Here is a 115,343-nt window from a genome sequence, read left to right on the forward strand (position 1 = left end):
TCAGTATTTTCATGGTGAAACACTTTTTAGAACCATTTATTGTCGCCCAAATTGCAGTGTATTTATCTACAGAAAACTCTTATCGAATAGCGAAGCATTTGCCTGCAAAAACCATAGCAGCAATTGCTGTTTATTTGGATCCTCGCCTGGCAAGAGAACTACTTGGCTATCTCACTACACATCAGATTACTGACATTACTCAAGTTTTATTAGCGCAACGGGACTTTGTAACGATTGGGCGTTTTGTCAGTATGTTATCTGATGCTGTTTTGCAGGATGTTGCACAGGTTGTTGAAAGTGAAAGCGACCTATTGGAAATTGCTTTTTATATTGAGTCCCGTGAGCAAATCGATCATTTAGTCCATGTCTTACCTAAGCAGCGTATTGAACAAGCTTTATTGATTATTGGTGATCCAGCGCAGAGATTAGTGTGGCCAAAAGTTCTGGCTTTAATGAGTTATATCAGTTATGGGCTAAAACAGGAGCTTGGGGATTTAGCGGTTCTGCAAGGTGAGTCTGTTGTTAATGCCATTATTCAGGCAACTCAAGAGGATCAATTATGGGAAGATATGTTACCTGTGGTGGCTTGTTTATCGGCACAGGCACAGAGCTTTGTTGCAAATTTGCCAGCGTTAAGGCAGGTCACCATTATCCATAGTATTGTGGAGGCTGCTGATCGCTGCGATTTGTGGACCGATATGTTGGTCATTGTGAATTATATGCAGGACGAAGCAAGACAAGCAGTAGCAACAGCAATTGCCCAAATTGATGAGGAAGTATTGCATCATATTGCTTATGCATCATTATTGCGTTCGCAATGGGAGGTAACTTTCGACATTATGCGAAGGATGCCAATCGACAAGCAGCAGCAATGTCATCGTATTCTTGATGGCTATATGCAACAGCTAGATCCTGAAACTTATCAATATTTAGATGGCCTATTAGATCGATATCAGATTCACTCGGCTTAAGCATTCGGCAGAGTTTCTCGAATTGGCAATAAGGTCTCGAGGGCATGCTCATAGCCGCGTTCGATCAGTTCATCGAGTTTATGCCAGTCAAACATACCAATGCCTTCAATCGGCATACGGATATGTAAATTGGCGCGTTCAATTGCCGCTGTTTGAATCATGGTGTCACTTGCAAGGGTCGCAGTGCGCATTAAAATTTCTGCCAGACGTGGTGCATGTAGAAGTTTATCTTTGATGATTTTATTCCAGTTCAATAACGCACTTTGATCTGGTTCTTCTAAACCGATGCCGGGGACTCGAATATCATCATGCAGGCTGACATTGCTGGCAATAATGGTGCCCCTTTCTAGATTTTGCATGACATCAGTTGGTAAATTATTAATCACGCCGCCATCGCAGAGTAAATTTTCATGCCAAGCAACAGGTGGCGCAACACCGGGGACACTCATACTGGTGCCGACCCAAGTGGCGAGTTCGCCTTGATCATGAATGACAGCTTGACCTGTGGTGAGATTGGTCGAAATACAGTAGTAAGTCTGTCTGAGTTCTTCAATTCGACGGCTTCCAAAGATGGCATGTAAACGGGAATGGAAACGTTGCCCTCGAATCAGTGATACGCGAGGCATGGTGTAATCATTGAGATAATTGCGCGCCACAAAAGTTTCATAAGCGATATGGGTCATTTCCACACTATCAAAACCACAGGCGACTAGGGCTGCTACAAATGCCCCCATACTGGTGCCACCAACAATATCAATCGGGATATGTAATTGTTCCAGCGCTCGAATCAAACCGATATGGGCAAAGCCACGTGCACCGCCGCCACCAAGTACTAGACCAACACCTTGGCTAGAGATCTGACGAGCAACGGCACAGATATCAGCTTGTGCCCAAGGATGGATGAAGTAATGGGCACGAGCGTGATAGAGCTGCTTCCAAATCAACGTATGTGGTGAGGGGTCTCCTTCGGAACGGAGCAATACCAATTCAATCGGGCTTTGCCAATCATGCTGATTCAGTACATCAGACAGTCTGGTCTGAGTAGGTGTTTGGTTGGCTTCTGCCAGAATCAATATTCGATCAGCTTGGTGTAAACAACGTTTGGACCATTCATCATCACTGCGATCTGCAGCGTAGAGTACGTAACAATGTTTTTCTTCTAAATTGGCTAGCCATTGGCGTAGTTTTAAATCGTCACTACTGTAGTCCAATGGTGTCTGACTGAACCCTACACCAAACAAGGCATCAACATGTGCAGTTGTAACTAAACGAACTTGAGGCCAACGTTGTAAATGTTCGGTCAGTTTTTCTGCCAAATGCGTGGCTGGGATATGGGATGAGACTGGAATCACTGAAAGTGTGCGACTGTTTCCCATCGCATGACAATGTTGCAATTCGGGTTGGGCGCGGTGAATGATGAGGCGGGATAAAGCAAATAAGACTTTGGGGTAATGGTGAATAAAATCTAAAAATTGCTGTTGTGGAATACCAAGTAAAGCTGTGTCACGGACTGCATTGACTGTCCCATGATGAGGTTGATTGGAAATAACTCCTGTTTCACCAACAATGTCATGACGGCCAAAATAAGTCAGTAAACCTGCTGTAGTGGTGAGTTTGACCCGACCATAAGCAACAATATAAACATAATCGGCAATGTCATGTGCGCAATAAAGCTGTTGTCCTGTTTGTAGATGCCGAATATGACAATGCGGTACCAAGCTTTCTAAGGTGGTGTGATCTAAGTCAGCAAACAGGCTGACTTTGCTGAGGAGGTGAGTAATATCCATATTCTGCAAATTATCGTTATTGTTTATTTTATTGAATAAGGCATTGAACTATTTTACAAGTTTGCTTGCGTAAAAAATCAGCGGATTTTCCAGTGTTTTTGTAGTTTGCTTGAACTAGGTCTTGGGTTTTCTGGGCAATAAAAAAGCCAGTTCATATCGACTGGCTTTTTAGAAATCTTTTACTGCTTATGCAATTTGTACAGGAATACAGTTTGCAGTGTGATTTACGGTATTGTCTGGATTTGCATAAACCAAGCGAGGTTTGTGGAGGTTCGCTTCAACTTCGGTAAAGTCACCGAAAGTTGCAATGATCACTAAATCTCCAACATCAGCTTGATGTGCTGCACCACCATTGACTGAGATAATACCTGAATCGTCTTCACCACGAATTGCGTAAGTTGTGAAGCGTTTGCCGTTAGTTACGTTCCATACGTGGATTTCTTCGTATTCACGAATCCCTGCTAAGTCCATTAATACGCCATCAATTGCACAAGAACCTTCATAATGAAGCTCTGCATGAGTCACAACTGCACGGTGAATTTTACATTTTAATAAACGAGATAGCATGGCTAGCGTCTCCTGAGTAAGACCTAAGATCAATATCTTATGGTTGACTTGTCACGTTTTCCGCGGGCTATAGGCGGTTTGATGCGCATTTTGCGCTTAAAAATGCAATATGGCAAGCGGGATTGATCAACAATTCAGTTTATGCGGGTTTGTAAGCGTTAATTTGATTCATTGCTTGTGAAACTTGTCCATCAACAAGCATTTTCACTTTAGACAAGGCATGATCAATTGCAGTATCCATTAGTTCTTGTTCACTGCTAGGCGCTTTGCCGAGCACATGACCAGAAACACGTTCTTTTGAACCTGGATGCCCAATTCCAATACGTAAACGATGGAAATTAGCACCGATATGCGGGACGATATCGCGAAGACCATTGTGTCCGCCATGTCCGCCACCTGTTTTCAAGCGGATAACGCCAGGATTCATATCCAGTTCATCATGCGCAATCAGGATTGCTTCAGGTGCAACTTGATAAAATTTGGCGAAAGGGACAACACTTTGACCAGAACGGTTCATAAAAGTGGTAGGAAGTAATAAACGTACGTCATGACCTTCGATTTGGCCACGACCGCTGTATCCGTGAAATTTAGGATCAGCTTTTAAAGAAATACCATAACGGTCTGCAAGCTGTTCAACGAACCAGAAACCTGCATTATGGCGGGTTTGGGCATATTCCTTTCCGGGATTGCCCAAACCAACAATTAGCGAAATATTTGACACTAATTTACGCCTTTAACACTTATGCGCGTTTGAAGTCAGCATGCATAGGTGTGTTTTTAGCTGGGTGACGTTGTAAAGCTTGGATTTTAACGTTCTCAACTTTGTCACCGATTTTGATTTCGATAACTTCTTCGAAGAAAGCGTTATTTTCTAAAGCTTTAACGATTTCACGAAGCTCTAAAGTAACTGCTACAGGCTCAGCACTGCCACCATAAATGATAGCTGGAATTTGTGCAGCATGACGAAGGCGGCGGCTCGAACCTTTCCCTTGTTGTGCTACTTCACGTGCTTGAGCGTTTAATACGAAGTTTGCCATGGGCATATCCTCATTGAGTTTGATGAGCTAAACTTGCGACCAGTTTAGCGATAGAAAAACCCTAGCGAGCTAGGGTTTAAGAAAAAAGCTGGGCTATTATAGATAACTATCGAACATTGCGCTAATAGATTCTTCGTTATTGATACGACGAATTGTTTCAGCAACCATGCTAGCAACAGAAACTTGGCGAATTTTACCTAAGCTTAGTGCTTCATCTGAAAGAGGAATTGTGTCAGTAACAACCAGTTCATCAATCACAGAGTTACGAAGGTTATCAATGGCTTTGCCAGATAAAACAGGGTGAGTTGCATAAGCAACAACACGACGAGCACCAAATTGTTTGAGTGCATCGGCAGCTTTGCAAAGCGTACCTGCTGTATCTACCATATCATCAACGATCACACAGTCGCGATCTTTAACATCACCAATCAAATGCATCACTTGTGATTCATTTGCTTTTTGACGACGTTTATCGATGATGGCTAAATCGATATCACCCATTTGTTTCGCAACAGCACGGGCACGAACGACACCACCAACGTCAGGCGAAACAACCACAAGATTGTGATGTTGTTGCTGGCGTAGGTCAGCAAGTAACGCTGGCGTACCATAGATGTTGTCAACAGGAATATCGAAGAAACCTTGAATTTGGTCTGCGTGCAAGTCAATCATTACTACACGGTCAATACCAACAGTTGTGAGCATGTCTGCAACAACTTTCGCGGTAATCGGTACACGAGCAGAGCGTGGACGACGATCTTGGCGAGCATAACCAAAGTAAGGAATGACAGCAGTGATACGACCAGCACTTGCACGACGCAAAGCATCAGCCATAACCAAGATTTCCATCAGGTTATCATTGGTAGGGGCGCAGGTAGACTGAACGATAAAAACGTCTTTACCACGAACATTTTCAGTAATTTCAACTGAAATTTCACCATCAGAGAACTTGCTAACAGAAGCAGCACCTAAAGGAATATGTAAATGGCTTACGACTTTTTGAGCGAAATGTGGATGAGCACTTCCACTAAAAACGACAAGATTGGGCATGAAGCACCTGAGCGAGGGTTAAGCGAAGCAATGCTTCCACCGAGCGCAAGGGAAAAATTTTTAATTTTTCCGACGGGTAATTTGGAAACAATTTATTTATATGGCAGGGGCGGCTGGATTCGAACCAACGGATGCCGAGATCAAAACCCGGTGCCTTACCACTTGGCGACGCCCCTAATGCGGCAGAACTTTAAAGGTTTTAAAAGATAATGTCAATATATTTGAGCAAATATCAATATAAAACAAGTCTGTCTAAAGATATGGCAGGGGCGGCTGGATTCGAACCAACGGATGCCGAGATCAAAACCCGGTGCCTTACCACTTGGCGACGCCCCTAAATTCGATATTATGTAATGGCAGGGGCGGCTGGATTCGAACCAACGGATGCCGAGATCAAAACCCGGTGCCTTACCACTTGGCGACGCCCCTAAATATTACATATATCTACAGATGAAAATTGGCAGGGGCGGCTGGATTCGAACCAACGGATGCCGAGATCAAAACCCGGTGCCTTACCACTTGGCGACGCCCCTAACACGTAACTGAAAAATGTCTTAAAGGTGATTCTGCTAAACTATTGACCAAGTAAGCTTTACAAGGCGAGTTTTGCAAAATTTGCTCTATATCCATTTCACTGGTTACCTCAGTAAAAACACAAGCACCTGTACCCGTAAGCTTTGCTAGACCAAACTGATCTAAATATTGCATCGCTTCTTCTACTTCAGGGTATAACTGTCGAGCCAGAGGTTCAAAGTTATTTCCAAAATTAGAAGGTTCTAACTGATAGGCGCAAAATGTAGTGATCTTGGAATCTCTTGTCAATGTTTTTTGAGAAAAAAGCTGTTGAGTGCTGATAAAACAGTCAGGTTTTAAGATTATGAATTTTTTTTGAGCTAAGTCTATGAATGATAAATGTTCACCGATTCCTTCGGCCCATGCATTACGACCTAAAACAAAGATTGGAACGTCCGCACCAAGCTGTACACCATAATCGGCCAGTTGCTGTTCATTTAAGCCGCATTGCCAAAGTTGATTCAGTACAATCAGCGTGGTTGCCGCATTGGATGAACCACCGCCGAGACCAGCGCCCATTGGAATATTTTTCTCAATGCGAATATTCAAGCCACACAATTTTTGTGCATGTGGTTTAAGCAATTGTGCAGCACGATAGATTAAGTTTTGTTCAAGTTTGACTTCGCTTAAGCCTTCAATTTGAATCGTAGTTTCTGATGATGGTTTAAAAATCATCCAATCATATAAATCAATCAGTTGAAAAATAGTCTGTAATTCATGGTAACCATTTTCACGACGACCTGTGATATGCAAAAACAAGTTCAACTTGGCGGGGGAAGGCACTCTAATCATAAAAACAATCTAAATTATCGGTTTTGAATCACCATTGTAATACGGTTTTCTTTGTCATCGGCAAGTGCTTGCTTCAACAAAAGTTTATTGGGGAGGGTTTGCGCATCGTTATAACTAAAATCGACCGTCCAGCCATCTTCAACCAATTGCTTTAGACGATTATTTTCATCTTTATTCACTTGTGCATTTGAGGTCGCAGGTTTGGCTTGTACCCAATAAGCGAGATGCATAATTGGTGCTTGCCAACCTGTGGCTTTTTCAAGTAACTCTTCTGGGGTAGCTGCAGTAATTAGACCCGTTTTGGCACTGTTTAGCGTCACTTCACCAGGTTTTCCTTCAATTTGGGTCTTGCCGACGCCTAAAATTCCTGTGAGTTCAATATCAAACTGATCCTGTTGTTGAACCCATGTGAAAAAAGCACTACCTGATTGTTGTGGTGTACGGACACCGATTTTGCCTTGTAAGCTAAAATTATTTTCATCTTGAACTTGTGGTGATGCAATCACTTTATTTGGTTGGCTTAAATGTTGGCAGCCAGTTAAAAATAGAACGCTACTACTACATACGGTAATGCACAATTTTGAAAACAAGCGCATGAATTTAACTCTTTTTCACGGTGATGGGTAAGATTAAGCTATCAAGTTGTTGTAATTGTGGGGCATTGGCATGTTTTTGTTTCAATTGCTGTAACACCTCGCTAAATTGCGTGAGTGCGCCTTGCATATACAGGGCTTTGGCATAACGAATACCAATATTGACATTCTCACTCAGCGAATACGCCTGCCCTAAGACTTTAGCTGCTGTATCATAATCATTTTGTAAGAAGGCTATATAGCCTAAAGTATCGAGAATAGAGGCTTGTTCAGGTGCATAGTCGAGCGCTAGTTCTGCATACTTGCGTGCTTCTTTAAGACGACGGTTTTGCAGTGCCAGTGTATAAGCATAAGCATTGAGATAGGTCGGGCTGTTAGGTTCGATTATTAACAGTTGTTTTAAGGTTTTGTCTAATTTATCTCGGTCAGTATAGGGGTCGAGTAATAATACTTCGGCATAAATTAATTCTGGGTCATCTGGCAAGCTCTTAATCGCTTCATCCAGCAACGCTAGCGCCGCTTTCTTATTATCCATCTTCTTTAAAATATCAGCCTGTGCTTGATACAAGAAACTGGCATGTTGAGGATAATTCACCCGTTCTTGCGTCAAGAAACGTAAGGCATCATTCAGTTGCCCTTGCTTCTCGAAAATCGCGATCATATTGCGACGCGAAACAATATATAAACTACCATCAACTAGGCGATAGTAGGCTTTTGCAGTTTCATAATGCTGTTTACGTTGTGCATTGATTGCGAGGTAATAATAAGCTTCATTTTGATATTTTGCTGATGAGCGCAATTCAACCAGATATTGTTCGGCTTTTTCATATTGCTTTAAATCAATACTGGTCAGGCCTGCAATAAACAGGGCTTCTTCTGCCTTGGGATGATCTTTAATGATATCTTCAAGTTTGTCCAAGGCTTCTTGTTGCTGATTGATTTGAATGTAATATCGCGCTTCTGCCATTCGAACATCAATATTATTCTTATTTTTGCGACTCGCTTGAGCAAACCATTTTTGAGTTTCCTCATCATTGCGCAAAGCCATTAATAGGTTGGCTTTCATTAAAATGAAACTGGTTGATTTTGAACGCTTCCGCAATGCACGATTAATATTGTTCAGTGCCTGTTCATATAAACCATCTTGCGCTTCTAAACCTGCAATCAAAGCGAGAATCGAAGGGTTGTTGCGCTCTTCACTGGCACGGAGTGCATTGAGTAGAATCTCACGATCTTGTGCCTGTTCAGGTGCAATACCCGCTAAAATCTCTTCAAGATCGGCAGTAGGATCTATATTTAAAATCTTATCTAGTGTCTTGGCTGCTAACTCATATTCATGTGTTTTTAACGCGATATGCGACAAATAGAACAGGGCGGGAACATCTTTAGGTTCTTGTTCAACCCAATGGGTTGCAATATTTAAGGCAGCTTGTAAGTCATTGTATTCTAAGGCAATATCTAACGCACGCTGTTTGATGGTGGTTGAATTGCTACGAATGGCAAGCACAGTATAATTATGTAGCGCGGTTGCAATATCATCATAAGCAAGAGAAAATTCAGCAATCATGCTCTGTTGCAGTGCATGCTCAAAGCTCTTATCCGCATACATGTCGTGTATTGCTTGTGCAGAGACATAAGAGCTCATGCTACCTAACAACAAGATTGTGGTAGAATACCGTCGAATCGTCTTGCCGCTAAAAAGGGTACGGCGATATAGCTGACGCAATTTTTATTGATCCAAAGTAATGCTTTTTATGACACCGATGTTGCACAATAACATAAATTTAGCGAAATGATGATCTGATATGTCTTTCTTTGCATTGGGCGTCAACCATCAAACAGCCTCTGTTGAACTTCGCGAACAAATTGCTTTCAATGCAGAGCGATTAGCTGCGCTATTGCTTGAACAAAACCAACATGCATCATTGAATGATTTGGTGGTGGTGTCAACTTGCAACCGTACCGAAGTGTATGCCATGACAGAAGATGCGGATAGCGTCCTGAGTTGGCTGGCCCAAGTGAATAATATTGATGTAAAACAGTTAATTCATCATGTTTATCGTTACGAAAATGCCCAAGCTGTTACACATTTGATGCGCGTTGCTAGTGGTTTAGACTCATTGATGTTGGGTGAACCGCAGATTTTAGGACAAGTTAAAAGTGCATTAGCATTGTCAAAAGATGCAGAAACTGTTTCGCCAGAATTGAATAGTGTATTTGAATATGCATTTTACGCAGCAAAGCGGGTTCGCTCAGAAACTTCAGTTGGAAGTCATGCCGTTTCAATGGGTTATGCCGTTGCTCAATTGGCTTCACAAGTTTTTAGCCATACTGAAAAGTTGACTGTAATGGTGGTGGCTGCTGGTGAAATGAATAGTTTGGTTGCCAAGCATTTAGCGGAAATGGGGGTTGCTAAAATCCTGATTTGTAACCGTAGTCGTGAACGTGCTGATCTATTGGCACAAGAAATTGCCCATCAAGTTGATGTTGAAATTATTCCTTTTGCAGAGCTTGCACAGAATTTGCATAGAGCGGATGTGGTCTCAAGTTGTACAGGTAGTTTGCATCAAGTGATTGAATATTCAGATGTTAAAGTTGCACTTAAAAAACGTCGCTATCAACAAATGCTCATGGTCGATTTAGCTGTTCCGCGTGATATTGATCCCAAAGTGGAATCATTGGATAACGTCTATTTGTATGGCGTTGATGATTTGCAAAGCGTGATTGATGAAAACTTAGCGCAACGTCGTCAAGCCGCGGTTGAAGCTGAGATTATGGTCAATCAATTGGCGACCCAATTGATGACTCAGCAAAAGGTGAAAGAGGCGAGTGGAACTATTCAGGCTTATCGTCAGCACAGTGAAGATGTGAGTCAAAAAGAATTGGCACATGCTTTGGAATCGCTGCAACATGGAAATACTGCTGAACAGGTCTTGCAAGAGTTTGCACATCGCTTAACTCAAAAGCTGATGCACCCAACCTCAATTTTGCTCAGAGAAGCAGCCAAAGCTGAAAATCCAGATTACTTTGAATGGCTGCAACAGCATTTGCAAGATGTGTTTGAACATGAGCGTAAGCCACGCCAGTAATGACAGTTAAGACAATAAGCGCAAACTAATCTGTTTGGTCAATTCATTTAGTTGTTGGCGTAAATTACGCGATTCAATTAAAGAAATTGGTGATTTCAGTTTTAAGCGCAAATATTTCTCTTGTAGCCCCAAAGCATATTCCTTCGCCAGTTTGTCAGCAACTTCAGGTGCTTGGGTTAAGGACTGAATATTGGTACGCTGCATAATATCAGCCAGTTCATGGCTATAACTACTACAAGCGCCCAGCACATAATAGGTTGCAAGCTCCTGATCATCAGGAAGATCATCAAACACGATATTCAGTGCAGCGAGAATCTTCGCTAATAATTCATTTTGGTCAATCACCGCTCGCAGTTCTTCAAAATGAATATACAGGAAGGGATGGTGCATCAAAATCGCAACCGCAAAATCTTCATCTTTGGTCTGAATATTAAAAGATAGTGATGCATCATGGCTGATTTGTGGCGTGAAGCGTTTACCTAGACCGAGCTTCTCACGGAAAGACTGACTCAGCAAATAACGAAATGAACCGTGTTTAGGTAACAGTTCTGTTAACTCACGTAGTTCACCCATGACCAAGCTTTTGCCTTCAGGGGTACTGACGTCATGTTGTCCTGTTAAATGTGCGAACACAAAGTCAGATAACAGTGGTGCTTGTTGTAATAATTTTTGGAAATTTTCCAAACCTTCTCGACGAATCAGCGAGTCAGGGTCATGTTCATTTGGTAGTACAAAGAATTTTAATTCACGACCATCATTGAGCAGGGGGAGCGCAATTTCTAAAGTGCGTCGTGCTGCTTTCTGTCCTGCTGCATCACCATCAAAGGCAATGGTGATACGAGAATTTTGTTTAAACAGGGTGGTTAAATGATCGGCATTACTTGCCGTTCCCAAGGTCGCGACTGCACCATTGATGCCATATTGCTGTAGGGCAATCACGTCCATATAACCTTCCACCATCAGCCAATCATTGGCTTTGAGTTTGCGGCCTTCGTATAGACCATAAAGCAGCTGGTTTTTATGGAATACTTCAGAATCAGGTGAGTTGATATATTTCGGTTTTATCTCGTCGTTTAAGGCGCGGCCACCAAAGCCAACCACACGACCTTTATGATCGCGAATCGGGAAAATTACCCGTTCACGTAATAAATCGAAATCTCGACCGCTATCACTGGAACGAATCAAGCCCAGTTGTTTTAAACCTTCAATATCTTGTGGAAAGGCTTTTTCTAAATGCTGCCAATCTTCTGGTGCATAACCCAAACGCCAAAATTGAATGGTCTGTGAGGATAAACCACGCTGTTTGAAATAGTTTTGTGCCTTTTGACTGTTGGGTAATTGCCGTTCATAAAACTGAGCGACATTTTCTAACAAGTCGTAGAGATTACCTTCCTGTACCTGTTCATCCATGATATTGAAGGAAGGATCAAATTGTGCAAAAGGATCATCCATATAACGATCCATATCAACAAAATGATCATCAATGGATTCAGCGCTCGCAGATGTTGCTGGGCTTTGGTTTTCCTGTACAGGAGGCGTGACGGTGGATTGAGGTGCAGTAATTTGTTGTGGACTGCGTTTATAGGACAATTTTTTATTATCGTGATTATCTTTAGGGAGTTCGATACCAGTCTGATTGGACAGATCCTTCATCACATCAATAAAGTTACGACTGTCAATGTCCATCAAAAAGCGGATGGCATTACCATTGGCTTGGCAACCGAAACAATGGTAGTACTGCTTATCTCGATAAACATGGAATGAGGGTGACTTTTCCTGATGGAAAGGACAACAACCCGAATAGGTTCGCCCCGTCTTTTTTAACTTCACACGCTGACCGATCAAATCGACAATGTCGGTTCGATCTAAAATTTGATCAATCGTATGTTGTGGAATTGCCATGTGTGTTTAACCATTTAAGACGGGGAATAGAACATTGTTGCTCTGCAAAATGTCAAGAATCATTGTTGCATAAAATGAAAAACAGGCAAGGGGTGACTTGCCTGTTTGCTGTATCAAAGAATTGCAGATTAGTTGGCTGCATCATCCTCAGATGAGTTACTTGCTTCAGGTTTATCTAAAAGACCAAAGCTTAAACGATTTTTCCAACTTGGCTTATTTTCTGTTGCTGCTGGAGCTACAGGTGCTGCAACTGGAGCGGGTGTTGCTTGCTCAGCTTCTGGCTTACCGAGTAGACCAAAGCTTAAACGGTTGGTTAAGCTACGTTGTTCAGTATTGTTGGTTGCTTCATCTTTTTTGGTTTGAACCGTTTTAGATTCACGACCAAGTAAACCTAAAGTTGCACGATTCACCCAGCTACCTTCTTTACGCGCAGCACGTAAATTCACTTCACCATTCGATTTTACGAGATTCGGATAGTTGAGTTTTAAGATATCAATATATTGTTGCGAGGTCGCATTATCGCCAAGTTTTTGATAGCTATAAGCCAAAGTCGCTAATGCTTCAGGCGTTTGTGGTGTTTGCGGATAGTGTTCAATGACCCATTGTGCGCGCTCAGCAGCAGCAAGCCATGCTTTACGTTCAATGTTGAAACGTGCTGCATTCATTTCACTTTCAGCCAATTCTTGGCCGATAAATTTCATACGCTGTGCAGCATCAACTGAATATTGGCTGCTTGGGAAGCGGCGAATCAGTTCTACGAAGTTTTGATACGCTACTTTCACATAGCTCACATCACGGTGTGATTGCTGTAAAGAGGTATAGCGAATTAAGCTGTCGTAATTCATTTCCATGTTGGCTACGCCACGAACATAGTAGGCATAATCAACATTTGGATGCTGTGGATTTAAGCGAATGAAGCGATCTGCAAGTGCAATCGTACCTTCATAATCTTTTTGTTTGAATTTCGCATAAAGCAGCTCAAGTTGAGCTTGTTGTGTATATTGCCCAGTTGGATAGTAAGTATCTAAAGCTTCAAGTGACTTTACCGCATCAGTATATTGATTGCGCTCAAGCGATTTTATTGCTTTTTCAAAATAAACTTGTTCACTCGATTGTGGTCCTTTATCCACCACTTCTTTCTTACTTGGATTGCTGCTACAGCCCACAAATGCAGACGCTACACCTAAAGATAGTGCAAGCACCGTAATTTTATAACGTGGTAGCGACATAAAAACTCCTCTGTTATTCTGGGCAATGAGCTACAATGGTGCTATTAAACCATTTTTGTACCGATCATCAAATGACTTCAGCACAATCTTCCAATTCAAACTTCTCTGAAACAGATTTCTTACTCGAAGATTCTGTGGATGCAGATAATCATAATTCCGACTCAACTGCAACACGTTTATCGTTGCAAATTCAACTTGATGAAAACTATTTAGGTCAACGTATTGATCAGGTTGCCGCATTGGTTTGGAGCGAGTTTTCTCGTGAAAAACTCAAGCAATGGATGAAAGACGGTCATCTGTTGGTAAATGGTAACATTGTTAAACCAAAGTACCGTTGTGAAGGTAATGAGCTGCTTACGCTTGAAGTTGAACTTGAAGCACAAACATCGAGCCAGCCTGAAAATATTCCATTAAATATTGTTTATGAAGATGACGATATTATTGTGATCAATAAGGAAGTGGGGATGGTGGTTCATCCTGGCGCAGGTAATCCAACGGGGACCTTGGTGAATGCGTTACTTTATCATGCGCCAAAATTGGCAGAGCTGTCTCGTGCAGGCTTGGTACATCGTATTGATAAAGACACCAGTGGTTTATTGGTGGTTGCGAAAAATCTTGAAGCGCAATTTTCTTTGAGCAAGCAGTTAGCCAAGAAAACCGTTTATCGTGTTTATGATTTAGTTGTCTATGGCAATGTCATTGCGGGTGGCACTATTGATGAGCCGATTAAGCGTCATCCTGTTGATCGTATTAAGATGGCGATTTTACCGGGCGGACGTGATGCGGTAACACATTATAATGTGAAAGAACGTTTCCGTGACTTTACCCGTATTCAGGCACAACTTGAAACAGGGCGTACTCATCAAATCCGTGTGCATTTTAGCTATCTTGGGCATGGTTTGGTTGGAGACCCTGTTTATGTTAATCGTGTGCGTTTCCCCGCAGGTGCATCAGAAACATTAACTGATAAGCTACGTAGCTTTAAGCGTCAAGCTTTGCATGCAGCTAAACTTGGCTTGGTACATCCGCGTACGGGTGAAGAAATGATGTTTGAAGCACCTTGGCCAGAGGATTTTACTCAGTTGCTTGAAGTGTTGCGTAGTGAAAATGAAGCCTATTAAGTAAAGTTCCTTTTTAATAAAGGATGATTTGTTCAGCTCCTCCCTTTGAAAAGGGAGGTTGGGAGGGATTTTATGGAATTTGTACAAGGTCTACCTAAAGGCGTTTATGTTGGGCAAACACGAATCGAACATCCTCAAACTATTGCAACAGCAAATGAAAATCTGTCTGGATTTAATTTGGCGTTGCATGTCAATGATGATGCACAACGTGTTCAGCAGCATCGTATGGTCTTGTTGAATCAGTTATCTGTATTTGGTGTAGATAAAATCACATGGATGACGCAAACCCATAGCACGATTTGCCATACCGTGAATGAACAAATTCCATTTATTGCCCTTGAAGGAGATGGTCTAGTCACACAACGTGAAGGCCATGCTTTAATGATGATGACTGCTGATTGCCTACCTGTCGTCATGGGTAATGCCGACGGCACAGAAGTTGCCAATCTGCATGCCGGTTGGCGTGGTCTAGCCAATGGTATTATTGAAAATACTGTCACTGAAATGCAGTCTCAGCCGAGTTGGGCATGGCTAGGTGCAGCAATTAGTCAACCGTGTTTTGAAATAGGTGCAGAAGTCAAAGCCGCATTTTGTGAAAAATATCCTGAACTCGAAACTGCTTTTGTTGCTGGCCAAGTGGTGGGTAAATATCATGCGGACCTTTATGCGATTGCTCGCTTTATTTTAAATCGTTTGGGCGTAGAAACTGTTTTAGGCGGAGATCAGTGCTCTTATCAACAAGCCGAAGATTATTTTTCTTACCGCCGTGATGCAAAAACAGGACGAATGGCAACTTTTGTATTCATGCAATAAATTGCATTGGTTGTGTTGTTGATTCGCCATGTCGTAGTGAAAATGTTAAACTTGATCTAATTCATTGGTTTTTAAAATTCTCCATGTCTGTTATTGAGCAAATTATTCCCCAAGTTAAAGTTTGTGTGGTTTATCACAGTCCTTATGGACATACAGCCAAAGTTGCGCAATATATTACTCAGGGTGCCGAGCAGGCAGGTGCAGAGGTACATCTCATTTCTGTAGCAGCGCCACAGTGGGACTTATTAGACCAAGCTGATGTGATTGTTATTGGTTGTCCAACCTATATGGGCAGTCTCACAGCTGCATTGAAACAGTTTATGGAAGACTCCTCTAAACGTTGGTTAGCGCGGGCATGGCAAGGTAAACTGGCTGCTGGTTTTACCAATGGTGGCGGTCTCAGTGGCGACAAATTGGCGGTATTACAGCAGATTAATTTATTTGCGATGCAACATGGCATGGTGTGGGCTGGTTTACCATTTATGCCGACGGGAAGAAGTGCTTTAGATATTAACCGTATGTCGAGCTTTCTGGGCTTAATGACCCAGTCAGATAATGCCAGTGTTGAAATTACCCCACCAGAAGGTGATTTGGAAACTGCACGTAAGTTCGGAAAATATCTAGCTGAATTAAGATTGACACATATCCCAGTTTAATCTTGAGCGAAAAAAACCTCCAATTATTGGAGGTTTTTTTTATTTATACAGCAGACGAGATTTATCACGTTGCCAGTCACGGTCTTTTTCTGTAGCACGTTTGTCGTGTAATTGCTTACCTTTCACCAGTGCAATTTCCAACTTAACCAAACGGCCTTTCCAGTAACAAGCCAATGGTACACATGAATAGCCTTTTTGATTCACTGCACCCAACAGCTTTTCTAACTCACGACGAGAAAGTAGCAACTTACGCGTACGTGTTGCTTCCGGAACGACATGGGTTGATGCAGACAATAACGGCTGAATTTGTGAGCCCAGTAAAAAAGCTTCGCCATTTTTAAAAACCACATAGCTTTCAGTGAGCGTCATACGTCCTGCACGTAAAGACTTTACTTCCCAGCCTTGGAGTGACATGCCTGCTTCAAATTTTTCTTCGATAAAGTAATCGTGACGCGCTCTTTTATTTTGAGCAATCGTGCCACCATTATGTTTTTTTACAACTGTTGCTTGCGCCATAATCTAAACTTCCACAATTACAGCTATTGTGCCGTAAAACGCAACCTTTTTCCATTGTTTAGGAATTTCGCGTTTAGGCCGAACATTTGTTAAAATACGCGTCTTATCTCATTAACTAGAGTACAACGCATGTCTAAAACACGTGTGATTTATCCGGGGACTTTCGATCCAATTACCAATGGACATGTTGATTTGGTTGCACGAGCATCAAAAATGTTTGATGAAGTTGTGGTTGCAATCGCGATTGGTCATCATAAAAATCCTGTGTTTAGTTTAGAAGAGCGTGTTGAATTAGCCAAAGCATCATTGAGTCATTTGACCAATGTTGAGTTTGTTGGTTTTGATGGTTTGCTGGTTAATTTCTTCCGTGAACAGCGTGCAACAGCCGTACTACGTGGTTTAAGAGCAATTTCTGATTTTGAATATGAGTTTCAACTGGCGAATATGAACCGTCAACTTGACCCACATTTTGAATCTGTATTTTTAACTCCCTCTGAGCAATATTCATTTATCTCATCGACATTGGTAAGAGAAATTGCTCGTTTAAAAGGTGATGTGACCAAATTTGTGCCTGCCGTAGTGGTTGAGGCCTTTGAACGTAAACATCAACAAGGTTGGTAGTGTGTCTTTATATATTACAGATGAATGCATTAACTGTGATGTCTGTGAACCTGTATGTCCGAATGAAGCCATTTATATGGGTGAGCTGATTTATGAGATTGATCCTGCATTGTGTACAGAATGCATCGGTCATCATGATCAGCCACAGTGTCAACTGTTTTGTCCCGTTGATTGTATTCCGCTCGATCCGCAACATGTCGAATCGCATGATGACTTGATGGCGAAATACAAAAAGTTAACTGGGCAAAAAAATGCGAGCAATTAACTTCGATCTTTGATAAGATGCGCCACGAAGTGGGCTGGACGGTCGCTGCTGTGGAGGTCTCCGTGACTGAAACAGGGGAGGAAAGTCCGGGCTTCATAGGGCAAGGTGCCAGGTAACGCCTGGGCGGCGAAAGCCGACGGCAAGTGCAGCAGAGAGTAGACCGCCAATCCCTCCATTCCTCCCTTTAATAAAGGGAGGCTAGGTAGGATTAGGTAAGGGTGAAAGGGTGTGGTAAGAGCGCACCGCGTGTCTGGTAACAGTTCACGGCAAGGTAAACCCCACCGGAAGCAAGACCAAATAGGAATCCTGAGGCACGGCCCGTGCTGGATTCGGGTAGGTCGCTTGAGCGTATGAGTGATTGTACGCCTAGAGGAATGATCGTCCTCGACAGAACCCGGCTTATAGGCCCACTTCTCAAATTTTTTAAAATTGTGCTTGACGTGTGTATTGAAAGTTAAGATAATGCGCCCACAGTTTTCGGCTATGTAGCTCAGTTGGTTAGAGCACCGCACTCATAATGCGGGGGTCACAAGTTCAAGTCTCGTCATAGCCACCATTTTATAGACCACGCTCCTGCGTGGTCTCTTTTTATCTGCAGTTTTTATAACATTCAAAAAACAATCTTTTGACTCGATATTAGTTTCCACTTTGATAAAAGTCCTATCATCATCAAATTTTGTCATAACAAACGAGATCTGTTGAAATTTGATCAATTGATGTTTGATAGCATAAAAACTGTTCATATGTTCTATATTTTCAAGATCATAGACTTGACCAATTGGGTCGGAAACTAGATAATGCGCACACAGTTTACGGCTATGTAGCTCAGTTGGTTAGAGCACCGCACTCATAATGCGGGGGTCACAAGTTCAAGTCTCGTCATAGCCACCATTTTAAAAACCACGCTCCTGCGTGGTTTCTTTTTATCTGCTTATTACGTAAAAATAATTCATCAGATATGCAAAAGCCTGTAAATAAGTCATTTATCTACAGGCTTTACTTTTTATAAATATTTTTCGATGGTCGCTAAAGTTTGAGGACTCTCATAAAACGGTTTTAAGATGAGGGTAATGATTGGTTCAAGTACATCATGTTCATCTAAAGCCACCACGACTTTAGGGTAGAAACGTACCGCTTCGTTAAGTAGATCTGTTTCTTCTATACCTATCGCAGCAAAAACATCTTCCAGACTTTCATCTTTATAGAAGTCATAAAACACTTTTACACCGTATAAGATTAAATCTTGTATGAACGTGGACTGGCGTAATTCTTTCCAGTACTCATAGATCATGACAAAGAACTCTTCTACATCGAGCGGTGTAACTTGTTTGGTGTATTCTGATAAAGGCTGGGCTTTGTTGTCGTCCCAGATATTGCGGGCAAGACTCTCAAGGTCATCATTTGAAAGCAAGCTGAGATCAACCAGCTGTTCTTGAATGAATCGACCAATACTTTCTTCAATCTTTTGTTCAATACGCTGCTGTTGGCGATGCGAAAAGCTTTTTAGTTTTTGCTGCCATTCATATTTACTTTCAGAGATACGTTCTTCATCTGACTGAGTAAATAATTTGGGTAATTTATTCTGTAAAGTCGTGGTCGCAATATATTGGCACAACTGCTGAATCGAAGGACTGTCTTTTAAAAATTGATTTAAATAATGGCGAATATTATCCAGTTCTAAAAATTTGGATAACCACATTTCAAATTGGTGGTCTGAAAATACGTCCTGTAATTGTGCAGATGACTGTAAGGAAAACACATGCAGTCTTTGCGCAATTTCCCCAATAAATTCCAATAAGCCTGCCCCGAGCTGCATTTCAAAGGCATAGCGTTTTACCACAGCCTGAATTTGTTCTAATTCAACTACTTCCTTGAGCTGAATATTGGGTGCATGTTGGAGAAAAAGCTGAATAAATTGTTGGAAGAAATCAGCAGAAAGTTGTGTGGTGAGTTGGTTTTTATAAAATGCAACTTGCTCAAGCATAAGTGCTTGAGCAAGTAATTGTGACTTTTCAGAAACAATTTTTTCAGTCATTCGCGGTCCATCCGTTGACGATCGGGTAGCGTCGTTCACGACTGAAGGCACGTGAACTAATACGTGGTCCAATCGCGCCCTGACGACGCTTGTATTCATTACGATCAACCAAACGAATCACTTTCTCTACCACTTCGGCTTCATAGCCTTTGCCGATAATGTCCGCTTGGCTGAGATCTTCTTCAATATAAGCATATAAGATGGCATCAAGTACATCATAAGCAGGTAATGAATCTTGGTCTTTTTGATCAGGGCGAAGTTCTGCTGATGGTGGACGAGTAATGACACGCTCAGGAATCACTGGTGTTTCATCTAGCGTGTTACGGTATTTCGCTAACTCAAACACGATTGTTTTATACACGTCTTTGAGGACTGAGAAGCCACCAACCATGTCGCCATACAAGGTGCAATATCCGACAGAAATCTCTGACTTGTTGCCTGTAGAGAGTACAAGATTACCAAATTTATTGGATAAACCCATCAGTAACGTACCACGAGTACGCGCCTGTAAGTTTTCTTCAGTTGCGTCTGCAGGGGTATTACCAAAGAATGGGAATAAGGTCTGCATAAAACTGTTTACGATTGGATGAATCTCAGCAATACCAAAGGTAACACCCATACGACGTGCTTGTTCAGTTGCATCCTCTACACTCATTTGTGAGGTGTAGGTATATGGCATCATCACAGCCTGTACTTTATCTGCGCCAATTGCATCAACTGCAATTGCCATTGTTAATGCGGAATCGATTCCACCAGATAAACCAAGAATTACACCTGGGAAGCCAGAGCGTTGCACATAGTCACGTGTTGCCATTACGAGTGCTTGATAAATCTCTGCAAAAGTTTCTAATGCAGGAATCGCATCAGTTGTTTTAAACTGCTTTTGTTCAGCATCATATTCAACGTAACAAAGTGCTTCTTGAAAGCTTGGTACTTGCAGTGCAAGTTGACCGTTTTTATTGCTGACAAAGCTTGAACCATCAAAAATAAGGTCATCTTGTCCACCAACTTGGTTGGCATAGACAACGTTTAGATTCAATTGTTTTGCAAGTTCGTTGAGCGTTTGAATGCGGTGTTGCGGTTTACCCACTTCATATGGTGAAGCATTTAAAACCAGAACCGTTTCAACATTCAACTGACTGAGTTGTTTAACGGTATTCAGTGACCAAACATCTTCACAAATCAAGACGCCGAATTTGTGACCTAGATATTCGAAAACAAGATGTTGATGACCTTCTTGGAAGTAGCGTTTTTCATCGAACACACCATAATTTGGCAGGTTTTGTTTATTATAAACACCTAAAACCTGCCCGTCTTTCATGACAGCAGCAGAGTTATAGCGATGACCATCTTCAGTTTGGTGCACAAAACCGAATACCATCAAGATGTCTTTTACTTCGCTTAACTGGGCAAACGCTTTTTGAGTGCGTTTTTGTAGGTTTGGGCGGAGTAATAGGTCTTCAGCTGGGTAACCGATCGTAGATAGTTCAGGGAAGATGATCAAATCAGCCTGTTGTTGTTTCGCTAAATTTGCTTGCTCAACCATCTTTTGAGTATTTGCATCAATATTGCCAATGTGCGGAGAGAATTGAGCAAGGGCAACTTTAAAATTTTTCATTCAAACCTAATCCTAAGTCTTAACAAGTTATGACATACAAGTTTTTGATTTATATGGGTATAGTTATTAAAAACAAGTGTATGTCATGGCGCCAAACATTTTATATCTTAAAGAAAAATGACAAGTTTACTAATATATACTAAATGCACATTTTTCTGCGTAAAAATAACAAGTTTTTCTGTATAAAACAGCAACATTTCTCAATGTTTGCGTGATTATGGTGCATGAACATGAATAAATTGAATAGAGTCATCTAAAGTTTTTTTCATGTCATTTTTGCATCATGCTATTACACCCGAGTGACAATATCGACAAACAATAAAAAAATTTAGAAAAAAGAATAACTTTGGGCTTCTATTTTAAATTTTAAAAATAGTTAAAACAGTTGTACTTTTAAAAAATATAAGCTTATTCAATGTCTTGAATTTATATCGTGTATTTTTTATACCGTTCGTCGGGAATGTCTTTGCGACACTTGAGTGTACATTTGTGCACTGCTATTATCCCAATTAATGTGAACGGTTGTGCACTTTATTATTCATCAAGTGTACCCAAGCACGCAAAATGAAGAGGTAACAACAATGTCAGTTTTATTATTTCCAGTAATTGCTTTTGGTTTGGCTGTAGTCGTTGGTCGTGTAGGTACAGTAATGTTCCAAGAAAAAGATCAACAACTTTAATTGATCATTAAATTTTGATTCATTTTTGATGAGGTAGTGCACCATGTCAGTTTTATTATTTCCAGTAATTGCTTTTGGTTTAGCTGTAGTTGTTGGTCGTATTGGAACAGTAATGTTTCGCGAACAAGATCAGCAAGCCTAAGCTAATTATTAAATAGTCATTTTAAATAAAGAGGTACAAAATGATGACTTCAACTATTTTATTGCCTGTAATCGCCTTGGCTTTAGCTATTGGTGTTGGGCGTATTGGTACCATTGTTAAGGATGCGATGCGTGTAGATTTTACGACTGATATGGATGATAGTCATGAATTTAAAACTGAAACTCAAAAAAGCACGGCTGCATAATTTTTCTTGCATACTGCTTAATTAAAAAGCCCTGTAGTTGAAACTTACAGGGCTTTTTATTTTTCTAGAATGATGTTGGGGATTTTATTAAAGTAGATATCTCGTGCAATATCGCCTTGTTGCTCGATGTTATAATTAGAGAAAGCTTTGTTCTTGATAAATTGATATTGATACGGATTGTATCGCTTAAGACTTAGGTAATAGCCAGCCTGAAGTATTGCACCTTTGACAATGACATTGATTCCTTGCTGAAACTGTAGGATATGCGCCAGCTCATGAATAAAGATTCCTTGCAAGGATAGTGAACATTTTGAATAGTCAGGACTGAAATATTTCTGATGTACAAATAAATTGCCGTTTGGTGCCATAAAAATATTGGCAGGCTGCCAAGGTAGATAGGGGATATTAAAAACTTTTATTTGCGCATAATCGATAAGATCGCCAAAGACAGGACGCGCCATTTCGATTTCAGCAGACGTCAAACCACGATATTGAAATTGATTCATTTTGAGGTAAAAGATTAAGCTGGAAGTAAATCGCGCTTTTAATCTTGGTATAGCGTGCTGAAATGGTTTGTTCATCTGATCTATGCATCTGAAAAACGTGGAGATCTGTTTTATTCTAGAATAAAAGCGAAGTGAGCAGGGGGGATTTTGGTATGCGAAGCATTAAATTAATTGTTTTTTCGCTCTGCTTGATGAGCACTACGTCTTATGCGGATTTGGATATAAAAAATTATAAAAATTGTACAGGTTTGCCTTTGGTGGAATTAAATGATCATCCCAATCGTGTCTTTTCAATCATTGATTCTTATCAAAGCGATCATTTTAATTATTCTACGGTTTTAGATCGATCCAATACTGAAATGGTGCAGTGTTATGTCATTAGTAATGATAGAAAAGTGATCTTAGATACCATACCTAGCATGATTTCAGACAGTTGCAGTGGGCAATGGGATAAAACAAGCAAAAGCCCTGTATGGATGGCGGATATTGGTGGAGGGAAAGATGGCGTTAACTCTTTTCATTATTTGTCTTCGGAGCAATTGAAGCAACTCAGTAAAAGTAATGTATCCGAGATCAAGCAAATTGTTGAAGGTATTGACTGCCAACTGTCTTCTTATAAAGAACAAGATGTAGTAGAGCTAAATGATGCTGCATTTTTCCTCTATCAATTGGGGTATTATGATGATTCATTAAGATTGTTAAATCATGTCATAAAGTTAGATCCGAATAGAACCGTAGCTTACTTAAATCGAGCGGACACTTATTTAGTTTTAAAAAATGTGGGCAAAGCCAGAAAAAATTACATGATTTATGCTGATCAAATGAAAAAGTTGGGCTTATCCAACAAAGTCCCGTTAAGAATAAAAAAATATTTATGATCAAATGGTGACCGCAGAAATACAGATCAATCATTGCTAGCAAGAGATGAAACGAATGATGAAACAAACTTTATGGTTGTGCCTATTTTTATCTGTGTGCGTACAGGCCTATGCAAGTAATGAATATTACTGTTTTGCTGATGGCAAAAAATCAATTTTATTGGTTTCACCACAATATCAAAAGACACTGTCGATCAGGTATTATCCCTATCTCAAAGATATCAAGCTTTCTGAGCCAGTCCATATTGAAGAGGTTGAGATGGGTGAAGTCGCTCAGCCCGAAGTTTATAAGACCATGAATGAGCTGATTGATGGCAAAGTAACAGGACAATATACCTTTGTGTCGCAAGGCTATATTCTTTATGACGTAAGCTATCGAAATCTGAAAACAAAAAAAGAGACCCACTTTGAGCAAGTGTCTTTAAATTTGAAGGGGATAAGCTGTTTATAGTCTGGATGCCTAGATTGGAAACGAATGCTGTAATCATTTTTGAAGAAAATTACAGCATTAGAAAACAAGACTTGTTGCCTTAGAACTGAGGTTTTACTACGACTAAAATCACCACTGCAAACAGAATTAAGGTCGGCATCTCATTAAAGAAGCGCCAAAACTTATGCGATTTATAATGCGCATTGCCAATCAGTTTTTTACGGTAATAACCACAAACAAAATGGTAAATCACCAATAAACCGACTAGACCGACTTTGAGGTAAAACCATAAGGCTTCATGGTAATGTCGGGTTGCATCGCCCCAATCAACCAAAAAGTGGGCGGTAATGAGTGTAGCAATCATAGATGGCCACATAATACCGCGATACAACTTACGTTCCATGACTTCAAAGCGTTGATGACTCACGGCATCTTCGCTCATGGCATGGTAAACAAAAAGACGTGGTAAGTAGAACAATGCAGCGAACCAACACACCACAGCAATAATATGTAATGCTTTTACCCACAGGAAAGCATCAGAAGGTGCATCCATCGATAATCCTGTTAAATGGGATTATGCATCCCACTTCTTGAAAATAAGGCAGGCGTTAACACCGCCAAAGCCAAAACTGTTACTCATGACAGTATTCAGTTTTGCATCGCGTTTTTCAAGTACAATATCGAAACCTTGTGCTCCTTCATCAAGCTCAGTCACGTTGATGTTTGGAGCAATAAAGTCATTTTGCATCATTAAAACAGAGTAAATCGCTTCCTGAACACCCGCAGCACCTAAGCTATGACCCGTCATCGATTTGGTTGAGCTGAGTGGAGGAACTTGTCCTTCACCAAATGCGCGTTCCATTGCTTTAAGCTCAGTCACGTCACCTGCTGGTGTTGAAGTACCATGCGTGTTGACATAGTCGATATGTTCTACACCGTGTTGTTTGGCTTCATCAAGTGCCATGATGATACAACGTGTCGCGCCTTCACCGCTTGGTGCAACCATGTCTGCGCCATCACTGTTAGCTGCATAGCCGATCACTTCAGCTAAAATATTCGCGCCACGCGCTTGCGCATGTTCAAGTGATTCAAGCACCACGAAACCACCACCGCCTGCAATCACGAAACCGTCACGGTCTTTTGAATATGGGCGTGAAGCAGTTTCTGGTGTTTCATTGTATTTTGAACACAATGCACCCATCGCATCAAACAATAAGCTTTGTGACCAGTGATCTTCCTCACCACCGCCAGCAAGCATTAAATCTTGTTTGCCTAATTGAATCAGGTTGTAGGCATAACCAATTGCATCGGCAGACGTTGCACAAGCGCTGGTAATCGAGTGCGCTACACCTTGCAGTTTAAATGCAACACCAACGTTCGCCGTAATGGTGTTACTCATATTGCGAGGTACAAAGAAAGGACCGATTTTACGCGCGCCTTTTTCCTCTAACAGTTTGATCATTTCTGCAACAGATGCAGTTGAGTTACCACCAGAACCGCCAGCAATACCGTAACGTGGATTGTTTGCCAAATCTTCTTGTTTCAGTCCAGCATGTTCAACAGCTGCGACAGCTGCGTTATACGCATACATCGCACAGACGCCCATAAAGCGTTTCAGTTTGCGATCAATACCATCAAAATCCTGTTCAGCTGCAGCGCTGACATGGCTCTTGAAATTCAGTTCTGCATAAGTTGGGTTTAAACGTGTGCCTGAGATTCCATTTTTTAAAGAATGAGTGACCTCTTCTAAAGAGTTACCGATACATGAGTTAATGCCCATACCAGTGATTACAACACGTTTCATTTACAGATCCCTTTTATGGTAATACTTAAGCCCTGTGCATCTCGCTATGAATACAAATCAGGAGAACAATAACGATTAAAATGGCTTATGAGTGAATGACACCATGATAGCAGAAAGGTTTTTTATTTCTTATGGCAAATCTTATGCCTATTTCCAGTTGTGTAAATATTCGTAAATATTCGCGATGTTGTGACGAAACGTAAAGAAAGAACACAGATAAAAGTTGAGATAAATCTGCATTCAACCTAGTATTTACCTAGAAATGCACAGATTACACAACAGAGGTACTTGATGACAAAATCTAAAAACAAGCAATCTTCAGGTTTATTTGCACAAGCCTTTGGAGTGGCTAAAAAGCTCAGTTCTGAATTACAGAAATTTCAAGTTGCCCCAACCACATCAGGTGCGGAACTCGCGAATTCATCCAATATTGTTGAAGGGAAAGCGCGTTTCAAAAGTCCATTTGAGGTCGAAAAATATGAAAATCCTCAACAAATGCTACGTCAACAATTTCCAAAATTATCCCATCAATTGTTAGGTCGCCATTATAACCGAGTGAATAGTGTGGCTTCGTTTGTTTCACCAGATTTGGGTGATAAGGTTTCTGACTATTTATTCCAATGGTTAAATGAATTTAGTTCGAATAGTTCCCTAACTGAAAAAATCCTTGAGGAAGCAGGGGTTAAAGATATTATGGAACTGACTACAGATACAGGGCGTTCCCAGCGCTTAAGTCAGGCATTAATTGAACAAAATAAATTATTAGCTGCTGCGCAAGGTGCAATTACGGGTGCAACGGGTGTCTGGGGTGCGGCGATCGATATTCCAGCGTCTATTGTTTTGACTTTGAGAACGATTTATCAAACTGGCCGTTCACACGGTTTTGATTTATCAGAAGATGCAGATCAAGAAATTGTTGCTTTTATCTTTAAAGAAATCGATTTGAGTTTGGTTGCGGAAAAACAAACCTTGTTGGTTGCGTTAAAAGCATTGAAGTCCATGTTAGAAACACATGATTTGCAACAGTTCCAGCAATTGTTAGGTTCAAATAATGATATCGAATTGGTGAAAAAGTGGTTGGTAGATGAAAATGGTCAGTTTAAATGGAACTGGCTCAATCGTATTCCTCAAGCTTCGGTGGTTGGTAAATTGACTCCAATTGCAGGCGCAGCACTGGGTGGTTTCTATAGTTGGAGACTGCTAGAAGATGTTGGACATAAATCGCAATCGATTTTTGGTGCAGCACGCTTTTATATGAATGAATATCCAAATGAAAAGATTTCACCTCTAGAAGCATATTTTAAAGCTGAAGCCTTATTGAAGAAAGCGAGTCCACGTTTATTAAGTTCTACAACAGTTGAAAATAATAAGACCGCATCAGAAGAACCGAATGATGTGATTACCCATGTAACCGTTAAAACCAAAGACAGTACAACGCCAACAGTCGCTGTAGATGACAAGGTTGAAGCTGGAATTCAACAACTTGCTGAACAGCATGTGGTTGAGCATCCTCATACAGAACAACAGCCTGCGTTAAAAGCGCAGCAAGATGAAACTTTTGAGGATGCTGAGGCGGAGGTTGTTGCTGAGCAAAAATCAATTGACATAGAGCCTGCCTCAACAAAGCATAGCTAAATTGGGGTGTGATGTTTTTGGTATTAAAAACACAACAAACTTAAGAAATGGTCGACACTTGAAATGTTGACCATTTTTACTTCTTAGCTTACAATTATGTGCCCTTAAAAAGAGGTTCTTTTCTTTTTTTAAGGTTGTTTAATAACGGGAGAATTGCCAAATGGCAACAACAAATCAGTTGATCCGTAAGGGTCGTACAACTTTGATTGAAAAATCTAAAGTTCCTGCGTTGAAGGCTTGTCCACAACGTCGTGGTGTATGTACACGTGTTTATACTACTACACCTAAAAAACCTAACTCAGCAATGCGTAAGGTTTGCCGTGTTCGCTTAACTTCAGGTTTTGAAGTATCTAGCTATATCGGTGGTGAAGGTCATAACCTACAAGAGCACAGTGTTGTTCTTATCCGTGGTGGTCGTGTTAAAGACTTACCAGGTGTACGTTACCATACCGTTCGTGGTTCTTTAGACTGTGCTGGCGTTAAAGATCGTAACCAGTCACGTTCTAAATACGGTACTAAGCGTCCTAAGAAGTAATTCTAGGAAACTAGTCCAAACAACCCTTTAGCGTTTCGCTTGTTTGAATTCTTCATAGTTTTGTAATTCAAGCGACGTATAGTAAGGCCAGCGAAAGTACATGACACTCGTACAAACTGCTGGATTATCCTGAAGTGTCATATTATTAGGTGTATTAAAATGCCAAGACGTCGCGTAGTCGCTGCTCGTGAGATCCTTCCAGATCCAAAATTTAGCAGCCAAACAATCGCTAAATTCATGAACCACGTAATGCAAGATGGTAAAAAATCTATTGCTGAAAGTATCGTTTACGGTGCTTTAGACCGCGTTCAAGAAAAAAACAAAGTAGACCCAGTTGAATTTTTCGAGACTACTCTTGAAAAAGTTCGTCCTATGGTTGAAGTAAAAGCACGCCGTGTTGGTGGTGCTACTTATCAAGTACCTATGGAAGTACGCCCATCCCGTCGTACTGCTCTAGCTATGCGTTGGTTAGTAGATGCTGCTGCTAAGCGTTCTGAAAAAACGATGGCTTTACGTCTTGCTGGTGAGTTGCTTGATGCAGCTGAAGGTAAAGGTGCAGCGATCAAAAAACGTGAAGACGTGCATCGTATGGCTGAAGCCAACAAAGCCTTCTCTCACTACCGTTTCTAAGCGGATAAAACAGTCCCTAATCAGGAGAATATTCATGCGTACCGCGGCTCGATTCAACATCGCTCTTTACCAAAGTGGGGGCTTTGCGGGTATTTAAGTTGCCTGCTTGGATATTCGTGCGCATCAATTTAATTGGTGCGTCCTGTTTTAAATATAACATTTAGGAATGTAGACATCATGGCTCGCCAAACCCCAATTAGTAATTACCGTAACATCGGTATTTCTGCGCACATTGACGCAGGTAAAACAACTACAACTGAACGTATTTTGTTCTACACAGGTGTATCTCACAAAATTGGTGAAGTACACGATGGTGCAGCAACAATGGACTGGATGGAACAAGAGCAAGAGCGTGGTATTACAATTACCTCTGCTGCTACAACTTGTTTCTGGTCTGGTATGGCTAACCAATTCCAACAACACCGTATCAACGTAATTGATACACCGGGACACGTAGACTTCACAATCGAAGTTGAACGTTCTATGCGTGTTCTTGACGGTGCGTGCATGGTTTACTGTGCAGTTGGTGGTGTACAGCCTCAGTCTGAAACTGTATGGCGTCAAGCGAACAAATATAAAGTGCCTCGTTTAGCATTCGTGAACAAGATGGACCGTACTGGTGCAAACTTCTTCCGTGCTGTTGAGCAAGTTAAAACTCGTTTAGGTGGTAATCCTGTACCTATCGTTGTGCCAATTGGTGCAGAAGATACGTTCACAGGTGTTGTTGACCTTATCGAAATGAAAGCGATTATCTGGGATGAAGCATCTCAAGGTATGAAGTTCGAATACGGTGATATTCCTGCTGACCTCGTTGAGATTTCTCAAGAATGGCGTACTAAGATGGTTGAAGCTGCGGCTGAAGCATCTGAAGAGCTAATGGACAAGTACTTGGAAGAAGGTGATCTTTCTAAAGAAGAAATCATCGCTGGTCTTCGTACACGTACATTGGCTTCTGAAATCCAAGTTATGCTTTGTGGTTCAGCGTTCAAGAACAAAGGTGTTCAACGTATGTTGGATGCTGTAATTCAATTCTTACCTTCTCCGACAGAAGTTAAAGCAATTGAAGGTATTCTTGACGACAAAGATGAAACTAAAGCATCTCGTGAAGCATCTGACGAAGCGCCGTTCTCTGCACTTGCGTTCAAAATCATGAACGATAAGTTCGTAGGTAACTTAACATTCGTACGTGTTTATTCTGGTGTTCTTAAACAAGGTGATCCGGTTTATAACCCAGTTAAATCTAAGCGTGAACGTATCGGTCGTATCGTGCAAATGCACGCGAACGAACGTCAAGATCTTGAAGAAATCCGTGCAGGTGATATCGCAGCGTGTGTAGGTCTTAAAGACGTTACTACGGGTGATACATTATGTGATGAGAAAAACATCATTACTCTTGAACGTATGGAATTCCCAGAGCCAGTAATTTCATTGGCTGTTGAACCAAAAACTAAAGCTGACCAAGAAAAAATGTCAATTGCTTTAGGTCGTTTGGCGAAAGAAGATCCATCGTTCCGCGTTCGTACAGACGAAGAATCTGGTCAAACAATTATTGCTGGTATGGGTGAGCTTCACCTTGACATCATCGTTGACCGTATGAAGCGTGAATTCGGTGTTGAAGCGAACATTGGTAAACCAATGGTTGCTTACCGTGAAACGATCAAAAAGTCTGTTGAGCAAGAAGGTAAGTTTGTTCGTCAAACAGGTGGTAAAGGTAAATTCGGTCATGTATATGTTCGTTTAGAGCCTATGGATGTTGAAGAAGCTGGTAAAGAATACCAATTCGCTGAAGAAGTTGTCGGCGGTACAGTACCTAAAGAATTCTTTGGTGCGGTTGATAAAGGTATTCAAGAACGTATGAAGAATGGTGTATTGGCTGGTTACCCTGTTGTGGGTATCAAAGCGACATTATTCGACGGTTCTTACCACGATGTCGACTCTGACGAATTGTCGTTCAAAATGGCTGGTTCATACGCTTTCCGTGACGGTTTCATGAAAGCGGATCCTATCCTTCTTGAACCAATCATGAAAGTTGAAGTAGAAACTCCAGAAGACTACATGGGCGATATCATGGGTGACTTAAACCGTCGTCGTGGTATGGTTCAAGGTATGGACGATCTTCCTGGTGGAACAAAAGCAATTAAAGCAGAAGTTCCATTGGCTGAGATGTTTGGTTACGCGACTCAAATGCGTTCTATGTCTCAAGGTCGTGCGACTTATTCTATGGAATTCGCTAAATACGCTGAAACACCACGTAACGTGGCTGAAGGCATCATCGCTAAGTTCCAAGCTGGCGGTAAAAAAGGTGACGACGAGTAATCTTTCGATTACTATATTACCCAACTAAATTTAGTTAAAAAACCAAGTGCTCATGGGCGACCCTCATGAGCAGTTTATAAAGGAAGATCATCATGGCTAAAGCCAAGTTTGAACGTAATAAACCACACGTAAACGTGGGTACAATTGGTCACGTTGACCATGGTAAAACAACTTTAACTGCTGCGATTGCAACTATCTGTGCAAAAACTTACGGCGGTGAAGCGAAAGATTACTCACAAATCGACTCAGCTCCTGAAGAAAAAGCACGTGGTATTACAATTAATACTTCACACGTAGAATACGATTCTCCAATCCGTCACTACGCTCACGTAGACTGCCCGGGCCACGCCGATTATGTTAAAAACATGATTACTGGTGCTGCTCAGATGGACGGCGCGATCCTTGTATGTGCTGCGACTGATGGTCCAATGCCACAAACTCGTGAACACATCCTTCTTTCACGTCAGGTTGGTGTACCTTACATCATCGTATTCTTAAACAAGTGTGACCTTGTTGATGATGAAGAATTACTTGAATTAGTAGAAATGGAAGTTCGTGAACTTCTTTCTACTTATGACTTCCCAGGTGATGACACTCCAGTTATCCGTGGTTCAGCACTTGCTGCACTTAACGGTGACGCTGGTCAATATGGTGAGTCTTCAGTTCTTGCTCTTGTTGAAGCGCTTGACTCTTACATTCCAGAACCAGAACGTGCTATCGACAAAGCATTCTTGATGCCAATCGAAGACGTATTCTCTATCTCAGGCCGTGGTACAGTAGTAACTGGTCGTGTAGAAGCTGGTATCGTAAAAGTTGGTGAAGAAGTTGAAATCGTAGGTATCAAAGATACGGTTAAAACTACAGTAACTGGCGTAGAAATGTTCCGTAAATTGCTTGACGAAGGTCGTGCAGGCGAGAACTGTGGTGTTCTTCTTCGTGGTACTAAGCGTGAAGACGTACAACGTGGTCAAGTACTTGCTAAGCCAGGTACAATCAAGCCGCATACTAAATTCGATGCAGAAGTATACGTACTTTCTAAAGAAGAAGGTGGTCGTCATACTCCATTCCTTAACGGTTACCGTCCACAGTTCTACTTCCGTACAACTGACGTAACTGGCGCGATCAAATTACAAGATGGCGTAGAAATGGTAATGCCTGGTGACAACGTTGAGATGTCAGTAGAGTTAATCCACCCGATCGCAATGGACCCAGGTCTACGTTTTGCGATCCGTGAAGGTGGTCGTACTGTAGGCGCTGGTGTTGTTGCTAAAGTAACTGCATAATCGCTTAGAGTGATAAAAAAACACCCCATTGGGGTGTTTTTTTATGTCTGTTGTTCGACAATTTTTCTGCAAGAGTGTCCTAAACTGATACCACGCTGTCCTAAACTGCACTTAATTGATTCGTATAAAACCGTAATATAAAACTCAAGAAAACGAACAAAAGTGCTCAGTGGAGATATTTCACTGAAAAGGAGTAGGCAGCATGAATGCTAAAGTGAATGTTTCGAATCGTGCAGGTGCAAGTTTCCCAGTACGTCGTATGAATTTTGATTTTAATGAAGTTCCTGAATATTGGGTCAGTGGTTCAGCTGGATTAACTCATTTTATGACAGGTTTATCTGCGCTATTTCCAGATGGTGAAAAACTCTTTATCGATTCAGTGCGTGCTGTACGTTATCACCCAGCCATTAAAGACAATGAAAAACTGCAAAAAGAAATCAGTGCTTTTATTGGTCAAGAGGCCATGCACACGCAAGAGCATGTCAACTTTAATGCTTCAGCTCAGAAATATGGTCATGATGTCGAGACACTTGAACGAAGAACAGGTGTCGTGATTCAAACAGGCCGTAAACTATTTGCTAAATTGGTTAAACCATTCGGTATGACACAAGAAATGGTGGATTTGACTGCAACCACAGCACTTGAACATTTTACTGCAACCATTGCGTCAGAATTATTGCGTAATCCGCATATTCAAGAGTTAATGCAAGACAAGACCATGGAATATATGTGGTTATGGCATGCGGTAGAAGAAAATGAACATAAAGCAGTTGCTTATGATGTGTATGAAGAAATTTTTGGTCGTGGCGTAAAAGCATACGCATTACGTAATACGGCGTTGGTTGTTTCGATGGTTGCAATTTTCCTGACCCAATCTTCATTTGTGTTGAAGCTCTTGAAAGATGATGGAAAATTAAATCTCAAAGAGCTCGGTATGATTTATGAATATGCCTATAGTCCGTCGAAAGGAATTATCTCTGGAATGGCGGGTGAAATGTTGGCGTACTTCAAGCCTGGTTTCCATCCAAATGATTTAGATACTGTGCAATTATTGCAAGATTGGAAAGCAAAATTAGGTCTATAACGTTCTTCATTCTTGTCTAGCAATAGCTAAAAAGGGACAATAAATTTTGTCCCTTTTTTTATTTTAATCTTTCATTTCATGCAGGATTTTGAGCAAAGCGACATGTCCTAAGATGATGCTTTTATGACCTTATCTGCACTTATTGAATGCGCTGAAAAGGGCGTATAAATAAAGAATAGAAAATGATCAGTAAAACGTATTCATCGTATAGGAGAACCGGGTATGAATGCTAAAGTTAATATTTCAAACCGTGCTGGTGCCAGCTTTCCCGTACGCCGAATGGATTTTGAATTTGGTGAGGTACCACGCTATTGGGCCAATGGTGATGCTGCACTCACACATTTTATGACTGCACTTTCGGCACTATTTCCTGAAGGGGAACAATTCTTTGTAAATAGTACCCGTGCAGTACGTAATGACCCTAAATTGGCGGATCAGCGACTACAGAAAGAGATTAGTGCTTTTATTGGTCAAGAAGCGATGCATTCTAAAGAGCATTTGGCATTTAATGCTTCAGCCCAAGCCTATGGTTATGATGTTCGCGAGTTAGAGGCGCAAACGGGGCGTTTGATTAATCGCACCATAGGTGTTGCCTCAAAAATATTAAAGCCTTTTGGTTTTAGTAAAGAGATGATTGGATTAACGGGAACTTGTGCCTTAGAGCACTTTACTTCCACCATTGCTGAAGAGTTATTGAGTAATCCAGACATTCAAGCCATGTTTATGGATCAAACCATGTATCATTTATGGATGTGGCATGCCGTAGAAGAAAATGAACATAAAGCAGTTGCCTTTGATGTCTATGAAGCCATGTATGGACAAGGCCCTAAAGCGTATTTTATGCGTTCATTGGCTTTAGTGATCGCGATGGGATTGATCTTTATCACTCAATCTTATTTCACGGCAAAACTTTTGCGAACTGATGGAAAATTGACATGGCGTGATACCAAATACATGATCAAATTTATGTATGGTTATAAAGGCTTTATGACGCGCCAAATCCCAACTTTATTGGATTTTTTAAGACCAAAATTTCATCCAAACGATCAAGATACCACTGCATTGCTGAATAAGTGGCGTGCTGAATTGGGCTTTAATTTGAGTTAACTTCATCGGGCAGTCAAAACTGCCCATTTTTTTATTCAAATTTTGCTTTAAATTGCTGATAATCTGCAGCAGTATTTTATATAGAGTAGCAGATCGTGATTCGATTGATGCAAGAAAAAGATTTAGATCGTGTTTCTGCAATTGAAGCTTTAGTTCAAACACATCCATGGTCGAAGCAGCAGTTTCAGGAATCTTTTGCTTCATATCAATGTACGGTATATGAACAAGCCAATCAGGTAGTTGGCTTTTGTATTTTGCAGCCCGTCTTAGATGAAGCAAACTTATTATTGATGGCAATACATCCGAGTCAACAAGGCAAGGGATTAGGCTATGAATTATTAGAAAGTTCAATTCATCAATTAAAAAACAATCCAATTCAGATTTTTTTAGAAGTCCGTGAAAGTAATCTTGCTGCAATTCGTTTGTATGAAAAGACAGGTTTCCACCAAATAGACTTACGCAAAAATTATTATCCAAACTCTGATGGTTCAAGAGAGCATGCTGTGATTATGGTCAAAACATGCACTGATGATTTTGCGGCGTTATTTCAATAAATTTATGCAATTTAAGTATGACTCAGACATATATTCTAAAATATTAAAAAGTATTTGTTGTAACGGAGTCATTCAGGTTAATTATCCAATTTCATGATAAACCTGCGGTTCGCCCTACTTTTGTTTCGGCATGAGGAGCGAAAGCTCCGCAAGGGCAAACCATCTTTCTTGCACTACTTGATCAAAGTTCACCGCAAGGCGAAAAACTTTGCTTAGTATAAACTACGCACTTCGTTTGTCTTGCGCTGCGCTAAAGCTATAGTCGCTTTAACTTGCTCAGGTTGTGAATGACACTTGCGTGTATCAAATAGTCGAAAAAATTATCAAATTTAAATTATTTAATAATTAAATTATTCCACTCAGAAGGTAGCGTACTCATTAATGAATTTCCAAGCTGATGGATTTCATTGTCTGAGAGCGGGCGATTGAGTCGACGCCATTGTCCATCAAGCAATAATTCGAGTGGTGTATATTGCGATTTATAATTCATTTTGGGTGAATGTGGTACCCAATAGCCTAGGTATAAATAGTCTAGGTTCAATGTACGTACATATTCGATTTGTTTGAGGATCGCAAACACACCTAAAGAACGACGTTGTTCATCTGGATCAAAGAAGGTATAGACTGCCGACAGTCCGTCATCCATCAAATCACAAGTTGAAACACCAATCAGTTTTTGATCCTTCCACAACTCAATAAAAAAGCTTTCTGTACAGCTATGCACTAGAAATTTCTCAAACTGATCTAAACTGGCAGGGTACATATCTCCATCTGAATGACGTTCATTGATATAACGTTCATACAAGTCGTAGTGTTGCTGAGTTGCTTGCGAGGTCGGCAAAATACTCATTTGCAAATCTTGATTACGTTTCCATGCCTTTTTTTGGCTGCTGTTCATTTTAAATTCTTGAACTGGAACACGGCAAGATAGGCATTGGCGACATAGGTGACATTCAGGACGATAGACAAAATCACCGCTACGACGAAAACCAACGCGAGAAAGTTCTGACAATGTCACCACATCAATACGGTGAATTGGGTCTAAGAACACCATTCGAGCTGATTTGTTATCGAGATAACTGCAGTCATGCGGTGGCGTAATATAGTACTGTAAGTCATTTAAAAGGGACTTGGGTTGATATGATTTCATTAATCTGTCCCTCCAAGGTGTTCATCCGTTAACCGTCTAATTTTGCAAAAACTGCTATTGTTTTACTTGAAAATACACGTTCTTGATAACTTTTCCAATTGATAGAGGGGGCAATAATTACATCTTGTAACGATTTAAGGTAGGCTTGGCGAGAAAGTGTACATGCACCGAGGCTTAAAAGATGATCATTGACCAATTGGCAATCAATCCACGGCAACTGATTTTCCTGTCCAATTAGCATTAAGGTATAGAAAGCCATCTTAGAAACATCAGTTTCTGTGCTAAACATGGACTCACCAAAGCATCCTTTGCCGATAGTGACTCCATATAAACCACCGACCAGTTGGTCTTGCTGCCAGACTTCAATACTATAAGCATAACCCGCTTGGAATAATGCACAATAGCCTTCGATGATATCTTCACTAATCCATGTTTCGTTGGCGTAGCTGCGTGGCATTGAGCATGAGCGAATGACCTGATCAAAAGCATGATTAATGGTAATTCGATAATCGTGCTTTTTCATGTTCCGAATTAAAGATTTACTTGGTTTGTAAGCATGTGGCTCGATAATGCATCGCGGTTCAGGACTCCACCAGCAAATTGGCTCGTCTTCATTAAACCAAGGGAATAAACCATGTGTATAGGCTTCAAATAAAGTAGAAGGGGATAGGTCTGCACCAATACAAATAAATCCTTGTCCTTCAGGATCAGCTTCGATTGGATGAGGGAAAATATATTGTGAGGGTGGGAGTTGTTGCATAGCATAAGGAATCAATCAGACTGATTCTAAGCTAACTGAAGTTATAGGGAATGGCAATCATTTGCAGAGCCACTCCCTATACCTGATTAATCAAACAAACGTAAATGCTTAGCAATTTCTAATTTTTTACTGTCAATGAAAAGTTGAGCTTTAGTTTGAATAATTTCGATGCTTTTTTCTTTGTCTGATACCGTTTTACCTTCGCTGTCCAAGACTAACCAATTGAGTTGGCTGATCGCATCCTGTACATACTGCGCAAATTCACTTGCTGATGCTAAACCATCAATGAAATGTGCGCGATAGAACAGTTGGTGAAAATGCTCAGTCGGAATACCGATTCCTGTAATTGGGCTAATCAGTACATTATAGTTTTGATGAAAACTTGCTTGCTTTAACAAGTAGTGATTTAAACGATGGCATTGCTCTAGTGTCTGCTGTTTGGGTTCTAAGTTTTGGCAAGGTTGAGCTAAACCTAGGTGCGATAAAATCACTAAAGCATTGAGGATTTTGGCATAGTTGAGATCTGGCAAACTTTGCTCAAGTTCAAAAATGGTTAGCGGTTGATAGTTTTCCTTTGCAAATTTATCACCAATTGGCAGATAAATTTCTTCAATTAAATTAAAGGTACCTAATAACCCACTGATATTGGTTGGCAGTTGTTCCTTAGCTGTGAGCAATACGAAAGCCGTGTTACGAAGTCGCTCTTGTACTTGTAATGGGGTTAGGTTGTTTTTACCTCGAATAAACAGGTCGCGTCTGAATTGTGTGTTGGCAAAATAATCACGGCATTGTTCTTTAAAAATCGGATGCTCAATAGCATTCAAAAATGCTTGGTGTTGTTCTGAAAAATTAATGTTATCTAGGTGGGTATTTAAATCGGTCGAGCCTGCGTAGGACAGTTTAATTTCATCCAAAATTCGTACAATTTGCTGGAAAGAAAAACATTGCCAATCTTGATTGAGATATTCATGAATCAAATAATTTGGATTTTGTTGTTTTAAATCCGCAACTTTTTGTACAGCATTGGGATTACGTTGAGCAAAAATCGGATTTTGTTTAAGTAAGTCTTCGCTAAAGGTGAGGGCTTCATTGACCTTTTGCAGAGGGTTGGTACTTTTGCTATTGAATTTAAAATGGCTATGGAACAGTTCGCGGATCGGCATATTGGCTGCCCAACCAGTAACGCAGTTATAGCTGATATAGACAATGCCATTCGGTTTTAAAAATTTACGAATAAATTTTAAAATAATGTGCTGATTTTCATAACTAATCCAGCTCCAAATCCCATGTAGGCTAATCGAATCAAACATCGGTAGATCAGAACGATTAAGCAGTTCTTCAAAACTATCATCATAGAAATAATGTTTGGTTTGGGTTTGTTCCGCCAGTTGATTGGCATGTGCCGCGTGAGCAGGGTTGAAATCCGTACCGTAGAATGCAGCTTCATTACAGGTTGCGTGAATATTAATACTGACGCCTTGACCAAAGCCAAGTTCGCAGTGGTTATGATTTTCCTGAAAATCTGGACTGTCGATGCCATTTAAAAGTAAGCAGAACTTTTGGAAATTCGGGCTGAGGTCTCGATAATAACCGTAGGTATAATTTACTTCAGTTTGGTAGCCGTTCGTCCAGGTCGTTGTCATTGATATATCCTATAGACTGATTGTTGATATGTTTAAAAAGCCGTCAATTTTTCGATTGTATGGATACTCTCAAAAAAAAACCACCAAAGATTGGTGGTTTTTCAGTTTTGGCTTAATTAGTTTAGATTATCGAGATATTTCTCGGCATCTAGTGCTGCCATACAGCCTGAACCCGCTGAAGTAATCGCTTGGCGATAGATACTATCTGCCACATCACCTGCAGCAAATACGCCTTCAATAGAGGCAGCAGTTGCATTACCTGCAGTTCCGCTATGTACTTGGATATAGCCATCACGCAGATTTAACTGACCATCAAACATACCTGTATTGGGTTTATGCCCAATCGCAACAAATAAACCTTGAACTTGAATATCTTGCGTGCTTGCATCTTGGGTAGATTGAATGCGGACAGCTGTTACGCCTGTTTTGTCACCCAACACTTCATCGACTTGATGGTTCCAGATAATACTAATTTTGCCTTCTTTTTCTTTGGCAAAAAGGTGGTCTTGTAAAATCTTTTCAGAACGTAAGCTATCGCGACGGTGAACAAGGGTCACATGCGCTGCAATATTGGAAAGATAAAGTGCTTCTTCAACTGCAGTGTTACCACCACCAACAACCATGACATTTTGGTTCTTATAGAAGAAACCATCACAGGTTGCACATGCGCTCACGCCTTGGCCCATAAAAGCAGCTTCAGATTCAAGACCTAGGTATTGTGCAGTGGCACCTGTTGCAATAATCAACGCATCACACGTGTACTCTTCCATATCGCCTTTGAGTACGAATGGACGAGTTTTTAGATCTACTTCATTAATATGATCGTAGACAATTTCTGTACCAAAACGTTCTGCATGAGCTTGCATACGTTCCATCAGTACAGGACCAGTTAATCCTTCTGGGTCACCTGGCCAGTTGTCAACTTCAGTGGTCGTTGTTAATTGACCACCTAATTGCAAACCCGCAATTAGTGTTGGCTTGAGGTTAGCACGTGCCGCATAGACTGCTGCGCTATAGCCTGCAGGACCAGAACCCAAAATAATTAACCGTGAGTGACGAGCGCTCATTAAAGAACATCCTTTTTATATCAAAACTGCTAAAATTATACGTGAATCCAGAGCGGAGTGGTTTAAATCCATCGGGATAATATTGATTAACTCAATCGAATTGAGCTATATCCGAGCAGGATGTTAACAACAACAGTAAACAATCGTGCATCTTTTTTGTAAGAACGAGTGCATAATATAAAACTTATTGATTAAGGCATTTTAGGCCTTGAAAGATACTAACAAATAACGAATTGGGTTACAGGACTGTATATGACTGCGGTGTCAAGTGTTTATGCACAACGCTTTTTAATGACATTATTTTTGATTTCTTTTGGCATTTATTTATTTCTTGCCACAGTAACCTATACACCATTTGATCCGGGTTGGATGCATATTTCCAGTGATACCCAGCAGGTTTCAAATGCAAGTGGAGTAGCGGGTGCTTGGATCGCAGATTTACTTTTTGGTTTCTTAGGCTGGGCCAGCTTACTGATTCCGATTTTTTTGTTTATTGAAGCGATTCAAGTATGGTGGCCAAGAAGCTTTTTAAATCGCCCATTTCGTTATGCTGCCCAGTTTTTCTTGATTCTTTCAATCTCTAGCTTGTTGTATTTACATTGGAATACGCCTGCGGATACTTTGGATAATGCGGCTGGGGGAATCATTGGTTATGAGTTAGGACAGAGTTTATCCCAACTACTTACCATCTACGGTGCAACCTTGTTCTTACTTGCATTCAGTATTTTATTACTGACCTTGGCTTTTGGAATTCAGTGGAACAAAACGTGGATCACACTAAAAAATACGCCTGCTTACTTACAGGATTTATTCTATAAAAATGTGCCGCAGCATGAATCTGCATATGACCTGACTGAGCAATTAGCCGCTGCTGATACACCTGCAATTAAAAATAAAGTATCAACTGAGTCTGATCCTGTCGCAGAGACAACAGAAGCTCAAACCAATCAAGTTCAGGCAAAACTGATTAAAATTGATGATTCACATCATCAATTGATGGCTGAAAAATTATTTGCTGACGTTGTTGCAAAAGAGCAGCAACAAGGTAGTCAGCCAGTTCAAACTGAGCAAATTGAAGATTTTGAACAGACGTTACAGCGTGCCCATCAGTTTGAAACCGAAAGTCAACGTTTGGTTCAAACAGGTGAAGTATGGCGTGCTTTACAGCGTGATGATGCGAGTCATAAACAGGAGATTGATGCATTATTAAGAGCTGCGGATGACACTCCTCATGCTCCAGCGCAATATGCATCTGCTGCTCATGTAGCAACGTCAGCGCAAGTATCCAGTCACAGTAATCTAGACTGGAATGATGATCAAATTTTTGATGAATTGTTGGCTGCTGTACCGAACAGTAAGACCGCAACAGACTTGCATACGCCTTTTACTCAAGAGCCTCCAGCAAATCCAAGCCGTCATGCTGATGAAGCCGAGTTTGAGACAGATATTGAAGCACTTATTACTGAATCTGAAAAACCAGCTATTGCACAGCCGCATACAGTAGCCCCTGTTCAGAATATTGCTCAAGATGAGATACATCGTGCTGTCGCGGAAGATATGGATGATTTCAGTGATCTTCTGGTTGAAGAAGAACGAGAACATACTACACCGCGAACAACAAGCTACGCTCAATCATCTGCTTTTGTAAAAGCACCGATTGAAGTTTCAACACCAACACAAAAAGAAACACTGTCTAAAGAAGCCTTTATCGAAGCTTGGCAAGAAACCGCAGGTAAAGCTGATCCTGATGCAGATTTGGATATTGAAGATGATTTTGACCTAGATGCACCATTAACAGATGCGTTTGGTCGTCCGATGTCGCGTGCGATGCACGTGGCGAAAAAGCGTCTTGATTTGCCAACCTTACCGGGCCTAGAGCTGCTTGATAATGTGGATCCAAATAAAAAGGTCAATTTCACTGCTGAACAATTGTCACGTCTTTCTGAACTTTTAGAAATTAAATTACAAGAATTTAATGTGAAAGCACAGGTGGTAGAGGCACAACCAGGTCCTGTAGTCACACGTTTTGAACTGGATCTTGCGCCAGGGGTGAAAGCGTCTAAAGTAACCAATATTTCTCGTGATTTAGCCCGTTCAATGTCTATGGCTTCTGTCCGTGTGGTTGAGGTAATTCCGGGTAAACCGTATATTGGAATTGAAGTACCGAATAGTAGCCGTGAAATGGTACGCTTGATTGAGTTATTGAAAACGCCAGCTTTTGAAGACCCTGCGGGTTTGCTCTCTATGGCGATGGGTAAAGACATTTCAGGCAACCCAGTCATTACTGACCTAGGCAAAGCACCGCATATGTTGGTTGCAGGGACCACTGGTTCAGGTAAATCAGTTGCAGTTAACTCGATGATTCTTTCGATGTTGCTGAAATACACACCAGATCAATTGCGTTTAATTTTGATTGATCCAAAGCAGCTTGAATTAGCCAACTATAACGATATTCCACATTTGTTAACACCAGTAGTCACTGACATGAAAGATGCAGTCAGTGCATTAAACTGGTGTGTCAATGAGATGGAACGCCGTTATAAGCTGATGTCATTCCTGAAAATTCGTAAGTTAAGTGACTATAACCGTAAGGTCGAAGAAGCGATTGCCAATGGTGAAGACCTGATTGATCCAACATGGAAAGCCAGTGATTCGGTTGTTGGCGAGCGTGCGCCACGTTTAGCACCATTACCATCGATTGTCATTGTTGCCGATGAGTTCGCTGACATGATCATGCAGGTGGGTAAAAAAGCAGAAGAAATGATTACGCGTTTGGCACAGAAATCGCGTGCAGCGGGTATCCATCTATTACTCGCAACCCAACGTCCATCGGTTGATGTGATTACAGGTTTGATTAAAGCCAATATTCCAACCCGTGTTGCATTACGTGTAAACAGTAAGATTGACTCGCGTACCATTCTCGATGCAGGTGGTGCAGAAGACTTACTCGGTCATGGTGATATGCTGTTCCTAGGACCGGGTAAAATCGAGCCTGAGCGTGTGCATGGTGCCTTTATTAGTGATGATGAGGTCAACCGTATTTGTGATGCTTGGCGTGAACGTGGTGAGCCTGATTATGTCGATGAAATTCTCACGCCATTTGATGAAGAACCAACATCTCGTGGTTTTGAAGATGGTGATGGAGATCCAAGTCGCGATGCACTATACGATCAGTGTGTATCCTTTGTGCTCGAAACTCGTAAGGCTTCAACTTCGTCGCTGCAACGTAAATTTAGCTTAGGTTATAACCGTGCGGCGCGTATTATTGACCAAATGGAAGAGAATGGCATTGTCAGCTCAATGGGCGCCAATGGTAAGCGAGATATTCTAGTTTAATCAGAAAGACTAAATAAAAAAGCCTCTAGTGATAGGGGCTTTTTTTATTTGCCTTGTATTCGGGAGAGGGATTTCATGTCGTTCCCATAAATAAACCTAGGAGTACTAGAAACCACCACAGGGAACCAAGAATGATGATCACCAGATGTGCAGTACTCGGCTTTTCTTGGATGATGCCATGAACTTGCTCAGCGTGTGTTTTGGCATAATTAAATGCGACAAAAGCAGGGATCAAGAAAATGAAATTGAGTAGGGCAATCAACCAATAAGGATCAGGTAGGTGGTAAGCAAAGGCCACTATTAGATAGCCAAAGAACATCCGTGCTGATGAAAATGACCGTGTATAGCCATTTTCTTGAGCATAGTTCTGAATCTTGTTAAACAGCGAATATAAGAAGAAGATTGAAAAAATGGCACGTGCAGCGGGCATAATGTTTAAATTGTCTTTGATGGCGAAAAATCGCCATGCTTTAAACATCCACCAGATTTGATATAAGCCAAATGAAGTGATGCATAAGACGATAAACCTCTTCATGCTGATAATGTTCAGATCTGCAAGATGGTGTTTTATTGGAGGCGATTCTATTAAATGATTGTTAGTGTTTGTCATAGTCTTTCTTGGAAAATAGAATTGTTTTGGTTTTATTTTAATAAATTACAACGAATTGGTGACATGGTGGTTTTTAATAATGCCACATCATTAATATCTGCTAGAGATAGCTCAGATCAATCATATGGCATTATTGGGGGAAGCAATTAGGCAAATTTTGCCAAGACTTCCAAGAAACCATCTTTTTGGCGTGGGAACTGTGCAATCACATCATGAATGCGTTGTCCTTCTGGATTCGTTGCATTCAAGTCACGACCATCAGCCAAAAATTGGGTAATTAAGCGTTCATAGTCATTTGGACGCATATGTTTGAATGCATGGTAAAGCACATGAAAGTCAGCATTTACGCCAGTTGGAGGAAGTTGGTTAAGGTAGGCAAACACACGCTCATCTGACCATTCTTCATTGAAAGTTGCTGGCTGTGATAATGCCATGACAATCTCCTCAGTCTTATAAAATAATAAAGGCAAAATACTCGTAGTGGGGAAAGTCATACTTTCCAGATCCACCCGTGTATTCTGCCTTTATTTGCGAAAAATCGCTAATGAAAAAACTTCTATCGATCTTCAGGTAAATTGATATTCATTTCTAACATTTCGATATTTGCTTCTGAACGAACCTGCATTTGAATATGCTGTTCATCCACGCCACGAACATAGCGACTTACAACCTGCATGATTTCTTTTTTCATTTGGTCGATTTTGTCTTGGCCTAGGCGACGGCCTAAACCTTGTTCAGAGGCAACAATTACCTTTAAACGATCTTTGGCAGTTTGTGCACTTGATGGTTTTTCATCACTGCTAAAAAGTTTACTCCAGAATCCTGCCATAATTACGCTCCAAATAGTCTAGCTAACCAACCTTTTGGCTGTACTGCAATGTGTCGATAAGGACGGTCTTCGCCAAGGAAGCGAGCCACTAAATCATCATAGGCTTGACCCGCTTTTTCTTCTGCATACAGAATCACTGGTTTACCTTCGTTTGATGCTTGAAGTACGCTCGGACACTCAGGAATTACCCCTAATGTCGGTACACGTAAAATATCTTTAGAAATATCATCAATTGTGAGCATTTCTTGTCGATCAGCACGCTCAGGGTTGAAACGAGTGATACATAGATGTTTACGGATACGACCTTCGTTTTGTTCAACTTTTTTGGTCTTGCTATCGAGCATACCAATAATACGGTCCGAGTCACGAACTGAAGAAATCTCTGGATTGGTTACAATGATCGCTTCATCAGCATGATACATTGCTAAAATCGCACCACGTTCAATACCTGCTGGAGAGTCACAGATAATGTAATCGAACTCTTGAGAAAGTTCATCAATCACACGTGCAACACCTTCATCGCTCAAGGCATCTTTATCACGTGTTTGTGATGCAGGGAGAATGTATAAGTTTTCAATCTCTTTATCACGGATCAGCGCTTGTTGTAAGCGCGCTTCATTATTAATGACGTTAACGAAATCATACACTACGCGGCGTTCGCAGCCCATGATCAAATCTAGATTACGTAAACCTACATCGAAATCAATCACAACAGTTTTATGACCACGTAGGGCTAAACCTGTTGCAAAAGATGCGCTTGTTGTAGTTTTACCTACACCACCTTTGCCTGACGTTACGACAACAATTTTGGCCACCGAATCCACTCCTATTTATGGTCATACGCCCCTAAAAGGGCTTATTTGGTGCTTTTAAAACTCAATTAAATAAATTAAAACTGCAAGGCTTCAAATTCAAGTTCTTGCTTGTTATTTAAATAAATATGTATAGGCTTTTTGATCATATCTTTTGGAATATCATCTGCTACACAATAGGTCCCTGCAATAGAGATTAATTCTGCTTCTAGCGAATGGCAGAAAATACGTGCCGCAGTTTGCCCACCTGCACCTGCAATGACTCTACCACGAGCATTGCCATAAATGTGAATATTTCCAGATGCAATTACTTCTGATCCACTATTCATGCCCGCATTTAAGATAATATCGCCTTGATCTTGTACCAAACATTGGCCTGTACGCAAAATCTCATCATGATAAGAGGTGATATACGCATTCGATGTATTTTTTTGTGGTGTTTGTATTGCAGAGTTATCCGTTGTTTCCACTGGTGTGTGGTCAACGACTTGCTCTTTTGATGCCTTAATACGTTGAAGCGGTTGATCAGCTGGCAGAACAGGGAATTGGATGGCGCGCGCTTCATCGCCCAAAATGCCATCAATCACAGCCATGGGTTGTAAGCCTAAATCGATTAAGAGCTGGATTAAAGCAATCAGTTCTTGCTCAACGGTACTATCTATAATCACTAGGGTTCCGATATAAGAACCTTCGTTTAGCGTGCTGGTAAGTTGCTGGCGGATTGCATTATGGTCGTTTGTGTCGAAAGTGAGTCGACTAAAATTCACCATTCTGCCCGTAATCCGTATATCAGCCATAATTTATCCTTCAGGGCTTTTTAAGCGCTCTATTGTGTTAAAGCAGTTGTAAATAAAAGCAAATGCTAGAACAAATTACACGAATTCTCTAGCTTGATTGGTAATTTTTCTTGTAATCATTCTGCTTTTTTATCCAATTGATCATATTCTTGCAAAGTTTGCTGCCATTGCTTCACTTTGACTTGTTTTCGAATTGCTTCAAGGCTTTCAAATACCACTGATTCAACCAATTCTTCTAGGTATTGATTGTCGATGTTTAATTCACTTACTTTTTCCGCAATGTATTGGTAGTTTTCATTGGGCCGTTGTGCTGAGCCTGCTGTAAACGGTTCAATCAAACCAGCACTAATATTTTCGCCTAAGCGTTGTCCAATACTTTGTATCTGCTGTTCGATTCGCCCACCAACAATTGGGATGAGTCTGAGCAATTGGGTTAGCTCTGGAGTGTCTTCAATGGCTTGATTGACAATGACACCTACTTTTTGCGTAATCAAAGGCTGCTGCTGTTGCAAAGCACTTGCAAGAGATTCTTGCAACATCGATGCCAAGGTTACGGTAAAAAGTTGGCGATGGTGATCGACTAAATCATGAATAATTTTTTTATGGCTTGAACTGGTCTCAAGTTCATGTCGTATACCATCAATGACTGTAATGACCACACGATCAGAAAGTTCTTCCATAATTACACGATAATAGAAAATCGCTTTAATACGAATGCCATCGGGTACGACTTTATAACCAAGCTCATGTAAACGATACGCAATGATGCCTGCACGGAATAAACGCAGAAATCGGAAATGCGGAATAATTGCCACAATTTCGTACCAGTGGATAAACGGAAAGAACCACCAGCGCGCATGATGCTTTTGTACAATAGAGAGAAACCAGCGAATTGATAGTTCAGCAATCAAAAAGATGATAAACCAAGCTTCGGTAGTGATGACCCAAGGGTGTAAATAAGTACGATAGAAATCAAGCACATTCGTGAGGTGAATGGTATTAAAAAACCATGCACCAATATTACTCATCAAGAAAAAGTTCATGCCTAAGCAGAACAAATTAAAAACAATAATAAACACCATGAAAATGTCATAGACTAAGAACAGCTTGAAGAACTTGCTGCTCGGATTGACATAGTTATATTTAGAGTTTTTTCCTGAGTCCTGCTGGGTCATGTTTGTACTCAATCCCTAATGAGATTATTGATGATACTTGGATTTCATTTGTGAAATCAGTTGGTCTTTTTCAGTCCAGATTTGATCGACCCACTTTTGAAAACGTTCACGATAAATTGGATCATCTTCATAATTGCCACCGAGCACCCAATCTGGAATCTCTATTTTACGTAAATCAACAGCAATACGTGATACATCACCTAACCAAAATTCGCCATAACCGGGTGCACCATCAGGGTACACAATGGTCATATCGACCAATGCATCAATTTGATCACCCAGAATACTGAGCGCCAAGGCTAAACCACCAGCTTTGGGTTTGAGTAAATTTTGAAAAGGGGACTGCTGTGCAGCATGTTTTTCAGGAGTAAAGCGAGTGCCTTCTAAATAATTTAATAAAGTAAAAGGTTGACTGAGTAATTGTTCACAGGCTTTACGCGCTTCGAGCATGTCGCGTGATTTTAGTTCTGGATTTTTTGCAATTTGCTCTTTGCTATGTCGCTTCATCATTGGGAAGCCCAATATTTTGAAAGCTTGCCCCACAAAAGGAATAAAAATAAGTTCCCATTTAGTAAAGAAGCGAGTGAGTGGCATACGAGTCAAACCAAAATACTGATTCACAGTGGTATCAACCCAGCTTTGATGGTTACACATCATCAGATATCGTCCCTGTAAATTCAGGTCGAGTTGTTCATCAATACTGATGTCCCATTGTAAATTTGGCAGAACATTGTCAATCAACCAGTTGTTTACCCCTAACCAACTGTTGGTAATTTGAATATTTGTTTCATCTACTTTTGCAGATTGTTTAAATAATTTGGTGAGACCGAGTGCAAGGACGGGCGGACCATGAAAAAAGGTACTGCCAGTAATCACTGAACTAACGGTTAATCCTTTACTGACTTTTTGCAATAGGGATGCTTTTTTATTAGCGGTAGCCATAAATCGAACCTTGAGTGCATATGTTTGAAAAAAGAGATGTTCCAACTATAAACAACAGATGTTGAAATACAACTGTATATTTAAAGATATTGACATTTTTTATATATTCAAATGCGTAGATTGGTTTTTATTGGTAAAGAGTCGCGGTAGCCTTGTCAAGTTTGCGGGTAAATTACATGGTTTTATTTTGTGATGTATTCCTCATTATTGATTTTTTGTGAGATGAGTACAACAATGGAGAAATTATGTTGCTTTGATCAAGTAAAATGCATCAAAATATTACAAAACTACAAATAAAGTGTTTATTATTAACAAAAAATCAATGGTCTAGCGCCATTTTCTCATTCATCATTTGTCCAGACAACAAAATACATAGACAGGAGCAACGCAATGCGTGCATTAGTAATTTCAACACTCGTAGGGGCTGGATTGGTACTTTCTGGTTGCCAAACGACTGGTAATAACATCGGTGGCGTAGAATACGATAAAGCAGCTTTAGGTGCATTAATCGGTGCTGCTGCAGGTTATGGTGTTTCTAAGGGTAACGCAAATACAAGTAAGCAAAACAACCGTGCTGCGGCAATTGGTGCAATTCTTGGTAGTGCTGGTGGTTTGTATCTCGATAATAAAGAGAAAAAATTACGTGAACAAATGGCGGGTACTGGTGTAGAAGTAGGCCGTAACCCAGATGGTTCTGTACAATTAATCATGCCTGGTAGCATTACGTTTGATACCAACAAATCAAACATCAAACCTAACTTCTACGGTACTTTAAACAAAGTAGCGCAAACTTTAGGTGAAGATAACAAGAGTGCGATCCTTGTAACGGGTTATACAGATAACACGGGTAATGATTCAATCAACATCCCATTATCTCAAGCACGTGCGCAATCAGTTAAAAACTACTTAGCTGGTCAGGGCATTTCTGGTAGCCGTATTGATGCGCAAGGTTTAGGTTCAGCGAACCCAATCGCTTCAAACACAACTGCTGCTGGTAAAGAGCAAAACCGCCGTGTAGAAATCAGCATTTATGCTAAACAGTAATTTTTACTGATTTCTAAAAACCACCTTCGGGTGGTTTTTTTATTGCATATAAAAATAGACGACAAACTGTGTCGCTATTAAAAATTGAAACATCATAATTTATACATATCCCTAGATTTACTATTGGGATTCTAAAACAGAGATGTCTATAATTGTGCTCGAAAAAACAGGCTCGGAAACGAGAGAGGTATAACCAATGTCATCTGCCAGTCAACTTAATGACAAACAACTTGAGGCCATGAAATATGTTCAGGGGCCATTGTTGGTACTTGCAGGTGCAGGTTCAGGTAAAACCTCTGTAATTACCCGAAAAGTTGCTTTTTTGGTACAGCAGTGTGGAATTCCTGCCTATCGTATTACTGCGATGACCTTTACCAATAAAGCTGCGCGTGAAATGAAAGAGCGTGTCGGAAAACTGCTCTCACGTGAAGAAGCAAAAGGACTTTCGGTTTCGACTTTCCATACCTTTGGTTTAAATTTACTCCGTTTAGAATTAAAACATCTGCCGCTTAAAAACAATTTCTCAATTTTAGATGCTGATGACTGCAAACGAATTTTGATGGATTTGATGCAGCGTGACAATTTGTCGGGTGCAGAGAGTAAAGAACTGCTTGCTAAGGCAATGAAGAAAATTTCAGATTGGAAAAATGATCTGATCGTACCTGAACAAGCACACTCAACTTGTGAAACGGTTGAGGATGTCCAATTCGCGCATCTTTATCAGCTCTACGAGCGCAATTTACGTGCTTATAACGCCGTTGATTTTGATGATTTGATCGTAATGCCAACACGTTTACTTCAGGAAAATGCTGAAGTCCGTGATAAATGGCAGAACCGTGTTCGCTATTTATTGGTGGATGAATATCAAGATACCAACACCGCCCAATATACGCTTGTTAAGCTTTTGGTTGGAGTGATGGGGCAGTTTACTGCTGTAGGTGATGATGACCAATCCATTTATGCTTGGCGTGGTGCAAAGCCTGAAAACATGGCTTTATTGAAAGATGATTTCCATAATCTCAAAGTAATCAAGCTGGAGCAGAACTATCGTTCAACCAGCCGTATCTTAAAAGCTGCCAATGCCGTGATTGAAAATAATCCACATATTTTCGATAAAAAATTGTGGAGTGATAAAGGTCACGGTGAAACCATTCGTGTCATCACCTGTTTAAATGATGATGATGAAGCAGAACGTGTGGTGAAAGACTTGATCACACATAAGCTGATGAATGGTAAGAACTGGAAAGATTATGCAGTGCTGTATCGCGGTAACTTTCAGGCCCGTGTGATTGAAACCCAACTGCGTCAGATGCAAATTCCGTATAAATTATCGGGTGGTCAATCCTTCTTCGCACGCGCTGAGATTAAGGATGTGATGAGCTATTTACGTCTTATCATTAACCCTGAAGATGACAGCGCATTCTTACGTATTATTAATACCCCAAAGCGTGCTATTGGTCCTGTGACTTTAGAAAAATTAGGTTTATTTGCACAGGAAAATACGCTGTCTTTGCTGACTGCATCTTCAGATCAACGCTTAAGTATGGTATTGCCGAAAAAAGCTGCGACTCAATTACATGAGTTTGCTGATTTCATCGCGACATTTACACGTGAGCTTTTAGACGATGATGAGCCGATGCCAAAGGTTCGTCAGATGATCAACGAAGCAGGCTATATCGATTATATTCGTGAACAGGCTGCGACACCTGCACAAGAGAAGACCAAACTCGACAGTATTGAAAGCTTGTATAGCAGTATTCAAAATCTATTGAATCGTACCGATGATGTAGATGAGAAAAATATTGAAAGTGTGATTCGTAAGCTGGTACTGCTGGATATGCTTGAGCAGCAGCAGGAAGAAGAAGACACTGATAAAGTGAATTTATTAACTTTGCATGCTGCGAAAGGTTTGGAGTTCCCTTATGTGTATATGATTGGCTTGGAAGAAGAGCTATTGCCACATAAGAACTCGATTGCATCAGAAACGATCGAGGAAGAACGCCGTTTGATGTATGTGGGCATTACCCGTGCTCGTCAGGGTTTGACCCTAACTTTGGCAGAGCAACGTAAAAATGGCGGGCAAATGCGTCAAATGACACCAAGTCGTTTCTTGGATGAAATGCCGCAAGATGATTTGGAATGGCATGGCCGTAAAAAGAAACTGGCACCCAATGTCGATCCAAAAGAACAAGCTCAGCAATACCTTGCCAATTTAAAAGCATTGTTGAAACGTTAAGAAATTGTAAGTAGGAAATTTTAATGAAAGTTCAAGTTAAAGTATTAGATACACGTTTAGGTCAAGAGTGGGCTTTACCTTCTTATGCAACCACGGGTTCAGCTGGTTTAGATTTACGCGCATGTTTAGATGAAGCGATTGATATTGCTGCAGGTGAGACTGTTTTAGTGAAAACAGGTTTGGCGATCTATATTGAAGATCCAAATTTTGCGGGTTTAATTCTACCTCGTTCAGGCCTCGGTCATAAACATGGGATTGTATTAGGTAATTTGGTTGGTTTGATTGATTCTGATTACCAAGGCGAGTTGATGGTATCAGTTTGGAATCGTGGACAAAATAGTTTCCGTTTAGAACCAGGTGAGCGTTTAGCTCAATATGTATTGGTTCCAGTGGTTCAAGCAGAATTTGAACAAGTAGACGAATTCGTTGCGACTGAGCGTGGAGCAGGTGGTTTTGGTCATACTGGGAAACAATAAGATTTTTCAGTAATTATCACTTTAAATGCAATGTTTTGCTGAAAAACGTTGCATTTTTCATATTGATTGTTGCCTTGATATATATTACAAAGCAGCTGACTAATTATTTTAATTTTTCTGAATAAGGGTTAATTAATTTCTTAATAGTTTCTGCTTTTTTTATGGATCAAAAGATTATAAAAATAGGGGCTTACAGTGAATATACAACATACATTTCCTCTGAGTGTTTTCCGTGCCTATGATATTCGCGGAAAGCTAAGTCATTTAACACCAAGTATTATTAGCTCAATTGCTTACGCTTTAGCGTCACAATATAAAAATGCTCAACAAACGCATGTTGTGATTGGTTATGACGCGCGTTTAACTAGTCCTACCTATGCCAATATCATTCAAAAAATATTCGAAAAACAGGGTCTACAAGTCACCAACATTGGATGTTGTTCATCCCCGATGATGTATTACATTGCTCGTGATTTTGGTGGTAATGGGGTGATGGTCACAGCAAGTCATAATCCGAAATCGGATAATGGTATTAAATGGATTTTAAAAGGTGAGCCACCAACACCAGAAACGATTCAACAGGTGGGGCAGTTTGCACAAGTGTCTATACCTAATCTTGAAGATATTCTGCATTTGAAAAATACTGCACATCAAATTGTTCCCCAATATTGTTTGCAATATCAGGATGCCTTGATAAGTGATATTCAGTTAACACGACCATTAAAAGTCGTTCTAGATGGATTACACGGTTCAGCAGGGCGTTGCGCCAAACTGGTTTTAGAAAAACTGGGTTGTGAGGTGATTGCTTTACGCTGTGAAGCAAATGGACATTTTCCTGATCACGCACCAGACCCGTCGCATGCAGAACATTTAATAAAGTTACAAGCCGCTATTGTTGCCGAAAAAGCTGATCTTGGGATTGCATTGGATGGTGACGGCGATCGTGTCGTTTTACTCGACGAGAATGCACATATTATTAGTCCTGACCGCCTACTGTCTTTATTTGCACAGATGTGCTTACAGCAGCACCCGCATAAAGAAATTGTGTTTGATGTGAAGTGTTCGCGGATGGTGGCGGATACCGTACAGGGGTTGGAAGGTCAAGCCAAAATGATTCGTACGGGCAGTAGCTTCTTGCGTGCTTATTTATCGCAATCAAAAGGTTTTGCCGTATTTGGTGGTGAATATGCAGGTCACTATGTTTTTAATGATGGGCGTGGCTTTGGTTATGACGATGGTTTGTATGCAGCACTACGTGTGATGGAATATTTAACCCAAACCAACGCAGCGACCATGTCTGAGTTATTGGCTACTTACCCAGAACGTTATTGCACAGAAGATACCTATATCAGCACGTATGATGCCGATCCTAAGCAGGTTTTAAATGATATTGAAATTTTAAGTCATCGTTTAGGCGCCCGTTTAAGTAAAATTGATGGTGTAAGACTTGATTTTGACGATGGATTTGGCATTATTCGAGCATCAAATACTGGTGAATATTTTACCGTCCGTTTTGATGCTGATAATCAGAACCGATTAATTGAAATTCGTCAGAAGTTTGTTTCTATGTTGCAAGATCAATATCCACAAATTGCACAAGAACTCGCACAGGCCTAAAAGGAGAGACGCATGCCACACGAGCATATCGGCATTGATAAAGCAAAAATTTTGATCGAAGCTTTGCCGTATATCCAACGTTTTGCAGGAAAAACGCTGGTTGTAAAATATGGTGGTAATGCGATGACAGATCCTGAATTGGAAAGTTCATTTGCCCGTGACATCGTGTTGTTAAAAACAGTGGGTTTAAACCCAATCGTAGTGCATGGTGGTGGTCCACAGGTGGATTCATTGCTAAAACGCCTAGGACAAGAGTCTGATCGTATTGATGGTATGCGCGTGACTGATCAAGCGACGATGGAAGTGGTCGAGATGGTATTGGGCGGTAGTGTCAATAAATCGATCGTGAATTTGATTAATAAACACGGTGGTCGTGCCATTGGTTTAACGGGTAAAGATGGTAATTTACTGCGTGCGCGTAAATTGTTGATGGAAAAACAAGAAGCAGACGGCTCTATTTCGCAAATTGATTTGGGCATGGTGGGTGAAGTCACTGGTGTCAAAACTGATGTGCTAGAAATGTTTACCCAAAGTGATTTTATTCCAGTGATTGCACCTTTAGGTGTGGATGAGGAAGGTAATACTTATAATATCAATGCGGATCTTGTGGCTGGAAAAGTTGCAGAAGCTTTAGGCGCTGAAAAGTTGATCCTACTCACCAATATCACAGGGGTATTGGATGAAAATAAAAACTTATTAACAGGCCTAAGCACACAGGAAGTTGATCGTTTGATCGAAACAGGTGTGATTTATGGCGGTATGATTCCAAAAGTGGGTTGTGCATTAGATGCTGTTAAAGGCGGTGTTGTAAGTGCGCATATTGTTGATGGACGTGTACCGCATGCAAGCCTATTAGAGATCTTCACCGATCATGGCGTGGGTACATTGATTACCAACCGCGCCAAACATTAATTTATTCTATTGATTTTAAAAGAGACCCCTCGAGGTCTCTTTTTTTCGTCATCAGTTGTTCATGTTTTAGTCATTGCAGTGTCATTTAAGCGCTTTAAGGTGAACCTAGCCATAAGGAGCTTTCATTATGCTAGAAAAATTAAATCAATATCGCCAGACATTGACTTTACCCCTACGCCACAAGCCAGCTCAAAATCAATTCCGTTTTGAATGGGTGGATAATTTAAAAGAATTACAAGAAGTACAACGCTTTAGAGCAACACAATTTAGCCATCAGTTTGGGATGCGCTTTGAAGACGGTTTAGACCAAGACTTATATGATTTTGGTTGCGAGCACGCGGTATTACGTGAAAAATGGACAGGCGAAATTGTAGCCTATACGCGCCTTAAATTGTTCCAAGGTCATGAAATTGGACAGAGTTACAGTGCTCAAGAATTTGAAATCGTTCCTCAATTTTCTCATTTACCGAGTATTCTCGAGATTGGACGAACTTGTGTTCATCCAAAGTTCCGTTCGGGTAAAGCACTATCAATGCTATGGTTGAACCTGACGCCTAAAGTATTGTGGTCTATGCGTGCCAAGTATTTAATGGGCTGTGTCAGTATTCATTTAGAAGATAATTTGGCACGTGCTTATTACACCCATCGTCAGATTCAACAGCTAGGCGAGCATCAGACTATAGATATTCGTTCAAAACGTAGCTTTGAACCAGAACGTCCTGATTATAGTTTCCCGCAAGATGAACGCATGCCAAAACTGTTTCAGACCTATTTGGGAATGCAATCGAAACTATCAAAACAAGCGTTCTATGATGAAGATTTTAAATGCTTAGATTATTTCGTTTTCCTTGAGGTGAATAAGATTGCAACCTCTTTTGTGATGAACAAGATGGTGCAACGTTAGTGCCTTATCATTCTTAATCTAATAGTGAGCACATATTGAGATTTACAAGCCATCTATCCCTCATGCACAATAGGCATAGATGTTTGATAGTTTAAAGATATGTGCCAGCTATTAGGAATGAATTGCGCCACCCCGACAGATATTACTTTTTCTTTTCGTGGGTTTTCACAACGCGCAGGGGTAACCTCTGATCATTGTGATGGTTTTGGGATCGCTTTTTTTGAAGATAAAGCTTGCCGCTTATTTGTTGATAATCAATCTGCGGTTGAATCTCCGATTGCTGATCTGATTCGGAATTATCCAATCAAGTCTCGTAACGTCATTGCACATATTCGTAAAGCGACACAGGGAAAAATCAACCTCGAAAATTCACATCCCTTTTTGCGTGAGCTATGGGGTAGACATTGGATTTTTGCGCATAATGGCGATTTGCATGACTTCAAACCTACACTGAGTGGGCGATTTGAGCCTGTAGGTAATACCGACAGTGAACTGGCATTTTGCTATTTATTGGATCAGATGGTTGAAGCATTTGGCTATACAGAACCAAGTTTAGAAGAAATTTTCTCACTGTTAGAACGTATCTCGCCACAAATTGCAGAGCACGGCACATTTAATTTCTGTCTTTCCAATGGTAAAGCATTATTTAGCTATGCGACGACTAAGTTGCATTGGTTAGTACGAGAATATCCATTTCAACCTGCACATTTAATTGATCTCGATGTTGAGGTCGATTTTAGTCAAGTCACCACGCCTGAAGATCGCGTTGCAGTGATTACGACAGAGCCATTAACACATAATGAGGCATGGACAGCATATCAAGCAGGGGAAATGATTTTATTCCAGCATGGTAAACCGATTCAGCATGCATTGACTCGAGTCGAACGCTTAATCCGTGAAGCAGAAAATCCGGCATTAAAACGAGTAACAAAAGCCGATCAATATTAATATATAAGATATAACTGGAATATATATTTAGCAGGATTTTAATGGAATCTGTATGTCTTTTTTTCTAGTTATATCAATAAAATTAGATAGATAATTTTTCTTGTTGGTTAAAAAATACTTGAGTGTTTTGATTGGTATAAATATTAAAATAAATACAAAACAATGGGTTAATTTATTTATTTGAAAAATATTTAAATTCTGACAAAAATGCTGTGTTTTTATTTAATTCATTTGCCGATATTATATCCTTATTCAATAAATCAAATATGGTTTGGGGTTCGATATGGGTATGAAATGGTCTGTCGAATATAATACAGGAATCGAGGTGATCGATGATCAACATCGTCGTATTCTAGATTATATTAATGAAATTGATGAATTAAATGAGGGGGATGACCGGGCAAAATTAAAAGGTATTTTGGATAATATCATTGATTATACCCAGTCTCATTTTACCTTTGAAGAAAGCTTACAAGAAGAAGCAAACTATAAATATCGTGTACCACATAAGCGTGTACATGACTTATTTATCAAAAAGATAGAGACCTATCGTCAACGTTTTGAGTTGGGGCAAGAAATTGATAGTGAGCTGCATGAAGCACTCTCGAAATGGTTAATTAATCATATCCGCCATGATGATGCTGATTATGTCGGTGCAGTAAAAGAAAATATGATCGGAATCATTAAAGAAAATGAAAAGAAAAAAGGGAAAAACTGGTTTTCTCGATTCTTCTCATAATAATAAGACAATAATAAAAGACCCCTTATGATAAATAATAATAAGGTGTGGTATGAGTGTACATAAGGGGTTTACTTAATAATATAATAATTCGTGCGCAGCAAATCACCGTAAGGTGATTTGCTTCTTTCTTTCGAGATCTTTTGTTTTGATTTTCAGGCTTGAGAAAGGCAAAATAGATTGAATATTTCATTGCAAACTCCATAAAGTGCAATGAGTTCAAAGATTTTTCAAGGAATGCATTATGCAGGACACAACTCTGTCACGCTGGCTGGCTCCAGTGATGGCGTTTTGCCTATCTTTTGTCATGATTACGACATTGGCACCTACCGTTGGAATCCAGATTGATCGTCAGTTCGATTTCTGGTTGCTTTGGTTAGGTACAATGATTTTGTTGGCATTACCCATCGGTTATCTTGAAATTGCTTTAGCAAAGCGTTCACAGACCACAGCATTACAAGCACTTTCAAGTCTGACGCGTGACGCGGATGCTTCACCAAGATGGCGTATTGTGGGTTGGTTAGCAGTTGTTTTTGTCCCATTTTTTGCAGGTAGTGTCTTAACTACTACAGCACATGTCGTGAGCCAACAGCTAACGCTTGCTGTATCAGGTCAGATTGTTTTTGCAGCCCTTGCCATTGTTGCACTTGGATTATCTTTTATTCCTCGCCAATTTTTAATCGCTTTGACAACGATTGGTGTGATTGCCGCATTTATTCTTGCCAATGTAATGGGAACAGATCTAACGGCTTGGCATTGGACAGGAATCGAGTTTAAAGAGTGGGGCAATGCCACAGTGCTTGCTTTGGTTGCAAGTGGTTTAGGACTTGGCTTGTATTGGCAAAGTAGTTTAGTCGCAGTGAAAAAACAGGGAGCTGCAACACGTACAGCCTTGCCAATTTGGGTGGCGCAATTACTTGCTGTGATTGCCTTTGGTTTCTTCTCTGTGCAGGCACAGTTACCTGCATTGGCATGGGTGTTTGCTGCCATCATGTCAGCAGCCTTATTAATTCAATTTGCAAAAGAACAGCTAGCACAGCGTCAGCTTGCGATCGTGATTCAATGGGCGATTTTGCTTGCAGCTATTGCTGTTTGGGCTATACCACAAGTGGAACAAATCTTTAATAGCCTGCTTATGCTATGGGGATTACTGATTTGCTTGATTTACGCAGTATTTGCTGGCTGGATTATGAAGATTAGTCATCTGCGTAAAGCAATGGGCTTTAGCAATGAGTTGTTTTATAACATTTGGCGTATTGCCATCCGTATCGTGTTACCGCTTTCAATTGTCGTGGCAATCATTGCTGTGATGGGACAAGTGCTGTAATGGAGCAGGCTAAACAAGTTTGGGTCGCTTTTTCAAGCCCTGAACAGCAATTCCATATTGCTGTCAGCTTTAGCGAGGGAATGACGGCTCAACAGGCAATTGATACCAGTGGCTTAGCAGCACAGACGGTACTACCAGAAGTTTTACAGTTAGGTATATTTGGTAGCAGAATTGACGCGGATACAGTCCTGCAAGCAGGAGACCGAGTTGAAATCTATCGGGCACTCACCATCAACCCGAATGATATTCGACGTAAGCGGGCAGCAAAGAATCCAGTTGGGCGATTTATCAAAGGTAATCGTTTTAAGGCATAAAGCTGATAAATAAAACCCCTCATGATTGACTCGATGAGGGGTTTCTTTTTACTGGAAAGCCGTTATAGTGGTGGCGCAGTCAAAATAGCTTCTTTTGATGCCGGTAAACCAGGTTGTGATTCTGGAATCGTATCTAAACCTTCTAAGCGTTCTACGTTACCATTTGCATCAAAATAAACTTTTAAATGTTGACCGTGTGCCGCAGGTATTTTTGCTTTTTTCGCATAAGTGCCTGGGATATAGTTGTAGATGTAGTCCCAGCGTTGCGGATTCAGTGGATCTGTTACTGTTGGACTACCAAGCAAGAAACGGACTTGCTGAAAGCTCATGCCCACTTGTACTTGAGAAGCTTGTGCTTTGGTTAATGGTGTTCCTTGTGGAATATCAACTTTATAAACACCAAAGACTGAACAACCGCTAAGTACTGTAGTGACGAACAACGCCAGCATGATTTTTTGCATTTTGCTACACTATCCTGATAAATGATGATGCATTTGATTCAAGGATAGATCATACTGCATCTAAACTCTATTGCCTATTCCAACTTAAGATTTGTTGAGAGACCTTTTTTTATGCCGATTTCTAATCAAGACTTACGCAAAGCTGGACTTAAAGTTACCCTTCCTCGTATTAAGATTTTGGAATTATTAGAAAATTCAAAACAACATCATTTGAGTGCTGAAGATATTTATAAAACTTTGCTCGAGCAAGGTGAAGATGTTGGTTTAGCAACGGTTTACCGTGTGTTAACACAATTCGAAGCTGCGGGTATTATTCAGCGTCACCATTTTGAAAATAACCATTCAGTTTTTGAAATCATGCAAGAAGATCATCACGATCATCTAGTATGCTTAAACTGTAATAAAGTTGTTGAATTTACGAATGATATTATCGAGAAAGAGCAACATTCAGTTGCAGATAAACATCAATTTGCTTTAACAGGACACTCTTTAAATCTTTACGGCTACTGTAGTGATGCAGAATGCCAAGAGGCTTATCGTAAAAAATAAGTTGTATTGAGTAAACATTTAAGTGTTCACGAAAATTGAACAAATAAAAAAGGGAAGGTTACAAAAACCTTCCCTTTTTTAATGGCTTAGTTTGAATTATTGGCCATCAAAGGTAATATTTCGGCTGGCACTCAGTAACTGGTCTGCACCTTCTTCGGAAAGTTTGATGGTGAGGCGTAAGTCGTTTGGCGAATCCGCATGCTTTAATGCATCTTTATAGGTAATTTGCCCAGCTTTATAAAGATCAAATAACGCTTGGTCAAAGGTTTGCATACCCAACTCACGTGAACGTTTCATCAGATCTTTGATCTCGTGAATTTCACCCTTTCGGATATAGTCAGCCAGAAGTGGAGTATTGATCAAAATCTCAATCGCAGCACGACGTGAATTACCATCTGGTGTTGGAATCAATTGCTGTGCGACGAGTGCTTTTAAGTTCAGCGACAAGTCCATATACAATTGACTATGACGGTCTGCTTCAAAGAAGTGAATGATACGATCGAGGGCTTGGTTGGCGTTGTTGGCATGCAGGGTAGCGAGTACCAAGTGACCTGTTTCTGCGAAAGCGATGGCATAGTCCATGGTTTCACGCGAACGAATCTCACCAATCAAGATCACATCTGGCGCCTGACGTAGGGTATTCTTTAGCGCAATTTCAAATGAATCGGTATCAATCCCAACTTCGCGCTGCGTCACGATACAGCCTGCATGTTGATGCACAAATTCGATTGGGTCTTCAATGGTGATGATATGACCTTTGGAATTTTGGTTACGGAAACCAATCATTGACGCTAAAGAGGTCGATTTACCTGTCCCTGTTGCACCAACAAAGATAATGATGCCACGTTTGGTCATCGCCAATTCTTTCAGCACTTCAGGTAGTTTCAAGTCGTCCATGCTTGGAATATGCGTTTCAATCTTACGCAGTACCATACCTGGCATATCACGTTGTTGAAAAGCACTGACACGGAAACGCGCCGTCTTTTCACGGTTCATGATCGCGAAGTTACATTCACGGGTCTCTGCAAATTCTTTCCGCTGTTTGTCGGTCATAATGGATTGAACCAGTTGACCCACAATTTCCCCTGAAAGTTTCGATTTAGAGACAGGCACGATCTGCCCGTTAATTTTCATTGAAGGTTCAACATCTGCGGTGACAAATAAGTCCGATGCATTTTGTTGAATCATCAAATTGAGTAAATCATTAAAATCCATGATATTTCTCTAATCCATTTATTTTTATAGGAATGATTCGGGTTGTTTTGCCACAGTACGTGCAGTTTGCGGACTAATTAAGCCTTTAGACACCAGTGTTTTTAGGCTTTGATCCAAAGTGGTCATACCGTAGTTAGCACCTGTTTGGATCGCAGAATACATTTGTGCGACTTTGTTTTCACGCACAAGGTTACGAATCGCAGGAATACCGATCATGATTTCATGTGCAGCCACACGACCACCGCCATTCTTTTTCAATAGTGTTTGAGAAATCACGGCTTGTAGAGATTCAGAGAGCATGGCACGTACCATGTCTTTTTCTTCTGCTGGGAATACGTCGATAACACGGTCAATGGTTTTTGCAGCAGAGGTGGTATGTAGGGTACCAAACACCAAGTGACCCGTTTCCGCAGCGGTTAGTGCCAAACGAATGGTTTCTAGGTCACGCATCTCACCGACCAAAATAATGTCTGGGTCTTCACGTAGGGCTGAGCGAAGTGCAGCATTAAAGCCATGGGTATCGCGATGTACTTCACGTTGGTTAATCAAACATTTTTTTGATTGGTGTACAAATTCAATTGGATCTTCGACCGTTAAAATATGGTCATAACGGTTTTCGTTAATATAGTCGATCATCGCTGCGAGTGTGGTGGACTTACCCGACCCAGTAGGACCTGTCACTAGGACAATCCCACGTGGATAATCACAGATTTCTTTGAAAATTGAGCCTAAACCCAAATCTTCCATAGTTAAAACTTTGGAAGGAATGGTACGGAACACCGCACCTGCACCACGGTTCTGGTTGAATGCGTTGACACGGAAACGGGCAATATTAGGTACTTCAAATGAAAAGTCAGTTTCCAAATCTTCTTCAAAGTCACGACGTTGTTTATCATTCATAATGTCATACACCAAACGGTGTACATCTTTATGTTCAAGCGCAGGTAAGTTAATGCGACGAACTTCACCATCCACACGAATCATAGGAGGCATACCCGCTGAAAGGTGTAAATCGGAAGCACCGTTTTTAACTGAAAAGGCGAGTAGTTCTGTAATATCCATAATTTCCCCGAAACAAACTAAAATGTCTCATTATTTTGTAGAATAATATAAGGCTTTCATTCAGGCTTACCAACACCTTAAAGAATGGAAAGCAAAAAAAGATTTCGTAAATGAGAACTGTGTCAATGAATCAATCGCAACAATCCCGCCAATCTGTTTTAAATCAAATAGAACAAGCCTGTCAGCGTGTTCAACGTGATCCTGCAACAGTGCAGTTGTTGGCTGTTTCCAAGACACATCCAAGTGCCAGCCTTCGCGAAATGTATGCAGTCGGGCAGCGCTGCTTTGGTGAAAACTATTTGCAGGAAGCATTGGAAAAAATTGAAGAACTACAAGACCTAGAGATCGAATGGCATTTTATTGGTCATGTTCAACGCAATAAAACTAAGCATCTAGCTGAAAAATTTGACTGGGTGCATGGGGTTGATCGTTTGATTATTGCTGAGCGTTTATCTGGTCAGCGTATCGAATCTCAAAAGCCTTTGAACCTTTGTCTGCAAGTCAATATTGATGGGCAAGATTCTAAAGATGGTTGTCAGCCAGCCGAGGTCGCTGAACTGGTTCAGCAAATTAGCCTGCTGCCAAATATCCGTTTACGGGGTTTGATGGTAATTCCTGCACCTGAAAATCATGCTGCATTCGCAGATGCTAAAAGTTTATTTGATCAAGTGAAAGTTCAACATGCACAGCCGCAAGACTGGGATACTTTAAGTATGGGGATGTCGGCTGATCTTGAAGCCGCCATTGCGGCGGGTTCAACCATGGTCAGAGTAGGAACTGCATTATTCGGCGCACGGGATTATTTAGACTAATATAGGGTGAATTGAATAAATATTCGCAGAGATAAAGAACAAATTACAATTATATAAAATATATTTGCTGTTGAAAAAAACGGCATAAATTAAGATAACCTGTTTATTCATTTATATCGAACTTCGGTATAAATGAATAAAGATTATTTTTTACAAAGATAAAAATTGAGTTTAGGATCATGTTTAAAATGAAAAAACTGTTTTTTTAATTTCTTTTATTCTATGTTTATTTTTAGCAGCTTGTAGTAAAAAACAGAGTGATGTGGCTGCAGAAGCGAGCGATAGTAATGCTCAAGTGGCTGTAGATGAAAAGCTCGGTACCAAATGGGGCGATGAAATTAGCTCGCATGTGACCGAGGTGAATTTAAGCCGCTTAACAGAGCAACCGATTGCTGAGTCACAAGTTCGTTATGCCAATAAACAATATCAAGGTAAGACGGTAAATAGTATTTCGTTGGTAGCAGGGAAAATTAATTTTTCTATTGTTGATGATGCTGATCAACCATTTGCCTTATCTCGTGACGGTCAAAACTATTATCTCTCAGCAAAAGATGGTCAAAGCTACCAATTAAAATATGAAAACCATACCGACAATACCTATGAAGTCGTAGCAAGTGTTGATGGGATTGATGTGTTAGATGGCAGTGCTGCTTCACGAAATAATGCAGGTTATGTGCTTCATCCGCATAGTGAAATTACAATAGAAGGCTTCCGTAAGAGTGATTCTGCTGTTGCTTCTTTTACCTTTAGTAAGCCCGAGGATGCTTATGCGGCAAATTCAGATAATGGTTCAATTCAGAATACAGGTATTATTGGAACAGCGATTTATCAAGTTGAATCACTGAAATCCGCTGATGCAGCCGCACCAGAAAAGCCATCTAAATATGCTCCTCCACCAAAGGCTTTCCCAGCGGATAAAAATGAATAATGGATGAGAAAATCCTTAGAAGATTGGTTATCTTGAAGGGATTCTTTTTCTCGAAGTTATTTACTCGAGGCATTTTAGTGTTTCGATGAAGTTTTTAAAATGATGTAGATTTTGATCAGCTGTTGCTGAGAAAATCACTGGATTGGGATGAAAGAAAATGGTTTTCATCCCGACTGCCTTTGCACCTTGTATGTCTGCCAGTTCATTATCTCCGACAAAGATACAATCTTGTGGGTGAACACCGAGCTGCTGACAAGATAATAGAAAAATTGCGGGATCTGGTTTTCTAAGTCCGACTGCCTCGGAAACAATGATGCTCGAAAAGAATTCAGTTAGCCCTAGTGCATAAAAATTATGTTCCTGAAAGGGCGTTCTGCCATTAGAGATTAATCCAATTAAATAGCCTTGCTGTTTTAATTGGATGATGGTGTTTTTTACATGTTCAAAGCAGCATGAAAATTTATTAAAATCATTGATATAGCTGGCTAAAAGTATTTCTTTAGCATGATGCTGAATTGAAAATTCCTGAATCAGATTTTCATAAACACGATCTTTCCAAACTTTGCCATTATCATCTAATTCAAGAAAGCGTTGGATAAATTTTTCTCTGTCATTGGCAGGCACCAATTGAAAGAAATTAATCTGCCAAGTGAGGAATTTTATTAACGATGTTGTTCGATCAAGTAAGGTTTGATCGAGGTCAAAAATAACCGCCTTATTTTGATTCATGTGATTTAAGCATTGTGATTATTTAATCATCATAAAATTTGCTCACACATGAGTGCAATCAGAAAGTGTAACTAACTAAATTCTAAATAGTGTTGGTCAATCGCTTGTTCAATCGTAGAAAACCATTTACAACGAGACAGAGGTGACTCTTCAAGTAACAAGTCAAAGGTTAGTTTTTTAAAATAAGCATGATCCTCATTTGAGGATGTAGGGTTATAAAAATTAGTGCATAGCACAGCATATTGTTTTGTTTCTAAGCTATATAAACAAACGTATTCCGCAAGTTGTTGATTAGAAATACGCTTGAATATTGGCATGAGTTGGAAGAGATCATTTTGTTTGATGTTTGATTTCCATAAGTATGATTATATTTATCCTACCACTTCAATCCGACTCGAACCTGACCCAATTGGCTGTACTTGAATTTGTACAGGAATACGCTCATGCATTTCCTGAATATGCGAGATCAACACCACTTTACGCCCTTGGCTTTGTAATTGATCCAGCGCATTCATCACCATATGCAACGAAGAAGCATCCAGCGTCCCAAAGCCCTCATCAATAAATAGTGATTCGATTTTCATTGAACCAGAGGCCATATTGGCAATTGCCAAGGAAATCGCAAGAGCAGTGAGGAAGGACTCACCACCAGAAAGAGAAGCCACTGAACGAGTTTCTCCATCCATATCATGGTCAATGATGGCTAGGCTGAGGGAATTATCCAAACGTTTTAAGGTATAACGCTGTGACAACATGCTGAGTTGTTGGTTGGCATATTCAAGCAGAATATCCAGATTATATTGCTGGGCTAAATCACGGAAATCTTTACCTTTAGAATCACCAATCAAACTGGAAATTTTATTCCAACGGTGTTCCTGTTGCTGAATCTGCTGGATTTGATCTGCAAATTGCTTTTGCTTGGCAACATTTTGCTGATGTAGTTCCAGTTTCAGTTTGAATTGATCACGTTGTTCAGCTTGCTGCTGTAATTTTTCATGATTGAGATGGATGTGCTCAAGCAACTGGTTGTGTTCGATGGGTGGCTGTTGTTGCTGATGTGTCTGTAATTGCTGTTGCAACGTTTTCAATGCAGAGGCGGCCTCATTGAGCAAGCGTTCTGCATGCTGTAGCGATGTTCGAATGTGCTGTTCTTGCTCAGCTCGAATAGCAAGTAAATCAGCTAATAGATGTTCTTCAAATTCAGGATGCTGGTCTAACCAGGCTCGAATTTCAGTCTTGGATTGGACAAGGGTAGCTTGTTGCTGCTGCTGTTGGGCTTTGAGCTGTTCCAGTTCATTTTTCTGCTGTTCAAAGCTTTGACGAGCCTGTTCAAAATGCTGCTTGATCTGCTGGTATTGATTTTGGAGTTGCTGACGCTGTTGATCGTGTTGGTTTAACCATTCATTGGCTTTCAGTTCAGTTAAACCTGTCATTGCCACAATCAATTGATGCGCTGATTCTGTATTTTGTTTACCTTTGAGTTCGGTGTCTTTGAGTTGCTGATTAAACTCGGTATGTTGAGTGATCAAGCTGGTTAAATTGGACTTTAATAGATTCAGTTGCTGTTCAAGCTGCTGCTGTTGTTTGCTGAGTCTTTCAGCTTGTTCAAGCTGTTGAACACGCTGCTGCAAATGTTGTGCGAGCTGTTGAGCAGAGCTTAGCGTTTGCTGCTGCCATAGGTTTTGCTCATCAGTCGTTAGACAATCTACAACATGCTGAATCTGTTGTTGTAATTGCTGTACGCTTTCGAGTTGATAGCGGATATTTTGAATCGTTTGAGTCAGGTGATAGTGATCTTTATTGGCCTGATGTAGTTGCTGTAACTCAATTTCAATCTGCTGTTTGAATTGGGCTGTCTCATTGATGTATTGCTGTTGAACTGTAGTGATTTCAGCATGCGACTGAGTTAAATCTAGCTGGATCTCGAACTGTGCTGCATGTTTGACTAATTCCTGATGTTGCAGCTTGAATTTGTCATCGACTTGTTGCATAGCAGATTGCAATTGCGTCAGTTCAGTACGAATCTGGGTAAATTGCTGCTGTGCGTTTTGCCAAAGCTGAAAGCACTGTTGCTCTTGTTGAATGGCCTGTTGCTCTTGCTGTTGTTGCAGCTCATACAGGGCTTTGGAGAGCTGACTGGCATCATCACGATAGGGGTGTTCAGTGCTGCCACAGACCAGACAGGCTTCACCGTGTTTGAGCTCAGCACGGAGATGTTCAATATTTTCAGCATGTAATAAACGTTGTTGTTGCAACATTTGCTGCAATTTCTCCCGTTCAGTTTTGGCTGACTGGAATTCGACTTCGCTGGTTTGCAGTTGTTGTTCAAGTTGCTGATGTTGTTGCTGTGCACTACTGAGCTTATGGCTTAGTTCATCATGTTCTTTTTTCAGTTCAAAATAATGCTGTAACTTCTGTTGAATCAGGTCCAGTTGATTCAGTCGGGCTTGTTGCTGTTCTCTGAGTTTTTGTTTCTGCTCAAGTTGGCTTTCGATCTGTTGTGGTGTGCCAAATTTTTGAATGAGCTCATTCAATACGATCTGATCTTGTTCAAGCTTGGACTGCGCTTGTTGAATCGAACCTAAATTCTGTTCGACTTTTTGGTATTGCTGAATAAATTGCTGCAGTTGTTGAAGGTATGCATTGAGCCCTTTATCTAAAGTGGAGAATTGTGCACTCTGTTGCAGTTGTTCAGAACAGCTTTGTTGTTGTATGGATAGGTTGCTGCGACTTTGTTCAAATTGCTGCTGTTGCTCAAGCAATGGTTGTTGTTGCGCTTCATTTTGGTTTAAGCGAACTTTGGTTTTCTTATATTCATCGGCAATGTATTCACGTTCCTGTACACATTTACGCACTTGAGTGAGTTCATGCTGATGGTTTTGTTCAAAGCTTTGAAATTGATCTAAGGCCGTTTCCGCTTGGGTATAAGCCGCTTTTTCTTGCTCAAATTGGGTGCTTAAAGCGGTAAAGTTCTGCTGCTTGTGTTGAATCTGAGGTTCAAGCTGTTGCAGTGCTTTTTCCAATTGTTGCTGTTGGAACACAATCGGACGAATACCTGAAAAGGTTTCGAGTTGGTTGAGTCGATTGCGATCTGCTGCCAAAGCCTGATGTGCTTGAATTTGAATGTCATGCTGTTGCTGTTTCAGTGTGATTTCAGTTTCGAGTTTTTGTCGCTGTTCAAACCATTGTTGCTGTTGATTAAGCTGAACTTTGTCGGCTTCCAACTGTTGAACCTGTTGTTGTATCTGCTGAAATTGAGTCTGTAATTCGGCAACTTCTTCATCTGAACGAATTTCTATATGACCTAAAACATTTTCCAGTTGTTTGCGTTGGTTGCTTATTTCACGGGTCTTTTCAAACGCCAGTTGTCCAATTTTGGCAAAAATACTGGAATTGGTCAGATATTCGAGTAATTCACCACGCTCATTATCTCGTGCCTTTAAAAAAGCGGTGACCTCGGACTGTGCCAACAGTACCGCACGGGTGAATTGCTCAAAACTCAGTTGAGTAATTTGTTGAATATGCGCTTCAACCGCTTTGGTTTTATCTGCAATCACCACGCCATCGGTCAGGCATTTGAGTGAGCGTTGTACACTTTGCAGTTTGCCACTGGCATTTTCACGAGCACGTTTAATTTCCCAACGTGCGAGGTAATGTTTCTGGTCTTGTGCTACAAAACACAGTTCAGCAAAACCATGTCCTGTGCCACGACGTAGAACCGTTAAAGGGGAGTTGGTGAGTAGTTCCGAACCATCGACATCTAACAGTTTGCCGTCACTTTCTTTGAGACGGGGAATTTTATTAAATAACGCCAGGCACATGGCATCTAAAATCGTGGATTTACCTGCACCGGTTTTTCCGACAATGGCGATCAGTCCTGCACTGGCCAAAGGCTCAGTTTCAAAATCAATAAAATGTTCATCTGCCAGAGATGCCAAATTTTTCAGTCGAATTGATAAAATTTTCATGGCAGCTCCTTAAACAGTCTGATCATCTTCAAGTTGCTTTTGCGCTTCTGCGACCAAACTCATAAAGTCTTGAGTGACTTCATCATCGGCGTGATAGCCCTTTTTCTCCCAAATTTGCTGAAATAGTTTTTCGGGTGTTGGTGGTTCTAAGCTAATACTTTGCTTACTCTCGGCATTGCTTTCATTGGATAGATATTGTCTGGAAATCCGTACCAGCCGATAACGATCTTTGGGCAAAGCATCTTCAAATTGTTGTCGTAGATTAGGCTGTGGTGGTGTCGCGGTATGATATTCGATATCAACATATTCACGATGCTCAAGATTTTCGATTGGTTCATTTGGCAGATTGCGAAGGCGTTGCATCACTACAGTGAGTTCATCTTTAATTTTATGCAGTTGAATACTTCTGGGGATCGGCAAAGCTTCAAAGTTAAACGAATCTTCACTTTTTGTTGGATCAATTGTGACTTCAACCACTTGGTGATTGTATTTGATCTCGCTAAATGACAGTGGAATCGGTGAGCCGCTATAACGAATATGTGGATGCTGAACTTTTTGTGGTTTATGCAGATGACCCAGTGCTACATAATCAATGCTATCGTCGAACAGAGCTGTAGATAGGGCTTCTTCATTGCCAATAATAATCGGTCGTTCTGAATCGGAGGTTTCCCCACCTTGCATATGCGCATGTGACATCAGAATCAGGGCTTGATCATCGGTTTTACGACGTTTGGCTTCTTCAATTAATTGTTGGTGTAGATAAGCAATCGCATTTTGGCTATTGGTGGTGTGCTCATTAAAACCTGTGATTTCAGCAGAACGTAGGAATGGCAGGGCAATACACCATGCCACAATTTGATTTTGTTCATCATAAATTGGCAAAATTAAACGTTCTAAATCGAGGCTTTTATCTTGATTCCAACGAATCACACCAACCGTTTTAGCATTGTATTTTTCTAATAAAGGCTCGACTTGTTCAATGCGATAACCCGAATCGTGATTGCCTGCAATCATCAAAGTTTGCATATGCGGTGCAAGCTCATGTGCATCGGCAAGGAATTGATAGAGTTGTTTTTGTGCCTGTGAACTCGGATTAATCACATCAAAGATGTCACCTGCAATGAGCAAGGCATGCGGTTGTTTAGTTTTGATCTGCTCAAGTAACCATGCCAGAAATTGTTCATGTTCGTAGTGGCGGGAATGATTATAAAAAAACTGCCCCAAATGCCAGTCAGACGTATGAAAAAAACGCACGGTCATAAATGAATCTAAAAATAAAATAAACCTGAATAAGGTAGCACGTATTCAGGAAGAAGGGAGAGTCTTACTGAGCAGAAAAGCACTACAAGATCCGCCTTGATCATTTTTCAACGATCCTCTAGTTTGATCTGAATGCCATTATTTTAACAATGAGGATAGATAAAATGAGCTTAGGTAAAGTAAGCCGTGAAATCATGGACCAGATTATGCTGATCGGTCTGGATCGTGTGGAAAAACGCAATGCTTTTGATAGCCATATGATTCATGACCTATCTCTGGCACTTACCGAATATGAAAACCAGCCTGAACTACGCTGCGCCGTAATTTTTGCGCATGGCGATCACTTTACTGCAGGCTTAGATCTGGTGGAATTACAGTCCAAAATTTCACAAGGTATTTTTAATTTTGAAGCAGAGCAAATAAATCCGTGGGGAACAGGCGGGCGGCATCGAACTAAACCTGTGGTGGTGGCTGTACAAGGGATTTGTTATACCGCAGGAGTCGAATTAATGCTGAATGCTGATGTGGTGATTGCCAGTGAAAATACGGTCTTTGGTCAGCTTGAAGTGCAACGTGGGATTATGCCTTTTGGCGGTGCAACGGTGCGTTTTGTACAAGCTGCGGGTTGGCAAAAAGCCATGCCTTATTTACTGACGGGTAAAACATTTAATAGCAAAACGGCTTATGAATTAAATCTTGTGTCCGAGGTTGTCGAATCGGGGCAACAACTTGAACGTGCCCTTGAAATTGCCAAAGAAATCTGTGTTTCTGCACCTTTAGCAGTACAGGCATTATTGGCTTCTGCGACTGATGCAGTCGTGGAAGGGCAAACAGTTGCATTTGAAAAAATGAACAATTATTTGATGCCGCTGTTTGTATCGGAAGATGCTCAAGAAGGGGTTCGCGCCATGTTAGAAAAACGTCCACCGCAGTTTAAGGGGCGGTAACAATTTTAATTTAACTTGAGTACGTTATTGCGCATGTTCATCGATTTCGCAAATGCCAAAGGTATTATGATCGAGGTCGATGAAATAGCCTTGCCAGCAGCGGTTCGGGATCGCAAATTTATCCATGGCGATAATCCCACCTAAACTTAAAATTTTAGCTGCCGTTTCATCGAAATTTGCCACCTCTATACTACAGGTAAAGGCATTGGTTCCACATCCTGTTGCTGGGGTTGCTACAGGACGTTGTAATAAACCGCCATGAATTCCTGTGGTTGCGATACGATAATATTCAATCGGTAGGCCTTCTACTTTTTCAAATTGCCAGCCAAATACCGATTGATAAAAGTGAATGTCACGTTGTGGATCTGATGACTGAATTTCAAAATAAATAATGTTGTTCATTCAATCTGCCCTTAATTTTTATAGTTTTAGGATTATTCTAAAGAGATATGAAATTGGAAGATGAGAGATTTATGTAAGCAGCTGCGCATTTTGCGGTTTGATCATAAAATCGCGTTGAATACATTTGAGTAGAGTATAAGAGGTTAATCCTGCATTGATGAAAATTATTAAATTAGCGAATCATCCTGAATTGCGAGAACAGGCTGCAATCTGGTTTTCAGATAAATGGGGGATTCCTGTTGAGGCCTATCGAGACAGCATACAAAGTTCGATTGAACAGCCAGAAGGAATTCCGCAATGGTACGTGATTTTGAATGAACATCAGCACATCATTGCAGGCACTGGGGTGATCGACAATGATTTCCATGAGCGCAAAGATCTCAGTCCAAACCTATGTGCTTTGTTTGTTGATGAGGCTTATCGAAAGCAAAATATCGCCAAACAGCTGCTGGATTTTGCCCGAGTAGAAATGAAAAGTTTAGGCTTTGAAAAGCTTTATCTGGTGACTGACTTAGATGATTTTTATGAAAAATGTGGTTGGACATTTTTAACCATGGTAACTGAAGATGAGGGTGGGCTGATTAAAATGTATGTTGCCGATACCTAATCAAACCCAAATTACAGGCAAATAAAAACCGACGATTCGAGTGATGATAAATCGTCGGTCAAAATCTTTTTCAATGGTTCTGGCTGCTAACACAACCATTGTTAAAGATGGAGAGTCATAATGAAAGGTCACCGAAAACATTGCGGATGCCGTGCAATGTACAATCGGTTGCTGCGACCTTGTACCCTATATAACGCTGCTGGTTGAGGATTGGTTGACATAAAAATGAAAAAAAAGTGAAAAAAATTTATAATTATTTTCTAAAGCCAGTCTAATTAGGTTTATCTTTATGATTTCATTGCGTTTGTACTATCTCTGGTTTTTTATAATTTGTTTTACTGCGACGTTGTTGGCAGGTGTACTGGCAGCTATTTTACCCAATAGTATTGGTGGCGTGCTGACTGCGGTTCCTTATTTAATTGCCATCATTGTTATTTTATTCAAATTTCTCAAGCAACAACGCCGTGCACCGACACCACAGGAACGAAAACGTTTAAGCATCGGCTTTAGTCTGATCTTTTGGGGCTATAATGCATGTGGCTTACTCCTCGGTCTATTTATTTTTGCACGTAAAGATCCCGAAGTTTGGCAGAACTTTTTACTCTATCTGAAACAGCCCCAATTTTTGCTGACAGTATTGGCGATGTGGTTCGTGATTGCTGTACCGTTATTCTTAATTACCTATTGGTTTTATGGATCGCAAGCGCAGAGAATGGCCAATAAAATGTTCAACTAGTTGAACAAAGTTCACTTGTAATTCACTTTCATTCTGCTAAGACTGAGATATCGAGCTGATCAATATCATGCGGGATGAGAGTGCCATGCAAAAACAGACGGTTTTAATCACAGGCGCAAGTGGCTTTATAGGCTCACATTTGTTGCCTTTTTTATTGGAACGACAATATCAAATCATTGCACTGACCCGACAGCCCAATCGGGTTTCTCAGCATTCAGAGTTACGTTGGGTGAGTGATCTTGATCAAATTGAAACGCAACAAATTGATTATGTGATTAATCTGGCTGGTGAAAATATTGGCGCAAAACGCTGGACTGAACAACGTAAGCAGCAATTAATACTCAGCCGTGTTGCGGTGACAGAGCAATTGTATCAATGGCTGGAACAACGGCAAATTTTTCCGAAATGTATTATTTCTGGTTCTGCGATTGGTTATTACGGTATTGATCCACAAGAACAATGGAAGCTTGTTTGTGATGAAAATATAGCACCGCAAGCTATTTTTATGTCTGAACTTTGTCAGAAGTGGGAGCAAACCGCTTTAAAATTTAGTCAACAAAATACCAAGATCATTCGTTTAGGTGTGGTTTTTGGACAGGGCGGGATTTTGCCACAAATGCTGTTACCGATTCGGTTGAATGCGGTTGCAAAAATTGGCTCGGGGCAGCAACCTGTCGTGTGGATTCATATCCAAGATGTACTGAATGCTATAGTTTTTTTGCTGCAATCCAATCACAGCCAAAAGGTGTATAACCTTGTCGCACCTGAACAAATCAATCAACAACAATTCGCTCAAACGGCTGCCCACATTTTAAAGCGCAAACCATTTATGCGAATGCCTAAGTGTGTATTTACATCAATGCTTGGCGAGCAAGCACAGCTTATTTTAAATGGCCAATATGTGATTCCGAAGGCGCTGTTGGAACAGGGCTTTCAATTTCAATACCCAGATTTAAATGTGGCTTTAACTGCAATTTTAGCAAGAAATTAAATCCTGTTGTTTTAAGCGCAGAGGTGAATAAGCATTCGGATCAACCAGCGTATCTTGCCTTAAAATGAGTTGACGCAGTAGACGTGCTGAACCTGAACCCATGCATAGACCATTGCGGAAATGTCCAAAATTGGCCCAAAGATTTTCCAGTTCAGGCATTGCGCCGATATAGGGAATGCCTTGTGGAGAACTTGGACGTAAACCTGCCCAGCGTTTTACAATCGGGAATTGCGCTAATTCAGGCACCATCTCTAAACAAGCGTTGAGAATATCCTGTTGGGTGTGTTCATCCACAGCAGTGCTAAAGCCTGTATCTGCCATGCTTGAACCACAGACGATATGACCATCTTGACGTGGAATCAGATACATCACCCGATTCATACACATGGTTGGCAGCCAGTTTTCAGGGGTTTTAAATAATAGCATTTGCCCTTGTACGGGATGCACGGGGATATTACGTTGAATTTGCTCGGCCCATTGCTGACTCCATGCACCAGACGTAATCACCACATGATCTGCACTAAATTTCTGACCATCTTCGGTTTCAATCGCTTGAACTTTTTTATGTTGAATCATTAATTTTTCAACAGGGCACTGCTCAAAGAAGCGCACGGCAGGATGCTGTTTTAAGTAGCAAATTAACGATTGTAATAAGCGTGGATTACGAACATTTGAGAGTTGTGGGAAATAGATGGCCTGTTGGAATTGTTGGGAAATATAGGGATTAATCTTTTCGAGTGTGGTGCGATTGAGCAACTCGCATTGCTGCATCGGCTCTTGATATCGAGTGGCATAATTCAAGCCAACCTCGAAATCTTCCTGATCGAAAATCAGCATGCCCGTATCGTGGATTTGAAAATCAATGCCAGTGATGGGAAGTAGTTTCTCATTCCAAGTTTGGTAGAGTGATTTCCCGTATTGCGCCAGTTGATTCACTTCGGGTGCATAACGCCAAGGATACATGGGGGAAAGGATACCGCCACCCGCCCATGAGGCCGCTTGACCTGCAAGTTGTTGGTCAAAAATATCGACAGAGCAGCCTTGTTCAGCAAGTTCCAATGCTGACATTAAGCCACTAATACCCGCACCAATGATGGCAATATGCATAACTTTAATTTAAGTGGTTTCTAAGATAAAACGTATCTTGAAATTTGCTACACGGAAGACGTCATTCGCAACCTGCGTGATATACGCTAAAAGAAGTCCTGTTATACATCCTCAATATCAGAAAAATGTAAGAAGTGAACAGGTTTTGCGAATGACAATGGTTTTGCCTACTTTTCCCGAAAGAAAAGTAGGTCGAGCCGAAGGCTAATCCAGAAAATGGATGAGAACTCAACAAGACTCTGGAGTAGATACTATCATTTTCAGATAGATGAAATATAACTTCTATTTCATCTCTTTTAATTTACGTGCTGCATCTTCCGCAAAATACGTCCAAATCCCATCTGCACCTGCGCGACGGCAACACATCAACGATTCTAGAATCACGCTGTCAGAGAGCCAACCATTTTGAATCGCACCCGCAAGCATGGCGTACTCACCACTGACTTGATAAATGAATGTTGGCGCACCAAAAGTATCTTTAACTTCACGAACTACATCGAGATAAGGCATACCCGGTTTGACAATCACCATATCCGCACCTTCTTGCAGATCCAGTGCAATTTCATGCAAGGCTTCGGCACGGTTACCTACGTCCATTTGGTAATTGTATTTATTGCCACCTTTCAGATTGCTGGCAGAACCAACGGCATCACGGAAAGGACCGTAGAAGCTTGAGGCATATTTTGCTGAATAGGCCATGATGTTGGTGTAGATAAAATCGTTTTGCTCTAGTGCTTGACGAATCGCACCGATACGACCATCCATCATGTCACTTGGTGCAATTACATCGGCACCAGCCGCAGCATGACTGAGTGCTTGTTTCACTAAGCATTCAACGGTTTCATCATTGAGTACATAACCCGTGTCATCAATAATACCGTCTTGACCATGCGTGGTATAAGGATCAAGTGCGCCATCAGTAATCAAGACCATCTCTGGTAATTCTTTTTTAAGTAGGCGACAGGTCGTCTGAACCAAGCCATTGTCATCCCAAGCGGCTTCTGCTGTTAAGTTTTTATCTTGTTGTGGTGTGACAGGGAATAAGGCAAGTTTTGAAACCCCGAGTTCAAGTAAGGTTTCTGCTTTTTTAAGTAGTAAATCAGCTGACAAGCGTTGCACATTAGGCATGCTTGGAATGTCTTGGGTTTGTTGCTGTCCTGGTAATACAAACACTGGATAAATCAAATGATTCGCAGTTAAATGAGTTTCGCTGACCATGGCACGAAGTTGGTCATTTTTACGGATACGGCGCATGCGAGTCGCAGGAAAAGCTGGACGATTGAACGTATAAGTCATAACAATCTCGATGTTCAGTATTACACTATAGGAATAATTGAGGTATTAAGTCACGCTAGGGAGAGCTTAGCGCTGTTGCCCAATTACAGAACCCCGCTATTGTAGCCCCATATTTTTAGATTTGTGCAAAATAATGGAAAGTTATTCTTTCCATTGAGTGTAGGCCGCGTATGAATGATGTAAAGAGAAACTGGACTGGGAATATTCAGCTAGGTGCCAAGGCAGACCACCAAGTGGTTTTAAAACAGCTGTGCAAGGCATTCAATGCCTGTCCATTTTTTAAATACAGTGGCATGGTCATGCGAGTGGTCGATGATCAGATTGAAGCGTATTTTGAGATGCAGCCAGAACTAGTGGGGAATGTTGCATTTCAGATTTTACACGGTGGTGTCGCAGCCACGATTCTGGACAGTATTGGTGGAGTGGTTGCGATGGAGCAGCTTTATCGCCGTGCTACCCCAGAAGATTTACCAGATACCATCAAAAAAGTATCGCGTTTAGCGACGGTGGATATGCGGGTCGATTATCTGGCACCAGGACGTGGCAAACATTTTATTGCCCGTGCGGAAACCTTACGTCTAGGTCGTAAAGGTTGCACCATGCGTATGACCATGGTCAATGATGAAGATAAGGCGATTGCAACCGCAATTGCATCTTATGCCTATTAATTTAAATCGCAAGACCTCAGCTGTCTTTTAGGCAGTAGTTTCTGTCCTAAACACGGCTTCCTTTTGTCGCTTTGATATCGTATTTCTATCTAGAATGATTTAAGTGTCAGAAAAGGGAGCTTCATTGTGGCAAAGCCAATCCATCATTTCGATTTTCTCAGCCATAATCGTGCAGCTTGGGATCAGCAAGCGAGAGAGCAGCAAGCTTGGTCGCGACCTGTCGACCATGAACTGATTCACGCAGCTCGTCATGGTGATTGGGAGGTACATATCACGCCAAGACCATTATCCAAAACATGGCTTGGTGATATTGTCGGAAAAAACATCTTGTGCTTAGCCTCTGCAGGTGGGCAACAAGCACCTGTGTTGGCGGCTGCGGGTGCGAATGTCACGGTCTTTGATCTTTCTGATCAACAATTACAGCAAGACCGAATGGTTGCTGAACGGGAAGGGCTTCAGCTCAAGACTGTACAAGGAGATATGTGTGATTTGCAGGCATTTCAGGATGCTGAATTTGATCTGATCATCCAACCGATTTCAAACCTGTATGTTGCTGATGTCCAAGCGGTATGGCGGGAATGCTATCGGGTACTCAAACCGCAAGGGGTTTTGATCGCCAGTTTTTATAATCCTGTGGTTTTTATTGCAGATCGCAATCCTGAATATGCCAAACAGGGGCTGATTCATCCGATTTATAAATTACCTTATTCCGATCTTCAAGATCTGAGTGCAGATGTACTCAATGCCAAGATGCAAGCAGGTGAGGCGGTGGTGTTTGGACATAGCCTCACGGATTTAATTCAGGGACAATTGGCCGCAGGTTTTCTTATTCAAAGCTTTTATGAAGATGATCAACCACAACCACGTTTTTTGGTAGATCAATTTATGCCGACCTTTTTAGCAACACGGGCGATTAAAAATTAATGGCCTATCTTCCTTAAAATATGATTCGATGAGTCTGGTTGGGGTGCAAATATTTTCACCTCAATTGGCTTCATCATCTTGCAATAGAGTAATCCCCAAATAATTCCCAAACTGGATAAAGATCTGGAAAAAGTGGATAGAGTCCAGCCATAAATCAAGCTTCAATCATGAAAAGGTTTTTATGGATTGAAGGAGATAAAAATGGCTCCACGTAATATTGCAGAATGGCAAGATTTCATCACAGGATGTTTGGATTTTCGCCCGAAAGAGGGTGTATTTCGTATCGCACGCGAGATGTTCACAGAAGCTGAGCTTTTCGATTTGGAAATGGAATTGATCTTTGAAAAAGTTTGGATCTATGCCTGCCACGAAAGTGAAATTCCCAACAATCATGATTTTTTAACTGTTCAGATTGGACGCCAACCGCTGATTATTAGCCGTGATGGTCAAGGTCAATTACATGCCATGGTCAATGCCTGTGAGCATCGTGGTGCGACCTTAACCCGTGTGGCTAAAGGTAATCAATCCACCTTTACCTGTCCATTCCATGCTTGGTGTTATAAGTCTGATGGCCGTTTGGTCAAGGTCAAAGCACCTGCGGAATATTGTGAAGATTTTGATAAGTCGAGTCGTGGACTAAAACAGGGACGCATTGCCAGTTATCGTGGTTTTGTTTTTGTTAGTCTGGACACACAAGCCACCGATCACCTTGAAGACTTTTTGGGGGATGCCAAAGTATTCCTCGATTTAATGGTTGAGCAATCACCTACAGGTGAGCTGGAAGTCCTGCAAGGCAAGTCTGCCTATACCTTTGCAGGAAACTGGAAGCTGCAAAATGAAAATGGTCTGGATGGCTATCACGTCAGTACTGTGCACTATAACTATGTCTCAACCGTACAACATCGCCAACAGGTCAATGCAGCCAAAGGCGATGATCTGGATACCTTGGATTACAGCAAATTAGGAGCAGGTGATAACCAAACCGATGATGGTTGGTTCAGTTTTAAAAACGGTCACAGTGTCTTATTTAGTGACATGCCAAATCCAGCCGTGCGTCCTGGCTATGACACGGTGATGCCTTATCTGCTGGAAAAATATGGTGCTAAGCGTGCTGAATGGGCGATGCATCGACTAAGAAATCTAAACCTCTATCCAAGCTTATTCTTCATGGATCAAATCAGTTCTCAACTGCGGATTGTCCGTCCTGTGGCATGGAATAAAACCGAAGTGATCAGCCAATGTTTGGCGGTGAAAGGAGAGTCGACTGAAGCGCGTCGTAACCGCATTCGCCAGTTTGAAGACTTTTTCAATGTCTCTGGCTTAGGTACACCTGATGATCTGGTGGAATTCCGTGAGCAGCAAAAAGGCTTCCAAGCGCGTTTGGAGCGTTGGAGTGATATTTCCCGTGGACAGCATAAATGGTGTTATGAGCTGACGCAGAATGCACAGGATTTAGGGATTCAACCTGTGATCACGGGTCGTGAACTGACGCATGAAGGCTTGTATGTCAATCAACATGGTCAATGGCAGCGCTTAATGCTGGATGGCTTAAATCGCAAGGCCTTAAAAATGCAGGATATTACCTACCAGTTAGATACGGTGACAGAGGAGGTCTAAGCCATGACTGCTGAATTACATTTTGCTGTTTCACAATTTTTATATCAGAAATCTGAGTTGTGTGATCGCTATGATTGGGACGCTTATCTGGAACTTTATGATGAAGATAGTGAATATCACATTCCGCAATGGATTGATGATCATCGTTATGTAGAAGATCCGAATCAGGGCCTGTCTTATATCTATTATGCTGATCGCTCAGGTCTGGAAGATCGCGTATTTCGTATCCGTACGGGCAAAGCGGCATCAGCCACGCCATTACCCCGCACGCAGCACAGCATTCAAAATGTACAGGTCAAAACCCTGCAAGATGGCTTGATTGAAGCCAAAGTTGGCTGGAGTACTTTATATAACCGTCAAGGTCTGGAAGGTTGTTTCTATGGACATGCCACTTATCTGCTAAGACCCACAGCGGAAGGATTTCGTATTCGCCGTCAGCACACGATTTTGCTGAATGACAAAATTGATTCGGTCTTAGATTTTTATCATGTTTAAGGGAGCATCATGATGGGACATTCAGTTGCACTTAATTTTGCCGATGGAAAGACCTTTTTTATTTCAGTTCAAGAGGATGAGTTACTGTTGAATGCCGCAATTCGTCAGGGCATCAATTTACCCTTGGATTGTCGTGAGGGCGTGTGCGGGACCTGTCAGGGCCAGTGTGAAACAGGCGTTTATGAACAGGAATATGTCGATGAAGATGCACTGAGCGAGCGTGATTTGGCTGAGCGTAAAATGCTCGCCTGCCAAACGCGGGTCAAATCCAATGCTGCTTTTTATTTTGATCACAGCTCCGAGATGTGCCATGCAGGTGAAACCTTAAAAATTGCCAGCAAAGTGACCAAGCTTGAACTGGTGTCCGAGACCACCGCCATCCTGCATGTCGATGCCAGTTCACATGCCAAGCAACTTGAGTTTCTGCCGGGTCAATACGCCCGCTTGCAAATCCCTGAGACAGAGGATTGGCGTTCTTATTCTTTTGCCAATCGCCCCAATCCAGACAATCAACTGCAATTTTTAATTCGTTTATTGCCTGATGGGGTGATGAGTAATTATTTACGTGAACGCTGCCAAGTCGGTCAGACCATTATGATGGAAGCGCCTTTGGGCAGTTTCTATTTGCGTGAAGTGCAACGACCGTTGGTGTTTATTGCAGGTGGCACAGGTCTATCCGCCTTTTTAGGCATGTTAGACAATATTGCCGAGCAAGCGAATGCCCCTACAATCCAGCTGTATTACGGGGTTAATCAGGAAGCCGACCTCTGTGAGCAGTCTCGTTTACAGGCCTATGCTGAACGGATGCCTAATTTTAACTATCAACCTATCATTACCCAAGCCTCAGATCGTTGGCTGGGAAAAACAGGTTATATCCATCAGCATTTGAATCGGGATCAATTGGCGGAACAAGCTTTTGATATGTATTTATGTGGACCACCACCGATGATTGAAGCAGTTAAAAGCTGGCTGGATGATCAAGCATTAAGTAATTACCGTCTCTATAGCGAGAAGTTTTTACAAAGTAATAGCGTACGTACTGCGCTAAGCGCTTAACAGAAAAAAGGATGGAACATCGTAATGACCATCCTTTTTTCTCATCTAATCAAAAACACCATCCTCAGAATTTAAATATGGGATGTATGAAGTAAGACAATCCTAAAGGAGAGATTGGCTCAAGCTTTTTTATTTATCTAACAAACAAAATTTTAACAGAATTTGCTTTTAAGGGAATAAAGATGAAGACAGTTGATGTTAATACAGTAATCAATCGTGATAGCTTATCGCCACTGCAATGGCTGGTATTTACACTGGGTTTCTTGGTATTTTTTTGTGATGGTTTAGATACCGGGATTATTGGTTTTATCGCGCCTGCCTTACTGGATGATTGGGGCATCAGCAAACCAGAATTGGCACCTGTGCTCAGTGCCGCGTTGGTGGGAATGTCGATTGGTGCAATTATTTCTGGACCATTGGCAGATCGGTTTGGACGCAAAGGGGTGATTGTGTTCACGACCTTATTATTTTCAGTATTTACGATTCTATGTGGTTTTGCTTCTTCCACGCAGGACTTGATGATTTACCGCTTTATTACCGGTGTGGGCTTGGGTGCTGCCATGCCAAATATCAGTACCATCGTTTCAGAATATATGCCTGCGAAACGTAAAGCCTTTCTGACTGGGTTAGCAGGTTGTGGGTTTATGTTGGGGATTTCCTGTGGTGGTCTATTGTCTGCCTATTTACTGGAAAATCTCAGTTGGGCCAAAGTGGTGATTTTGGGTGGCATTATTCCCTTGTTCCTCGTGGCGGTGTTATTAGTGAAATTACCAGAATCAGTCCCGTATCTGATTAAACGAGAGCAGCAAGCCAAAGCGCAACAGATTCTGGCAAAGATTCAAGGTTATGCATTTACCGATACTGTTAAAATCGAGTTGCCACACCTTGACGTGGATCGCAGTGAAAGCCCAGTGAAAACAGTTTTGGGCAAATATCTGTGGGGCTCTGTGATGTTATGGCTGTGCTGTTTTATGAGCCTGTTAGTGTTCTACTTGCTGACCAGTTGGATGCCAACCATTTTAAAAACCGCAGGTTTTAGCACACAGCAGTTTAGTTTAATTGCCGCGATTTTCCCTTTTGGTGGGGTGATAGGTGCTGTCATCATGGGCTGGTATATGGATAAACTGAATCCAACTCAGGTGATTAAATATGCTTACCTGACTGCATTTATCATGTTTATCATTGCGGGCTTTGTCAGTTCCAGTATCCTATTGCTTGGCATCAGTATTTTCCTGATCGGTGCATTACTGACAGGGGCGCAATCATCACTGCTACCTTTGGCGGCATTGTTTTATCCATCACAGTGTCGTGCGGTAGGGGTGTCATGGATGCATGGGATTGGCCGAGTGGGTGCTATCTTTGGGGCATTCTTTGGTTCTTACATCTTTACCTATGAGATCAGTCTTGGTGGAATTTTCTATCTGCTGGCCTTGCCAACGTTTATTGCTTTTATTGCTCTAAGTTTAAAAGCCATGCGTCAGAACAATAAAGCCAATCCAGTGTTAAGCACGAGTTAATAGATAAAAGCCCAGTACACAAAGACTGGGCTTTTTATGTTTAAGATCGTTCAATCTGCTTTATTTCGGGTCTCACTGGGTTTTTCACCAAATTCATCTTTATAGTCTTGAGCAAAACGGCTGAGATGATTAAAGCCCCAGTCATAGGCTAGTTTTGAAATTGAGATTTTCTGCTGCTTATCAGCACGACTCAAGGTTTTATAAATTTGCTGCAACCGATATTTGCGTAAATAGGCCATTGGACTCAGGCCATAATACTGCTGAAATTCTTCATAGAGTTTGGATTTAGACACACCTGCCAAAATGTGGAGACTTTCGGCATTTAGGGCTTCATGGGCATGCTGAATGATAAAGTTTTTTACTTTGCGCAGGTATGCAGGCTCTCCTCGTTTGCAGCGTTCATGTAGCGCCGCAGAATAATTATTTTCCTGAGACAGCAGTAAGGCCTTAATTACAAAATTTTCATAGTCTTCCGAAAACATGGGTAGGCCAGAAAAGTCCGCATAGTGGGATTTAAGCTGCAAAAAGTTTTCAATATTGTGCCACCATGCCTTCATCAGACCAGTCACCGACAGGGAAATTTCAGGGTTAAAGACGATGGCTTCTTCAATCGGATGATTGAGGAGTTCGGACAGGACCAGTTGCAGGCTGTTTTCAGGAATCACCACCTGAAATTTTTGACAGTCCTGATTAATGATCAAGTCCTGTAAGTCCTGATTAGAGACAATTAAACCCGTTTGTGCATCGGACTGGTACTTCGCGCCACGGATACTCAGCGTTTGTTTGCCGCGAAAGGGCAGGCTGATGCTATAGGCTTTCAGATTGGCAATATTGATGGCGACATTGGCTCCATAACTGATGGTTCCGATCGCCATTTTTTTATGCGGTAAACGAATCCCGTCATAATGAAAATCGAGTGTTTCTCGACATAGGGTATCCAAGCGGTGTTCACCACAGATCATTGACATCAGATCTTGAGCAAAATCGGCCTGATGCGAATGATGGATAAGATCCATGTTTTGGCTGAGTGATGTCATCGTCCTTTCACCTAGCTAGTGTTTGTTGTTTTAGCAGCAAGAAAAATGCCATTCTGATCCATAAATGACCGTGCTTTTCTCGCGTGGAAGAATGGGTTACTTCACAAAAATCAATATTCCACCTAAGTTCATTAGAACAAATTCAGCCAAATACACAAGTCTATTCCACATATATCTTCATGCTTTATAGGTATGTTTAGTGTCGTTGCATCAAGGGGGGCGTGAAGTTCACTCGCTTAGCATCCAAACTTTAAGTTTCTTATCAGTATTAAAATATCAATTTATAAGAATTGAACGCATCAGTTATATTTTTTATTCTCGTCATATGATTTTTTATCGTTAAAATGCGAAATAATTTTTTATCCGTGTTTTGCACTTTGGTTTTTTAACATTCAGTTAAGTTTTCAAACATAGACTGATCGGCTGATTAAACCAAAAGTTAAAAAGTCTCTTTAATTTTCAGGAATAACCTATGACTGACGCCCAAGCCAATCCACAGGATGCTACTGTAAATTCGGCATCAGATGATGCAATGAAAGCAAAACGTAAAAAGTTTCTCGGATTTTTCGCACTCATTCTCATTCTCGCTGCAATTCTGTATGGCATTTGGGCGTTATTCTTTAACCATTTGGTCAGTACTGATAATGCTTATGTCGGTGCAGAAACTGCACAAATTACCTCAATGGTCAGTGGGCAGGTGGCAGAAGTACTAGTTAAAGAGACACAACAAGTCAAACAAGGCGATGTGTTGGTGCGTATTGATGAACGTGATGCCAAGATTCAATTGGCTCAGGCGCAGGCAGAACTTGCTAAAGCGCAACGTCAATACAAACAAAGCCAAGCCAACAGCAGTTCTTTGAATTCTCAGGTTGTCGTCCGTAACGATGAAATTACCAGTGCACAAGCACAAGTGACCAAAGCACAAGCTGATTACGATCGCGCTGCATTAGAGCTTAAACGCCGTAATGAACTGGCTGCGACAGGTGCAATTTCTAAAGAAGAATTGAGTAAGGCGCAAAGTGCGGTTTCAACTGCAAAAGCAAGTCTGGATTTGGCTCAAGCTGGTTTGGCACAAGCAACATCAAGCCGTAAAGCGGCTGAAAGTACCTTTGCTGCCAATGAGGCCTTGATTCAAGGGGTGAATGAAGCATCAACGCCTGATGTGTTGGTGGCGAAAGCACATGTAGAACAGGCCACATTGGACTTAGAACGTACGGTGATTCGTGCGCCTGTTGATGGTGTCATCGCACGCCGTAATATTCAGATTGGACAAAGGGTTGCGCCAGGTACGGTGATGATGTCTGTGGTACCAGTCTCTGCACTGTATGTTGATGCCAACTACAAAGAAAGCCAATTGGCGAAAGTCAAAGCAGGGCAGAAAGTAACTTTACGTTCTGACTTATATGGTGATGACGTGGTTTATCACGGTACGGTACAAGGTTTCTCAGGCGGTACAGGTGCAGCATTTGCTCTGATTCCTGCGCAAAATGCCACAGGAAACTGGATTAAAGTGGTACAGCGTTTACCTGTGCGTATCAACCTTGATCCGAAAGAACTTGCAGAACATCCATTGCGTGTAGGGTTGTCGATGCAAGCGGATATTGATCTCGCATCGAAGTAATCAGCCATGAAAACGCAAAATCCATTTGCAGAACTTAGTGGCGGGCGCTTACTGCTTGCCGCCTTTGTGATCGCGCTTTCAAATTTTATGGTGGTACTGGATACCACCATTGCCAACGTGTCTGTCCCTCATATTACAGGAAATTTAGCGGTTTCTAGTTCTCAAGGGACATGGGTCATTACTTCTTATGCTGTTGCTGAGGCAATTTGTGTCCCTTTAACCGGTTGGTTGGCTGGACGCTTTGGCACAGTGCGCGTGTTTGTTTTTGGGCTGATTGGATTCACTATCTTTTCCTTCCTGTGTGGTTTGGCGACTTCGCTCGAAATGCTGGTATTTTTCCGTATCGGACAAGGTCTCTGTGGTGGCCCACTCATGCCACTGAGCCAAACACTATTGATGCGGATTTTCCCACCTGAAAAACATGCGCAGGCAATGGGCCTCTGGGCGATGACCACGGTGATTGGACCGATTCTTGGACCTATCCTTGGCGGACTCATCAGTGACAATCTGTCTTGGCACTGGATTTTCTTTATCAATATTCCTGTGGGTATTTTCTGTGTTTTAGCAGCGATACGTTTGTTGTCTGTGGCTGAAACTAAAACTGAAAAACTGCGGATTGATGCGATTGGTCTAGGTCTGTTGGTACTCTGGATTGGCGCACTACAATTGATGCTCGATCTGGGGCATGAACGAGACTGGTTTAATAGCAGCAGTATTATCATGCTGGCCTTGATTGCTGTGGTTGGCTTTATTGTCTTTATGATTTGGGAACTGACTGAAAAACACCCCGTGGTCAATCTGTATGTATTCCGTCATCGAGGCTTCGCCGTTTCCGTACTGGCGCTGGCTTTTGGCTTTGGTTCCTTCTTTGGCAGTATCGTGTTAATACCACAATGGCTCCAGATGAATTTGGGCTATACCGCCACATGGGCAGGTTATCTCACTGCTACCATGGGCTTTGGTAGTCTGACCATGTCGCCAATTGTGGCCAAACTGTCGACCAAATATGACCCACGTGCCTTGGCCAGTTTTGGTTTGGCTCTGCTCGGTGTTGTGACTTTGATGCGTGCCTTCTGGGTCACTGATGCGGACTTTATGTCTTTGGCTTGGCCGCAAATCTTGCAAGGTTTTGCAGTGCCTTTCTTCTTTATTCCGCTGTCAAATATTGCAATGGGCTCAGTCTTGCCGCAAGAAATGGCATCAGCCGCAGGTTTGATGAACTTCTTGAGAACCATGGCAGGGGCGATTGGTGCTTCAATCGCAGTTACCATATGGGATGATCATGCCAAAGTGGCACGTAGTGAAATGGTGAATAACTTGCATCCACAAGAAGTACAAAATACTTTATTGCAAAATGGATTCTCCTCTGATGCGACGCTCGCCACGATTGCCAATCTGGTGGATAAAGAGGCAATTACTATGTCTGCCAATCATGTGTTTATGTTATTGGCGATTGTGTTTGTCTTTGCCAGTGCCCTGATCTGGATGAGCCCAAAACCGAAACCTGTGGCTGGTGGACCAGCACCACATTAAAGTAAATAGGCGCTTGAAAAAGTAAGTTCCGCAACAATATAGGGTTATAAGCGCATATTTTGCTCGATGCTTAGAAATTAAGATTTAAATTCTAGTCATCTATGCTATGATTGCGCTGTACTTTGGGGATGTTCCTGGCTTCGACGCTGGTGATGAAACTCATAGATGCATGCCGAGAGCGCATTTCCTCTCGTAAATCAAATTTGCATTTTTTAGTCGCAAACGACGAATCATACGCTCTAGCTGCCTAAGGGCAGCTTGTCCGCCTCTCTGAATACTTGTGGTTAGAGAGTCCGACTGAAGCGCACGCACACAAGTCCGTATAAAGCCAAGCCTCGGGGCTTTGTACTAAACTTAGAGGATCGCGATTTGTACCCTGTTCGTCGGGTCACAAAGAGTTAAAATAGTAGACGATATCTAAGCATGTAGTATTCTCGAGCGTAGTGCTGGCGGACGCGGGTTCGACTCCCGCCATCTCCACCAAAATATTATTCGGGATTGTTCGATCCGATATAAAAAAGCCTTTAAGTTCAATACTTAAGGGCTTTTTTATTTGTCTGTTTGTCCGATATCATCCGACTTGATTTGACCTTATTTTTGCCTTCTGTGGGTAATTATTGGGAAAATTTACCCAATTATTTTTAGTCTAGATAAAGGGTAAATACAGATGAAGCTTACCGATACAGAATGCAGAAAAGCACAACCAAAAGAAAAACGATATCGGCTTTCGGATGAGAATGGTCTATCACTTCTTGTGACACCATCTGGGCAAAAATACTGGAACATACGCTTTACTGTTCTTGGTGAGCGTAAGTCAGAGTCACTTGGTCCATATCCTGATATGAGTTTAAAGAAAGCAAGGGAGCTTGCACTTGAACTGAAATACAAATATTCCAAGTCAGTATTGCACGAGGATATTCAGCCATTCTTTAAAGAGGTGGCGGAAGACTGGTTTGAGAATCAAAGAGAGACTTGGTCATCCAAACATATAAGTAATGTGCGAGCATCTTTAGATGAGCTTTATATTGCTCTGGCCAATAAACGTATTAATCAAATTCAAGCACCAGAGATATTGCAGATAATCAAAAAGATCGAAGCTAGAGGCTCATTAGAGGTAGCTAAGCGCACCTTGTCACGGTGTGGTATGGTCATGAAATATGCCATAGCTCATGGCTATAGATATGATAATCCAGCAAGTGATTTGGTTTATGCACTCAAAAATAAAAAAGTGAAGAACTTAGCTTCTTTATCAGAAAGCGAAATGCCTGAATTCCTTAGACGCATCAAAGCCTATCCAGCAGATGCTCAAACCCATCATGCTATTATTCTGATCATGCTTACTGGTGTTAGAGTAAGTGAATTACTGCAAGCGCGTTGGGATGAATTTGATCTAGAAGAGCGTAAATGGGACATCCCTGCTGAGCGTATGAAGAACGGTTTATCCCATCGTGTACCGTTGACGGACAGTATGATCGATGAACTTCAAGCGTTGCGTCTGACACATAATCAGGATCTGTTATTTCCTCACCGACTAAATAACAAGGAAGCTATGCGTAGTGAGTCAATCTTGGCTGTGATTAAGCGATCTGGTTATTCAGGAAGAATGACTACACATGGCTTTAGATCATTATTTAGTACAGTAGTGAATGAATCGAATTTATTCAATCCTGATGCAATTGAGCGTCAGCTTGCCCATGTGCCACAAAATAGAATTCGTTCTGCTTATAACCGTGCCCAGTATTGGGATGAGCGTGTAAAAATAATGGAATGGTATGGTGAGCAAGTAAAAACTTGGTTAGCTTAAATCTATGTGAATAATATAAAAAATGTAGCCCAAGCAAAAGTTTTATCAGATTTTTACCAAAAATTATCGAGATTAATTTTTTGAGAATTCTTTAAATTTTATAATTTTGACTAAGTGGAAATGGGCTGTTAATTTTTTATCCCTAGCATAGAGGGAGGTTTCTTTAATTATTTAAGTACCTCCCTAATTATTATAGTTAATAAAGATATTTACCATCCTTAGTTGCTACATTATGAAATTTTTCATCAATAAGTGTTTCTATGATTTTTTGTTCTTTCATATTCATCAGTCGACTGAGTTGTTGTAGTTGTCTAATGGACTCTTTTGTTAGTGGTAGATGATATGGTTTTTTTGTCTTTTCTCCATCTCTAAATTTTTTCTGAGACCAACTCCTTTTCATTTTATCAATGTAAAGCTTGCGAGAGTCAGAATGATCAAAGGAAAATTCACTTAGTTTAAATAGTATTGATGAATATTGATCAGAATTAGTTTCCCATCCAATTAACTCAAGGTTAGGACATGTTTTTTTAATTTCTTTTTTATTTAAATATTCACATATCCAGTTTAACTGCTCTGTATTTTTCTTATCTATCCATTTTTCTAAGGTATCATTTTTTTTAGTTTTATGCCATTCAATCTTTAATTGTTCAATTAAATCATTTTTTTCTTTTAAATCTAAATTTAATTTATCTAATTCATATATAAAATTATCGTAAAGTGATGATGTGGTTTTCATAAAGCCTTGATTTATAAAAATTCCAACTTGTGGAATTAATGGGGGCGTAGCACGTGTATTTGTATTTTTTTGAGGTAAGATATTGCTATATATTTCTTTGTCTTCTATTTTTATGTGGTTTTCTTGTGGTAGGGAAATTGGTTTTAATTTTTGAATTAACCAAAATATTAATAGATAATCAGTTTTAGAAACCCATGATATATATTCTTTAGGTAATATTCTGTTTTTAACTGTTAGGTGTGAGACTTGGATATAATAATTAAGGTCATGATTTTTTAAAAATAAAAAATAATCTGCTTTAATTGTATCTATTGGTGGTAATGGGTTTTTACCGAAGATATTATTATTTTCTTGTTTGATTTTTTGGATTTCATAATAAAAGACAGTCCATAATAATTCGTACCCTCTATCATCAATATCCTTGAAATATTCTTTATACTTCCGTTGTATTTCCTCGATATACATGACTCATATCCTTAGATATCTTTGTAGAATTCCAATAGAAAATACAATGGTTTTTAGTAGTTTTCAAGAGTTATTTTTAAAATTTATATGTAGTGTTTTTGTAGTATTTTCATAGTAAAAAGCTATTTAAGTTATTGATTAATATTAATTGAAATTATTTTTTTAATTGTAGTATGTCATATTTTGTATGTTTCCTAGAATTTTATTTTTCATCTCAACTTTAGCTCCAGAATAAGTCACAATGATCAAGGGTGGCCTTACCCAAATTATTTCATCTGTAGGCTTAGCCTGGCATAAAAGGAGTTCGGCTTAGTGGGTATTAAATATTATCTATTAGAATTAACTAAATAGAATTAAAATAATATGACCAATTCTCAAATGGTAGATGAGGTTGTTATTTGGTAGGTGTCAATTACATATATCTACTCAATATAAAAAAATACATTAGTTGCCATCACTATGAATCTATTCTAGTGAGTCAATTAAATGTTTACCTCAGTTAATGAAACTGCAACCTTAATCCGTGTTGAGAATTTTATTCATACCCTTGTTCATCGTGGGTATAGGGATGAAACCTTAGTCATCGAACTAGTACTGATTATTGAATCATTCAGATTGTGTTACCGAGAAGAGTATTATTACAGTCCACTGATACGGGATTTTATAAAGGTTTCTAATCTGATTGATGTTCTGTCTCTAGAGATGCAGAGTAGTAATTTATATTATGTAATTTCAAAAAATCTTACAGATATACGTACTTCACTCATCTGTAACTATCATTTATCGGTACAGGAAATTCAGGACTATAGGCGTCAAGAAGTAAAGAATACAGAGTCATTACGCGAGTACCTTAGTAATTTGTTTAATCACTATGCGCGTCTTTTAGTGGTAAGGGTTGACCTTAAATATGATAAGGATATTCGTGGTCAGATTTCATTTGAGTTATTTTCTCAGCACATGGAAATATTACGTAATCGTATTTCAAATAAGGATGGTTGTTTTAAGGGTATAGAGGGGTTTGCTTGGGCATTGGAACAGGGGGCTGATTTGGGCGGTTATCACTGTCATCTACTATTACTGTATCAAGGGGCGGATCATCAAAATGGATTTCGACTGGGTCAAATGGTTGAGGCAAAATGGCAAGAGATCACTCAAGGAGAGATTAAATCGCTAGAGAACACTAAAAAAATAGGTAAGGCATTTATTGTAAATGATGCTAGATATCTACAAAAATTTGAAGCGAATAACACTATAGGAGTTGGTATGGTGTATAGAGATGATCCTCATTCAGTTCATTGTGCAATTGCAACAGCTCTGTATTTAACCAGACCTGAAAAGTTAGATCAGTATCTCAGAGTTAAACTCAGTGAAAGCCAAAAAACATTCGGAACAGGGCAGTATAGAACTCGTTATCGTCGGCGGCTGAAGTCGGGCTGCTAGTCTAAGCAATTAAAAAAATACGCCAAGCACCTTCCTATGCAATTAAATCGCATAGGAGTTTTTGCAATGAGCTTTTACGAAGTCGAACATCAACATGCCGCTCGTTTAGAACAAAATCTACAAGAGTTCTATCAACAAGCGCGTTTTGAGAAGTCAGCGTTAAATATGCAATATTGGCATGAGGTATTTTTAGCTACATTGCCTGATTGGAAACCATTGATGCACTATAAAGAATTGGAATTCGATCTGTGGATTTCAATTCTAACCTATTGTTATCACGCAACGTTGTGTGATCTCAAACTTGTGTACCTACCTAGTGAAGATGTTGAGCAGATCAAAGTTTTCATTGCATTATTGCTGGAAAAGTTACGGGTAGTATATACAAGTGTTCAATTCTTGGAAACGATCAAGGCAGATAACGAGGAACATGCAAAACGTATTCGTAAATGTGTTGAACAATATGACGCAATTACCATACACCAACATTATCTCAATACACTCAAATGCTATTTCACCTATCAGGCAGATCAAATCCCTTTAGTCTCGATTTGCGACGTTGCTAAGCATGTAAGTCTTTTTGAAAAAAGGATTCAGAATAGTGCTTTGATTCAAAATGGTTGTTTATTTCTTTATCGCAAAGTATTGCGCATCCCTGAAACGAATCAGTATGTGTGTGCTTACTTTCTGACGTTTAACGGTAACGTGCTTAAACAAACAGAAATGCTTTATCAGCAACTCAATCAGGAATGGCTGACTGTAACCCATGGCAATGGTTTAGTGCTCGATTCAAATTCGGATTTACCATGGGAAGAACGAGATGATAGCTTCCTTGCCATGTTTGGGGAAATGGAAGATGTTCGTGATGATCTAGAAGGCATGAGACAAAATGAGTTTTACAGTGTAGATGATAAGGCGACACGGTTAAGAGTACGCCCACGAAAATTTCAACAATTCTTAGCTAAGCCCTTTAAAGGCTTTAATTTTTAAAAAGTATCTTTCAATCACTAGATATACTGCTTATCAATTCAACATCAATCCGTTCGCTCAACTTTGTCTGCTTGACGGCAGACAGAGTGGGGGCTATCCTTTCGATGCTGACCTACATTGTCAGCGGGTTTTGACAGACTCGAAATAACAAAGACAGTAGATAAAAGTTCTCTTTTATGTGCTGTGAACCCGTTCGTCCCCCTTTCTCTTTATGGTAGGACGTTAGGGGGACGCGCTTGCGCGTGCTGGTTTCTTTGTTTACCAGTCTGTCAACCCTCTTTCGTTCTACCACCATAATCAATTGACAGTGATTAGGTAGAACTTCTTTAATAAACAAAGGAGTCGCCCATGCGTCTACAATTCTTAATTTCCCATTCCTCTACATACCTCAGTGCTGTGTGTCATTGTCATCGCTAGACTAATAACAGCATACGCAAAACAATAATTTTATCTGGGGTAAACAAATAAAGGATGAGCATCCTCTGTTTGTCTGTGTGCTTGGATCATTTTACTGATCAGTCGTGGAAAGTTCATTTCCCTATGAATATTCACGCCTGAATAAAACACAGCACTCCAATAAAGAATCAAACAAGGATTGGCGCGATAGCCTTAAAGATGGCGAGTGCTCATTCAAAATAAAAGAGAATGATTCACCATGACAATGAAACTAAAGTATCTACCTCTATGTATTTTGTTGGTTAGCTTGGCGGCATGTTCAAGTAAAGATAAGCACGAGAACAATCAAGCAATAGAAAGCCAAACTCAAGAAAATACCGTAAGCCTTGATGGGATCAATGAAAAATCAGCTGTAATTGTTGCCAAAGACAAATTGAGCCCAGACCAAAGCTGGCAGCAAGCAGAATCCAAGGTGCTTTTTACTGATCCTAAAATCTTTTATCCGAAGCAGAGGGAGTCACTGGATTTCTCAGAAAATCCGAATGTAGTAAACGATTTTTCATTTTTAAAAGACTACGAACGAGTTAAAAGCTTACTTAATCTAAATCGAGATCAGATTTTTGTGATTGGAGACAAGGATCGAGATACAGAGGAAAATAATGTATTACTCGATTTGAGCACCGATGAATACTTTAAATATGCCAATAATCTAGCCATCAACTATGTACGCTATTTAAAGTCACCGAACATTCAGCCTAAGCAGGAATTTGAAAAAACGCAGGACTATGACACTCGAGTCAAACAGGCTCAACGAGACGCTGAAAATAATGCAATTGATTATGATGTGGAGCTTTTACAGAAAGCACTGAACCGAAGTGTAGAAGATATTAGCCTTGCGCTATCTAATCGTACTTATCACTATGATCCTGATGCAGAGCAATTGTCTCTAGATTTAGAACAAGAAGATAAAAATGGTAGTTCAATCGTGGTCTCCAAAATCCTGCTTAAAGTCCAGCCTGAATTAGCCAAATTGATTGTTGAAAATCTCACCTTACTCAAGATGGGTTATGTTTTTAACTTTCATGATAATAAGTTGAATTTTGAAGGCGTATTTTTCTACTTCAATCAAATCAGCAAAGCCAATAGAAGCGGTGATCCCGTAGAAATGCGGGCGAATATTACTCCCGTATTTAAACCACTTGAGTTTAAGCAAAAAAGTGTCATGCATGCACTGCCAGCCAGTCCTGAAATCACTGAGAAGTTAGAGGCTACACCTTTTAAGGATGTACTTAAGTCTCCACTTTGGAATTTCAAATTTGGATTAGAGAACTATCTCTCACCTGAAGATTTGATCAAGAAATATCAGAAACAGCAGGAACAAGAACAAGTTGTATCTGAACCTGAACAGGAAAGCAGTGCTTTATAAGGGCGATGGTCTGCTCAACCACAGAATAGTATGAGCATTTTCTCAAAATAAAGAAATTTCAAATACATATTACCTCTTTGAAGCATGAGCACGAAGCCACGACACCAAAATGTTTGGCGCTGCTCAACATCAAATCAAGGTAAGTCCAATAAAGGAAATATTGTTGTGAATATACTTAAAAAATTAATGTTGTCTGCTGTTATCACACTACCGTTAACCTTATCAGGCTGTGGTACGTCAGGATTCAATCCCGATCGCATGGAAGTCAATCTCAATACTGAATATAGCGAAGGAGGTTTATATAACCGAACCTATGTGATTTTAACCCTTCGTTCACTGGACTCTGAACCGATTACGTTAAATAAGGTTGATGTGAATAATGGACGCTGTAGTTATACAGGTCGATACAATGATCCAATTAAGCTGCCTGCCTATTTCCAAATTGGACAATCTTTACAGCTTTACTTGAGATGTTCCTACGATGCTGTAGTGAAAGTCGATATTGAGACGGATCAAGGCTCAGCAAGCTATAGTTTTAAATAACCTACCAAAGCATATACATCAACCATGCCCAAGAGGCATGGTTTTTTTTTATGTCTGAATCAAAAGTTTTAAACATTCATACCTACATACAGGACTTCGTGATGAGCATCGTACATTGTCCTTACTGCCATTCCGAACAGGTGATTCTCAGAGAATCTCAGCCGAATGGTCCGCAGTATTTTGAAAAAATCCTAGATGCATTTTCCCCACCAACTATGGCTGCACTGGGTATCAAACTGGCAAAAGAAGCAGGTATTCCTCCGTATATCGGTGGGCTGATTGGAGTGGTGGTCGGTGGAACACTAGTCATGGTCAGTCAGCATTATTTCTATCGGCATTATAAATCTGCTCTGTATTACCGCTGTCTGCAATGCGGACAAGATTTTGCTGTAGCTGCTTAAGCTTCATTCAATTTTATTTTTAAACAACTTCACTTTTATAGAGGAATTATTCCTATGGCACATTTAGTTGAAACAATGGCATTTGTAGGACAAACACCTTGGCATGGCTTGGGCAATCAACTTACCCCAAATCAACCGATTGAGGTCTGGGCGAAGCAGGCAGGCATGGATTGGCGCATCGAATCCTCCGATGTCAGTTATATGGCTGAAAACCACAAACAACAAAATCTGATCTTGCCGTACCAGGAACAACGGGTCTTATATCGCTCAGACACGCATGAGCCTTTATCTGTGGTGAGTCAACGCTTTCAGGAAGTACAACCCCAAGAGATTTTAGAATTTTACCGAGACCTGACTGAACAATCGGGCTTTGAACTGGAAACGGCTGGGGTACTTAAAGGAGGTAAGAAATTCTGGGCATTGGCTAAAACAGGACAGATATCAGCACTTAAGGGTAAAGATGTCAGCAATGGCTACATTCTTTTAGCTACTGCTTGTGATGGCACATTGGCAACCACGGCTCAATTTACTTCTATTCGAGTGGTGTGTAACAACACTTTGGCGATTGCTCTACGTGGTCAACAGGGCAATTCAGGTGTGGTTAAAGTGCCGCATAGCACCAAATTTGATGCCGAGAAAGTCAAACTGCAACTCGGTATCTCAGTCCGTGCATGGGATGAACACATGTATGAAATGAAACAACTGAGTCAGCGTAAGGTGACGCAACAGGAAGCTGCCGCCTACTTTGATGCGGTATTTAACAACACTAACTTGAGTGCGGTGGAACAGGACGAAAGCATTATTCAGTTCTATCGAAATGCTGCTATGCCAAATCAAAGGAATACCTCAGTAAGCAAAACTGAGAATAAAACTGAACCGAATAGCCGTGCTATGTCTAAGGTGATGACCATGTTTAACGGGCATGGACGGGGTGCAGAATTGAGTTCAGCCAAGGATACGGCTTATGGTTTACTGTGCGCCATTACTGAATTCACAGACCATGAACGTCGAGCGATGAGTACGGATCATCGACTTGATTCAGCATGGTTCGGTGCAGGGGCAGCAATCAAGCAACGAGGTTTGGAACAAGCATTTCGCATGATTGCCTAAATTCACTTTCAGTTAAGTCTTCTACATTAGCCTAAGCATACTGTAACACCGTACAAGCACAGCAACATCTTTAGCCGCACCCTCAGATGCGGCTTTTTTTATGCCCAAAATTCAGATTTACGATTTTACTCATACAGGAATAGTTGCAATGAATAGCAATACCCAAATTCAGAACACGATAAATCATCCACCTTTACAACCTTATGTACCAAACTTAAATCAACCCACTCAACAGGTTGAGGTGGGAACTCGTCCCAAACGTGACCGACCAAACAAACAGCCACGAAAGACCAAAGCACTGACAGCAAAGCGTCTTGCCAATACCAAGCAGATGAACTACCAGCAATGGCTAGAGGTCAGAAAACTGGGTATTGGCAGTAGTGATGCAGCAACCGCATGTGGACTGAATCCCTATATGTCGATGCTGGAACTGTGGATGATTAAGACAGGTCAGATGCAAAAAAACATCGAGGACGAAAGTGCAGGCTACGCACCGTTGTACTGGGGCAAGCAGTTAGAACCTTTGGTGGCTGAATACTACAGCATGCACACCAACCACAAAGTTCGTCGAGTCAATGCAGTATTGCAACACCCTGATGAAGACAAACACTTTATGTTGGCGAATTTAGATTATGCCGTGGTAGGCAATGGCGAAGTGCAGATTTTGGAATGTAAAACCGTTGGAGAATATGGCTCAAAACTATGGCGAGATGGTGTACCACTGTATGTCCTCTGCCAAGTCCAACATCAACTTGCAGTGACAGGCAAACAGGCAGCGCATATTTGTGCACTAATCTGTGGGCATGAAACCAAAATCTATAAGGTGACGCGTAATGAAACTGTGATTCAGCACATCATCAATGCTGAACGACATTTCTGGCAATGTGTAGAATCGGGCATTCCACCGAGTGTAGATGCCTCTGAATCCGCTGCTAAAGTTTTACAACAACTTTATCCAGAGCAGATACCCTTATTGGTTGAAGACCTCACTCAAAATGAACAAGCCAACTACCTATTTAACCAATTGTTAGAGGAGCGACATAAGGTTGAGCAGCATCAACAGTATTTTGATGAGTTAAAACATCAATTGCAAATGATGATGAAAGAAGCTGAACGAGCAGTATTTACGGGAGGATCAGTGACGTGGAAAAAGTCACAAGACTCCATCAGTCTAGACAGTAAATCGCTTCTTAAACAGCATCCTGAATATCTCCAGCAGTTTCCACAAACTAAAGCAGGAACAAGACGCTTTCAGATTTATCCAAACGGTGGATAACTCACCATCTATCCACAACCGAAAATCCCATGATCAAAAATCATGGGATTTTTTTATATTCAATTTTTATTTAAAGGAAATCACCATGATTAAAGGTCTTGCAATTACACCACCAGTATTGGGTCGTATCAGCATTGGTAAAATTGTAGAAAAGAACGGCAAACGAGTGCCTGAAAAAGATGATCAATTTACCATCACTAGTCAAATTCAAGGGAAAGACGGATGGATTAAACATCCTCTCGATGAACAACTACGAGCTAAAGCACCCAATCAAAACCAGAAACTCAGAAGTATTCCAGTGCGGATGATCTTTAATGATCCTGAGTTGAATCTACGAGCAGAGTACTGTCTATTTGACCGACAAACAGGGCGTTTAATCTGCTCAGGAAATGGCGAAACCTGTCAGCGACTAGGACAAAATGGGATTGAACAACATCCATGCTCATCCCCTGATTTATGTCCATTGGCTCAAGGCGGGTTGTGCAAGCCTTATGGCAGACTCTACGTCAACTTAGATGAATCAGATGAGTTTGGTGCATTCATCTTTAGAACCACGGGTTTTAATAGTATTCGGACATTGGCGGCACGGTTACGTTATTACAGTGCTGCATCAGGTGACCTGCTTTCATGTCTGCCATTGCAACTGACTTTAAGGGGCAAAAGTACCACGCAAAGCTACCGAACTCCGATTTACTACGTGGATTTAACTTTAAGGGATGGGGTAAATTTAAATGATGCTATCACTTCAGCTAAGGAGATCGATGAACAAAGCAAGGCGGCAGGATTTTATCAGGAAGCGCTAGATCATGTGGCACGACAGGGATTTGGCAATGTCAGCTTTGAGGTGGGTGGTGATGAGGGATTGGAAATCGTTGAGGAGTTTTATGCGGAGGATACCAAATCAGAGCACCAACAAAATCATAATTTGACTCATGTTCAGGATATCCAGAAAGGGTTACAGCAGTCAGTTCAAGCTTTGAATTAGATGAGCTTGGACAACATTGGACTGAGTAAAATTTTACTGGACTGACCTATCATCTGAGCGAATACGCGCTCGCATCAATGATTAGGAGAAAAAATCATGAATGCGTTCACAGGTCAAACTTTTCAGATGAATCAAATAATTAATATACATCAAGTTGTATTATTTGTTGGTGTTAGTCGTTCAACAGTATATGAAATGATGGATGAAAATTCGCCTTACTATGATCCAACATTTCCAAAGAAAGTCACGATCTCGCAAAAACGTATTGGTTGGTCAGCTTGGGAAATTAATCAATGGATTGAAGCTAAGTTAGCTAGTCGTGAATAGGGAGCAGAAGCTCCCTATTTTTTCTAATTGAATTATTTTTTTTATAAAAATATAAATTGATGTTCAAAAGCAAAGACATAAAATTAAAGTATAACAATGGTACGCCAGCACCCAATAGCCATACATAAATAGTTTAAAGTAGCAGAATTTTATCCAGAGGTGCCGGAAATAGTAGTATGGCTGGTATATGGAAATACCTACTTTACAGGGAAAAGAGAGGATATTATTGAGGTGTTCTACACAGATGAAGAGAAATAGAACTGTCTCTGATGAGGAGTTCTTAGGATCACTATTTCTTATCACCGCTGATGCTACGGGGTTAAATCTTTCCATGGATCTTCGTAATAGCCTTAAAGTTTTAGCAACAAATATAGAGTGTTGATAGAAATTTCATTTGCAAGATCATATAAGATGAATTTACCTAATAAATGCATAAGTTATATTTATTTTAGAATTTATATTATTTAATTTATCTGTAAAAAACTTCTTCTGTACTACTTGAGAGAGGAGAGATATCTGATTATATTAAAAATATATAATTTACTTTAGTGACATAAATTTTAACCATATATTTAAATATAAATTAAATTACTTATAATTGTTGGGAACGTAAAATATGGATCAAGATTGGATTCTTCAAAAGAAAGAAACCCGTAGAGCTTTTGCTAACTCTACATGGATTCCGTTGAGAGCATCATCTACTGACGAGAAAGGGGACATCACAAAAATTGGTTATATCAGCGAATTTTTTGGGTGTGGTTCAGCAGCATTTCTTCCTGAAAAAATAGAATTTGCAGAAAATTTGGGATGGGGAGATCTTGGTTTAAGTCGTGATGTTGGCCCTTATGCATATGATGATGGATATTACTCATCTATTGAACAATATCAATATAATGATAGAGATCCTATAGGTATTAATCTTATATTTACTCACCATCAACCAGTAATAGGTTTGAATAAGTGGATAATAAACCCTGACTTGATAGTAGCACTTCGTTTAGTAAAAGAAGGTGATAATTGGGTAAGGCCAGAAGAAGATTTTTGTGTAGTTATAAGGGAGTTTTTTGACTCTAAGGGAAATCATCGTTTAATTGAAATTAAAAGGGAGTTTATTGTTGATTATCTTGCAGCAAGGGGACTTTCTCTACGATTATCTTATTATCGTCAAAGAGTAGAAAATGTTTCTAAGATTGACGATAGTAATTATGTAGGACTCGAGAGCTATAAAGAACAAAGAGATCAAGGTCGATTTGAGTGCCTAATTCGTAATTTAGAAAATGTTTTCGGTGGAGGATGGGCTTCTTTCCGAGTCTGGAGAACGGATATAGATGAAGAAGAAGATGCTCCTGTGATGGGACCAGAAAATAGTGGAAATACAGAATCTGAAAGTTCAAAAGGTCATAAATATGGTAATCCAGGGGTAAGAGTTGAGGGGGAGTTTTGGCGAGATGAATGGATTAAACATCAAGCACTAAGTGTTCGTGTTCGTGGGGATATAGATAATACCCTTCCGAATTTTATTGTAGAAACTGATGGAAAGAGAATTTCATCACTAAATTTAAATAATGAAAATATTGGACGATGGTTGTGGTTTCGCTCAGGCATTGTAAATGAGCTTCTTAATCATCGTGGTTTTTCTTTGAAATGGTATACCGCCGAAACTGGTGGTATAAAGTCCACTTCGGGTTATGCTACCCATTTTGGAATCAATGACTCAGATTTGATTACTGTCTATGCTTGTGATATTGCTCGACTTGCTGCATGGGAACAACATATTTGGGCTGCACATAATGTTGCTCCTGAAGGGAAGGTTTCTACTGAATTAATGTCAGCTCAAGTAAAGGCTCAAGTTGCTTCAACTTATGCTGTTGAAGAGTTACTTTTTCAGAGTATGCGCTTGTTAGAGCAAGGTTTCCGAAAGAAATTTGATATTGATTTATATAGACATGACATAGATGATAATGAGCTTACACAAATAATTTCTAGATTTATTAGTAAGGATCGTGCTTCGTTATTGCGTTTAGCAAAAGAATTGATTCGAATTTTTTCTGAGCGGCTTAATATTTCTGCTCTACGCACTTTATCTAGTCATAAAGACAAAGATAAATTGGGATCAAATAAACTTCTTGAAGATATTTTAGCCCAAAAAATTGGTACTGATAAAGCTAGAAAGCTATTTGGAGTGATTGCTGGAACTTATGACATGCGATTAGGTGATGCTCATCCAACAAGTTCTAAAATTGATGATGCTTTAAAGCTTGCTAAGATTGATGAAGAACACTCATTTTTAAAACAAGGTGAGCAACTTATTTCTAATTTTGGGCAAACAATCTGGTGGATTGGGAAGTTTTTATTTGGTCAAACAGAATCAGGCGATTAATTATAGAGTCATAGATTTTAATTATTTTTAGTCTGAAAATCTTATTATTTATTTTCTATGAGAAGGTATCTGAATACCATAAAAGGTATTAATGTCCAGATGCCGTCATGCTTAAAGTAGTCCATTACACTGTAAACCTGACCTTTTACAGACATGAAATGATGATATTGATAGATCAAATAAAAGCTCTTCAATTATGTGAAGATATATTATTGATTAATTAACATGAATCTTCAATAGTTCAAGAAATTTTCAAAAATGTGAGGATTATGATGGGATAAATTTAACCTGTTATTTTTAATAGAATCAATAAAATATAATGCGTTATTGATCTAATTCAACTGACGCTACCTTCCACCAAAATATTTTCCAAGATTATTCCGTGCGGTAAAAAGTGTTTAATTAAATCATAGAGTTACAACAAAGCAGGATGCAGTATCTAAATTAAAAAGCTTTATTGCTCAACCTCTGATTGATACAGTAAGAGAGATTGTATAACCCCTATAGATGACTAAATGTAAATTTAGATGAATCCAATACGTACACCTTTAGATTCACGGTATAAGTACTTTGGCAGTACAGCTTCGTTGCTAACTTTTATGTCGCCATGGCAAGTGACTTTAAGATGTTGCTTAGAAACTAAGAACCCTTTATCACATTAATTGGGCTAATTCCTTAGGTGTTAATCTAAGACCTCGATGCGCATCAAGTGTATTGGTTAACTACTCAACAAAGTGGCGTACTTTCGGGGATGAATGTTTCTTTGTTGGATAGATGATAATCATATGCAAGTAATGAAATTTATAGATGAAGATAAAAGTGAGTTGAGTCTCCTACAATATGTCTTTTAAAATAAACGAAATTAGATAGAATAATATCTAAGTTTATGTATTTTAATAAATTAGGTTTGTATACCAAGAGGGTCGTGTGGCACATCAACAAAACTATGATTGGATTAAAGCTTTTAGCAAAATTAAGGAGTTGGTAATTGGTTATCGCCATGATCAAAAAGGATTGATCACTATTCTTAAAGACGCTGGTATTGATGTCCCAGATGATGAATCTTCTGAAAAAACCAAAGTGCCATTAGAACAAATGGATCCTTTTTCATTCTTATCTTTAATTAATAAACATCCAAACGTTTATCGTCGTACAGAATTTGTGAATAAAATTCTAGGTCAAGATTTTTTAAATATCAATATTGAGAATTTTTCAGGGGTACCAACATCTCAGGGAACGGCTGCTTTATTTTTCCCTTATAAATATCAACGTAAAGCAGATGATGTGAACTTGCTATGGGATCTATTTGAAAGTATAGATGATCCATCTAACATTACACCACAGCTGTTCCAAGATATTCTTTCTATACATTCCGTTGGTTTTTCAAAGCTTACGCAAGGTTTGTTTTGGTATGCTCCTGATTTATATCTTCCAATTGATGGGCAAACGGTCCCGTACTTATCTGATATAACTTTTCCTCAAGCTTATAAACTAAAAAATAAAAAGACCTACAGTGTCGCATGGCAAGAATATCAGGCATGTCTCAGTAAGATTAGACAAGCATACACACAGCCTTTTGCTAACATTTCCTTTGAGGCGTGGCTTCAAAATGGAAAAAAATATTCTGCGACACAAGCCATTCGATATTTGAAAAATAGGTATGGGAAACCAAGTGGTTCGACACATATACAGATTTTTAAAAATAGCCAAAATCGTGAAATGGCTTTAGATCCTAACCTACAGAGCGCTAAGGTTTTTGTAGAGTCTATGCCCCAAATTGATTTTTTTAGCAATATTGATCGGATTTATGGAATAGCTGAAAAGCGTAACCAACATTTAGATACGTATGGTGATCATCTTGGAATCGTAAGTCCAGCTGTACTTATAAAAAATCTAAATGAAGAGCTTTTAGAACTACTTTGTGACTGGTATGACCTTGAAGAATCAGGAAGTTTGAAAGAACGAGTGCAGCAATTTTTATCCATTTGGCCTTTACAGACTATTTCTACTTTAAAATTTAAAGATTATTATCAATTAAAACAGTATGACAGTTTTGCTCGCTGGATTGATTTGTTTGATGTCAGTATGGGAGCTACATATGGTAACAACTTTCATGTATGGCGTCCGTTAGAAGAAAAAAAAGAAAGTCGGGAACATGCAATTTATCAATATGAAAATAAACAAGCATGGGAAAAAGTATTTGGAAATACTTTTGACGATGCTTTTGAAACTGTTAAAAGAAGAGTAAATGATATCGCCCATTTAGCTCGAGAAGGCGATTTTCAGGGTATAGAAGAAGTTGAACTAAATGAGTCTTTAAAATGGAAAGTAGCGTTTGTCTATCAGAACTTTAATCAGCCAAAAGTCTATCCTATTTTTAGCAAGGAAGACTTAAAGCGGTTAGGTTACAAGAGCATTGTGAATTCCTCTTCATTTACTTATATGACTGCTTATGAGCAGTTGGAATCTAATAGAAATGGGAATGAGTATTTTGATTATGTGGAACAATTATACCAGCGAATTTTAGAAGTAAGAGCTGAGGAAGTGGGTAAAAAATTAGCAAAAAAAAGTAAGGTTATTGAAGGGCTGCAAGAGATGAAGAAGAACGATCATGAGTTAAACCGTATTCTGTTTGGTGCAGCAGGTACAGGAAAAACTTACCATACGATAAACCATGCTTTGGCTATTTTAGAAAATAAAGAAATTGATGAAATTAATACTGATGAAAAAGCAGGTTATAGAAAGGATTTAAAAGATCTTTTTGAAAAACGAAAATCGGAAGGCCGTATAGAATTTGTAACCTTTCACCAAAGTTTTAGTTATGAGGATTTCGTAGAAGGCATTCGTGCTGAAACTGAAAATGGCAATATCAATTACAGCGTACAACCAGGTATTTTTAAAGTCATCTGTGATCGAGCTAGAGAAAATAAAAAAGTCATGAAAGACTTAGGTGTGCGTTCTGATGCAGCTGTATGGAAACTTTCAATTGGAGATCTATCAACTCGACAATATTGTTTTGACAATAATCAAATTCGAGTTGGTTGGGGACAAACGGGTGATTTGACAATCGAAGAAACTAAATATAGCGACGGATACACACAATTCAGTGCAACAGATCACCATACTTTAGAGCAATTTACAAGTGGGGTTGAGATTGGAGATGTTATTGTTTGCCTAAAAAGCACAAGTGAAATTTGTGCTGTAGGTGTTATTACAGGTGATTATTTCTTTGATGCAGAGCATCTAAGTCAAGTTAGAGAGGACTATCTCCACTGCCGAAATGTGAACTGGATTTTAAAAGACTTAGCTTTCAATATTCGTGATCTCAATGGTGGTGTTGGACTTACTTTAAAAACGATGTATCGCCTATGGCGTTTTACATGGAACGATTTATTAGAAGCATTGAATAAGGAAGGTTATCTATTAAGTAACGACCAAAGTGATCCAGATCCTTATGTACTCATTATTGATGAAATCAACCGAGGAAATATTTCTCGTATCTTTGGAGAGCTTATTACTTTAATTGAGGATTCGAAACGTGATGGAGCCGAAGAGTCCCTCAGTATTAAACTTCCTTATTCTAAAAAAGAATTTAGTGTGCCTAAAAATCTTTATATCATTGGCACAATGAACTCATCAGACCGATCTTTAACTGGCTTAGACATCGCTTTGCGACGTCGTTTTACCTTTGTAGAAATGCCTCCAAATTCTGAGTTATTAAAAGATATCAAAGTAGAAGATTTGAAAATCGATAAATTATTGGAGATTCTTAATCAGCGTATAGAAGTGCTTTTGGATCGTGATCATTGTCTTGGTCATGCCAACTTCATGACTTTAAAAGAAAAACCAACACTTAAGCACTTAGCAAATATTTTTAGACAAAAAATCATTCCGCAACTTCAGGAGTATTTCTTTGACGATTGGGGAAAAATCGATTTAGTACTTAATCGAAATGGGATGTTAGTTAAAGAAAGTAACATAAGAATTTCTGCATTATTTCCAGCTGATGTGGTGGAAGAGTTAGGTTATCTTAATCAAAAAGAGGTTTGGAAAATCAAACATGATGCCTTTGACAAGATAGAGAATTATAGATCAATTTTAGGAATGCAGGATGCTTCCTAATGAAAGACATCACAGTTCGAGAATATGCATATTTGTGTGTTGAGTATGCGAATCATCCAAAGAATAGCCTCGATAGTGCTTATATTAGTCAAAGCGCCTTTGATACGATTTGTGATCTATCAGCAACCTTCTCCAAGCAAGGTGCTAAAGTCTTTGAGTTGGCTGGCCGTAGGCGGATTAAGTTAGATCAATACGTTGGTATTATTGAAACAGAATGTGGAACACGCATTGAGATTTTACCGAAGCATCTTGTCGTTGATGAAGAGCAAAAAATAGAAAACATTATTAAAAAAGAAAGAATGCTTCTACAGGCAATGCTCCGCAGTACTTTAGATCTAAATTATCGTGAAGCAGGTGAGGCATCCTTAAATAAGTATGTCCAGCCTCTACACGAGTGGATTATGAAACAATTTCTTAAATGTTTTAAGAGTTTAATACAGCGTGGTTTAAGATTTGATTATAACCGCGTGCAAGAAGACCAAAAATTCTTACGTGGGCAATTGCAGCATGCTAAATATATGCGTCAACCGCCATCACGGCGGCACATTTTACCTATTGAACATGATATCTATGAGGTGAATCGAGCTGAAAATAGATTGATTCGTAGTGCATTAGAGATAGTCTGCAAAAAAACTAAAGATGCAGCGAATTGGAGGTTGGCACAAGAGCTACGTTTAATGACGGATGAGATTCCAAAAAGCCAAAATATTCAACATGATTTTAGACAATGGCAGTCCAGTCGATTGCTTGCTCTGTATGAAGATATTAAACCTTGGGCTGAGATTATTCTCGGCGAATATATGCCAGTTTCTACGCATGGTGTGGCACGAGGAATGAGTTTTTTATTCCCTATGGAAAGCCTATTCGAGGTGTATGTAGGTCGTAAAATCCAAATATTATTGCCTGAGTGGAATGTCTCATTGCAAAAACAAGATCGTTATATGTGTGAGCAAAATGGACGATCAATGTTTAAGTTGAAACCTGATATTTACATGCAACATAAATCAGGTCATGACATTAAAGTTCTAGATACCAAATGGAAGTTACTTGATCAAGTAGACACTAAAGCTAAATTTGGGATTAAAGATAGCGATGTGCAGCAAATGTTCGCTTACAGTGCTTATTACTTAGGTCTTGAACATGAAATTGTGATGGTTTATCCGGCACGTAAGAGTAAGTTCGATCAAGCATTGCCAATCATGAAATTTAAACATGGTAACTCTATGTTAAGGGTGATCCCTTTTGATTTGGATGAAAGTCTTGAAGGAAAACATTCGTTATTTATTGGGAATTTAATTGGTCAGACTATTCAGCGTTTATAGTTTTGTATCTTTACTAGTGGGTTAGTTGGGGTAACATTTCATATGTAAAATACTTAAAAATTAGTTATTAAAATGGTGGATTAAGCTGCCGCCACCTCCACCAAAATAATAACAAAGACTATTATAGTTAATGTATAAATAGTTTAATTAAATCATAGACTTGAAATATCTAAATTAATAAGGTCTATTGCTTATCACTCTAATAGATGCATTCTGTCATCAAATAGATATAGCTTTATGGAAGGCCATATATGAATTTACATGAATCTAATGAATCAGTTTTTTGCTTTTGAGTTAGTGTTTTAATTCTATTAGTATTTTGACAGCACGGTTGGTTAATTACAGTACAGTACCTAAAGACTTTTATCATTTTTCTTAACTTTCTCTCGATGGCAAAAGGGCACAGATGTAAATTCTGAAATACCAAATATAAATTTCAGTAAAACTCGCAACGCTGCTGGGACATTTTTGTAGCCTAATACTCATTTTGAGAATAAATCCAAATCGGCGACAAGTTTAATAAATTTTGTAAAACCTTTTTAGATAACTAGTTATTTGTTTTGAATGGATAATCAGATTTTTATTAAACTGTGATTTAAATAAGATATTGATTATTAATTTTATTTTTAAAAATTCAAAGTTGAGCTGGATTGCACTTTTTGGTATTGTGTATGTGTAAAAAAAACACAAAATAGGAAAAATAAATGAATTTAAGTCTTAGAGTGATTTGCATCGCTGGGCTAGTAACTGCATCAGCAGTTTATGCTTCTACTACTTTATCCCCAAATCAGAACACGAATAGTGGCAATATACCAACTGGTTATGCTGATCTAAAATTTGTTTTAGCAAATGGCAACTGGGTAAAGAATATTTATTTACCAAATAATGCGAATAACTTAGACAAGGTAACCATTCAATCAACTGCGGGCTATAAGAGCTATTTAGATACTTCAAACACAAATTTACCTATTGAAGTGCTTGAAATACAAAGTGGAGACACTTTTCAATTTGTCTACAATGCCTCATCGAAGAAATGGGTTGTTCAACTTGCTACTGTAAGCCCAAGTAATAATTCGCAAGTTGAAAAAATCGCATTGAGTAATGTTAAATTACAGCAGGTTTCACTTGCTGATGGAAAGTGGGCAAAAACAATTGTTCTGCCAACGAATGTAATGGATGGGGCTTTGATCCAAATTGTTTCGACTGCTGCTTATGCTTCTGAAATTTTGAAAGATAATTTACTTTTTGCGAGTAGTTATAATCTAAATAATGGCAGTGAATACTGGCTCAAATATAATGCTGCTTTACAGAAATGGGTTCCTGAGTTTATTAAACCTTTGAAAATTAATGTTAAGGATATTGGAACGAGTTTAAATGCTGTAACGACACCAGTAACTGAAGTTAATTTTGCAGATGCAAATTGGGTTTCAAATTTCACTCTGCCAGCTACAGCAAATGATCGAGATCGTATCATCATTAAATCGACAGCAACTTGGGCAGCAAAAATTAATAATACGAATACCAATAGTAGCGCTACATTGAGTCTTAAAACAGGTGACCAATATGAGTTTATGTATGTAACAGATAAGGCTCATTGGGTTTTGATGTCTGCTCCAACAAAAACAATTAGTTCAAATAGTGCTATTGCGTCAACTTTACCAAATATGACTCAGCCGACGCTCAAAGTGAATATTTCTGATGCTAATTGGAAACAAAGCATCAATTTGCCGACAACTGCACAGGTTGGTGATAAGGTTATTTTGTCATCCACAGCCGGCACAGATACTTTTATTACATCTGCCAACGGCTTATCTACAACAATTAAAACAGGTGAAAATCGTCGATTTATTTTCACCGCTCAAGGTTGGGTAACTGATAGCTATACCATCGATATGTTGCTAGTCAATAGTCCAGAAGTTTCTTCGATTTTGGGTGAAAGTGCATCAAAACTTCGTATGATTGAAGGATTGAATTTAACTAATTTAACTGCTGAAAATTCATCAGCTAAATTTTATTTAAGACAGGCAGGATATTTGATATATAAAATTCCTGCTTCAACTTTACTTGATGCGATAAATGTTGGACGTTCAGATACAACAGTTCAAGCAGAGCGTAAACGTGTATTAGCAGATGGTGTTTATTACCAAGGGAATGAGCCTGGTGCAGGAGGTTGTGGTTGGGCTTGGATCAATGCGAGTTCATATAACATGATCGGTGCTAATGATATTGCTGGATGTTCAGTTGCAGCAATGCGTCATGAAGTCGGTCATAACTTAGGTTTATATCATGGCGATTCAACCAATATCGGTTCAGGTTTTTCTCATCCATTGGGAAGCACGGCTTTGGGGGGAAATAACTTAAACTTTTATTCGAGCCCATATCTTTATAACCCTAAATATGGTGTACGTTTAGGTGAAGAAGGTAAGAAAGATGGTGTTAGTGTCATTAATGCTAACGTTATCCAAATCTCACAATACAATTAAGTTCTTTGCAAACGTATGAAGCATTATAAAATTTTAACTTTACTTGCAGTCACGTTTATCGTGACTGTGGGTTTATTTGTTTTTTTTAAGCCAGATCAAGCTGGAGCATCTACACAGAATGGCTCAACTCAAAAATCGAATAGTTTCAGTTCTTCAGGTCAATCTACATCTAACCTTCCGCGAAAAAATTTAAATATTTCAAAACAGGAGTTTGAAAGTGCAAAGAAAGAAACAGTCTTGTTCCATGAAATACAAGACAACGATTTGAAAAATAGTGAAGCCTTACCACTCTCCAAGAGCAATAAAGGAATGGCGATTCACTATAATCAAAATATTATTGAAACCAAAAACATAGGTGATCTTGTTAAGTTCCAAATGCTTGAGTATGGACTCAATCGTAGTGGGAAAATTGTTGAAATTGAAAAAGTAGATGATGATATCTTACGTTGGCGTGGGGAGTTTGAACAGGGTATACCAGAACGAAACTATTTTACGATTACTCAAAGTCAAAAAGATCAATATACGATTATTCAAATTTATAGTGATAAAGGAAACTATACGGCTGAGATAAAGAATGGGCAAGGTATCGTACAAGTGATGGATCAAGGCGTGGAAGATAAAGAACTGCATGTACATGATGATTAAAACCCGGATGTATTTGAGGTATTCTTCACTTCTATCCTGACAAAAAACTATTTATAAGAGTCTTCTAAATTGCTAACAAATACCAAGTATCGCCTTGGTGTTTGTTCTAATTTTACACTTATTTTATTCTTCTAAAATTTTGAAAGATCTGACTTTAGCAATTTTATATTTTAAGTAACAAGATAGGTTTAATATAAGATGTAGTGAGTTTGTATTTTATTCAATTAAATTTTAAAGATTGACATCCTCTATATCGCTGATAATCCTTTGTTTGCTGGCCTACATTACCAGTCTCTCAACCCTCTTTCGTTTTGCTACCATCGATTGACAGTGATAGTTCTTCTTAATTCCAAGGAGTACGCCATGCGTACTATTTCTATTTTTCTTCTCACTATTCGTTTGTGTGTTATCGAAGGACATAGCTTGCGCTAATTTCATTGAAATCTTTATGACGATCAATATTCATAATGAACTTGGGATAAACCCTAGCTAAGTCACATCTAGGCTTTATAAACACAACTTCATTGATTTTATTCTGATTTTAATTAAAACAATTTCACTTACTCATTACCTCAGTGAAGCCATATCTAGATACGGACTGGCATGCATATGTATTGATGAGAGGAAGAGATGGGATTAACACGATTATTTTCATTATTCGGCGCATCGTGTTTACCGACTACGAACATCAAGCACTGATCACCGACTTGATTCAGCATAGTTTAGTACTGGTGCTAGTCTAAAGCAACGAGGTCTAGAAAAAGTTTTACGAATGTTTGCTTAAAAAAGCCAAATATAAACTAACTTGAAAGGCATCAATTAATGCCTTTCAATAAGCCCATTCATAGGTGGGTTACCTGTTTATAAATCAATGCTGTTGATGCTGGTCATTAGACTCATTTGGTTTTAGACTCGGAGTTTCATTAAAAAAGTTCCATGGTTTCAACAACACATTAACCCATTCAGTAGGCATAATTGGCCATTCTTCAGATCGTGCAACGTGAGTAGTACCTGTTGTCATCCATACAACGATATCTTTATTATTAATGTTATCATCATCGTTAATGAACTGTGCAAGACCCGTATCATGAGTTGATCGATTTGGATATTTACCGTCGGGATATTTTTCATTTGGATTATATTTCGTTACCCAAATTTGTTTATCCATGAAGTTCATGCGTTTAAATAACCATTCATCTGTAGAAAAATTAGCGCCCTTCGCTATGGGATGTGTGCCGCCAGCAAAAGGAATAATTTGGTATGAAACAGGATTACCCATTGCATTTTCTTTCTTATAATTGCTTATTAAACGTATAGTGCTAGGATCGAAACGTTCACTTGCATTTTTTTCATTGCTAATAGTAGAAGTCTCAATTTGCATTGAACTTTTGCGTATACTATTTTGATGTTTCATAACAAATGGATTCATATGAGTTAAAGTATTTTCTAAACCATCAATATCCATATCTAAACGGAAATTGTAAATATGCTGATGAGTTGTTCCAACAATATTATGGTCGATTAAAGTTCCATACTTAGTGTCATTGTTTGCTGTACTGTCATGCATGGTTTTTGATTTGACACCTTTCACAGCCTCAATTCCAGTTGCCCCTGAATTAATACCAATCGTACCATTTTGTGATAAGACCCAATCAAAAATATAATCGTAATTACCAATCGTACTTATCCAACGTACTACCAATTCACGACGAGCAACACTTACATTAGGCTGTCCCATTTCTTGATGTTTATATTCGGGGTTGGCGTAACGCTCAAAAATTGCAAAGGCGTTAGGGATAGTAATAGGATCTCCTTTATAATCAGCAATAACGGAATCGAAGAGTACTGCATTTTCTGGCACATCAGTACCGCGGTTTAACGGTGAAGTAAGAGTTCCCATTCCGTAATCACCAGAATCAACATAAGATTTAAAATACCAACCTAAATCAGGATCACCGTATGGTACAACCATTCCACCAAGGTTGCCTTCATACATGACTTTACGTTTAATACCATTATCTTTATAAGTCATAGTCGACAATTTGATACCCACACGAGAATCTAAAGAAACATGAAAACACCAATTTCCCCAATGAACGTATTGACCAGTAACAGTAAAGTTTTTACCCTCAGGTTCTGTAATACGTAATGGTTTTGCAGACTGAACATTTTTATTACGTCCATCATATGGACGAGCAAGCATAGGAACAGGGATAATTTCTCCATCTTCAATTTTAATAATTTTCTTTTTATCTAAATCAACGATTGCAACTAGATTCTCAATAGGGTGTGCCCAGTAGTTACCATCACCTATATCAAGATAACTAACTATTTTCAAAATATTAAACTCTTTGTTCAAACCATCCTCCCCACCAAAATAACCAACAGTTAATGGGGTAGCTACAACTTTGCTTACATCATTGATTCCTCGCTTTTTAAGCGCTTTAGCATACTCTGGACTTTCCTTGATTACCTTTTGTACTAGCTCAAAATCATCTAATAGCACCATACCATGAGTGTCTTTAAGAATATTCCATTGTTTGATTTTCTTCGCTTTTAAATCTACCACTCCTTCAATAACAGTATTATTTTGTAATAATATAAAATCAGCCTGACGATCGTAATTAAAAGCTTTTTGATTTAATACACTATCCCAAACTTCCTTTTTTTCTGGGTCTTTCAAAGATAATTGACTGAAGCGTAATTCTTTTGGGGCACGGGAATCCTGGCCGATAATAGATTTTGCTAATTTAATTTCATCTATAGATAAGCTATTCAGTGGATGTGGAATGGTTTCAGTTTTAAATGTCTGATCTAAACCAGATTGAAAAATTTCATTAGCTAGACCTTCAAAGGCATATGCCTGATTCTGCTTTTCAATTACTGGGATTTCAATTTCAAGTGGCTTGCCATTAACATAAATTGTTTTAGAATTTGGCTTGATTTTTACATATGTTGAGTTTTTAGTAATAACATATAAATTTGAATATGAGTCATGTTCAACCTTTGCTCCAACAGAATTCATAATATCATTTAAAGGAAGCATTTTTGCTTCTTGGTCATGAGCAGTAGATTTAGTAGGAATAAAAAATGGAATCATCGCAAAAAGTAAAGTTTTTATTGTAATATTCTTTTTGGTTTTTGGTGCATTTGAATCTAATTTCATGGATCTATTCCCTATTTGTGACTATATAAATCTTTTAGTTGATAACAATGTTAAGTTAGATAAAAATATGATAAAAAAAATCATCCTTAAGGATGATTTTTTTTGGATATATAAAAATTATTAAGAATTCCCGTGTAGTCTACTAACAAGTTGATGTTTGTTGTTAACTTGAATTTTTTGGAAAATATGTTGTATGTGTGTTTTTACAGTTGAAATGCTTATAAATAGTATTTTTGATATTTGTTCATTGTTTTTTCCCATGCAAATAAGTCTTATTATTTCTTCTTCTTTTTTTGTAATTTTGTATTTTTGAAAGGGAAATTTTACTTTGTTGTTTATTAGTTCTTCTTGTAAATATTTGTTTGTAAAGTTTTGATAGCATTTAAGGAAAATAAATTCTTCATTGGTAAAACAGCCATTTTTTTTGTTTCTAATTAAACTAATACCTAAAACTGGAATTTTATTGAATTTGAAATATAGTTCTATATTATCACCTATGTTGTTTTTTTGCATAAAGTTTTCATACTGTAGGGGAATTGGTTGTTTAGATAATACTAGTATGTCATCTTCACTAGGAATGCTTTTACCTATAAATAGGGGGTCGTGTTGCTGCATTTTTTTTAAATAATATTCGATTGTATTTTTGTTGATATTTTTGAAATAATGGTCAAAGGTTTTAAGATTACTGTTAATTCGATAGGCGAAGTAAGCATCAATAATAATTGTATCCATCAGTGAAGATATGAAGTTGTCTACAAATAATGTCCATTTTTGATAGTTCATAATAATTCCTATTTTATTAATTAAATGTAGAATAAATGTTTACGAATTTATTTATTCTTTAAATTACAAAAAAAGTTGGTCTTTTGTAATGATTCATTTAATTTAATAATAAATTATTTTCAAGCCCATAATTAATATGCAAGGTATTATGGGCTTGGATAAATGATTTATATATTTGCTTCTACTTTTAACTATGTTTATTCGGATAGGTGTATGCTTTGTCTCTTTGTAAATTGCAATAAACCATCTAAACCAAATGTACTTCCTATGCCTGACATTTTCCAACCACCAAATTCAGCATATGGAGATACATCTGAATGGCTGTTGATCCAAACTGTTCCAGATTGCATTTGATTTGCAATTTTCTCTGCTTTATTAATGTCTTCTGTCCAAATAGATCCACCTAAAGCGTAAGAAGAGTGATTTGAATTATTTATTACATCTTCTATAGAGCTAAACTTAACAATTGGTAATACTGGGCCAAATTGTTCTGTAGTAAAAATCTCACTACTTTCTAAAACATTTGTCAAAATAAGTGGTGGCAAGAAATAACCCGTATCAGGAAGTATTAATTTTCTTGTATTTTCTATATGAGCACCATTTTTTATTGCTTTTTCGATGAGTATTTTGAGTTTTTGGTATTGCTTTATATTTTGTACGGGTCCTAAAGTGGTCATTTTATCAAAACCATTACCAATGATTTGGCTATCAGCAATTTCAACTAATTTTTTTACTAAACCTTCATATACCTGATCATGGACATAAAGCCGCTTAATACACGCACATGTTTGACCAGAATTAAAAAAAGCACTAGCAAATATCTTTGGAGCAATTTTATCAATATCTACATCTTCTAATACTATTGCTACGTCATTTCCACCAAGTTCTAGAGTAACTTGACGGAATTGTTCTACAGATGATGCCAATATTTTTTGTCCAGTAGGTGTTGAACCAGTAAATATTACTTTTTCAATTAGTGGATGATTACTTAAATTTGAACCTATTTCGCCATCACCAAGAACAATATTACACACTCCTTTAGGAATATATTTGTTAATAATGTCGATCAGTCGAATAGTACTTAAAGGGGTGTACTCAGATGGTTTATTAATAACACAGTTTTTGGCTTTCAAAGCTGGTATAATGTGCCAAATAGCTATCATGAATGGCCAATTCCAAGGGGTAATAGATGCAACCACACCAATTGGATGGTGATAAACTTTTATTTTTTTTCCTAGAGAGTCTTTATTTTCCTTTATAGGAATTTCAAAACTATTGGTAACTTCTAGCCAATAAATTCCCATATCAACTTCTAACTTAGCAAGCTCTAACGGTTTGCCTTGCTCTAAAGTAATTAGTTCGGCAATTTCATCTCTAGCAGCTTTAATATCTTGTCCAATTCGCGCTAGAATGAATTTTAATTCTACATCACTAATATTTTTCCATAGATTAAATGAATCAAAACTAGCTTTGACTGTATCATCTAATTGTTTTGGGGTTGCTGACTTAAAAGTGGTAATCGTATCTAAGGTTGCAGGATTTACTACATCGATTTCACTACCTAAACCTGATACATATTGACCATTGTAAAGCATTTGATTTAACATATTTACAGTTCATCCTATACTATCAAGATATTGCTTTATAATTTAAGCATGAGATATCTTGTAATATTTATAAAATTTATTCTGATTCATAATTAGTCTTTTAAACTTTAATTGTTAACAGACTAAATATCATCCTTGAATAATTTATTTGAGAATATAATGAATAGAACTATTGAGTACTATCTATAATCTCTTTAGCTGCACGAATACCAGATTGTATTGCTCCATCTAAGTATCCCATCCATTCCGTAGCAGTTTCTGTACCAGCCCAATGTATTCGTCCTGTTGGATTTCGAATTTCCTCTCCAAATTTACTTAGCGTATTTGGTGGGGTATATGCAGCGTATCCACCTTGTGACCATTTCTCTTTTATCCAATCTTGTTCAATATATTCAATTGGATCATCTGCACATTCTCCAAAATAATATATAAGATCATTAATTAATATTTTCTTACGCGTTTCTTCATCTAATAAACTTAATTCAATTGCATGATCTCCCTCAACTAAGCCAACCAATATTCCGAAACTTTCATCATCTGGTGATTGATCAAATACAACACTTAAACAGTGATCTGTACTTGCAGCAGAACCATTCATACCTTGGGAACGCCAAAATGGTGTTTTGTATGCAAAATGGACTTTTATAACTGACCCCATTTTCATTTTTTTTAAAAGTTGTATCTTTTTATCGGGGAGTTTAGGTTGAAAGTTTATGTCAAGAATCAATGGAGGAGGGGT

General features: G+C 39.7%; 103 protein-coding genes, 6 tRNA genes and 2 other RNA genes (2 of these 111 only partly in view). 64 read left to right on the top strand and 47 right to left on the bottom strand.

Annotated features, from left to right (window positions below):
• A protein-coding gene (locus tag NDN11_RS04265) for a hypothetical protein (RefSeq protein ID WP_167248000.1) crosses the window boundary here: on the top strand, positions 1-971 show its 3' portion. It extends 202 nt beyond the left edge of the window; 971 of the gene's 1,173 nt are visible here — the last part of the coding sequence; its start codon lies beyond the left edge, outside the window; it ends in the stop codon at positions 969-971.
• On the opposite strand, the gene NDN11_RS04270 is transcribed toward NDN11_RS04265, so the two are convergent.
• The 12 genes from NDN11_RS04270 to NDN11_RS04325 all read right to left on the bottom strand — a co-directional run bounded on the left by NDN11_RS04270 (position 968) and on the right by NDN11_RS04325 (position 9,096).
• Positions 968-2,758: a patatin-like phospholipase family protein gene (locus NDN11_RS04270; RefSeq protein ID WP_251110871.1), complete on the bottom strand. Its 1,791-nt coding sequence runs from the start codon at positions 2,756-2,758 to the stop codon at positions 968-970. The two genes, NDN11_RS04265 and NDN11_RS04270, sit on opposite strands and share 4 nt — an antisense overlap.
• A 186-nt stretch (positions 2,759-2,944) precedes the next feature.
• Positions 2,945-3,325, bottom strand: a complete 381-nt coding sequence (gene panD / locus NDN11_RS04275; protein ID WP_004655255.1) for an aspartate 1-decarboxylase — start codon at positions 3,323-3,325, stop codon at positions 2,945-2,947.
• A gap of 139 nt (positions 3,326-3,464) precedes the next feature.
• A complete protein-coding gene (pth, locus tag NDN11_RS04280; RefSeq protein ID WP_167248002.1) occupies positions 3,465-4,046 on the bottom strand; it encodes an aminoacyl-tRNA hydrolase in 582 nt (193 codons plus the stop codon).
• A gap of 19 nt (positions 4,047-4,065) precedes the next feature.
• The gene (gene rplY, locus NDN11_RS04285) at positions 4,066-4,362 is read right to left on the bottom strand and encodes a 50S ribosomal protein L25 (RefSeq protein ID WP_004663523.1); all 297 of its coding nucleotides are present in this window, start codon (positions 4,360-4,362) and stop codon (positions 4,066-4,068) included.
• Between the two features lie 96 nt (positions 4,363-4,458).
• Positions 4,459-5,412 (bottom strand): ribose-phosphate pyrophosphokinase, encoded by a 954-nt coding sequence (locus tag NDN11_RS04290; protein WP_005273299.1) that lies wholly within the window; start codon positions 5,410-5,412, stop codon positions 4,459-4,461.
• Between the two features lie 101 nt (positions 5,413-5,513).
• Positions 5,514-5,588: transfer RNA gene (locus tag NDN11_RS04295), tRNA-Gln, on the bottom strand.
• Positions 5,589-5,673: 85 nt separating this feature from the next.
• Positions 5,674-5,748 (bottom strand) — tRNA-Gln (locus NDN11_RS04300).
• An 18-nt stretch (positions 5,749-5,766) separates the two neighbouring features.
• Positions 5,767-5,841 (bottom strand) — tRNA-Gln (locus NDN11_RS04305).
• Between the two features lie 29 nt (positions 5,842-5,870).
• Positions 5,871-5,945 (bottom strand) — tRNA-Gln (locus NDN11_RS04310).
• Positions 5,944-6,777 carry a 4-(cytidine 5'-diphospho)-2-C-methyl-D-erythritol kinase gene (gene ispE, locus NDN11_RS04315; protein WP_251110872.1) on the bottom strand — a complete coding sequence of 278 codons (834 nt, stop codon included), beginning with the start codon at positions 6,775-6,777 and terminating at the stop codon, positions 5,944-5,946. The genes NDN11_RS04310 and ispE overlap by 2 nt, the downstream gene beginning before the upstream one ends.
• A 14-nt stretch (positions 6,778-6,791) precedes the next feature.
• Positions 6,792-7,373, bottom strand: a complete 582-nt coding sequence (gene lolB, locus NDN11_RS04320; RefSeq protein WP_167248004.1) for a lipoprotein insertase outer membrane protein LolB — start codon at positions 7,371-7,373, stop codon at positions 6,792-6,794.
• Positions 7,374-7,377: 4 nt separating this feature from the next.
• On the bottom strand, positions 7,378-9,096 hold the full coding sequence (locus NDN11_RS04325; protein WP_251110873.1) for a tetratricopeptide repeat protein: 1,719 nt from the start codon (positions 9,094-9,096) through the stop codon (positions 7,378-7,380).
• A gap of 79 nt (positions 9,097-9,175) precedes the next feature.
• On the opposite strand from NDN11_RS04325, the gene hemA reads away from it, so the two are divergent.
• Positions 9,176-10,459 (top strand): glutamyl-tRNA reductase, encoded by a 1,284-nt coding sequence (gene hemA, locus NDN11_RS04330; protein ID WP_167248005.1) that lies wholly within the window; start codon positions 9,176-9,178, stop codon positions 10,457-10,459.
• Positions 10,460-10,465: 6 nt separating this feature from the next.
• Here hemA and NDN11_RS04335 read toward each other — a convergent pair whose 3' ends face one another.
• On the bottom strand, positions 10,466-12,361 hold the full coding sequence (locus NDN11_RS04335) for a DNA primase (RefSeq protein WP_251110874.1): 1,896 nt from the start codon (positions 12,359-12,361) through the stop codon (positions 10,466-10,468).
• A gap of 128 nt (positions 12,362-12,489) precedes the next feature.
• Positions 12,490-13,590, bottom strand: a complete 1,101-nt coding sequence (locus tag NDN11_RS04340) for an outer membrane protein assembly factor BamD (RefSeq protein ID WP_167248007.1) — start codon at positions 13,588-13,590, stop codon at positions 12,490-12,492.
• Between the two features lie 71 nt (positions 13,591-13,661).
• On the opposite strand from NDN11_RS04340, the gene rluD reads away from it, so the two are divergent.
• From rluD to NDN11_RS04355, 3 genes are all read left to right on the top strand, one after another.
• Positions 13,662-14,711, top strand: coding sequence for a 23S rRNA pseudouridine(1911/1915/1917) synthase RluD (rluD, locus tag NDN11_RS04345; RefSeq protein WP_167248376.1), 1,050 nt, complete (start codon positions 13,662-13,664; stop codon positions 14,709-14,711).
• Between the two features lie 72 nt (positions 14,712-14,783).
• A complete protein-coding gene (gene pgeF, locus NDN11_RS04350; RefSeq protein ID WP_251110875.1) occupies positions 14,784-15,524 on the top strand; it encodes a peptidoglycan editing factor PgeF in 741 nt (246 codons plus the stop codon).
• An 83-nt stretch (positions 15,525-15,607) separates the two neighbouring features.
• The gene (locus NDN11_RS04355; RefSeq protein ID WP_151716560.1) at positions 15,608-16,180 is read left to right on the top strand and encodes a flavodoxin family protein; all 573 of its coding nucleotides are present in this window, start codon (positions 15,608-15,610) and stop codon (positions 16,178-16,180) included.
• A gap of 39 nt (positions 16,181-16,219) precedes the next feature.
• Here the strand turns inward: NDN11_RS04355 and smpB are convergent, their stop codons facing one another.
• On the bottom strand, positions 16,220-16,696 hold the full coding sequence (gene smpB, locus NDN11_RS04360; protein WP_005190982.1) for an SsrA-binding protein SmpB: 477 nt from the start codon (positions 16,694-16,696) through the stop codon (positions 16,220-16,222).
• Between the two features lie 129 nt (positions 16,697-16,825).
• Here smpB and coaD point away from each other — a divergent pair, with 129 nt between their 5' ends.
• The 5 genes from coaD to NDN11_RS04385 all read left to right on the top strand — a co-directional run bounded on the left by coaD (position 16,826) and on the right by NDN11_RS04385 (position 18,473).
• The gene (gene coaD / locus NDN11_RS04365; protein WP_099948220.1) at positions 16,826-17,317 is read left to right on the top strand and encodes a pantetheine-phosphate adenylyltransferase; all 492 of its coding nucleotides are present in this window, start codon (positions 16,826-16,828) and stop codon (positions 17,315-17,317) included.
• A 1-nt stretch (position 17,318) separates the two neighbouring features.
• Complete coding sequence (locus NDN11_RS04370; protein WP_004805118.1) at positions 17,319-17,582, top strand: YfhL family 4Fe-4S dicluster ferredoxin; 264 nt, start codon at positions 17,319-17,321, stop codon at positions 17,580-17,582.
• A gap of 26 nt (positions 17,583-17,608) precedes the next feature.
• Positions 17,609-18,000, top strand: an RNA gene (gene rnpB, locus NDN11_RS04375) — RNase P RNA component class A.
• Positions 18,001-18,061: 61 nt separating this feature from the next.
• Positions 18,062-18,138, top strand: a tRNA-Met gene (locus NDN11_RS04380).
• 258 nt (positions 18,139-18,396) lie between these two features.
• A tRNA-Met gene (locus NDN11_RS04385) sits at positions 18,397-18,473 on the top strand.
• Positions 18,474-18,585: 112 nt separating this feature from the next.
• Here the strand turns inward: NDN11_RS04385 and NDN11_RS04390 are convergent.
• Together NDN11_RS04390 and NDN11_RS04395 are read right to left on the bottom strand one after the other, a co-directional pair.
• The gene (locus NDN11_RS04390) at positions 18,586-19,617 is read right to left on the bottom strand and encodes a hypothetical protein (protein WP_251110876.1); all 1,032 of its coding nucleotides are present in this window, start codon (positions 19,615-19,617) and stop codon (positions 18,586-18,588) included.
• Positions 19,610-21,235 carry an NAD+ synthase gene (locus NDN11_RS04395; RefSeq protein WP_251110877.1) on the bottom strand — a complete coding sequence of 542 codons (1,626 nt, stop codon included), beginning with the start codon at positions 21,233-21,235 and terminating at the stop codon, positions 19,610-19,612. Before NDN11_RS04395 ends, NDN11_RS04390 begins: the two co-directional genes overlap by 8 nt.
• An 862-nt stretch (positions 21,236-22,097) precedes the next feature.
• Here NDN11_RS04395 and NDN11_RS04400 point away from each other — a divergent pair.
• Positions 22,098-22,262 carry a hypothetical protein gene (locus tag NDN11_RS04400; RefSeq protein ID WP_251111573.1) on the top strand — a complete coding sequence of 55 codons (165 nt, stop codon included), beginning with the start codon at positions 22,098-22,100 and terminating at the stop codon, positions 22,260-22,262.
• A gap of 56 nt (positions 22,263-22,318) precedes the next feature.
• On the opposite strand, the gene NDN11_RS04405 is transcribed toward NDN11_RS04400, so the two are convergent.
• Positions 22,319-22,843, bottom strand: coding sequence for a hypothetical protein (locus tag NDN11_RS04405; protein WP_251110878.1), 525 nt, complete (start codon positions 22,841-22,843; stop codon positions 22,319-22,321).
• Positions 22,844-22,920: 77 nt separating this feature from the next.
• Between NDN11_RS04405 and NDN11_RS04410 the strand changes: the two genes are divergently transcribed.
• Both NDN11_RS04410 and NDN11_RS04415 read left to right on the top strand, forming a co-directional pair.
• On the top strand, positions 22,921-23,646 hold the full coding sequence (locus tag NDN11_RS04410; RefSeq protein WP_251110879.1) for a tetratricopeptide repeat protein: 726 nt from the start codon (positions 22,921-22,923) through the stop codon (positions 23,644-23,646).
• A 55-nt stretch (positions 23,647-23,701) separates the two neighbouring features.
• Positions 23,702-24,097 carry a hypothetical protein gene (locus tag NDN11_RS04415; protein WP_251110880.1) on the top strand — a complete coding sequence of 132 codons (396 nt, stop codon included), beginning with the start codon at positions 23,702-23,704 and terminating at the stop codon, positions 24,095-24,097.
• Positions 24,098-24,176: 79 nt separating this feature from the next.
• Here the strand turns inward: NDN11_RS04415 and hemJ are convergent, their stop codons facing one another.
• Complete coding sequence (hemJ, locus tag NDN11_RS04420; protein WP_004655209.1) at positions 24,177-24,629, bottom strand: protoporphyrinogen oxidase HemJ; 453 nt, start codon at positions 24,627-24,629, stop codon at positions 24,177-24,179.
• Positions 24,630-24,650: 21 nt separating this feature from the next.
• Positions 24,651-25,880 (bottom strand): beta-ketoacyl synthase N-terminal-like domain-containing protein, encoded by a 1,230-nt coding sequence (locus NDN11_RS04425; protein WP_167248014.1) that lies wholly within the window; start codon positions 25,878-25,880, stop codon positions 24,651-24,653.
• Positions 25,881-26,171: 291 nt separating this feature from the next.
• Here NDN11_RS04425 and NDN11_RS04430 point away from each other — a divergent pair, with 291 nt between their 5' ends.
• The 8 genes from NDN11_RS04430 (at position 26,172) to rimI (ending at position 35,024) form a co-directional block, all read left to right on the top strand.
• Positions 26,172-27,515: an EcsC family protein gene (locus NDN11_RS04430; protein ID WP_251110881.1), complete on the top strand. Its 1,344-nt coding sequence runs from the start codon at positions 26,172-26,174 to the stop codon at positions 27,513-27,515.
• A gap of 160 nt (positions 27,516-27,675) precedes the next feature.
• Positions 27,676-28,050, top strand: coding sequence for a 30S ribosomal protein S12 (gene rpsL / locus NDN11_RS04435; RefSeq protein ID WP_004648013.1), 375 nt, complete (start codon positions 27,676-27,678; stop codon positions 28,048-28,050).
• Positions 28,051-28,209: 159 nt separating this feature from the next.
• Positions 28,210-28,680, top strand: a complete 471-nt coding sequence (gene rpsG, locus NDN11_RS04440; RefSeq protein ID WP_004655203.1) for a 30S ribosomal protein S7 — start codon at positions 28,210-28,212, stop codon at positions 28,678-28,680.
• A gap of 177 nt (positions 28,681-28,857) precedes the next feature.
• On the top strand, positions 28,858-30,996 hold the full coding sequence (gene fusA, locus NDN11_RS04445; protein ID WP_005205454.1) for an elongation factor G: 2,139 nt from the start codon (positions 28,858-28,860) through the stop codon (positions 30,994-30,996).
• 92 nt (positions 30,997-31,088) lie between these two features.
• On the top strand, positions 31,089-32,279 hold the full coding sequence (tuf, locus tag NDN11_RS04450) for an elongation factor Tu (protein WP_004656295.1): 1,191 nt from the start codon (positions 31,089-31,091) through the stop codon (positions 32,277-32,279).
• Between the two features lie 202 nt (positions 32,280-32,481).
• Positions 32,482-33,363, top strand: a complete 882-nt coding sequence (locus NDN11_RS04455; RefSeq protein ID WP_159884804.1) for a metal-dependent hydrolase — start codon at positions 32,482-32,484, stop codon at positions 33,361-33,363.
• Between the two features lie 222 nt (positions 33,364-33,585).
• Positions 33,586-34,470: a metal-dependent hydrolase gene (locus NDN11_RS04460; RefSeq protein WP_251110882.1), complete on the top strand. Its 885-nt coding sequence runs from the start codon at positions 33,586-33,588 to the stop codon at positions 34,468-34,470.
• 95 nt (positions 34,471-34,565) lie between these two features.
• Positions 34,566-35,024 (top strand): ribosomal protein S18-alanine N-acetyltransferase, encoded by a 459-nt coding sequence (rimI, locus tag NDN11_RS04465; protein WP_251110883.1) that lies wholly within the window; start codon positions 34,566-34,568, stop codon positions 35,022-35,024.
• Positions 35,025-35,358: 334 nt separating this feature from the next.
• Here rimI and NDN11_RS04470 read toward each other — a convergent pair whose 3' ends face one another.
• The 4 genes from NDN11_RS04470 to trxB all read right to left on the bottom strand — a co-directional run bounded on the left by NDN11_RS04470 (position 35,359) and on the right by trxB (position 39,644).
• On the bottom strand, positions 35,359-36,174 hold the full coding sequence (locus NDN11_RS04470) for an arginyltransferase (RefSeq protein WP_167248018.1): 816 nt from the start codon (positions 36,172-36,174) through the stop codon (positions 35,359-35,361).
• Between the two features lie 28 nt (positions 36,175-36,202).
• Positions 36,203-36,934 (bottom strand): leucyl/phenylalanyl-tRNA--protein transferase, encoded by a 732-nt coding sequence (aat, locus tag NDN11_RS04475; RefSeq protein ID WP_167248019.1) that lies wholly within the window; start codon positions 36,932-36,934, stop codon positions 36,203-36,205.
• Positions 36,935-37,020: 86 nt separating this feature from the next.
• The gene (locus NDN11_RS04480; RefSeq protein ID WP_167248020.1) at positions 37,021-38,577 is read right to left on the bottom strand and encodes a methyltransferase regulatory domain-containing protein; all 1,557 of its coding nucleotides are present in this window, start codon (positions 38,575-38,577) and stop codon (positions 37,021-37,023) included.
• Positions 38,578-38,693: 116 nt separating this feature from the next.
• Positions 38,694-39,644 carry a thioredoxin-disulfide reductase gene (gene trxB, locus NDN11_RS04485; protein WP_005210951.1) on the bottom strand — a complete coding sequence of 317 codons (951 nt, stop codon included), beginning with the start codon at positions 39,642-39,644 and terminating at the stop codon, positions 38,694-38,696.
• A 252-nt stretch (positions 39,645-39,896) separates the two neighbouring features.
• On the opposite strand from trxB, the gene NDN11_RS04490 reads away from it, so the two are divergent.
• Entirely contained in the window at positions 39,897-42,980 is a 3,084-nt protein-coding gene (locus NDN11_RS04490; protein WP_251110884.1) for a DNA translocase FtsK, read from the top strand.
• A gap of 73 nt (positions 42,981-43,053) precedes the next feature.
• On the opposite strand, the gene NDN11_RS04495 is transcribed toward NDN11_RS04490, so the two are convergent.
• The 7 genes from NDN11_RS04495 to yihG all read right to left on the bottom strand — a co-directional run bounded on the left by NDN11_RS04495 (position 43,054) and on the right by yihG (position 48,145).
• Complete coding sequence (locus tag NDN11_RS04495; protein WP_167248022.1) at positions 43,054-43,590, bottom strand: hypothetical protein; 537 nt, start codon at positions 43,588-43,590, stop codon at positions 43,054-43,056.
• A gap of 146 nt (positions 43,591-43,736) precedes the next feature.
• Positions 43,737-44,024 carry a PA4642 family protein gene (locus NDN11_RS04500; protein ID WP_005150979.1) on the bottom strand — a complete coding sequence of 96 codons (288 nt, stop codon included), beginning with the start codon at positions 44,022-44,024 and terminating at the stop codon, positions 43,737-43,739.
• 122 nt (positions 44,025-44,146) lie between these two features.
• The gene (gene minE, locus NDN11_RS04505; protein WP_004655180.1) at positions 44,147-44,419 is read right to left on the bottom strand and encodes a cell division topological specificity factor MinE; all 273 of its coding nucleotides are present in this window, start codon (positions 44,417-44,419) and stop codon (positions 44,147-44,149) included.
• 2 nt (positions 44,420-44,421) lie between these two features.
• On the bottom strand, positions 44,422-45,234 hold the full coding sequence (gene minD / locus NDN11_RS04510; protein WP_005321435.1) for a septum site-determining protein MinD: 813 nt from the start codon (positions 45,232-45,234) through the stop codon (positions 44,422-44,424).
• 74 nt (positions 45,235-45,308) lie between these two features.
• Positions 45,309-46,028, bottom strand: a complete 720-nt coding sequence (gene minC / locus NDN11_RS04515; protein ID WP_251110885.1) for a septum site-determining protein MinC — start codon at positions 46,026-46,028, stop codon at positions 45,309-45,311.
• Between the two features lie 116 nt (positions 46,029-46,144).
• A complete protein-coding gene (locus NDN11_RS04520; RefSeq protein WP_251110886.1) occupies positions 46,145-47,203 on the bottom strand; it encodes a preprotein translocase subunit SecA in 1,059 nt (352 codons plus the stop codon).
• A 24-nt stretch (positions 47,204-47,227) separates the two neighbouring features.
• Positions 47,228-48,145: a 1-acylglycerol-3-phosphate O-acyltransferase, YihG family gene (gene yihG / locus NDN11_RS04525; RefSeq protein ID WP_251110887.1), complete on the bottom strand. Its 918-nt coding sequence runs from the start codon at positions 48,143-48,145 to the stop codon at positions 47,228-47,230.
• Positions 48,146-48,535: 390 nt separating this feature from the next.
• On the opposite strand from yihG, the gene NDN11_RS04530 reads away from it, so the two are divergent.
• From NDN11_RS04530 to NDN11_RS04575, 10 genes are all read left to right on the top strand, one after another.
• The gene (locus NDN11_RS04530) at positions 48,536-49,189 is read left to right on the top strand and encodes a YiaD family glycine zipper/OmpA-like lipoprotein (RefSeq protein ID WP_005321446.1); all 654 of its coding nucleotides are present in this window, start codon (positions 48,536-48,538) and stop codon (positions 49,187-49,189) included.
• A gap of 196 nt (positions 49,190-49,385) precedes the next feature.
• On the top strand, positions 49,386-51,425 hold the full coding sequence (gene rep, locus NDN11_RS04535) for a DNA helicase Rep (RefSeq protein ID WP_004655168.1): 2,040 nt from the start codon (positions 49,386-49,388) through the stop codon (positions 51,423-51,425).
• Positions 51,426-51,448: 23 nt separating this feature from the next.
• Positions 51,449-51,901, top strand: coding sequence for a dUTP diphosphatase (gene dut, locus NDN11_RS04540; RefSeq protein WP_251110888.1), 453 nt, complete (start codon positions 51,449-51,451; stop codon positions 51,899-51,901).
• A 195-nt stretch (positions 51,902-52,096) separates the two neighbouring features.
• Positions 52,097-53,518 (top strand): phosphomannomutase/phosphoglucomutase, encoded by a 1,422-nt coding sequence (locus NDN11_RS04545; protein WP_251110889.1) that lies wholly within the window; start codon positions 52,097-52,099, stop codon positions 53,516-53,518.
• Between the two features lie 12 nt (positions 53,519-53,530).
• Complete coding sequence (argB, locus tag NDN11_RS04550) at positions 53,531-54,430, top strand: acetylglutamate kinase (RefSeq protein ID WP_004655163.1); 900 nt, start codon at positions 53,531-53,533, stop codon at positions 54,428-54,430.
• A gap of 127 nt (positions 54,431-54,557) precedes the next feature.
• On the top strand, positions 54,558-55,334 hold the full coding sequence (locus NDN11_RS04555) for a GNAT family N-acetyltransferase (RefSeq protein ID WP_016541957.1): 777 nt from the start codon (positions 54,558-54,560) through the stop codon (positions 55,332-55,334).
• 99 nt (positions 55,335-55,433) lie between these two features.
• Positions 55,434-56,282: a class II glutamine amidotransferase gene (locus NDN11_RS04560; protein ID WP_167248028.1), complete on the top strand. Its 849-nt coding sequence runs from the start codon at positions 55,434-55,436 to the stop codon at positions 56,280-56,282.
• A gap of 283 nt (positions 56,283-56,565) precedes the next feature.
• On the top strand, positions 56,566-57,021 hold the full coding sequence (locus NDN11_RS04565) for a bacteriohemerythrin (RefSeq protein WP_004655155.1): 456 nt from the start codon (positions 56,566-56,568) through the stop codon (positions 57,019-57,021).
• 244 nt (positions 57,022-57,265) lie between these two features.
• A complete protein-coding gene (locus tag NDN11_RS04570; protein WP_251110890.1) occupies positions 57,266-58,348 on the top strand; it encodes an SLC5/6 family protein in 1,083 nt (360 codons plus the stop codon).
• Complete coding sequence (locus tag NDN11_RS04575; RefSeq protein ID WP_167248030.1) at positions 58,348-58,662, top strand: RnfH family protein; 315 nt, start codon at positions 58,348-58,350, stop codon at positions 58,660-58,662. The genes NDN11_RS04570 and NDN11_RS04575 overlap by 1 nt, the downstream gene beginning before the upstream one ends.
• Before the next feature lie 62 nt (positions 58,663-58,724).
• On the opposite strand, the gene NDN11_RS04580 is transcribed toward NDN11_RS04575, so the two are convergent.
• Entirely contained in the window at positions 58,725-59,123 is a 399-nt protein-coding gene (locus NDN11_RS04580) for an outer membrane protein assembly factor BamE (RefSeq protein WP_004805189.1), read from the bottom strand.
• A gap of 111 nt (positions 59,124-59,234) precedes the next feature.
• On the opposite strand from NDN11_RS04580, the gene fur reads away from it, so the two are divergent.
• Complete coding sequence (gene fur, locus NDN11_RS04585; RefSeq protein WP_005150955.1) at positions 59,235-59,672, top strand: ferric iron uptake transcriptional regulator; 438 nt, start codon at positions 59,235-59,237, stop codon at positions 59,670-59,672.
• Positions 59,673-59,768: 96 nt separating this feature from the next.
• Here the strand turns inward: fur and NDN11_RS04590 are convergent, their stop codons facing one another.
• Both NDN11_RS04590 and NDN11_RS04595 read right to left on the bottom strand, forming a co-directional pair.
• Positions 59,769-60,887 (bottom strand): PilT/PilU family type 4a pilus ATPase, encoded by a 1,119-nt coding sequence (locus tag NDN11_RS04590; protein WP_004805191.1) that lies wholly within the window; start codon positions 60,885-60,887, stop codon positions 59,769-59,771.
• A 24-nt stretch (positions 60,888-60,911) separates the two neighbouring features.
• Positions 60,912-61,949 carry a type IV pilus twitching motility protein PilT gene (locus NDN11_RS04595; RefSeq protein WP_004655144.1) on the bottom strand — a complete coding sequence of 346 codons (1,038 nt, stop codon included), beginning with the start codon at positions 61,947-61,949 and terminating at the stop codon, positions 60,912-60,914.
• 125 nt (positions 61,950-62,074) lie between these two features.
• On the opposite strand from NDN11_RS04595, the gene NDN11_RS04600 reads away from it, so the two are divergent.
• Positions 62,075-62,761 carry a YggS family pyridoxal phosphate-dependent enzyme gene (locus tag NDN11_RS04600; protein WP_251110891.1) on the top strand — a complete coding sequence of 229 codons (687 nt, stop codon included), beginning with the start codon at positions 62,075-62,077 and terminating at the stop codon, positions 62,759-62,761.
• A gap of 208 nt (positions 62,762-62,969) precedes the next feature.
• On the top strand, positions 62,970-63,689 hold the full coding sequence (locus tag NDN11_RS04605; protein WP_251111489.1) for a hypothetical protein: 720 nt from the start codon (positions 62,970-62,972) through the stop codon (positions 63,687-63,689).
• A gap of 60 nt (positions 63,690-63,749) precedes the next feature.
• On the opposite strand, the gene NDN11_RS04610 is transcribed toward NDN11_RS04605, so the two are convergent.
• The 4 genes from NDN11_RS04610 to NDN11_RS04625 all read right to left on the bottom strand — a co-directional run bounded on the left by NDN11_RS04610 (position 63,750) and on the right by NDN11_RS04625 (position 69,646).
• The gene (locus tag NDN11_RS04610) at positions 63,750-64,418 is read right to left on the bottom strand and encodes an HAD family hydrolase (protein WP_251110892.1); all 669 of its coding nucleotides are present in this window, start codon (positions 64,416-64,418) and stop codon (positions 63,750-63,752) included.
• 71 nt (positions 64,419-64,489) lie between these two features.
• On the bottom strand, positions 64,490-64,762 hold the full coding sequence (locus NDN11_RS04615) for a hypothetical protein (RefSeq protein WP_251111490.1): 273 nt from the start codon (positions 64,760-64,762) through the stop codon (positions 64,490-64,492).
• Between the two features lie 27 nt (positions 64,763-64,789).
• A complete protein-coding gene (locus NDN11_RS04620; RefSeq protein WP_251110893.1) occupies positions 64,790-68,386 on the bottom strand; it encodes an AAA family ATPase in 3,597 nt (1,198 codons plus the stop codon).
• 9 nt (positions 68,387-68,395) lie between these two features.
• The gene (locus tag NDN11_RS04625) at positions 68,396-69,646 is read right to left on the bottom strand and encodes an exonuclease SbcCD subunit D (RefSeq protein ID WP_251110894.1); all 1,251 of its coding nucleotides are present in this window, start codon (positions 69,644-69,646) and stop codon (positions 68,396-68,398) included.
• A 164-nt stretch (positions 69,647-69,810) separates the two neighbouring features.
• On the opposite strand from NDN11_RS04625, the gene NDN11_RS04630 reads away from it, so the two are divergent.
• Positions 69,811-70,593, top strand: coding sequence for a crotonase/enoyl-CoA hydratase family protein (locus tag NDN11_RS04630; RefSeq protein ID WP_251110895.1), 783 nt, complete (start codon positions 69,811-69,813; stop codon positions 70,591-70,593).
• A 24-nt stretch (positions 70,594-70,617) separates the two neighbouring features.
• On the opposite strand, the gene NDN11_RS04635 is transcribed toward NDN11_RS04630, so the two are convergent.
• Entirely contained in the window at positions 70,618-70,995 is a 378-nt protein-coding gene (locus tag NDN11_RS04635) for a VOC family protein (protein ID WP_251110896.1), read from the bottom strand.
• A 157-nt stretch (positions 70,996-71,152) separates the two neighbouring features.
• On the opposite strand from NDN11_RS04635, the gene NDN11_RS04640 reads away from it, so the two are divergent.
• The 3 genes from NDN11_RS04640 (at position 71,153) to NDN11_RS04650 (ending at position 73,329) form a co-directional block, all read left to right on the top strand.
• A complete protein-coding gene (locus NDN11_RS04640) occupies positions 71,153-71,602 on the top strand; it encodes a GNAT family N-acetyltransferase (protein ID WP_251110897.1) in 450 nt (149 codons plus the stop codon).
• 289 nt (positions 71,603-71,891) lie between these two features.
• A complete protein-coding gene (locus NDN11_RS04645; protein ID WP_251110898.1) occupies positions 71,892-72,338 on the top strand; it encodes an ABZJ_00895 family protein in 447 nt (148 codons plus the stop codon).
• Between the two features lie 85 nt (positions 72,339-72,423).
• Positions 72,424-73,329 carry a TIGR01777 family oxidoreductase gene (locus tag NDN11_RS04650; RefSeq protein ID WP_251110899.1) on the top strand — a complete coding sequence of 302 codons (906 nt, stop codon included), beginning with the start codon at positions 72,424-72,426 and terminating at the stop codon, positions 73,327-73,329.
• Here the strand turns inward: NDN11_RS04650 and thiO are convergent.
• Both thiO and hemB read right to left on the bottom strand, forming a co-directional pair.
• Positions 73,315-74,436 carry a glycine oxidase ThiO gene (thiO, locus tag NDN11_RS04655; RefSeq protein WP_251110900.1) on the bottom strand — a complete coding sequence of 374 codons (1,122 nt, stop codon included), beginning with the start codon at positions 74,434-74,436 and terminating at the stop codon, positions 73,315-73,317. The two genes, NDN11_RS04650 and thiO, sit on opposite strands and share 15 nt — an antisense overlap.
• Before the next feature lie 282 nt (positions 74,437-74,718).
• Positions 74,719-75,732: a porphobilinogen synthase gene (hemB, locus tag NDN11_RS04660; RefSeq protein ID WP_251110901.1), complete on the bottom strand. Its 1,014-nt coding sequence runs from the start codon at positions 75,730-75,732 to the stop codon at positions 74,719-74,721.
• Positions 75,733-75,902: 170 nt separating this feature from the next.
• On the opposite strand from hemB, the gene NDN11_RS04665 reads away from it, so the two are divergent.
• From NDN11_RS04665 to NDN11_RS04690, 6 genes are all read left to right on the top strand, one after another.
• Entirely contained in the window at positions 75,903-76,400 is a 498-nt protein-coding gene (locus NDN11_RS04665; RefSeq protein ID WP_167248043.1) for a thioesterase family protein, read from the top strand.
• Positions 76,401-76,526: 126 nt separating this feature from the next.
• Entirely contained in the window at positions 76,527-77,324 is a 798-nt protein-coding gene (locus NDN11_RS04670; protein ID WP_251110902.1) for a class I SAM-dependent methyltransferase, read from the top strand.
• 201 nt (positions 77,325-77,525) lie between these two features.
• Positions 77,526-78,941, top strand: coding sequence for an anthranilate 1,2-dioxygenase large subunit (gene antA, locus NDN11_RS04675; protein ID WP_251110903.1), 1,416 nt, complete (start codon positions 77,526-77,528; stop codon positions 78,939-78,941).
• A 3-nt stretch (positions 78,942-78,944) separates the two neighbouring features.
• A complete protein-coding gene (antB, locus tag NDN11_RS04680) occupies positions 78,945-79,436 on the top strand; it encodes an anthranilate 1,2-dioxygenase small subunit (protein ID WP_070074476.1) in 492 nt (163 codons plus the stop codon).
• A 6-nt stretch (positions 79,437-79,442) separates the two neighbouring features.
• Positions 79,443-80,492 carry an anthranilate 1,2-dioxygenase electron transfer component AntC gene (gene antC / locus NDN11_RS04685; RefSeq protein ID WP_251111491.1) on the top strand — a complete coding sequence of 350 codons (1,050 nt, stop codon included), beginning with the start codon at positions 79,443-79,445 and terminating at the stop codon, positions 80,490-80,492.
• A gap of 182 nt (positions 80,493-80,674) precedes the next feature.
• Positions 80,675-82,009, top strand: a complete 1,335-nt coding sequence (locus NDN11_RS04690; RefSeq protein ID WP_251110904.1) for an MFS transporter — start codon at positions 80,675-80,677, stop codon at positions 82,007-82,009.
• A 50-nt stretch (positions 82,010-82,059) separates the two neighbouring features.
• On the opposite strand, the gene NDN11_RS04695 is transcribed toward NDN11_RS04690, so the two are convergent.
• Positions 82,060-83,046: an AraC family transcriptional regulator gene (locus NDN11_RS04695; protein ID WP_251110905.1), complete on the bottom strand. Its 987-nt coding sequence runs from the start codon at positions 83,044-83,046 to the stop codon at positions 82,060-82,062.
• Between the two features lie 472 nt (positions 83,047-83,518).
• Between NDN11_RS04695 and NDN11_RS04700 the strand changes: the two genes are divergently transcribed.
• From NDN11_RS04700 to NDN11_RS04715, 4 genes are all read left to right on the top strand, one after another.
• Positions 83,519-84,667: an HlyD family secretion protein gene (locus tag NDN11_RS04700; protein WP_251110906.1), complete on the top strand. Its 1,149-nt coding sequence runs from the start codon at positions 83,519-83,521 to the stop codon at positions 84,665-84,667.
• Between the two features lie 6 nt (positions 84,668-84,673).
• The gene (locus NDN11_RS04705; protein ID WP_251110907.1) at positions 84,674-86,200 is read left to right on the top strand and encodes a DHA2 family efflux MFS transporter permease subunit; all 1,527 of its coding nucleotides are present in this window, start codon (positions 84,674-84,676) and stop codon (positions 86,198-86,200) included.
• Between the two features lie 124 nt (positions 86,201-86,324).
• Positions 86,325-86,683, top strand: a transfer-messenger RNA (tmRNA) gene (ssrA, locus tag NDN11_RS04710).
• 184 nt (positions 86,684-86,867) lie between these two features.
• A complete protein-coding gene (locus tag NDN11_RS04715; RefSeq protein WP_251110908.1) occupies positions 86,868-88,004 on the top strand; it encodes a tyrosine-type recombinase/integrase in 1,137 nt (378 codons plus the stop codon).
• Positions 88,005-88,200: 196 nt separating this feature from the next.
• Here NDN11_RS04715 and NDN11_RS04720 read toward each other — a convergent pair whose 3' ends face one another.
• Entirely contained in the window at positions 88,201-89,205 is a 1,005-nt protein-coding gene (locus tag NDN11_RS04720; RefSeq protein WP_251110909.1) for a hypothetical protein, read from the bottom strand.
• 486 nt (positions 89,206-89,691) lie between these two features.
• Here NDN11_RS04720 and NDN11_RS04725 point away from each other — a divergent pair, with 486 nt between their 5' ends.
• The 15 genes from NDN11_RS04725 (at position 89,692) to NDN11_RS18185 (ending at position 109,791) form a co-directional block, all read left to right on the top strand.
• A complete protein-coding gene (locus NDN11_RS04725; RefSeq protein WP_251110910.1) occupies positions 89,692-90,645 on the top strand; it encodes a YagK/YfjJ domain-containing protein in 954 nt (317 codons plus the stop codon).
• Positions 90,646-90,711: 66 nt separating this feature from the next.
• Entirely contained in the window at positions 90,712-91,632 is a 921-nt protein-coding gene (locus NDN11_RS04730) for a hypothetical protein (protein ID WP_251110911.1), read from the top strand.
• Positions 91,633-92,287: 655 nt separating this feature from the next.
• Positions 92,288-93,454 carry a hypothetical protein gene (locus NDN11_RS04735; RefSeq protein WP_251110912.1) on the top strand — a complete coding sequence of 389 codons (1,167 nt, stop codon included), beginning with the start codon at positions 92,288-92,290 and terminating at the stop codon, positions 93,452-93,454.
• Positions 93,455-93,619: 165 nt separating this feature from the next.
• On the top strand, positions 93,620-93,997 hold the full coding sequence (locus NDN11_RS04740; protein WP_005147529.1) for a hypothetical protein: 378 nt from the start codon (positions 93,620-93,622) through the stop codon (positions 93,995-93,997).
• 101 nt (positions 93,998-94,098) lie between these two features.
• The gene (locus tag NDN11_RS04745; RefSeq protein WP_251111492.1) at positions 94,099-94,398 is read left to right on the top strand and encodes a hypothetical protein; all 300 of its coding nucleotides are present in this window, start codon (positions 94,099-94,101) and stop codon (positions 94,396-94,398) included.
• 54 nt (positions 94,399-94,452) lie between these two features.
• Positions 94,453-95,508 carry a DUF932 domain-containing protein gene (locus tag NDN11_RS04750; RefSeq protein ID WP_251110913.1) on the top strand — a complete coding sequence of 352 codons (1,056 nt, stop codon included), beginning with the start codon at positions 94,453-94,455 and terminating at the stop codon, positions 95,506-95,508.
• A 148-nt stretch (positions 95,509-95,656) separates the two neighbouring features.
• Positions 95,657-96,784, top strand: coding sequence for a YqaJ viral recombinase family nuclease (locus NDN11_RS04755; RefSeq protein ID WP_251110914.1), 1,128 nt, complete (start codon positions 95,657-95,659; stop codon positions 96,782-96,784).
• Positions 96,785-96,869: 85 nt separating this feature from the next.
• Positions 96,870-97,769, top strand: coding sequence for a recombination directionality factor (locus NDN11_RS04760; protein ID WP_251110915.1), 900 nt, complete (start codon positions 96,870-96,872; stop codon positions 97,767-97,769).
• Positions 97,770-97,865: 96 nt separating this feature from the next.
• Positions 97,866-98,096, top strand: a complete 231-nt coding sequence (locus tag NDN11_RS04765; RefSeq protein WP_251110916.1) for a helix-turn-helix transcriptional regulator — start codon at positions 97,866-97,868, stop codon at positions 98,094-98,096.
• 616 nt (positions 98,097-98,712) lie between these two features.
• A complete protein-coding gene (locus NDN11_RS04770; RefSeq protein ID WP_251110917.1) occupies positions 98,713-100,476 on the top strand; it encodes a hypothetical protein in 1,764 nt (587 codons plus the stop codon).
• Between the two features lie 927 nt (positions 100,477-101,403).
• Positions 101,404-104,598 carry a DUF8426 domain-containing protein gene (locus NDN11_RS04775; protein ID WP_251110918.1) on the top strand — a complete coding sequence of 1,065 codons (3,195 nt, stop codon included), beginning with the start codon at positions 101,404-101,406 and terminating at the stop codon, positions 104,596-104,598.
• Positions 104,598-105,920, top strand: a complete 1,323-nt coding sequence (locus tag NDN11_RS04780) for an McrC family protein (protein ID WP_251110919.1) — start codon at positions 104,598-104,600, stop codon at positions 105,918-105,920. Before NDN11_RS04775 ends, NDN11_RS04780 begins: the two co-directional genes overlap by 1 nt.
• 704 nt (positions 105,921-106,624) lie before the next feature.
• Positions 106,625-108,403 carry a metalloendopeptidase CpaA gene (cpaA, locus tag NDN11_RS04785; protein WP_251110920.1) on the top strand — a complete coding sequence of 593 codons (1,779 nt, stop codon included), beginning with the start codon at positions 106,625-106,627 and terminating at the stop codon, positions 108,401-108,403.
• Positions 108,404-108,418: 15 nt separating this feature from the next.
• Positions 108,419-109,048, top strand: a complete 630-nt coding sequence (gene cpaB / locus NDN11_RS04790; RefSeq protein ID WP_101237568.1) for a metalloprotease secretion chaperone CpaB — start codon at positions 108,419-108,421, stop codon at positions 109,046-109,048.
• A 617-nt stretch (positions 109,049-109,665) separates the two neighbouring features.
• Positions 109,666-109,791, top strand: coding sequence for a hypothetical protein (locus NDN11_RS18185; protein WP_285292132.1), 126 nt, complete (start codon positions 109,666-109,668; stop codon positions 109,789-109,791).
• Positions 109,792-109,916: 125 nt separating this feature from the next.
• Here the strand turns inward: NDN11_RS18185 and tynA are convergent, their stop codons facing one another.
• The 4 genes from tynA to NDN11_RS04810 form a co-directional block, all read right to left on the bottom strand.
• Positions 109,917-112,214 (bottom strand): primary-amine oxidase, encoded by a 2,298-nt coding sequence (gene tynA, locus NDN11_RS04795; RefSeq protein WP_353050830.1) that lies wholly within the window; start codon positions 112,212-112,214, stop codon positions 109,917-109,919.
• Positions 112,215-112,334: 120 nt separating this feature from the next.
• The gene (locus tag NDN11_RS04800; protein WP_101237567.1) at positions 112,335-112,997 is read right to left on the bottom strand and encodes a response regulator transcription factor; all 663 of its coding nucleotides are present in this window, start codon (positions 112,995-112,997) and stop codon (positions 112,335-112,337) included.
• Between the two features lie 197 nt (positions 112,998-113,194).
• Complete coding sequence (locus NDN11_RS04805; RefSeq protein ID WP_251110921.1) at positions 113,195-114,604, bottom strand: aldehyde dehydrogenase family protein; 1,410 nt, start codon at positions 114,602-114,604, stop codon at positions 113,195-113,197.
• Between the two features lie 169 nt (positions 114,605-114,773).
• Positions 114,774-115,343 carry the end of a flavin monoamine oxidase family protein gene (locus NDN11_RS04810; RefSeq protein ID WP_101237565.1) on the bottom strand. Its footprint extends 789 nt past the window's final position, so the window shows 570 of its 1,359 coding nt (coding positions 790-1,359); the start codon falls outside the window, past its right edge — the gene reads right to left on this strand; its stop codon occupies positions 114,774-114,776.

The organism is Acinetobacter sp. C26M (genome assembly GCF_023702675.1).
Taxonomy (GTDB): Bacteria; Pseudomonadota; Gammaproteobacteria; order Pseudomonadales; family Moraxellaceae; genus Acinetobacter.

What these genes read in the sequence shown, in the direction of transcription:
- antB (WP_070074476.1), top strand. Translation starts at nt 78,945, where the DNA reads ATGACTGCTGAATTACATTTTGCTGTTTCACAATTTTTATATCAGAAA.
- NDN11_RS04430 (WP_251110881.1), top strand. Translation starts at nt 26,172, where the DNA reads ATGACAAAATCTAAAAACAAGCAATCTTCAGGTTTATTTGCACAAGCC.
- NDN11_RS04715 (WP_251110908.1), top strand. Translation starts at nt 86,868, where the DNA reads ATGAAGCTTACCGATACAGAATGCAGAAAAGCACAACCAAAAGAAAAA.
- minC (WP_251110885.1), bottom strand. Translation starts at nt 46,028, where the DNA reads ATGGCTGATATACGGATTACGGGCAGAATGGTGAATTTTAGTCGACTC.
- NDN11_RS04745 (WP_251111492.1), top strand. Translation starts at nt 94,099, where the DNA reads ATGAGCATCGTACATTGTCCTTACTGCCATTCCGAACAGGTGATTCTC.
- NDN11_RS04400 (WP_251111573.1), top strand. Translation starts at nt 22,098, where the DNA reads ATGATGACTTCAACTATTTTATTGCCTGTAATCGCCTTGGCTTTAGCT.
- NDN11_RS04765 (WP_251110916.1), top strand. Translation starts at nt 97,866, where the DNA reads ATGAATGCGTTCACAGGTCAAACTTTTCAGATGAATCAAATAATTAAT.
- minE (WP_004655180.1), bottom strand. Translation starts at nt 44,419, where the DNA reads ATGGCAGGATTCTGGAGTAAACTTTTTAGCAGTGATGAAAAACCATCA.
- ispE (WP_251110872.1), bottom strand. Translation starts at nt 6,777, where the DNA reads ATGATTAGAGTGCCTTCCCCCGCCAAGTTGAACTTGTTTTTGCATATC.
- trxB (WP_005210951.1), bottom strand. Translation starts at nt 39,644, where the DNA reads ATGAGCGCTCGTCACTCACGGTTAATTATTTTGGGTTCTGGTCCTGCA.
- NDN11_RS04555 (WP_016541957.1), top strand. Translation starts at nt 54,558, where the DNA reads ATGCTAGAAAAATTAAATCAATATCGCCAGACATTGACTTTACCCCTA.
- NDN11_RS04520 (WP_251110886.1), bottom strand. Translation starts at nt 47,203, where the DNA reads ATGACCCAGCAGGACTCAGGAAAAAACTCTAAATATAACTATGTCAAT.
- NDN11_RS04575 (WP_167248030.1), top strand. Translation starts at nt 58,348, where the DNA reads ATGGAGCAGGCTAAACAAGTTTGGGTCGCTTTTTCAAGCCCTGAACAG.
- NDN11_RS04760 (WP_251110915.1), top strand. Translation starts at nt 96,870, where the DNA reads ATGATTAAAGGTCTTGCAATTACACCACCAGTATTGGGTCGTATCAGC.
- NDN11_RS04390 (WP_251110876.1), bottom strand. Translation starts at nt 19,617, where the DNA reads ATGACTGAAAAAATTGTTTCTGAAAAGTCACAATTACTTGCTCAAGCA.
- NDN11_RS04570 (WP_251110890.1), top strand. Translation starts at nt 57,266, where the DNA reads ATGCAGGACACAACTCTGTCACGCTGGCTGGCTCCAGTGATGGCGTTT.
- NDN11_RS04770 (WP_251110917.1), top strand. Translation starts at nt 98,713, where the DNA reads ATGGATCAAGATTGGATTCTTCAAAAGAAAGAAACCCGTAGAGCTTTT.
- NDN11_RS04470 (WP_167248018.1), bottom strand. Translation starts at nt 36,174, where the DNA reads ATGAAATCATATCAACCCAAGTCCCTTTTAAATGACTTACAGTACTAT.
- rep (WP_004655168.1), top strand. Translation starts at nt 49,386, where the DNA reads ATGTCATCTGCCAGTCAACTTAATGACAAACAACTTGAGGCCATGAAA.
- NDN11_RS04455 (WP_159884804.1), top strand. Translation starts at nt 32,482, where the DNA reads ATGAATGCTAAAGTGAATGTTTCGAATCGTGCAGGTGCAAGTTTCCCA.
- NDN11_RS04560 (WP_167248028.1), top strand. Translation starts at nt 55,434, where the DNA reads ATGTGCCAGCTATTAGGAATGAATTGCGCCACCCCGACAGATATTACT.
- NDN11_RS04640 (WP_251110897.1), top strand. Translation starts at nt 71,153, where the DNA reads ATGAAAATTATTAAATTAGCGAATCATCCTGAATTGCGAGAACAGGCT.
- NDN11_RS04635 (WP_251110896.1), bottom strand. Translation starts at nt 70,995, where the DNA reads ATGAACAACATTATTTATTTTGAAATTCAGTCATCAGATCCACAACGT.
- NDN11_RS04665 (WP_167248043.1), top strand. Translation starts at nt 75,903, where the DNA reads ATGAATGATGTAAAGAGAAACTGGACTGGGAATATTCAGCTAGGTGCC.
- NDN11_RS04580 (WP_004805189.1), bottom strand. Translation starts at nt 59,123, where the DNA reads ATGCAAAAAATCATGCTGGCGTTGTTCGTCACTACAGTACTTAGCGGT.
- NDN11_RS18185 (WP_285292132.1), top strand. Translation starts at nt 109,666, where the DNA reads ATGAGAGGAAGAGATGGGATTAACACGATTATTTTCATTATTCGGCGC.
- NDN11_RS04630 (WP_251110895.1), top strand. Translation starts at nt 69,811, where the DNA reads ATGAGCTTAGGTAAAGTAAGCCGTGAAATCATGGACCAGATTATGCTG.
- NDN11_RS04500 (WP_005150979.1), bottom strand. Translation starts at nt 44,024, where the DNA reads ATGGCATTATCACAGCCAGCAACTTTCAATGAAGAATGGTCAGATGAG.
- NDN11_RS04425 (WP_167248014.1), bottom strand. Translation starts at nt 25,880, where the DNA reads ATGAAACGTGTTGTAATCACTGGTATGGGCATTAACTCATGTATCGGT.
- NDN11_RS04780 (WP_251110919.1), top strand. Translation starts at nt 104,598, where the DNA reads ATGAAAGACATCACAGTTCGAGAATATGCATATTTGTGTGTTGAGTAT.
- tynA (WP_353050830.1), bottom strand. Translation starts at nt 112,214, where the DNA reads ATGAAATTAGATTCAAATGCACCAAAAACCAAAAAGAATATTACAATA.
- NDN11_RS04415 (WP_251110880.1), top strand. Translation starts at nt 23,702, where the DNA reads ATGATGAAACAAACTTTATGGTTGTGCCTATTTTTATCTGTGTGCGTA.
- aat (WP_167248019.1), bottom strand. Translation starts at nt 36,934, where the DNA reads ATGCAACAACTCCCACCCTCACAATATATTTTCCCTCATCCAATCGAA.
- NDN11_RS04705 (WP_251110907.1), top strand. Translation starts at nt 84,674, where the DNA reads ATGAAAACGCAAAATCCATTTGCAGAACTTAGTGGCGGGCGCTTACTG.
- NDN11_RS04270 (WP_251110871.1), bottom strand. Translation starts at nt 2,758, where the DNA reads ATGGATATTACTCACCTCCTCAGCAAAGTCAGCCTGTTTGCTGACTTA.
- antA (WP_251110903.1), top strand. Translation starts at nt 77,526, where the DNA reads ATGGCTCCACGTAATATTGCAGAATGGCAAGATTTCATCACAGGATGT.
- NDN11_RS04460 (WP_251110882.1), top strand. Translation starts at nt 33,586, where the DNA reads ATGAATGCTAAAGTTAATATTTCAAACCGTGCTGGTGCCAGCTTTCCC.
- dut (WP_251110888.1), top strand. Translation starts at nt 51,449, where the DNA reads ATGAAAGTTCAAGTTAAAGTATTAGATACACGTTTAGGTCAAGAGTGG.
- fur (WP_005150955.1), top strand. Translation starts at nt 59,235, where the DNA reads ATGCCGATTTCTAATCAAGACTTACGCAAAGCTGGACTTAAAGTTACC.
- NDN11_RS04625 (WP_251110894.1), bottom strand. Translation starts at nt 69,646, where the DNA reads ATGACCGTGCGTTTTTTTCATACGTCTGACTGGCATTTGGGGCAGTTT.
- NDN11_RS04700 (WP_251110906.1), top strand. Translation starts at nt 83,519, where the DNA reads ATGACTGACGCCCAAGCCAATCCACAGGATGCTACTGTAAATTCGGCA.
- NDN11_RS04530 (WP_005321446.1), top strand. Translation starts at nt 48,536, where the DNA reads ATGCGTGCATTAGTAATTTCAACACTCGTAGGGGCTGGATTGGTACTT.
- NDN11_RS04620 (WP_251110893.1), bottom strand. Translation starts at nt 68,386, where the DNA reads ATGAAAATTTTATCAATTCGACTGAAAAATTTGGCATCTCTGGCAGAT.
- cpaA (WP_251110920.1), top strand. Translation starts at nt 106,625, where the DNA reads ATGAATTTAAGTCTTAGAGTGATTTGCATCGCTGGGCTAGTAACTGCA.
- NDN11_RS04730 (WP_251110911.1), top strand. Translation starts at nt 90,712, where the DNA reads ATGAGCTTTTACGAAGTCGAACATCAACATGCCGCTCGTTTAGAACAA.
- NDN11_RS04805 (WP_251110921.1), bottom strand. Translation starts at nt 114,604, where the DNA reads ATGTTAAATCAAATGCTTTACAATGGTCAATATGTATCAGGTTTAGGT.
- NDN11_RS04755 (WP_251110914.1), top strand. Translation starts at nt 95,657, where the DNA reads ATGAATAGCAATACCCAAATTCAGAACACGATAAATCATCCACCTTTA.
- cpaB (WP_101237568.1), top strand. Translation starts at nt 108,419, where the DNA reads ATGAAGCATTATAAAATTTTAACTTTACTTGCAGTCACGTTTATCGTG.
- NDN11_RS04650 (WP_251110899.1), top strand. Translation starts at nt 72,424, where the DNA reads ATGCAAAAACAGACGGTTTTAATCACAGGCGCAAGTGGCTTTATAGGC.
- NDN11_RS04340 (WP_167248007.1), bottom strand. Translation starts at nt 13,590, where the DNA reads ATGTCGCTACCACGTTATAAAATTACGGTGCTTGCACTATCTTTAGGT.
- NDN11_RS04735 (WP_251110912.1), top strand. Translation starts at nt 92,288, where the DNA reads ATGACAATGAAACTAAAGTATCTACCTCTATGTATTTTGTTGGTTAGC.
- hemJ (WP_004655209.1), bottom strand. Translation starts at nt 24,629, where the DNA reads ATGGATGCACCTTCTGATGCTTTCCTGTGGGTAAAAGCATTACATATT.
- yihG (WP_251110887.1), bottom strand. Translation starts at nt 48,145, where the DNA reads ATGGCTACCGCTAATAAAAAAGCATCCCTATTGCAAAAAGTCAGTAAA.
- NDN11_RS04410 (WP_251110879.1), top strand. Translation starts at nt 22,921, where the DNA reads ATGCGAAGCATTAAATTAATTGTTTTTTCGCTCTGCTTGATGAGCACT.
- hemA (WP_167248005.1), top strand. Translation starts at nt 9,176, where the DNA reads ATGTCTTTCTTTGCATTGGGCGTCAACCATCAAACAGCCTCTGTTGAA.
- tuf (WP_004656295.1), top strand. Translation starts at nt 31,089, where the DNA reads ATGGCTAAAGCCAAGTTTGAACGTAATAAACCACACGTAAACGTGGGT.
- NDN11_RS04290 (WP_005273299.1), bottom strand. Translation starts at nt 5,412, where the DNA reads ATGCCCAATCTTGTCGTTTTTAGTGGAAGTGCTCATCCACATTTCGCT.
- NDN11_RS04695 (WP_251110905.1), bottom strand. Translation starts at nt 83,046, where the DNA reads ATGACATCACTCAGCCAAAACATGGATCTTATCCATCATTCGCATCAG.
- NDN11_RS04725 (WP_251110910.1), top strand. Translation starts at nt 89,692, where the DNA reads ATGTTTACCTCAGTTAATGAAACTGCAACCTTAATCCGTGTTGAGAAT.
- NDN11_RS04495 (WP_167248022.1), bottom strand. Translation starts at nt 43,590, where the DNA reads ATGACAAACACTAACAATCATTTAATAGAATCGCCTCCAATAAAACAC.
- argB (WP_004655163.1), top strand. Translation starts at nt 53,531, where the DNA reads ATGCCACACGAGCATATCGGCATTGATAAAGCAAAAATTTTGATCGAA.
- NDN11_RS04610 (WP_251110892.1), bottom strand. Translation starts at nt 64,418, where the DNA reads ATGAATCAAAATAAGGCGGTTATTTTTGACCTCGATCAAACCTTACTT.
- rplY (WP_004663523.1), bottom strand. Translation starts at nt 4,362, where the DNA reads ATGGCAAACTTCGTATTAAACGCTCAAGCACGTGAAGTAGCACAACAA.
- NDN11_RS04480 (WP_167248020.1), bottom strand. Translation starts at nt 38,577, where the DNA reads ATGACAACGACCTGGACGAACGGCTACCAAACTGAAGTAAATTATACC.
- NDN11_RS04405 (WP_251110878.1), bottom strand. Translation starts at nt 22,843, where the DNA reads ATGAACAAACCATTTCAGCACGCTATACCAAGATTAAAAGCGCGATTT.
- NDN11_RS04355 (WP_151716560.1), top strand. Translation starts at nt 15,608, where the DNA reads ATGTCTGTTATTGAGCAAATTATTCCCCAAGTTAAAGTTTGTGTGGTT.
- thiO (WP_251110900.1), bottom strand. Translation starts at nt 74,436, where the DNA reads ATGCATATTGCCATCATTGGTGCGGGTATTAGTGGCTTAATGTCAGCA.
- NDN11_RS04595 (WP_004655144.1), bottom strand. Translation starts at nt 61,949, where the DNA reads ATGGATATTACAGAACTACTCGCCTTTTCAGTTAAAAACGGTGCTTCC.
- pgeF (WP_251110875.1), top strand. Translation starts at nt 14,784, where the DNA reads ATGGAATTTGTACAAGGTCTACCTAAAGGCGTTTATGTTGGGCAAACA.
- NDN11_RS04645 (WP_251110898.1), top strand. Translation starts at nt 71,892, where the DNA reads ATGATTTCATTGCGTTTGTACTATCTCTGGTTTTTTATAATTTGTTTT.
- NDN11_RS04335 (WP_251110874.1), bottom strand. Translation starts at nt 12,361, where the DNA reads ATGGCAATTCCACAACATACGATTGATCAAATTTTAGATCGAACCGAC.
- rpsG (WP_004655203.1), top strand. Translation starts at nt 28,210, where the DNA reads ATGCCAAGACGTCGCGTAGTCGCTGCTCGTGAGATCCTTCCAGATCCA.
- NDN11_RS04800 (WP_101237567.1), bottom strand. Translation starts at nt 112,997, where the DNA reads ATGAACTATCAAAAATGGACATTATTTGTAGACAACTTCATATCTTCA.
- NDN11_RS04600 (WP_251110891.1), top strand. Translation starts at nt 62,075, where the DNA reads ATGAATCAATCGCAACAATCCCGCCAATCTGTTTTAAATCAAATAGAA.
- NDN11_RS04590 (WP_004805191.1), bottom strand. Translation starts at nt 60,887, where the DNA reads ATGGATTTTAATGATTTACTCAATTTGATGATTCAACAAAATGCATCG.
- hemB (WP_251110901.1), bottom strand. Translation starts at nt 75,732, where the DNA reads ATGACTTATACGTTCAATCGTCCAGCTTTTCCTGCGACTCGCATGCGC.
- rpsL (WP_004648013.1), top strand. Translation starts at nt 27,676, where the DNA reads ATGGCAACAACAAATCAGTTGATCCGTAAGGGTCGTACAACTTTGATT.
- NDN11_RS04565 (WP_004655155.1), top strand. Translation starts at nt 56,566, where the DNA reads ATGGGTATGAAATGGTCTGTCGAATATAATACAGGAATCGAGGTGATC.
- coaD (WP_099948220.1), top strand. Translation starts at nt 16,826, where the DNA reads ATGTCTAAAACACGTGTGATTTATCCGGGGACTTTCGATCCAATTACC.
- NDN11_RS04720 (WP_251110909.1), bottom strand. Translation starts at nt 89,205, where the DNA reads ATGTATATCGAGGAAATACAACGGAAGTATAAAGAATATTTCAAGGAT.
- panD (WP_004655255.1), bottom strand. Translation starts at nt 3,325, where the DNA reads ATGCTATCTCGTTTATTAAAATGTAAAATTCACCGTGCAGTTGTGACT.
- fusA (WP_005205454.1), top strand. Translation starts at nt 28,858, where the DNA reads ATGGCTCGCCAAACCCCAATTAGTAATTACCGTAACATCGGTATTTCT.
- NDN11_RS04490 (WP_251110884.1), top strand. Translation starts at nt 39,897, where the DNA reads ATGACTGCGGTGTCAAGTGTTTATGCACAACGCTTTTTAATGACATTA.
- smpB (WP_005190982.1), bottom strand. Translation starts at nt 16,696, where the DNA reads ATGGCGCAAGCAACAGTTGTAAAAAAACATAATGGTGGCACGATTGCT.
- NDN11_RS04750 (WP_251110913.1), top strand. Translation starts at nt 94,453, where the DNA reads ATGGCACATTTAGTTGAAACAATGGCATTTGTAGGACAAACACCTTGG.
- NDN11_RS04690 (WP_251110904.1), top strand. Translation starts at nt 80,675, where the DNA reads ATGAAGACAGTTGATGTTAATACAGTAATCAATCGTGATAGCTTATCG.
- NDN11_RS04395 (WP_251110877.1), bottom strand. Translation starts at nt 21,235, where the DNA reads ATGAAAAATTTTAAAGTTGCCCTTGCTCAATTCTCTCCGCACATTGGC.
- rluD (WP_167248376.1), top strand. Translation starts at nt 13,662, where the DNA reads ATGACTTCAGCACAATCTTCCAATTCAAACTTCTCTGAAACAGATTTC.
- lolB (WP_167248004.1), bottom strand. Translation starts at nt 7,373, where the DNA reads ATGCGCTTGTTTTCAAAATTGTGCATTACCGTATGTAGTAGTAGCGTT.